Source organism: Bacillus sp. KICET-1 (assembly GCF_027721405.1).
GTDB lineage: Bacteria > Bacillota > Bacilli > Bacillales > Bacillaceae > Bacillus > Bacillus velezensis.
The window spans coordinates 2,993,781-3,109,123 of record NZ_CP113515.1 but is presented as its reverse complement, the minus strand read 5'-3'; the positions used below and the strand labels follow the sequence as shown (position 1 = coordinate 3,109,123).

Sequence of the window (115,343 nt, the reverse complement as noted above, 5' to 3'; positions counted from 1 at the left end):
TTGTCAGTTTCATCTTTATTCGTTGTAATTGCTTCAATACTTGTAGACTTTGATTGCTCAAAATCCTCTTTAGCTTGTTTTAGTTTTGAATAAGATGATATAAGTTTTTCAATTACTACCCCAAGACCAACCATTGCAGCCATTGGAAGAAAACTGCCCGCTAAGAATGCTCCAGTAGTCATTGCTACTTTTTTAAGCCCGGCTAGAGACGTACTAAACGCAGTTACAATTCTATTCCAAATAACTGTTTTGGCAGACGCAGTAGTCACACCTACAGTTACAGCATTAAAGTTGAGCGCTAAATTCTTAAGAGTGGCTCCCATTGCCATTCCTGAAGTAAGTGCACTTGTACGAAGGGAAGTGTTGAAAAGCATAACTGCAGCTGTAGCGGCTCCTACAACTTGAGGAAGAAGTCCAACTGATTTAGTTATTTGGGCACTTATTTGCATTAAACCTTTAAGCGCATCTGCAAAAACAACAATGCTATCTGATATGAAAGCTTCACTTGAGGCAACCGACATTTCTGTAAATGCATTTGACAACCTGTTTAATCTTGCCTGTAAGCTGTCTGCATATTTCTGTTGCTCGCTCCATGCACTCCCAGCGGAATTAGCGGCAGTCGTTGCGGCATTCTGGGCAATAGAGAAATTATTCATCATTGCATTAAATCTTGAAAGCTGATAAATACCGGCTACGCCTATTGAGGTATTTTGCTTTTGAGCATCACTCAGAGTGTCCCATTTTTCTGCAACTTCGCCGATAAGGTCACTTGCTGACTTAGCTTCTCCACCCGCAGTCTTTACAGAAATTCCGATCTGTTCTAAGGCTTTAATTGAGCTATCATTGTTTCCAATTCGTGCGAAAATCGTCTTTAATGAGTTACCAACAATGTTTCCTGATTCACGAGTGGTACTTCCAATTGCTGTAGTGTATCCAATTAAATCATTTAATTCAACACCAAAAGTAGAAGCAGTACTTCCTGCTTTTCGAATTGAGTTGGCTAGATCAAGAGTGGTTACAGCGTAGTTGTTATCTACTTCATTTAGCTTATCTGCGACTGAAATAGAATCATTAGCTGCAATATTGAAGTTCAACATTGCGGCAGTTAAAGTGTTAACTGTGTCATCAGGAGTTAAATCAGAGACGTTTTGTAAAACCTGAGCGGTTTTTGTTAGAGTGGACAATTCACTTTCATCGAAGCCCATACGCCCGAAATCACCGGTCATTTGAAGAATGTCAGTGATTTTGTTTGAAAGGGTGTCACCTAAATCTATTGATTCCTGAAGTAGCTCATTGTACTTATAATCAGGCTCATTCATTACACGTCTGATGTTGGTCATCAAAGTGTCAATTTCAACAGCTTGAGATACCATTTCTTTGAGCCCAGATATAGCACCATAGAACAAAGAACCGGAGATTAAATATGTAGACATACTTTTGAAAGCTTGCGTTAGCTCCGCACCAAAAGACGAGGCTTGACTAGACGCTGTTTGAGCATTTGAAGCTAATTCCCTGAATTGCATGTTCAAGCTTTGCATTTGAGATCTGACATTGTTTCCGCCGGCACTTACGTTAAGACTATTAACCGCATTCAGATATTCTTGAATAGCTTGTCTATTTCCGGAGCCTATCGTATCTCCGTAGCGAGTATTAAGGTTTTGTACGTTTACTTGTGCTTGGCGTTGATACAACTCAATAGTTTTTCTGAGTTCATTATTTTTCGCCACCGCAGCAGACTTATCATCGAGCATCTTAATTCTGTTTTGTAATGCTTCAATTTGTTGTGCTGTTTGAACAGTATTTAATTTCCGTCCAAGGGAAGAGAGGGTGGTGTCAGTTACAATTCCTTGCTGTCTAAGTTTTTCTAAATCCAGTTTTAATTGTTCAATAGCTTTTCGTTGCTGATCATAGTTCGTTGTTACTTTAGATGTAGTAGCGTTTGTTTTTGGATCAGTTGTATAGGTAATATCGTCAAAGCCATTGCGGTTCTTTTGAGTAACCCTCGTCGTTTGTCCTTGAGCATTCTTTTGTTCTGTTTTCTTCTGTACCTGACCAAGTTTTTCAGTCGCTTGAGCAAGTCTGTTAACTTCTTGTGTTTGTTCACGTAGTGATTGATTACGATTGTCTATGGTCTTTGTTTCACGCTGAATGATTTCGCCATTTTTCTTATACTGCTGAGTAAGCTTTTCAACAGTACCATCAGCATTTCTTGTAATCGTTGTGGTTTCTTTAACTGTTTGATTGAAGGATTTGAGGTGTTTTTGATAAGTTTCAACTGCAGAGGAGAAGTCGTTGAGAGTCTTTAAAGCAGAGGCATCAATATTGGTCTTTAAATTAAGGGAATTAAGCTTTTTCTCTAAAGATTTAATTTGCTGATTTAACTGTTCGACAGTTTTTGAAGAAGTATCAGCTTTGGGTGTGAGTATGATCTTTAAATCTTGACTCAAATATAGTTCACATCCTTTCGAGTAGGGGAGAGTGATTTTTAGGGCATATAAAAAAGCCACTCATTATTGAGCGACTTTGTTTGCTTTCCGAATTGCTATCTCCATAATCCCTTGCCATACTTCAGCATTTGATAAAGCATCTTTAACTTTTGGATCATTCTGTGTAAACCCTTTAAGATTCTCTAGGCCAAAATCATCCTTACTCGGTAGGAAATCAAATCTGTAAATAGGGGAGGAGAAATCATCGAGCTTTAATTTCAAATCAATTTTCTTGAAGAATTTAGTTTCTGTCTTATTAGAGGATAGCCCGCCAACTAAAGCTCCAACACTTCCTGCAGCTAGTCCACCAACAACAGCACCTGTTATTTGGCTTCCTTTGGACACTTTAGTAACTGTACTATCATCAATTGAAACCTCGGCTTCAATAATTTTTTCAAAGGGTATAATTTTTTCTTCCAGTGTTCCACTTTGATTGAACATATGGATTACAAACTTATCTTCTGGCTCAACCAATGTAAGTTTTGTTGTTTTATCTGGATTTAAAATAGCCTTGTACTGAGCAGGGAAATTCCCGGCAGTTTCAATTTCAAATAACTTTTTTTTCTCAATTTCTTTCTGTTTATCTGTTCCAAAGTCTCCAATTATAAAAAAAGCAGCAATGATCAACAAAACAATTATTGCCCAGATCATCCAACCACCACCAGTATTATTTTCCTACATTATATCATGATTTCCAAAAGGTTAGAACCAACTAAGGGGAGGGTCACTTTCCTTTTTCAGACTTAATCTGCTCAAGTAATTCTTTAAAGTATGTAGCAGTAATAACAATGTCCCTATCCTTTCGTACAACGAAAAGTAGGAGAAGGCAAAGGGATGTTGCGATTAGAATATACCAAAGCAAATTAAACCTAAACAAAATTCTGAGAGATAGTAAGCATGTTCCTATGAGCACACTTCCAACTGTCCACATTTTTGTATGATCGAAGGACGCTTCAATTCGAGTCATACGGGAAATAGCTAAGATTAAATCTGATGAATTAAGCGATTTTAGGATTTGAAATTTGCGCTTTTGTTCTGTGTACGGCTCACCAGAGTGCGGGAATTCTTTTTGTATGTATTTGATCAGGTCGCGACTGTCCATCTGTACTAAATTATGCTTAAGTATTGTCTTATTCATATTTTTCACCTCTCCATATTATCGTCAAATATGGAAATATGTTTAAGGTTTTATCCATAAGCAAAATCCCTCAATTGAAGGATTTTGATTCTGCATAAAAGAGTGATTTCATAAAGAGTGCTACCTAAAGCAAATCAATTGATATGTCTCCCAACAGGCTTTTCTTAATCTTTCCGTATTCAACTTTACCATCACTGATCTTGGATTCATCAATCTGTTTAGATCCGAATTGGTTCTTATCAGCTTTAGCATCAAGCTGCCTAGTTAATTCAGCAACAGCTTCGTTCAATTTATTAATTTGCTGTTGCATATTCTCAATTGAACTTTGGTGAGGATTGAAGAGGCTCATAATGTTTACGAGAAGATTTGATTCTTTTCTTCTTTAAAATCACGAAGGTCGTAATGCTTAATTGTTGTAGACACATCATTATGCTGTGCAACATATTTACTCACGAGCTCAATCTTAATTTTCTTGACTTCAAGAAGGTAAGTAATACAGGAGGCTTTAAAGAGGTGAGGGTTAATGCGGCGGCCAAGGATATCAGAAAGAACATCAGAACAAAAATAGTCAGCCCAACCCTCTGACATTTGTCTTGGTTGACCACCGTACTGTGTGGTAAATAGATATTCATGGTCATATCCCCGCTGTTCATGCCAAAGCTTCAAATATTCCAGAGCTTCTGTGTTAATCATGTAGTCGAGAGGTTTTCCTTCGCCCTTTCCTTTTCCAAGAACTTTGTGAGCCATGACATAAGATTGACCTTCAGGTATCTCATAATTCAGGATTTCGGTTTTAAACTGAATTATTTCAGCTCTTCTGGCACCTACATTAAAGGCAGTAGCTAACCAAGCCATCCCCAAATAGTTTTTGTCTTCTTCAAGCACTTTCATCATTGTTCTGTATTCATCGTAAGTAACCTTTACTTTTTCATACGTGGTTGTTTTAGGGATGGCAGGGAGACCTCTTGTGAAGTTCCTGAATGATTTGTAATTATCGTCATCTTCAGCAACAACATTTTCAATGTAGTTATTTAAAGAAGATACTCCAGCCTTTTTTAAAGCTATTCCACTTGAAGACATCCCTCTATTTTTCAGGAAGCTTTGATATCTGATGAAATCCCTTTTGGATATTTTGTAAAGCTTCTTCCCATTCAAGGAATTATGTACCCACCAGAAGAACTGACGAAGAGAGGAGTTGTATTGCTTCCTTGTTTTATCTCGGAATGAGTGGGCGTCAAGAAACTCTTGAGTTAAGCTTCTATGCTCGTCATCAACCTGACCCCACATTTCATCCGTGACTTCGGGCAACTTTTCGGCTCTAGAGCGCATCATGTTTTGTTTTATTTCTCTGGCCATTAATACACCACCGTTATTCTGTTTTAATACCACTTGCATTTAAATCTTTTTTCATAGCAGCAGCTAATCGTCCATCTTTTAACGATTCAGCGGTATTCTTCATAAATGGGCGAGGTTTTCCATAACCATAACCGTATTTATCTGGATACGTGTACCCTTGACCAGTCTCAACAACCGTGGCAACATCCTTACTGTTGTCTTCACGGGTATTGTCTAATGAAATTCCGTTAGATTCGTTTTGAATGACAAAGGAGTCCTTCAAAAGAGTTGTACGTTCATATTCAAGGGGATCGTAGGCGTCATATACATCAGATTGTACATGCTCTTGACCCGTTTTAATCATCGTATTTTTTGTGCTGGATTGTTTTTGAACGGCTTGCTTTGCGGCAAATTCAATTAGTGCTGCTATTTCTTTTATGTTCTTGGCCATTATTCAGCCTCTTGTTCATTTTCAACCTCTTCGACCTTATTAAGGATGAGATCATTTATTTCTTCAGGAGATATGTTTGAAAGCTTGTCTAAATTCTCTTGCATCATCTTTGTTGCTTCTCCAAATTTCTTCATGCTTTCTTCAGGGAAGCTACTAATAATCAATGGGAAAAATTCAGAGTCCACAAGCTTAACAAACCACTTAACTTTGTTTTTGATATCACTTGGAATACCCAAGTCTGTAAATTCTTTAATTAGTGAAAAGAATCCCCATTGAACAGGATTTATGCTTTTAAAGTCAATGTTTTTTTCTTGAGCATTTTGTGGATCCGTAATTAATTCAGTAAGCATTTTGGTTAAGCGGGTAGGGGAGAAGTACGGGTAAATAAAAACATGAACGTCATCAGTTAGTTGAACTCGTTCTTTCTTGTCATATTTACTTACACTTTCTTCGATTAACCCAAGATTTAATTTTTTCGATGCCATTTCAATTCCTCCTCATATATCCTCTGCACACATTAAAAAAGACACCTCAAAAGGGGAGAGGTGTCTAAATAAAACTTGTATTTTATTTATAATCTTCTTTTAGAACTTTCTCTGTATAAGCTGGGTTATTTGTAAATAGTCCATCCACTTTCAACTTAAGCATTTTGGATGTGAGTGCTCTTTCTTTATCAGCGTTAAAAAACACATGTACTTTCATATTGTTTTTGTGGACTAAATCAACAAAACCTTTATCAACAAATTTTGCATTAGGGCCAACAACATTAGAATAATTTTTTATTTCGTTTAGCTTTGATTTGCTCATCGGCTTAATGTCTTCATCTTTCAAAAGTTGAACAAGAGGAACATCATTGTTTAGCTTATGTAACTTCTTTAGACTTTTGTCACTAAATGACTCTAAAACAACTTTGTTATTAGCGATTAGTTTATTTTTAGAGAGTATGTCAATTAACTTTTTCTCCATTACCAATTTGCCTTTGTTGTTTGTTCTAGTCTCGATATAATACTTTGTTGTTTGTCCAAACTTCTTAATGATTTCTTCAATCGTTAAGATCTTTTGTCCTTTTCTAGTATGTAGCTTTTTAATCTGGTCTAATGTAAGATCTTCAACTTCTCCTTTACCGTTTGTGGTTCGATCAACAGTCTTGTCATGGTTTGCGACTAGGTGACCGTCTTTGGTTTGTCGTAAATCAATTTCAATGTAGTCTGCTTTGTCTTTTATTGCTCGTTCATAGGAGAGTAGGGTATGTTCTGGCTCAATTTCCGAGGCGCCTCTGTGTGCAATCATTAGCGGCTCGTATTTTTTACTGCTTCCTTTCCCATAACCTAAAGCTGATGAATCAACTTCGTTAAATGAACATCCTCCTAGTATGGCTAAAGCAATAGTTAATGTTATCAATTTTATTTTTTTCATGACCTAAAATTATCATAATTAGGTAGTTGGTTCAATATATTTCTTTCCAACAATTTCTTCGTACTGTTCTGGTGTAATTTTTCCTTTTACTACAGCTTGCGCTACTCGATATTCATCCCACACACCATTGCCGTCGTTGTAATAATCTTTTATAAGTTCATACCAATTCATTTAAAGTACACCATCCATCATTAGTTGATATGTTAAGTCACTTAATTGTTTTTTAACCTTTTCAGCTTCCGATGGCTCGGGGACAAGTGGTTTTAAGCTGTCAATGTATTCTTTCGATGCTGACTCAATCCATTTTTTTGTTTTAGGATTGAATTTGGGAATATAAAGACCATCGGATGGAGCTATTATAGTGCAATTATCAGGAATTGGACTATCGTCTTCAAGCACAACAGGGGATTCATAAATATAATTTTCGTCATATTTGTATACTTGCATCATAATATTCTCCCTACACGGCCTTAAAACTAAAGCCGAAACTAATGTAATCATTGGGTTTGGAGGTATTTGTACAACTTTCTATAATAACTCTTCCTTCAGTATCAACAAGCGTTCTGTGAGTCTGGGGTATTCCTGACATTCCTGCTTGGGAAGCTACACCCACCCATTGAAACGCTCTTCCGGGTCTGTATCCTTCAGGCAAAGTGAATGCTGCCACTCCAAAACCAATCGTTCCTTTTGCTATAGCTCCCTCTACAAAAACAGTCCCCGTTGCATCCTTTGTATACCGAGTTTTAAACACTGTTTGGTCTGTTGAGTTAACATCTGTGTAATTAACCCATCCATTCTGTAAAGTAGGAGTGTACCATGTCATTGAAGAAACCTTGGTATCAGTATAAGTTTTAGCTGAGTTGAGTGCAGCAGTAGCTCTTGTTTGTGCTCCGTCGGTTGTTTCATGTGTTTGCCATGAAGTCCAAGTTGAATCACTCTTTCTAAATCGGAAATAAGTATGAGTTCCGTAATATGCTTCTAAAGCAAATTGGGCTATTGTATCACCATAATTCATGACAACCAAATATACATTGGGCAAGTTAGCAGGGGAGTGTAGCCCCTGGTTGGCGATTAAATAGAACCCGGTGGTAATCAAATCGTTGTATTCCGTTTTTTCAGAACTGTCTTTGTAGATTACTTTTCCATCATCGGCAGTGAGTTTGAAAAGTTGAGCAGCGTTCCATTTATCCCGATCAGATTTGTTGATATGGACATTAGTGTCATTTAGATGATTGTCAAAGTCATTTTTAGTAGCTTGTTTTACATTGTCTACATTCCCGAGCCCAACCTGTTCAGCAGTAACCTTGTGTGGGTTTGATTGATCGTTAGTATGTTCAGCTAAAAAAGACTTTGACCTTTCATCGGAGCTGTTCCAATAACTGCGCTCATCCTTTGTGATATGTCGATCCAGGTCTGCATCATGAGCGTCAAAATCCACCTTCGATGCCTGTTGGATATTATCAACCTTAGACAAACCAACTTGGCTTTTAGTAACTGCATGAGGGTTTTTCTTGTCGTCAAGATGTCCATCAAAATCCACCTTTGTGGCTTGCTCTTCATTAAGTACATTTGATAATCCGACTTGCTCTTTAGTTACATGGTGAGGGTTTTCAATGTTCAGAGTGTGCGACTTTAATTCTGAATTTTGCTTTTCCATGAACTCATCGACCTTATCGGATAAACGTTTTTCATGATCAGACATGTGAGATTCAGTTCTGAAAAATTGATCTTTAAGGTTATTGATTTGTACATTGTTTTGTTTGAGCTGACCTACAAATTTACTGCTACTCATTAACTCACCGCGATTCCTTTAACCGTAACATCTCCATTTACGGAAATGACCTCAACCATGAATTTGAAAAGCCCCGCAATATCGAAATCCCAGTTTTCATTTGTATTCAATGTGCCCGTACCTAATTGAAAATCAGTTTTGTTTGTTCCAGCAATTTCTGTCTTTTCACCATTTTCATCTACGGCAAAGAATTTTATTTCTCTTGAAGTTGAGGAACCAGAGATCTTAACAGTAATATCCCGATAATGTGATACTACAAATTCTTCACCTTCAGACGGGGCAGTTGTTGCTTCGTGGAATGTAAAGGTTGCTTTATCTGGAATGGTTTTTAAAATATTTTCATCGGTTTCTGTCAACAACTCCACCTCCTAAATCTGTTTAAAAACTGACTTTTATTTAAAAAGGAGAGGGGAAGAATCCCCTCAAATTATTTAGCTTCAAACACTCTTACATCTCTGTCAGTACCGTCATTAATCACATAGACATAAAGTGTTTTGCCAGCAGCAACAGGCACCGAAAAAGGTTTGTCGCCGGCGGTCAATGGGATACCTGTATCAGCAGTCACAGTAGAGTTTCCAATGTAAATCGTGCCTTCTGCAGGAGGATAAATAGTAAGGGCTAAAGAAAAATAATTAGCACATGAAAAAGGAGATTTCTATTTTAGAACTCCTTTTTCATATTAGAAGGTGCCTATGTCAGTATTGATTCAGAAATACTCATAGAATAAAAAAACCCATCTTTAAAGATGAGCGTAAACGTAGAAGTATGTACATTTCAGTTATGAACCATGTCGAGAAAATGATCAATCACAATAGAGGACATTCCTAAAGCGGGTGCATTTTTTCCTAGGATAGATGGTAATAATTCATAGCTATTGTCTAAATGGGAATAAACCCTGGATGACACTTCACTTTTAATTGAATGTAAAACCATAGGATGCGATTCAATGATGCTGTTTCTTAAAATGATGGCTTGCGGATTAAATGTATTTAGAATATTGGTCAGGCCTATTCCTAAATAGAAACCAAAATTTTGTAATGCCTGTAAAGTTCCAACATCATTCAGATGGGCGAGGTCTATGATATCTTGGCTGGACACTTTTTTCTCTTTCGTCTGAAGAGATGTTAATAAAGCCTTCTCTGAAGCATACAATTCCCAGCAGCCTCGGTTTCCGCAGCTGCATTTAGGACCCTTAAAGTCTATTGTCATATGTCCCATTTCTCCAGAGAATCCGCCAACCCCTCTATATAAATGATTGTTGATTATAACGCCGATCCCTATTCCTGTACCGATACTTGCATAAATCATGTTATCGTGATTTTTTGCAGCTCCAAATACTTTCTCTCCATATGCGCCGGCATTTGCCTCATTTTCAATAAAAACGGGCACATTGAACTTCTCTCGGATGAAAGATTTTAAGTCAATATCTCTCCAGTTGGAGTTCGGAGTGAAAACAATTTTTTGATTTTTGTCAATCAGCCCGGGCACGCAAATACCTATACCAATAAGCCCGTACGGAGATTGGGACATATGCGTAATAAAGTGATGAATCATCTCAATTAAAATATCTTTAGTGATTTCTGGAGAATTGCATTCCAAACGATGGTGTTGATCAAGGACGATCGTCCCTTCAAGATCTGTTAAAATGCCATTAACATAATCCACGCCAACATCTATTCCTACGGAGTATCCTGCTTTTTTATTAAAAACAAGCATGACAGGTCTTCTGCCGCCGCTGGATTGTCCCTGACCTATTTCAAATACGAGGTTTTCTTTCATTAATGTGTTTACCTGTGACGAAACAGTTGATTTATTTAATCCGGTCATTTCAGATAATTTTGCTCTTGAAATAGGAGAATTCTTAAGTATTTCGTTTAGTAATAACTTTTGGTTAACTTTTTTGACAAAGGCTTGATCAGCGATATCCACTTCATCCACTCCATTTGTATAATCTTTAAATTAAGTTGAACGTTCTGTGTTATCGTGCGAAACGCAGTACATAGCGAATCCAACCTTTATTATATCTAATGTGTTCGTAAAAAACTAAAAAAAATATTGAAAATACTGATGAGGTTATATAAGATGAAAATAAGTTAGTTTGTTTAGGCAACAAACTAAAGTATAACATGACATAAAAGCATTTGTATTTGAATGATCATGTTTAGAATTTATTTTTAAGGGGGAAATCACACATGGCTCACTCTCATTCCGGTTCAGTCAACTATTTTGAAAGCGTAAACAAAGTGATTTACGAAGGGAAAGAATCCACGAATCCTTTAGCATTTAAATACTATAATTCTCAAGAAGTAATTGGCGGAAAAACGATGAAAGAGCATTTGCGATTTTCTATTGCCTATTGGCATACATTTACCGCTGACGGAACAGACATTTTTGGCGCAGCTACGATGCAGAGACCGTGGGATCACTATAAAGGCATGGATCTGGCGAGAGCGAGGGTAGATGCAGCGTTTGAGCTGTTTGAAAAACTGGATGCGCCATTTTTTGCTTTTCATGACCGGGATATCGCACCTGAAGGAAGTACGTTAAAAGAGACAAATCAAAATCTGGATATAATCGTGGACATGATAAAAGACTACATGAGAACCAGCGGCGTTAAGTTATTATGGAATACTGCAAACATGTTTACGAATCCCCGTTTCGTCCATGGTGCGGCGACTTCTTGTAATGCAGATGTATTTGCGTATGCCGCAGCCCAAGTAAAAAAAGGATTAGAAACAGCAAAAGAGCTTGGCGCGGAGAACTATGTATTTTGGGGCGGACGTGAAGGGTACGAAACTTTGTTAAATACCGATTTAAAATTTGAGCTTGATAATATGGCCAGATTTATGCATATGGCAGTGGATTATGCGAAGGAAATCGGGTATACAGGGCAGTTTTTGATTGAACCAAAACCAAAAGAGCCGACCACCCATCAATATGATACGGACGCAGCAACAACCATTGCCTTTTTAAAGCAATATGGCTTAGACAATCATTTTAAATTAAATCTCGAAGCCAACCATGCCACATTAGCCGGGCATACATTCGAACATGAATTACGCATGGCGAGAGTGCATGGTCTGCTTGGCTCTGTTGACGCGAATCAGGGTGATCCCCTTTTAGGCTGGGACACAGATGAATTTCCGACAGATTTATATTCTGCGACATTAGCAATGTACGAAATCCTGCAAAATGGCGGTCTTGGAAGCGGCGGATTAAACTTTGACGCAAAGGTCAGAAGATCTTCTTTTGAGCCTGATGATTTACTATATGCCCATGTTGCAGGGATGGATACATTTGCAAGAGGGTTGAAAGCCGCCCACAAATTAATCGAAGATCGTGTGTTTGAAGATGTGATTCAACACCGTTACCGCAGTTTTACTGAAGGGATTGGTCTTGAAATTGCAGAAGGAAGAGCTGATTTTAAGACACTTGAGCAATATGCGCTGAACAATCAGCCAATTAAAAACGAATCAGGGAGACAGGAGCGGTTAAAAGCGATATTAAACCAATACATTTTACAGGTATAATGAAAAAAGAAGCTCCAGATCCCGCTGTAAAAAGATGCAGGCAGCCAAGTTCCCGGAATTGCCCGTCATGAAGTTACTGTTATGGCGGGTCATTTCAATGGGGATCTATTTAGAGAGGAAGGAGTGAAAAAATGAAGTATGTCATTGGAATAGATCTTGGAACGAGTGCCGTTAAAACCATTTTAGTCAATCAAAACGGCAAGGTTTGTGCAGAAACGTCCAAAAGTTACCCGCTCATCCAAGAGAAGGCGGGATATAGTGAGCAAAATCCTGAAGACTGGGTGCAGCAAACAATTGAAGCATTGGCTGAATTGATTTCGATATCCAACGTTCAAGCCGGGGATATTGACGGGATAAGCTATTCGGGACAAATGCATGGGTTAGTACTGCTTGACCAAGATCGGCGGGTGCTGCGTCATGCGATTCTTTGGAATGATACCAGAACGACGCCTCAATGTAGCAGGATAACCGAGACATTTGGCGATCATCTGCTTGATATCACAAAAAACCGTGTCCTTGAAGGGTTTACATTACCTAAAATGTTATGGGTGAAGGAACATGAGCCAGAACTTTTTCACAAAACCGCTGTTTTTTTGCTTCCGAAAGACTATGTGAGATTCCGCATGACTGGCGCCATTCACACCGAATACTCCGATGCGGCGGGAACGTTACTTTTACATATGACCCGCAAAGAGTGGAGCGATGAGATTTGCAATCAATTTGGTATTTCGGCGGAAATTTGTCCTCCGCTTGTTGAATCCCATGACTGTGTAGGATCGCTGCTTCCGAGCGTTGCGGCGAAGACAGGGCTGTTGGAAAAAACAAAAGTGTACGCCGGGGGAGCAGATAATGCTTGCGGTGCTGTCGGAGCCGGTATTCTTTCTTCCGGAAAAACGTTATGCAGCATTGGGACGTCAGGAGTCATACTTTCCTGTGAGGAAGACAAAGAAAGAGATTTTAAAGGGAAAGTGCACTTTTTTAATCATGGAAAAAAGGATTCTTTTTATACGATGGGGGTCACGCTCGCTGCAGGGTACAGCTTGGACTGGTTTAAAAAAACGTTTGCGCCAAACGAATCGTTTGAACAATTATTGCGGGGAGTGGAATCTGTTCCGATAGGAGCAAATGGACTGCTGTACACTCCTTACTTAGTCGGTGAAAGAACGCCGCATGCTGATTCTTCTATTCGGGGAAGCTTGATCGGAATGGACGGAGCCCACAAAAGAGAGCACTTTTTGAGGGCGATAATGGAAGGCATCACATTCTCTTTATATGAATCAATTGAGCTATTCCGCGAAGCGGGAAAATCAGTTGATACGGTTGTCTCTATTGGCGGGGGGGCTAAAAATGAAACGTGGCTTCAAATGCAAGCTGATATTTTCAATACGAGGGTGGTTAAGTTAGAGAATGAACAAGGTCCCGCCATGGGGGCTGCGATGTTAGCTGCCTTCGGAAGCGGGTGGTTTGACTCTCTTGAAGAATGTGCAGAGCAGTTCATTCATGAAGCAGCTGCATTTTATCCAAAAGAACAAAATGTTCAAAAATATAAAACACTATTCGAGTTGTATAAGAACATTTACGTTCACACAAAAGATCTCAATACAGCTTTAAAGAGCTTTAGACAAAAATGAAGAAAGAACCTCGCCAAATTGGCCAGGTTCTTTTTATATTGCACAAAAACAGACACGGTGATATAATCAGAACACGCGTGCTTTTTGTGTGAAAAGTCATAGTTATCCATCTTATATTATGATTATATCATGCTGAAAAGCTCTTGTCAAATTTTTTTGAAGGGGAGATATAGAATGAGTTCTTTGGTTCTCGGCATTCACGAAATTGAAAAAACACAGCCTTTGCTCGTTGGAGGAAAAGGGTTACATTTAGGGGAATTATCAAAAATTCAAGGAATACAAGTACCGGAAGGATTTTGTGTCACAACCGCAGGATATCAAAAAGCCATTGAACAAAATGAAACATTACAAGCGCTGTTGGATCAACTGACCATGCTGAAAGTGGAGAATCGGGATCAAATTGGTGAAGTCAGCAAAAAAATCCGGCAAACCATTATGGAAACAGAAATTCCTTCAGATGTAGTCAAAGCAGTTGCTTGCCATCTCTCCCGGTTCGGCGAAGAACATGCCTATGCCGTACGTTCCAGTGCGACAGCTGAGGATTTACCGCATGCCTCTTTTGCCGGTCAACAAGACACCTATTTAAATATTACCGGCGTCGATGCGATCTTGAAGCATATCAGTAAATGTTGGGCGTCTCTATTTACGGATCGCGCGGTCATTTACCGTATGCAAAATGGATTTGATCACAGCCAAGTTTATTTATCCGTTATCATCCAAAGGATGGTGTTCCCTCAGGCTTCGGGAATTTTATTTACCGCTGATCCGATAACCGGAAACCGAAAGCTGCTATCCATCGATGCCGGTTTTGGACTTGGTGAAGCACTTGTCTCCGGCTTAGTCTCTGCCGATTGTTATAAAGTACAGGACGGGCAAATCGTCGATAAGAGAATAGAAACTAAAAAATTGGCTATCTATGGACGAAAAGAAGGCGGAACAGAAACACAGGAGATCGCTCTTGATCAGCAAAAGATTCAAACACTGACTGATGAACAAATTTTACAGCTGGCACGTATCGGGAGACAGATCGAAGCTCATTTCGGCCAGCCGCAAGATATCGAATGGTGTTTGGACCGCGATACTTTTTATATTGTTCAAAGTCGTCCGATCACAACGTTATACCCCGTTCCTGAAGCGAACGATCAAGAAAATCACGTCTATATCTCTGTTGGTCATCAGCAAATGATGACGGATCCCATAAAACCCCTTGGATTGTCTTTTTTTCTGTTGACGACTGCTGCACCCATGCGTAAAGCCGGCGGAAGGCTATTCGTTGATGTCACACATCAACTGGCATCTCCTAATGTCAGAGAAGTTTTCTTAAAAGGCATGGGGCAGCACGATCCGCTCTTAAAAGACGCACTTATGACCATAATAGAGCGAGATGATTTCATTAAGCCGATACCTGATAAAACGGCACCGATTCCCGGCAAAGGCAATGCAGATATGCCGGAACAAGCTGAAAACGATCCGGCAATTGTTTCTGATTTGATTAAGAGCAGTCAGGCATCGATAGAAGAGTTAAAACAAAACATCCAGACGAAATCAGGATCTGATTTATTTCGTTTTATTTTGGAAGATATCCAGGAATTAAAGAAGATTCTATTTAACCCGAAAAGTTCGGTGTTGATTCGAACTGCAATGGATGCTTCATCATGGATTAACGAAAAAATGAACGAGTGGTTAGGTGAAAAAAACGCAGCAGATACGCTTTCTCAATCTGTACCCCATAATATTACCTCAGAAATGGGGCTTGCGCTATTGGACGTCGCCGATGTGATCCGCCCTTATCCAGAAGTAATTGCCTATTTAGAGAATGTAAAAGATGATCACTTTTTGGATGGGCTGGTGACGTTTGAAGGCGGGCGGGAAACCCGTGACGCTATCTATGCTTATCTCAGCAAGTACGGAATGCGATGTGCCGGAGAAATTGATATGACAAGAACTCGATGGAGCGAAAAACCAACTGCACTTGTCCCTATGATTCTTAATAATCTCAAAAACTTTGAGCCAAATGCCAGCCAGCGGAAATTTGAGCAAGGGCGGCAGGAGGCGTTGAAGAAAGAACAAGAGTTATTAGACCGATTGAAGCAATTACCGGGTGGTGAACAAAAAGCCAAAGAAACCAAACGAATGATCCGCATCATCCGGAACTTCAGCGGGTTCAGAGAATATCCAAAATACGGCATGATCAGCCGCTACTTCGTTTATAAGCAGGCTTTATTGAAAGAAGCCGAACAACTCGCAGAAGCGGGCGTTATTCATGAAAAAGAAGACATATACTATCTCACTTTTGAAGAACTTCAGGAAGTCGTACGCTCAAATAAATTGGATTACCAAATCATCAGCACACGAAAAGGCGAGTACCAAGTATATGAAAAACTAGCTCCGCCGCGTGTTATCACGTCTGACGGTGAAATCGTTACAGGCGAGTACAAACGAGAAAATCTCCCCTCCGGAGCGATTGCAGGGCTGCCCGTTTCCTCGGGAGTCATAGAGGGGCGGGCACGGGTTATTTTAAACATGGAAGATGCCGATTTGGAAGATGGAGATATATTAGTTACCTCCTATACTGATCCCAGCTGGACGCCATTGTTTGTATCCATAAAAGGCCTGGTCACTGAAGTTGGCGGACTGATGACCCATGGAGCGGTTATCGCGCGTGAATACGGCTTACCTGCAGTTGTTGGTGTTGAAAATGCAACCCAATTGATAAAAGATGGGCAGCGAATCCGCGTTCATGGAACAGAAGGCTCTATTGAAATATTATAATAGCGGGGGTGTGCAGCACGTCACCAGATATTTCCTGCATTTTACTAAGAAAAGCCGGAACCTCTTAGAGGAGGAATCCGGCTTTTTTTATGTGAAAGCCATTTTGCTTAACAATTATTTATATGAATGGTAGCGTTTTATTAAAGAGAGAAGGTGATTTATGAGATGGTCTGTTTGATATGTAGTATTGGTGCCGGATGACAATTATTTTTTTACAAAGGGGTTATTTTCATGAACAAGTCTTGTGTTAAAGATGAGACAAGTCTGGTGTCTTTGAGACAGAAAAGTCTGCAGAAGATAAAACGGGCTCATCATCAAACATGATGAGTGCTAAGGGTTGGACTGGATGTGTATCAGATTGTTTATGCGATAAGAATATTAGCCAATGGGCAATCACTGGTTTAACTATTTTATGTGGAACTGCTTGCTATGCTTGTATAAATACTGCAGGTATTATTGGTGTCAATGCAAGCTTTGATTGGGAGAAATGTAAATGATTAATATTTTAAGTAAGATACTATTTATTTTGTCTGGTTGCGCATTGTTGATCTTTGGGATCATTTTAAAGAATGGATCAATGGCTTTTGGATTGTTCGCCTTAATATTCATAGCGGCAATATTAGTCCGAGTATTTCATAAAAGATCTGAAAAGGATTAGCAGCCGTAGGCAGGGGAAGAAACTCTCCTGCTTATGAAAAAACTTCAGAGTAAAAATAAAATGTTTATTTTAAATGGATTTGTTTTCAAAAGTAAAAACGCCATAAAACTTCTTATGGCGTCTGTCCGAACTAAGGGATGCAATGTTTGGGAGACGAATATGAATCGTCAATGTGCTAAAAAAGGAATGCAGCACCTACAATGATTAACAAAATGAATAGTACAACGATCAATACGAAAGAGTTTCCGCCATAATTTCCACCGTAATTCCCACCGTAGTATCCCATATTGCCACCTCCTGTTGTTAGGATATACATAATATGCCGGACGGTAAATTTCGACATAGATTTAAGTCTAAATAAGAAAAAATGGATGTTATGTCTAAAATGAAGAGCTTCTAAGACAATAAAATAATGGGAGGTTAACTGAAAGAGAGAAATGGATGGGACGGTTTGCTGTTTAAAGAGGAGGGATATGGCTAAACATGCAATAAAACTGTGTATGAAAGTGGCTCTGCATGAAGTTACTTCATCATGCAGAGCCACATACGAAGAGATTCAGGGAAATTATAGTTAACGAAAATATTCATCATTTCCCGGGCAAGCGCAGTATACGACAAATCAAAACAAATCACAAAGGGACGGAAGGTACGATACAAGGAGCCTGCTTGCGGGTTTGTGGTGCCGATAAAGTTTCCATTTCAAAAAGGTCATATGTTTATTCGACACTTTACGTTTATTCCTGCAGAATGCTTGTAAAAGAAAGTCGGCAAAACTGCCAACTTTCCTAACGGAATTTAGATCTCAACAGATCTAAAGAAACCATCGACACTATCACCGGTGCCGCTATCATATTTCAGGATGTATTCTCCTTTTTGGTTAACGCTGAATTCTTGAATGAACGTTTTCCCCGCATTTAATGTCGTAGAGGATAAGAGTGTATTCCCATTAGGATAATTAATGGTGAATTTGAAAGATTTGCTGCCGTCATTCGCAACAAAAACTCTGATTTTTCCTGGAGAGCTGCCTTGATAGTTGAATGAAACCTTACCGGTACCGCCAGAAAAAGGCTGACACGCAATATACGGAGCGTCACATGACCAACCAGCAGGTTTCATGATTTTATCTTGATTTGGCGAAGGTTTTGCAGAAACATCTGCAGTCCCCATTAATGGAATTAACCCAAAAGCAAGAGCGCCGGCAATAATTTTCTGGGGCAAGGAGTATTTCTTTAACGTGAAACTTTTATAAAGCATTAACGTATTACTTTATAAAGGTAAATAAGGAGGCTTCTGAATGGGATTAAAAAATTTCTTTAATACTGAGTTAAAATGCTCTATCTGCGGAAAAACATTAAAATCAGGGGATGAGATAACAGCTTATCTTACACTTCCGAGTGAGAAGAAGATGCCTGTGGGGAGAATGGACAAAGTGTTAAGCAAACACTCTGATAAGGTCTGCTGTAAAAAGTGCAGTGAGTAGGTTTTTAGTGTTATGAGGAACCTCTGGCGGGTTTCCTCATAACAAATATCAACCAATTAAATTAGAAAAAAGCGAAATTGTGATGATTAAAGTAGATAAAGAACTGAGGGATACCAAAGGGATCATTTTTCGTTTACTTTGCTTTTTTGAAGGTTTGTTTAGCTCGTGGATCACTGCACCCCATAAAAGCATGGATGCTAAAATGATAAGACTCATATGTAACAACGCTCCTTTGTTTTTATAAATTTTACCATATATAACACAAGGATGTCGATTGACCGAACATCTCTATAAAAAGAAGATGTTTATCTAAAATTGTTGAGAGATTCAGTGAACTATTATGTAGATTAAATTGGGCGTCAAATTACTCAGTGAAGATGAAGCTGTATACATAAGCAAAGGTTCAACAGGCGTTTTATTGAATATCAGATGAAGCAATAGAAGGGTTTATCGGTGTCGCAAAGTATAAAGCATATGGTAATTCGCGTATTATGCGGTTAGGTGAAAAAATTAAGCTTTCTGCGTGGTATCTTGAAGTGACAGGAGGTGAGCGGCATAAATGTGTCAGAGCAAAAAGAGCACTTCCAATTCTAATAAGGAAAGGAATTGAGAATTGAAATTAGAACGTTTGTTATCAATCATATTCAAGCTCTTACATAATGAAATTTTATCTGCTTCCAGTTTAGCTGATGAATTTCAAGTATCAACGCGGACAGTTTATAGAGACATCGAAGCGATTTGTGCAGCTGGAATACCAGTCGTTTCATACCAAGGGGCTAACGGCGGTTTTGGGATAATGAGAGGATACAAATTTGATAAAAGTTTAATCGGTTCTCATGATGTATTGAATTTAATTACAGTATTAAGCAGTTTGTCGAGTGTTTTTGAAGATAAGGAAGTTGAACACACGATAGATAGATTAAAATCTCTGGATACAAGCGAAAGCAGCAGGACTTTGTATGTTAACTTGGAAAGCCTTAGAACAGAACCGAATTCATTAATCCGGCTGCGAAAAGCTATACAGGAAAAAAAGGCAGTACGCTTTGATTATGTCAGTAATAAAAATGAATTTACATCACGTGAAGTAGAACCTATCCACCTTCAGTATAAGTTTCGTAGTTGGTATGTATATGGCTTCTGCAGAGAACGTCAAGATGATAGAGAATTTAGAGTATCACGTATGATGAATATAACGCTTACTCAAGAAGAGTTTTTGCGCAGTCACAAAGTGAAAGATGAACCATCTTATTCAGAATCCGACCTGGGAGGGTTTGCGGATGTAGTCATTTGGGTTAATCCTAATTCCATAGCTAAAGTATTAGATCAATTTCAGAACGCTTCAAAAGTCATGAACAGAGATGGAAGTATGACGTTTACAATCTCTGTGTATCGGCCTCAGCATGCCGGATGGCTTAAATCAATTCTTTTGAGCTTTGGCAGTGGCGCTAAAATTATAAAACCGGTGGAACTTCAATCAATTTTAATGGATGAAGCTGAAAAAATAATGAAAATTTATAAAGATGTATGACAATCTGCTGTCATATATCTTTTTTTATAATCACAAGTATCAACTTTAAAGGAGAGATGTTAAATGAACCATGCGAAAAATATGTATCAGTACCATGTTTGGGCGAATAAAGCGTTATTAGAAAGAATAAAGGAATTACCAAATGACGTCATGCATAAAGAGGTTCACAGTTCATATCCTACAATTGTTCAAACGTTCAGTCACATTTGCGCGGTGGATGTTATGTGGCTGCAAGTACTTAAAGGAATAGACATGCAGGAAGCATTGGAAGGTTCTATGGCTTATGCAGAAAGGGCTCATTTATATTCTGCAGATGAATTTGCGGCGTCTTATGAAGAACTGGCTTCACAGTTTGAAGAATGGATGAATAGCCAAACAGATTTAGAACAAAAAATGAACTTAAATAATCCTTGGTTAGGTTACAGAGAAACTGCTTACTCAGAAATTTTATTCCATGTTGCCAATCACGGAACTTATCATCGGGGCAGCATAACAACTATGTTAAGACAGCAGGGCTACGCTTCGGCAATGAATGACCTTGCATTATATTGGTATCAGGGTTAGTTCAGGCAGTACTCGCAAAATGAATGTCCGCTGAATGGTCTGTAGAGCTTCTTATCTGAACTAAATGACAAAGTCTCATTCAGTCTGGGTGGGGCGCTGAGCAAGAATCGAGATCAAAGGCTGCCGTATCATTCCCGGCAGCCTTAATGATTAGGAAGTAAAATCGATAACCATGCGGCCGGTCACTTTACCTTGCTCCATTTCTTCAAAAATATCATTCACATCTTCGATCGGGCGCTTTGTCACTTTAGGTACAACTTTACCGTCTGCGGCAAATTGAAAAGCTTCCTTCAAATCTTCTCTGGTACCTACTAATGAACCTACTACCTGAATCCCATCTAACACGAGACGGGGAATATCTAAATCCATTTTGTCCACCGGTAAACCGACAGCGACTACACGGGCTCCTGCTTTTACAACATCAATCGCTTGATTGAAAGGGGTTTTAGAGACAGCCGTGATGACCACAGCATCAAGCCCTGAATCGTTAGTCACTTCTTTTGCTTTAGCGACGGGGTCTTCGTTTAAACTGTTTACAACCGCATCAGCGCCTAAGCTCTTAGCAAAATTCAATTTTTCATCGCTAATGTCGAAAGCGATCACTTTAGCGTTAAAGACGTTTTTTGCATATTGAACAGCCAAGTTGCCTAAACCGCCGACTCCAAATACACCAATCCATTGACCTGGCTTAATTTCACTGACTTTAACGGCTTTATAAGTTGTTACACCTGCACAAGTAATGCTGCTTGCTGCTGCAGGGTCTAAATTTTCCGGCACCTTTATTGCATAATCAACCGCTACGATTGCTTCTTCTGCCATTGCGCCGTCAACTGTATAGCCGGCATTTTTTACATCGCGGCACAAGGTTTCACGGCCAGTTAGGCAATATTCACAGCAGCTGCAGCTTTCAAACATCCAGGCAATAGAGACGCGGTCGCCCTTTTTCAGGCTTGTTACACCTTCACCAATCTCAGTTACAATGCCGATTCCCTCATGACCTAAAGTGACGCCTGTAACATCCCCGAAATCAGCATTTTTAACATGTAAGTCAGTATGACATACACCGCAGTATTCCATCTTAACTTTGGCTTCACCATGTCGCAAAGGACGTAATTCTTTTTGTACGATCGCTATACTTTTGTCTTTTGTTGCTACTACTGCTTTCAAATCATACACCCCTTTCAAATATTAGCAGAAAATTTTTACTTATCTTACAATTTAGCACACTGCCCTTCTTTTGAAAACCCTTACATTTTTTGCGGACAAGTGTCTCTATAAAAATTGAGGGAGCTGTGCAGGGAGGATTCTATGGATGATTTGTCATCTCCAAATGCATAGAATTTACATATATACATGAATGGATACGTTTTCAAAGGAGGCCTTTTTTTGAGCGATAAAAAGCTGACGGAAGATAAATTTGACAATCACCGGCTCACTAAGTTTTTGCCCTTATCAGCCCTAACCCTGTTACATCATTTAATCCGGTTCAAAGATACCCTAAAATAATGCTGTTATCACAAATGGTGTACGAATTGCACCGAATCGGTTCGTTCCTCCAGGTGCCGACATAGATACACAAAAAAAGCTGACAGACTCAGACGAGTGACAAAAGAGGAACGTGAATTTACATTGGAAGTGCAGCGCGTAAATCAAGAATTTCCCGCTTCTTATAAAGCGTTATTACAAGAAGGGTTGAAGGTGAGCAGGGCGGCGGATTAAAACTGATCTTCCCGCAAATTTATTCCAATAGGACTGACAGGCATAAAAATAAAATGATAAAGCTTCGCGAATGAGCCTAAAAGCGGCTCTTTTATAATTCGCCTTTAACGCTTTAATGGAGAAATGCAGCACTTATGGTTCTGCTGGATAAGACAACTTTTCTTATACAATTAGACATCTTGCAAGTTACTTATTTTTACATAACTGTTGGAAATCGTCTTTCTATCTGAGATAATAAAAATCATATTGATTGATACATGGGGGAGTGAGGATGGGCCGTTTTTATCAAGCAGCAGGCAAACCATTTTACAAACAAATTCCTCAAGCTGTTTTTATAACCGAAGAAATTAGTGCTTTGGATAAACGCTGTAAGAAAGACTTTCTGTTTAAATAAACGAGGTGAAAATCAATGAATGGTATAGAATTCTTAGAATCTGTGTCGCGACTTGGACAACTCATTTTGGTGTTTTCCTGCTACGCCGTTTATTGGAAATTGGGTAAAACGAAAAGGGAGCGAAGACTTACAAAATTCGAAGCTTTGCTTAGGTTCTTTGTAATGTTTGGTCTATCTGCATGGGGGCTGTCGTTTCTTGCTTTGAATTTGTGGTCATAATCTTTCTGCCGATATTTGAGCTTAAACTGCAGAGAATTACACTGGCAGGATATGATTTTACCCTTAGTGAAAAGAATTTCACGGGTAATCATTTGAACTTGAGCGCGGCTGATAAGGTGAATGGTGATGCAAACAGAAATCATTACTTATTGATCACAAAAGGAGCCGGCTGCGGAGATGTGTGGATTAAAGGCTTTTACGGATTCGAACACGATGAGCCGGATGCAGATTGGTGAGAGATACACAGTCAAGGTATTTCCTTGACCTTTTTTAATGGCAATAAAATTTCTGGATATTAAGATAGTGAATTGATGATCTGCCAAAAAACATAGATCTTTTAAAGTGATGGATATATATTGATTTTAAACAGTAGGAAAAAATGAGAAATGTATTTTGATAAAAAGCAGGTGAACTATATGGAAGCAGCGTCTTGGAGCAAAAGTCAAAGCTGTACCTACACATTGGTTTTTTCAAGTTTGTCGTATGGTTTGATATTCGGACTATATATGTTTGTATACTCGGGTTTTGTGCCATTTGCATTGGTTACTGTGGTTATCATTGCTTTTTACGCATTCATTACTTACCTTTTGTTTGCTGTTCCTGTGCAACTATGGCTAAGAAAGAAGCCTAAAAAGTTTAGTGTGGTTCATCTTTTCATTTATACAGCAGTCGCTTTTTTAGCTGTGTTCTTGTTCTGGTACATAGATAATCCGCCAATTGATTTCTCAGTTTTCAGCACTTTCATTTATTACATAATGAGCATTGTTGCTGCGTTCATATATTGGTTCTGGGACTCTATATTTCTGAGAAATTACAATACTCCCCAGAAGTAAAGCTGATGTTCTAAAAAAGACCGACTAGCGCCATGCCCAGTCTGCATTGTTCAAATTGAAATTCATGTGATGAACCCAGAAAGCGGGTGAGGAAAAATGGAATACATTGAGTTGACTAGGGACAATATTGATGACAATCATATTTGCTGTGCATTAGGTACGAAACAATATGAGGATGCGGTAAATGAAAAGAAGAGCTGGCTCAAAGATCGGATGAGTGATGGCTTGGTGTTCTACCGCCTAAACGAACGGGCCAAAGTTTTTATTGAATATTTACCTGCAGAAGAAGCGTGGGTCCCGGTAAGCGCACCTAATTTTATGTTTATTAATTGCCTTTGGGTCTCAGGTAAATATAAGAATAACGGACATGCGAAACACTTGTTAGAAAAATGTGTGTCAGATGCAAAATCCCGCGGTATGGATGGGATAGTTCATATAGTGGGGAAGAAAAAACTCCCTTATTTAAGTGATAAGCATTTCTTCGAGCATATGGGATTTGCTGTGCAAGATGAAGCAGAACCCTATTTTCAGTTGGTGTCACTGACGTGGAAGGAACATGCACATCCTCCTGTATTTAAAAAAACAGGTGAAAAGTAATTCCGTTAATGATGAGGGAATCATAATATTTTATACAGCTCAATGCCCATTTGCAGTCGGAGTGTTAAAGGATTTAAAGGAACTGACTGAAAAGAAAGGGCTTCATTTTCAGGCCCTGAGAATAACGTCAAAAGATATGGCGCAAAAATCCCCGGCAGTTTGGACGACTTTCAGCGTGTTTTATAATGGGACATTTCTCACTCATGAGATGATGAGCGTGAATAAGTTTGAAAAAATACTCAATAGCTTAATTTAAACTATCTTAAGAATAACTTCGAGGGAAATGAATTCTGTAATGCCTTTACTGCGCTGTTAGCTGTTTTTGGCATGAATAATATTGGGTTGTCACATATGAAGGCATCTAGGTGTATTCGTTATCTCACTTCCCTGCATTTAAGACTGGGATCCATATTCTTTATAACCATCAGCCGATGCATTTTCCCCGATTTGACTTGCGGGAGAAAACATCAGTTTGATGGTTATTTTTATGAACGGAGAAAGTTCAACGCAACAAAAAAGAAGTTCTTCAGGCATTATATCCTATGGTAAAATTTAGACAGAAAGAAGCGGAAAGGAGACGTAAATGAAGGTATTTGAAGCATCCTCGTTCATTTCAGCAGCGGAGAAACGAGCAAAAGAATACGATCAGATTAGAGAACAATTTATCAATCTCAGAAAAGCGTTTCAGGGAATGGCTGATCTAGACGACAGTGAGTTTTCAGGTAAAGGTGCTGATAACATCAAAGCCTTTTTTCAAGACCACGCCGGTGTCACAGACAGCTGGCTTAATCTGATCGATATGAAGATTGCGTTTCTTAACAGTATTTCAGGAAAAGTGGCTGATGCCGGATTAGCTGATTCGTTTGTGGAAGAGTCATTTTTAGAACATGAGCTGATTCATGCGAAGAATACATCACAAGCCATCATGCAGGAGCAGCGCAATGAAATGAAAGGTATCCTTGATGAAATCAGCGATATCATTCATCTAGAAGTTTTCTCGACAGAAGATGTCGATCAAAAGCTGGAATCAGCAGACAAAAAACGGGACGATACTGTACATAAGCTCGGCAAGCTTGATCACGATCTAACGAAAGAATACGCAGAAACCGAGGCAAACGAACATTTCATTCAGGCAGATTTTCAGCAGCTCCAAAACGCAACAGGCCAAGGAAAAAACGCCACTCCGCTTCACTATAACGCCAAGGCATACAGGGAAAGTGACATACATAAGAAAAAAGGCGAGATTGCAAGACATTCGGATGATTATTTGACGATTAAAAAGGAAGAAGCGAAGGAGCGGGAAATCAAGGATCTGAAGAAAAAGCTGGCCGCTGGTGTCACCGATCCGGATGAATATTTGGAAATGGCGAAGAAGATCGGCTATGAAAACCTTGAACCTTCCCAACAGCAATATGTCATTCAGCTTGAACAAGCAAAACAGATGGAAGAAGCCGGAGAAGTGACTTGGGATATTTTAAAAGGAGCTGGTGTCGGCCTTTATGATGTCGGGAAAGACACGGTAACAGGTTTATGGCAGCTGATCAGCAAGCCTGATGAAGTTGTTGAAGGTATCATAGGGGCAGTTGCTCATCCGATTAACACGTATAATTCCATTTCAACAGCTATTGAGGAATCATATCAAAAGGATATGGTAAATGGAGATGCGTATTCCAGATCAAGATGGGTGACATATGCGGTCGGTTCAGTGGCTGTGGCTGTCGTCGGAACAAAAGGCGCAGGAGCCGTTAACAAAGCTGATGCGGCGGGGAAGGTCATAAACAAGGCAGGACAGGCAGGTCAGAAAATTAAGGACATTAAGATTTCAGATTTGCTTCCTTATAACTCTAAGTATGATCTTGCTCTGGCTGATAACGTACCATACAATGTGGTTAACAGCCAAAACCTTAAAAATGGACTTTTGTCCAATGCAAAGAAATTGGATGAAAGCAGAAAGCCATTTACTGGTCAGAAAGTAAATGTCCCTTGGTTAAATAAAGAGAAGTATGAGGCCTATGAAATAGACGGCAAGGTAAAAGTTAAAGGAGAGCCTAGAGATGTAAGCCGTAGAGTATACACAATGAAAGATATTGACCTTAATCAAAAAAATCGTAAAGGCTTTACGAATCTTCAACTGATGAAAAATGGTAATGCTCCTTTTGCTAAAGATGGCACGCAAATAAATTTACATCACTTAATTCAAGAAGAGCCTGGTACTATGCTGGAGATACCTGAAAGCTGGCATAATAAGTACAGTGATGTTTTGCATGGATTAAAAGGGAATGGACAGAGTTTTAGAAATGCTCCTGTGCTTGATAAACAATATAAAAGTTTCAGAAGAAGGTATTGGAGATGGAGAGCTCAGCAATTTGAGAATCAAGAATAAGAGGTGAAAGTTTAATGGATTATTCGAAAATAAAAACTTTCTTTGATGAAAATAAAGAAAATTCAATTCTCACGGGGGGAGTCACTGAAGATCAGATTAGAGAAATAGAAGAGGATCTCAATGTAACTCTTCCAGACAGCTATAAATGGTTTTTAACTGAGTATGGTTCAGGGGGAGCATACGGAACAATGATTCTCGGATATGACTCTCACGGCGCTGAAGTTGTCGAGCAGACCAATGAATATAAAAAATATTATAACCTTTCCGATGGTCTTGTAGTGATCGAATATGTAGATGAATTTTCTTATTGTCTTGACACTAACAAGATGATAGATGGAGAATGCCCAGTCATTCTTTGGGATAACCAAGAGGGATATGGTAAACAAGTTGCTAGGACATTCCAAGAGTTTTTAATAGAAGAGCTTGAAGAATCGAAAGACGACTGGATCGATGATGAGGACTGGGACGATTAAAACTAAAAAGAAGGTCTATATCTGTTTTTCCATAGCATATGAAGGAGTATTAAAATGAGCTTCACTAAGATCAAACAAAAGTTGAAAGAGTTTACGATTAATGCTGGCACAGATCCTAGCATTAATACAAACGAGCAGCTCAAAGAAATTGAAAGAAATTTAGGTAATCAATTGCCTTCCGACTATAAGGATTTTTTGAAGGGATATGGAGGCTGTTATTTAGAAAGTAAAAAAACAACAGATGAGATTGAGTATGACGTTTGCTACAAACCTATAGAGAAAGATCCTTGGATGGGTAAGGGAGATGATACACAATTGTTAGAGGGTTTTTATGGTTTAGCGAACGATCATAGCAGTCTTCAGAAAGCAATCGATACATATTCTGATCGCTTTCCTAGAAATATTATTCCTATAGCAAGCTCGGCAGGTGGGAATGAAATATGCATGGATATCGATAATGAAAAGATATTGTTTTGGGATCATGAATTAAGTCACCCCGATAAAGACTTTTTCCTTATTGCCAACTCTTTTGAAGAGTTTATTCTAAGTTTAGTAGATGAACCAATTGAAACTAATGAACATGGGAGTGATGTGGAAATTGAGATTTTAGACAATGATTTTGGAAAATTGCTCTTTGGTAAGGACAATTAGCTTTTATTTTTAGGAAAAGTATTGCAAAGTTAAGCTCTCAGAAAAAGAGCTTTTTTATTTTCGATAGAAACTAATTATAAAAAGGGAGAGAGGTTATGGATTCGTACCAAATAAAGAAATTAAAACCCGAAGAATACCATAAGTGTAATAATATTTGGGACATGGAAAAGAAAAAGAAAATGGCTAAGGTGTTTTATGACGAATTAGTAAGCGGAAACAGAATTACTTTTATTTACTCAGTGAATGACGAGTTTATAGGAGAAGGATCGTTAGTTTTTCAAAATGATGACCCAGATTATACCATTCCGGATAAACGCATTTATCTATCTCGTATGATTGTTAAAGAAGGATATCGAAATTGCGGGATAGGCGGTATTATTGTTGATTATTTGATTGATTATGCTAAACAACTTGGATTTGAGGAAATAACACTTGGTGTAGATACAGATAACTTAAACGCAAGACATCTATATGAAAAGAAGGGCTTTACAACCGTATTATTTCTTGGTGAAGATGAATATGGTGAATATGTAAAACTCCTTAAAGTATTAAAATAAAATTCCCGAGAATTATGGTGAATGTGTGGGAGGTTAGTTTCACAAACGGTGATAGACGGTAACTTAAACTAATCTAATTGGATCGTTATTTAAGATGCGGATTAGCATTTATTCTCTCAAAACCAACCCGTAATGAAATAGGATACTGTTGGTTGAGGAATTGTTTTTTCCATGTATTGTATTTTGTGGTATTCTTGAAATGAAAGGAGGAGACAATGAAAAAGAAATTAATTGGGGTCTTGATCATTGTTTGTTTTTCTGTGTTCATGTATGGCGCAGTTACACATTCTTTTAAACATCAAAAATCCACTGAGGAAGTATTAGAAAGCGCATGGGATGAATTTGACTTATTTAGCTTTGGGATTGGAGAAACAGACCCAGTCATATCAATTGGTATGGATAAAACAAAAAGTGAAGAAGAATTACGGCGCTATTTAAACGATAACTTATCTGAGGAAGTTAAAGAAGAATATAAAGTTGAGATCATTAAAAAGGATATTAATGTTTTAGAAAGACAACATGAAAAGTATTTGGAAAGTGTTGAAGCACATTGATACATTAAAGCTTCTTCTCGGCTCTAAATAAAATAACGGTGATATCCAATAAACAAAAGTATTGCAAATCATTTCAATGGTTCCATGGTACAGTGTATTTCTTTAATAAGAAATGCATAATAAAAAGACCAGGGTGTTGGCAGCACCCCGGCTCTGTACAAAAAGTTGCCCAACCCTTTAAGTTTCCAGGCTCAAGGGAGGTCTATTTTTTATTTATATACGTCAACAGGGCGATTATAATCGACCCGAATGCAAGCATTCACATTAATGCCTGAAATGTTGACATAAGCATCACCTCCTTTCCATAGGGGATGAGCAAGACTCCCTTGAGCGTAAACGCCTAATATTCAGAAAACATTATACACTAGTTCCATTTATATGTCGTTAAAAACAATATACAGTTACCAAAACGAAAAGAACCTTGTTAGAGACAGGTTCTTTTTGTATTTGAGTTGAATTTATCAATAGAATTACCGATAAATAACGTGAGAAATAATACCAGGTAGTTACAGAATTGAAAAATGCTTAGGTGTGTAATACTTGCACTAGCTGTCACTTTGATACAGAAGCTGCTGAAGCTTCAGTCTTCAGATTCTTCCGTTACATTTTAAAGGCCCCTTTATGGGCTCAAATTCAACCGTCATTAAAGCCAAAGGCGGAAGGAATTTGTTATACAAAGGTGAAGCAAACATATACAAATATGATGCTATACTTGGGCAAAACAGGGTAGTGATAGACATTGAAATTACAATGAACGAACTTCCTTCAAATGAGATTCAAGTTGAAGGGCTTGGAAAAAATGAAAATCATTTATAGTAACGTTGTAAAATTTGAGAGAGGGTGAATGCTATGGAAGGTCTAAATAACTCTTACAATTGAGAAATCAAGCAATTCACGCGTATAAAACATCTATTTAATTTTAAATCGGCGTTTCAGGTGAACTTTATATCATTTCTGTTTTAGTAAACATATTTAAAAACGAAATAGGAATTAAAATATGCAGACAAAGCGGCGAAGCATATCGCATAAAAGGTGTTATCAGATGTATGACCGTTCCTAATAATAAAACTTATGAAGAAAGGAACTCTAACTTGAAATCAAATTTAGTTTCGTTTCTATTAGCATTGTCAGGATTTATATTCAGTATTTATATGCAGTCAATGGCTTACTGGAGCAATGACTCTATGTTGTGGTATTGGGTCGGTGCGGTTTTGTCGTATCTATTTGCTGCAGGATCAGTGGTTACTCTGATTCTTAACAAAAACAAAGACTCAATTCTAACAATAAGTTGTCTCATTTTAATGATTGTAACCGTTATGCTTATTTTAGTCACAACTTTTTGGACGACTTTTATCATTATTGCATGGCAATCTGGGATGTGAGGCTAAGGGGAATATGATCTTCTTAGTATTTTTTTATTCCTGGGATTAGAATCCCTTTTTATTATTCTTTCAAATTAAATGTAACAATTCTAATATTCATACGTTCTAAATGATAAAGGCGGGATGTCATGAAAAAACGTAAAGTCATTAAAACATTGCTGGTTATTATCACTGTTCTCATAATAGCAGCCGGATGTGCACTGTTTTCTTTAATTTCAGGAGAAAAAGTCAAATATATCGGCTATAGCCAAAGCAAGACGTGGGAAGCGTCAATCGAAAAATCAGGCAAGACCTCTATCGGCCCTAACTATTTCTTGAATTTGTATTACAGAGGTAATAAAGTGAATGAAAAGAACACGGTGATTAAGAGATTAACATTATTTGTTGACGGCCGGAAATATGGTGAAGATAAAGACTATCATCTTTCAGAATACACCGGAGAGAAATTAGAAGGCGGCGGAACGGGAGAAGACCATATTCAGACGTTTGAATATATGCCGGAAAATGAAGTGATCGGTCATGAAATCACTGTTGAAGCAGTATGGAAAACCGATCATGAGTCCTATTCAGAAAAATTCAACCTGAAAAGAACGCATTGGTATGACTGAAAGAATAAAAAGAGGGCGGTATAACCCTCTTTTTGACGCGGAGCCTTTATTTTTGTCTGTTTTTCCTCGATTTGCTGAAGTCGATAAAAGAGGCATTGGAGCCGATAAAATTACTTACTAAGACATACATAAAGAAACCATTAAAAGCTCCCTGCCGGCGTCCGTTAAAAAGAATGGATAATGAGATAAGCAATACAGCCGTAAGCAAGTCTGCAGCCAGACTTATTTTACGGTGAGACCGGAAATATTCTCTTAATCTTCTGATGTTGTTCAAAGCGGACACCTCTTGATGCTTATGTATAAGAAAATAATACCATTGAAATATATGTAATATCAATGAATAAGGTTGGAAACGGAGGGGTTCAAAGTTGGGGCGATCTTGTGTAAAAGAAAGGATCAGGATGAATGTGACCAGCATCCACCCTGATCAATGGGGTTCACAGTGTTCTATTTCATTGTATTCCAATCGGAATAATATTACAAGGGTGAAAAAGAAAAAAGCGGAATGTTCTCGGCTCCTTCTGCTTCTGGAGCGGGAAACGGAAAGTGAGATGTTTGTATGAAAATAAATGATTATCTGAAGGAAAGGTTTCCGACTTTAAAATTAGTGCCCGGCATTTATCATCAATGGGACGTTGGAATTCATTTTTCTCTCGGCGGCAATATGTATCAATTTAATGAAAGCGGTGCTTTGAATCTTGAGTATTTTCAGCTTGTTCATCATCAAACCGCCGCACTTTTCAATGAGCTGTTTGAACATAGCGATGACATGTTCCTTGTTGCCAACGTGTATAAGCACAAATCTCAAGGTAATCACGCGAGAAAATTAAAGGTTTATCAGCCGTTTCTGAAGTGTAAGGATGATTTATATCGGATTCAAGTGAAGACCTGTCAATGCCCGGTCGAAGAAGAATATGAAATGCAGCAGTTTTCTTTATTATGTAAACGGAAAGATCTGCGTATCCCCCAATTACTTAAGGCAGCCGTCCACGAAGATTTTCCGCTGAAGCCAAGGTTCGGGGGCTGTTCCGTTGGGTATCCTGATGTTTTCTTTGTGAATATGACAAAAGATATTATTTTCTTCCTGTATGATGACAGAGGGTGTGAAGTCATTGCTCTTGATGCCGGAAGAATACGAAAGCTTTATGATCAATATCACGATTGGATTGAATTGGACTGAAAATGAACACATGAATTCGAATCCGCTTGTGCCGGCTTTGTTCTTGCCTAGTCGGGCTGCATGAGTGTAATGGGCAGAATTGAAGGGCGCCGGAAACTTTTTTTCCTCTCATACCGACCTTCTGCATGTTAAGCTACTGTATTTATTTTGAACGAATTCCTATTTGTAAAACGGCTGAATAGAATAACATAAAAGCTATTTTACACAGTGCAGGAGGAGAGAAATGTGAGGGCTGAACACCGTGATTGTATGGAAATTGGAATTTATTCATTTGCAGAATTATATCCCGATCCTCTGACAGGGAAAACAGTCAGCGCAAAGCAGCGGATAGATGAATTGATGAAGCTGGCGAAATTGGCTGACGACGCAGGGCTTGATGTATTCGGTGTAGGCGAGCATCATCGTCTTGATTATGCGGTATCTTCGCCGCCGGCCATCTTATCAGCGATTTCACAGATCACTGAAAATATTAAGCTGACCAGTGCCACGACTGTATTATCCACCGCAGATCCCGTCCGTTTATTTGAGGATTTTGCAACGCTTGATCTGATTTCAGACGGCCGGGCGGAAATCATTGCGGGACGGGGCGCATTTTTAGACTCGTTTCCTCTTTTCGGTTATGACGTAGGCCATTATAAAGAACTGTTTGAAGAACACATTGACCTTTTTTTAAAATTAAATTCCGGGGAAGAATCGGTTACCTGGAAAGGACGTTACCGGCCGCCGCTGCGCGAGGCAGAAATTTCTCCTCGGCCTTTTCGCGGAAGCATTCCGCTATGGTTAGGTGTTTCGGGGACTCCGGAAAGCGCAGAACGGGCCGGGCGTGCAGGTGCGGGTTTAGCATTAGCTGTACTGAGCGGTGATCCGGTGTCATCTAAGCCGCTTGTTGACAAATACCGGGAAGCGGCTTCTAAAGCCGGTCATCCTCCGGAAAATGTGAAGGTTGCCGTAACCGGACATATGTTCATTTCAAAAACGAATGAACAGGCAATACAAGAATTTTACCCGTATCATTCAAATTACTGGTCTCATGTTCATTCATATCACGGGATCGATGAGCCTTTAACGAAGGAAGATTTTGAACGGGCGTCCGGAAAAGAAACAGCTTTATTTGTGGGAAGCTCACAGCAGATCATTGAAAAAATCATGCATCAATACGAGTTATTCGGACATCAGCGATTTCTCGCGCAAATCGATATAGGAGGTATGCCGTTTAAAAAAGCCGCGGAAAACATCGAACGATTAGCAGCGGAAGTAGCACCGGTTATCCGAAAAGAAACCGGCAAATCCAGCGAATGAAGTTCTGAGCAAAAGGGGCGGGCCGGTTTTTGGCAATCGCGGATTCGACAACAGAATCGGCCCGGCTTTTTCTTTATGATTATAAAAAACAAAGGGGAAAGCGCGAACCTCATTGCTTTTTCCTATCAAGAAAAGGAAGGTCATTTCATCCTCCATCGTGAAGTGTATATACCGAAAGGTTTTTATTAACAAAAGAGGGAGGATGATGAAGTGATGAAGGGTTTAGTCAAAGCTGCAGTTTTAACTGTTACTCTTGGTATTGGAGGCGCTTTCTATTCAAGTGATGCATCTGCGCACGGGTATATAAAAGAGCCCGTCAGCAGAGCGTACATGGGAGCATTAGAGAAACAAACATTGGGCTGGACGGCCGCTGCCCAGAAATATGGCTCCGTCATTGATAATCCTCAGTCTGTAGAAGGGCCGAAAGGATTTCCGGCTGCAGGTCCGCCGGATGGAAGAATTGCATCTGCAAATGGGGGATCGGGACAAATTGACTTCGGTTTAGACAAGCAGACTGCAGATTATTGGGTAAAACAAAACATCCGCGGCGGTTTTAACACCTTTACTTGGTACTACACGGCCCCTCATGCGACATCAAAGTGGCACTATTATATCACCAAGAAAAACTGGAATCCGAATAAACCTTTGTCAAGAGATGAATTCGAATTAATCGGAACGGTAAACCACGACGGTTCCAAGGCAGATACGAATTTGACTCATAAGATTTTTGTGCCGACTGATCGAAGCGGGTATCATGTCATTTTAGGGGTATGGGACGTTGCGGATACTTCCAATGCCTTCTATAACGTCATCGATGTAAACCTTACACAATAATTTGTGAATTACTGATCGGCTGCATGTTGATACATCGGCCGATCTTTTTAGTTTTAATGTGTGAATGAAAAGGGGAAAAACAGCAGAGCGCCATAAACATTTCATTTATGGCGCCGTACGATCATGGAGGTGCTGCTGACATGGATGCGGAGGTAAGAGGATTCTTAATAACCGCCGAGGAAAGAAGCCCCAACGATGATTAATAAAATGAATAGCACCACGATTAACGCAAAGGAGCTACCATAACCACCTGAGAATCCCATATAATCTCACCTCCTAAAGAGGATTAATACATATTATGCCGAAATGAAAAGTTTGATAGGGATGCTAGTTTACTTTTTGAAAAAAGGGTTTTAGTCTATATTTCCTTTACATGACCATCCGTTAAAATGAGTAAAAGGAGGAATCGTACTGCTTCCTGTAATAGAAACGGATATGCTCATACATTGAGAAGTTGCGAAGAGGATGCGCAGTTTGCTCGTTTTTTTTAAAATGAAAAAGTAACAAGCTATTAGGATTGGAACCTTTTGGTTGGTTTCAAGAGCAGCAGCAAGAAAAAAGGGAATGTGATGAGGAATCGAGAAAAAAGATGCGAAGGGCATAATCGGAACCATGTATCAAAACGGATTGCCTGATGATACACGCGTATACTCCATTCCGAATGGGAACGTTAACGATCTAATAGAAGAGCTTCAAGTGTTCTGCGGTAAATAAAAAAAGCCGATGAAGGCTTAACATTGATTAGACGCTGTAAAGCATTCTTTCCGCTGCGCTTTCTGCAGACGGTGTTTGATTGTAAGAAACGATTCCGATCATCACTAACAAGATGATGAACACCAATATGCTCCACAACATTATTTTTAAAGACTTTGACATGGCATACCCTCACTTTGAAAGACTTTACCGGGGCTGCGATCGGAGCCCGCACTTCAAGTATAGTCGTTATAACGGTGAAAAATGTGCAGTATCCCGTTATCAAAATAAAAACTTGCGGGCGCTGCCGCAAGTTTTCTCCGTATTAAGGTCTGTGGAATTCAATATGCTGATTATCACGATCGAACCACCCTCTGAATGCCCAATTGATCCAGCCCCCGTCCCCTTTGTTATCGAAGGACCCGTCTTCGAAGACCCAGATTCCGTAAGTAATGCCGTCATAAACGGCTGATCCGTAAAACTGAACGCCGTTAAAGCGGTCTTCATATTCTTGATTTAAATTGAACACCATGACGTTGTACTTCTGTCCTGATGCGTAAAATGTTGTTTCCATGACATTTTTTACCCAGCCGGTTCGGTTTTGATCTGACTTAACTGCTTCAGCAATGCGATCTGAGATTCCGAGAACATCTACGTTTACGTTCAGCCCGGCATCAACACCCGCTGCTTTTACGTTTTGGTCTGCTGTTTGGGATAATTTACTTTCTAACGGATTTGCAACGGGTGAAACGTGAGGCGCGTTTGCGTGTTCAGACTGACTGGCTGCTGAGGCACTGGCTGTGAAAGGAATTGTTAGAGATAAAGCTAAGCATGATCCGACTACCGTTCTGGCGATTTTCATGGCTATGACCTCCTGAGGAAATTTTTTAAAATTGTTGCAAATTCATGGTATCGCAGAAAAATTGACCAAGCAAAGAGTAGATTTTCTCAAAAGTCATGTCATTCTATTTGTGTTGTTTTCTGTAAATGAAAACCTTTTAATTAGGCGAAAAGGGAAGAAAATAATAGAGTCTTTTTATGTATTGTGACAGGATGACCGGATTTTGGGTGAAAATAGCCCGGAGAAACGCCATAATAAGAAAAACACCCGGAGTTTACCGGGTGTAAAAAGTGTTGATATGTCAAGTTAGTAGCATTTTTTGCATTTTTTGCATTTTCTTTTATAAACAACGATGTAATCATAATCAAGATGCTTTTTATCTTGTTTCTTCTTTTTTTGTTTAGGCTGCTTTGGGTGGTGATCATAATGTCCGTTCATGTCCATATCCATACCCATATCCATACTCATATTCCTCCTTTTTTCATCTGACGGTAGTATTCTATGACAGAAAGCATGGATGGCTTGGACAAATGAAACGGTATGCTGAAAAAGAGGCATCTCATTCGGTATAAAAAACAGGATCATACCCGCCCGATAGAAAAGAGAGGAGATGATCCTGATATTGAGTCCCTATTTGATAACCGCAATTGCAATGCCGTACCCTTTTTCAGAACTGTATAAGGCTGTCAGTTTCAATACCTTCCAGCCTTCTGCGGCTTTAGTCCCGATTCCGTTATGAGCCGTGATATAATCTCCCGGGCTGACCGTACCGTCGACCCGTACGTAATGCCGGCCGTTGAGTCCGACAATGTGCCATTCGTCTCTGGCCGCGCGTGCTTCATAGTCAGCTTCAAGAGCCGGACTGCAGTCTGGGTTTTGTTTCGGCACGCGTACCGTTTCTCCTGTTTCTTCGTCAGTCACATTTTCGTATATGAAACCGCCGAACTCGTTTGTCAAAAAGCGGCTTTGCCATCCGAAGCTTGCGGCTCCTGAGATAAAAGCGGCTGTTTCTGAAATGACGCCGAGCATGTAATCTCCGACGTGAGCCAATTCAATTTTTTCGCCTTTCACTGTGACGATCGTCCCGGCGGGAATTGTCTGGCCGGTTACACTTTCAAAATATTCTCCATACCCTGACAGGGAAGAGGTGACAGCTCCGGCGAACGTACCGTGGCCGCCCGCTGAATCCAGTTTCCATTTGATGGACTGATGCCCTCCGGCAACCGTGTATGGTTCTTCCAATGTAATGCTTTCTGATGACAGAATCGTTCTGGAGACTTTGCTGCCCGTTATATGGACATTGTTTGAAGCGGCGATAAATGCCCTTGAACCTTCAGAACTTGAACCTCCGGAAGAGCTGATGATCGCATTTCTGTCACCTCTGGCCGTAATATCGCCTGTTCCCGCAATAACGGCGCTTGTCGGGTTGAATGCAAAACCGGAGCTGGTCGCGAGCTGTGCGCCTCCCTTTAAATTGACGGGGATCTGCTCATAAGTCTGTCCTTTTATAGATGCGGCCGCGCTGTAACCTTCCGCTTGCACCCCGAGAATGACGGCCTGACTGTTAGGGGACGTAATTCCGACCGAACCGCCGTCTCCGATCATCGTACCGTTCATAATATTTACGTTATATTGGCCTCCGCCGATTGAGATGCCTTTAGGAGAAGACTTGTATATATCAAAATTTGAAATTTTAACATAATCGGTTTTATTTGATCCGCCGGATATATTGATGTCAACACCGGCTTGTGTAAAGCCGCGTATTTTAATGCCGTTAATCGTAATATTTTGACTGCGGTATTGAAGAGCCACGACTGGATTCCCGCCATAGTCGTATGAGGGATCACCAATAGATGTGAATCCGTTTACATTAACGTTTTTATAGGCAGAGATGACCAGCGCCCTCGGGGTCACACCGTCATAGAGAGCATTGAATACCGGTTCAATCGCGGTGCAATCGGTTAAAGTAACATCATAAGCCGTCGTGCTTTCGGGGTCTGAGGCCTGATGATGGCCGATATGACGAATATCAAATGAACGTACATCACGATACGAAACATGACCGATAATATGAACATTTTGAGAAGCCGGCCACAGGCTGTGCGCCTTTACCTCAATCCCGCGGATATTTCCGCTCGTATAGTTATTTAAAAGCCATACATGTTTAGAGCCGTCGTCAATTTCAATGCCGTTCGAGTTTGCGCTGCCCTCAGCATGCTCTGTGCCGCGGGGGTTTCCGGAATGGCAGTTGGAAATGAAAATATACTCGCTGTAATGGGTGGTAATGCCGTCGTCTCCGGCGCCGTATGCCACACAGTTATCAATCCATATATATCGGCAGCCGTCTTTCGTCCATTCTGTTTCAGGCAAATGATCGTAAGTCGGAGATGTAATATCAATACCATGGAGACCCGCGTTAACCGTTTCAACATTCTTAATCCAGCCGTATTGCACATTAGCAAACGTTAAACAGCTGGAAAACTGTCCTCCGGGGTTCCTGACCCCGCATTGACGATCAGGATTCCAGTCTAAAGTCATGTTCTGGACAAAAATATTACGGTTTCCATTATCGTAATCATCGTTAGTAATGACCCATTCGTATGCGGGAGTGTCCTCATGAAGCTTAAGCACGGTAATCCCTTGTCCCTCACCGGAAATGGTAGTCCATGAGGGGAGTTTTATCCCTTGAACCAAAAATTCTCCTGCGGGGACATTTACTTTGACCCGGCCGTTCCCGATCGCTCTCCGAAAGGCTTCCGTATTGTCCCGGCCGTCAGGGACCGCTCCGTAGTCCTCCACATTCACTTCCCGGGTGATTTTATTCATAAGCATTTCGTATTCTGTATCAAGCCGTTCTTTTAAAAGTGAGGTGACCATTCCTTCCGCCGTCACCCGGGCATCTGCGATCTCAAGATTATCATCCGTTGCGGAATGCTTAATAAAATTCTGCATCCTTGCTTTGAGATGCTCCAATTCAGAGGGATGTGCAGGGCGAGACTGCAATGGGGCGTTTAAAGACGGATCAGGAAAGTTTTTAAATTGAACCATTCTAAAGACACCTCTTTCTTTTGATATAAGCGCCTGAGGCAGGGGACAGAAAAGAGTCGCGCGCCCTTTAAAGCGCTTATTCTTCAAATTCTTTATTCAGAACGAAATTCCTTTTGAAACCAAGGTGAAATTTAAAAAAAGCTCTGTTGAAAGAACGGATATAAAGCTTTGCATTATTGTAATTGAAGCTGTCATGTGAAAATGGAGGAAAAAACTGATAGGAAGGGCCCTCATTTTAGGTTTATTCTCATTGACTTCGCCGTGCTTCCTCTTCGGCTGCATATACACCAAAATCAACATTCTTATCAGTTAAATGGTATAATGGGGCACGGATTGGTCATCAATACGACTGAAATAGGGAAGCAAAAGGAGCAGCGAACATGACTTTAAAAATCAAAATTAAATATTCAGATGATACGCAAACGAGAATCAGTAAAATTGAACAGGGCGATTGGATTGATCTGCGGGCAGCTGAAGATATCACAATCAAAAAAGGTGAATTCAAACTTATCCCGCTTGGAGTTGCGATGGAACTGCCGGAAGGATATGAGGCCCATGTCGTTCCGCGTTCAAGTACATATAAGCATTTCGGTATCATTCAGACAAATTCAATGGGAGTCATTGATGAATCATATAAAGGCGACAATGACTTCTGGTTTTTTCCTGCATTCGCGCTTCGGGATACCGACATTTCCAAGGGGGAGCGGATCTGCCAATTCAGAATCATGAAGAAAATGCCTGAAGTGGAGCTGATCGAAGTAGACAAGCTCGGGAACAATGACCGCGGTGGACTGGGATCAACAGGCACGAAATAAAACGAAAAAAGACTGCTTAACAGCAGTCTTTTTTTATGGAAACAGCAGTTACATTCAATTTGTTTCGGGGATTCTTGAATTGGGAAATCATACGTCACGTTCGAATTTGACTTCGAAATAAGCGGCCGCTCCGTAACCGTCTATGCCAAGAGCAAATATTTAAGCCTTCCGTCTCTTTGAACAGAAAGACTTTTTTAGGTTAAAGGATAGAAGTTGTTTTGATGTTTTTATTCTTCAAGATGAACGGAGGTTTTGTCCAACGTATATAATATTGTGACAAAAGTGTAAACAAAAGAAAGGATGATGTTATGGCAAAAAGGGTTAGAAGAGTAGACCATAAAGCAGCTGGCAAAGAGGCAGAGCAGAAGAAACCGTCCAAAGTCACCCTGTTCTGCCGTTCGCTTCAAAGGCTGAAGCATTTGTATTGTAACATAAACATACAAATGCCATCAATAACCAAAAAAGGAATTTTAGTTTTGATTTTACCGTTTTTGCTTCTGCCGTTCTTTCGGGCTAATGCCGCTTCAGATATTTACGGCAGTTTCGAGGAATTAAAGTTGAATGAAAATCCTTCCGATTTTTCCATTTCAACGCGAGAGCATAACCCTTCTGTCCTCATATTAGCTATACACGGCGGAGGCATAGAGCCGGGGTCCAGTGAGTTAGCCAGAGAAATTGCCGAAAACCGGAGTTTGTATTTATTTGAAGGGTTAAAATCAGCCGGTAATGCGGCTCTGCATTTGACAAGTTCGCATTTCGATGAACCTAAGGCCGTGCAAATGGTGAAAGAGCACTCTAATGTCATTTCATTGCACGGTTACGGCAGTGATGATAAAAAGATAAAAATCGGCGGTACAGACAGAGAACGGGCCGAACTTTTGACCGATGTGCTGAAACGGCACGGGTATCCTGCCGTTCTTCTTGGCATAAATGATAAATATGCAGGCGTCAGTCCGAACAACCTTGCCAATCAATCTTCATCCGGATTGAGTATTCAAATCGAAATGAGCACCGGCTTCAGAAAATCACTATTTGACACTTTTACGCTGAAAAGCAGAGCATCCACACAAAACGGGACCTTTTATCAATTCACAAAAACGATTTCTGATTTTATCAGTGACAATTATGAATAAGCACGCCTATTTTGTCGGCGGGGCTTTTTCTTTTGAAATTTATGAAACTTTAAGTTCTTAAGATCGTATACATAATTGACAGGATGAAAGAAAAGAGGTGGGCAAATGAAAGTGATGATCGGGTCTATCATTCTTCTTGTCATCATCGGATTCGGTTTATGGCTGATGCTTAGTCCAATCTTTAAACAAGTGGGAAGCAGAGCCAAAAAATTCAAAAAGTCATGGGAGGAAGAAGATCAGCATGAGCGAAAATAAGCGCGGAAACACAAAAAAAATTCTCGGCGGTGTGATTATAGGTGCAGCCCTTTTAATTGCGGGCGTTACAGCGTCACTATTCATTGAAAAAATACCGAACGGTTATGTCGGGGTTGTATACTCACCGAATGGCGGGGTAAAATCCGACACATTGGACCAAGGCTGGCACTTAGTCGGTTTATTTAATAAAGTAACGGAATATCCGGTGCGTATGCAGACAGTGAATAATGAAAATATAAAAGTGGCAACCTCAGACGGTAAAAATATAGAAATGGATATCGCTTACAACTATGTCGTGCAGCCTGATAAAGTAGTCGATCTGTTTAACAAATTCGGCGCGGTAAACGTTGAAACGATTGAAAATACATATTTAAAAACAAGGCTGTGGGATGCGGCGCGAAAATCAATCAGCAAATACTCGGTTATTGACACATACGGGCAAAAATCTGCAGAAGCCGCTGCCGATGTTCAAAAGAGATTTGCTGATGATATGAAGAGTCTTGGATTTTTAATTGATGATCTCACGCTTGGCGTACCGAAGCCGGATAAAGCCACACAGGAAGCTATCGATGCAAGGGTGAAGTCTTCACAGGAACTTGAACGGACACAAACTGAAATTAAAATAGCCGAAGCCGAAGCGAAAAAGAAAAAAATTGAAGCGGAAGGGATCGCTGATTACAACCAAATCATAAAGAAATCAATGTCCGATGAAATGATCAAATATAAATGGATTGAAAAATGGGACGGAAAAACGCCGAAAGCGACAGGCACAGACTCGCTGCTGCAGCTGCCGCTGGACGATCAGAAGCAAAAATAAAAAGAGAAGGAGGCGATTGCCTCCTTTTTATGTTTTTTCCTGAGGGTCTTTTTCCGGCACTAATTCTTCAGACGCCTCGGTTTGATAGCTCCATAGCGTGCTATCCGTCTCTGTTGTGTCCTGATAATCTTCGGGAAGTACATATTGCTGCAAATACCGGTGAAAAAATGCCTCGAAAACAGAAATGCAAAGTGCAGAGATAACCGATGCCGCGGCAGGCGAGACATTAAATCCGCCAATGTTCATAAGGAATATCCATAATACAATGAATGAAATTCCGAAATCAGCTGCAACGGCTGTGAAATTGCTTGTTCTCGGCAGAATCATGCAATCACCCGCAAAATAAGTAATTAAACTTAAGATCACTGTAATAAACAGAACGTTTAAAAAGGTTACTTGGTACATAAGATCCAGAACAATGTACAGTAAAGCAAGTGTGAGCGCCGTTTTAGAAGCGAAAGCAATTACGTGTTTCATTTGAACCACCTTCGTTATTTCGTTTAGTCTTCATTGTAAGCAATCCGCAAATTTTTAAACTGGTATATAGTGGTTATAAAGTATACGTTTTAATAAAATGTGAATAGACATCACAGGATTCACAAGTTAAAATATGTAAAAAGGGGGATGCAAATGAAAAAATACTGGATTTGTATTGCTGTTTTTTTATTATGTTTTAGCGGAATACACTCAGCTAAAGCGGCTACCACTGAATTCGGATCAAAAACAAGCTTCACTTTGGAGGGAAATGCAAAAGAGTTTCATATTGAAAATCCTGGGGCTGTAGCTGCCGACGATTACTTTTTAGGATATAAGTTCACCATAATGAACAACTCTTCGTGCGGTTTGAGCATGAAACTCCAGCGGATGGCGCTGAACGGAAATTTTTATACATTAAGCTCTAAAAACTACAGCGGCAGCTGGTTAAACCTTAGTGCCCAGGATAAAAAATCAATTGATCCGTATCACAAATACAGAATTCTGGTTGAAAGTTCTTCAAACGTCTGTGGCCCCGCCTATATTAAAGGGTTATACGGTGTAGAATATTATCATTTTGATTGAAAATAGGTACTCGCTAAAGGCAGCGGGTTTTTTTATATTTAAATATAACCTATTGTACTATGTACTAAATATTCATATATAAATTTTTGATCGCCCTCCCAAAAGAAAAGATAAACAAAAACAAATTCATCACGCACAAATATACAAAGTTGAAAAATGGATGAAAAGTTTCTCTAGGGAAACATTATTAGTTGACTTCAAAAGTGTGATGTCGGATAATAAGAATGTAAGTTTTTCCTCCTTAGCAGATTCGTTTCTTAAGCCAGGGCGAATCTGCTTTTTTTATGCAAAAAAACCCCTCTGTAAGGGGTTTTTTACGATAAATGAAGTTTAATAGAATTAATGTACGGCTCTGAATACGCCGATAACTTTCCCCAAAATGCTTACGTTTTGCAGGATAATCGGCTCCATCGTCGGATTTTCCGGCTGCAGCCGCACATAATTGTCTTCTTTATAGAAGCGCTTAACCGTCGCTTCATCATCTTCGGTCATAGCTACGACGATTTCTCCGTTATTGGCCGTGTTCTGCTGTTTGACGATGACGTAATCTTTGTCAAAAATGCCGGCGTCAATCATACTTTCTCCCATGATTTCTAACATAAAGACATGTTCGCCCGGAGGAACCATCCGGTCAGGAAGCGGAAAATACTCGTCGATATTTTCAACAGCCGTAATCGGAATACCCGCCGTCACTTTCCCGATGACCGGAACGTTTACGACCTGGCTTTTCGGAATTTGGACTTCTTCTTCATCCAATACCTCAATCGCTCTCGGTTTAGTAGGGTCCCGTCTGATCAGGCCTTTTGTCTCCAGCCGCGCCAAATGGCCGTGCACGGTTGAACTGGAAGCCAGTCCTACTGCTTCTCCTATCTCTCTTACAGAAGGCGGATATCCTTTCGTTTTTACCTCTTCTTTAATAAAACGCAGGATATCAAGCTGCCTTTTTGATAGCTTCGTCATATTTCGCACCTCAAAACGTCGATTTTAAGTAGATTATAGCATGATTTTCCTGACAGTACAAACATAGGTTCGAAAAAACGATTGACAGAAACGTTTGTTCGTATATACTGAAAGGTATAAAAAGCGAACAAACATTCTTATTGGAGGTTGTTTACATGGCGAAAGAATCTATTATATTTGTCGGACTGTTTACTGCGATTTTAAGTGCCGCTATTTTACTTGTCTCATGTGCGGGAAATGATCAGTCCCTCAGCCAATATGTTAAAATAAAGGTTCAGGACGGTGATACACTCTGGTCACTTGCGGATCATGTAGCAGAAAAGAAACACATTAATAAAGAAGATTTCATTGAGTGGGTGACGGAGAATAACCATCTCCAAACTGCTGATATAAAGCCCGGAGACGAACTTATTCTTCCGGTTAAGAAGAAGCATCCGGCCGTATATCAGCTGGCCATTGTCAATTAGAGAGGAAAGAGAGAAATGAAGGCGCTCATTTATGCCCGCGTAAGCACAAACAAAGAACAGCAGCAAACGTCATTAAAAAGACAGGAAGAGGAGCTCAGTGAGATCGCTGCTGCAAACGGCATGGAAGTCGTGAAAGTCATTTCTGAGAAAGCCAGCGGTTACGAAATGGACCGCGACGGAGTATTTGAAATGCTTGATGAAATTAAAAAATCACATATTGACGCGATATTGGTGCAGGACGAAACGAGATTGGGAAGAGGAAACGCCAAGATTGCGCTTTTGCATTGCATTTACAGGGAGAACGTAAAGATATATACGACGGCTCATAAAGGTGAACTGGAGCTTTCCGAAGCTGATACGATGGTACTTGAAATCGTCAGTATTGTTGAGGAATATCAAAGGAAAATTCACAATATGAAAATCCGGCGGGGAATGAAAAGAGCCATGAAAAACGGCTACAAACCTGAACGGAATCTGAAAAACAGGCATGAAAACAGCGGAAAAGAAAAAAAAGAGGTTCCGGTTTCGGAAATTATCAGGCTGAGAGCCAACAAGCTTACCTTTGCAGAAATCGCAGCGACCTTAAGAGGATTCGGCTATGATGTGTCCAAAGCCACGGTTCACCGGCGGTTTCAGGAATATACCGCAGATACAGAAGGCAGCTGACGCGCATCAGTTGTAAAAAAGACTGCGTTTTAGTAGTATATAATCAACACGCACCAAAGGAGCTTATTATGATTTCTAAAGAAAAAATCGCAAGAATTAACGAATTGGCTCAAAAAGCTAAATCAAACACAATAACGGATGAGGAAAAAGCTGAACAGCAAAAGCTTCGCCAGGAATATTTGAAAGGATTCCGCTCCTCAATGAAAAATACGTTAAAGAGCGTAAAAGTGATTGATCCGGAAGGCAACGATGTCACCCCTGAAAAATTAAAAAGAGAACAACAGAAAAATAATCTTCATTAAACAGAAAGAATACGGCAATACGTATTCTTTTTTCGTATATACTAATATCAGGATGTGCTTTACGACAATTTTCAACAAGTTTATCTCAAATTTAAGCTGAAAGAGTTGAGAAAAAGTCAGCATCGCTTTATGATGAAAAGGTACAACAATAAGGAAGGGGATTATAATGGATACAATTGAAAAGAAATCAGTTGCCACCATTCGTACACTATCTATAGACGCAATTGAAAAAGCGAATTCCGGACATCCGGGCATGCCGATGGGAGCCGCTCCGATGGCATATACATTGTGGACGAAATTTATGAATGTAAATCCGCAGAATCCGGGCTGGTTTAACCGCGACCGCTTTGTTTTATCAGCAGGCCACGGTTCAATGCTTTTATACAGCATGCTGCATTTAAGCGGATATGACCTCAGCATTGAAGACTTGAAACAGTTCCGTCAATGGGGAAGCAAAACACCGGGACATCCGGAGTTCGGGCACACAGCCGGAGTAGACGCTACGACCGGACCGCTTGGACAGGGTATTGCAATGGCAGTGGGAATGGCAATTGCAGAACGCCATCTGGCTGAGACATATAACCGTGATTCATTCAACGTAGTTGATCATTATACATACAGTATTTGCGGAGACGGCGATTTAATGGAAGGCATTTCTTCCGAAGCAGCTTCTCTTGCAGGCCATCTTGAATTAGGCCGTCTGATCGTATTATACGATTCTAATGACATTTCCTTAGACGGCGATTTAGACCGTTCTTTCTCTGAAAATGTAAAGCAGCGTTTTGAAGCAATGAACTGGGAAGTTCTTTATGTTGAGGACGGAAACAACATCGCTGAATTGACGGCTGCAATTGAAAAAGCGCGCCAGAATGATAAAAAACCGACATTGATCGAAGTGAAAACGACAATCGGTTTCGGTTCTCCAAACCGCGCGGGCACATCCGGCGTTCACGGCGCTCCGTTAGGACAAGAAGAGAGCAAGCTGACAAAAGAAGCGTATGCTTGGACGTTTGAAGAAGATTTTTATGTTCCGGAAGAAGTATACGGGCATTTCAATCAAGCTGTAAAAGAAGCCGGCTCGAAAAAAGAACAGGAATGGAATGAACTGTTCGCGGCTTATAAAGAAAAATATCCTGAGCTTGCTGAACAGCTGTCACTCGGCATGAAAGGCGAGCTTCCTAAAGACTGGGATCAGGAAGTTCCCGTTTATGAAAAAGGCAGCAGCCTTGCTTCCCGTGCATCTTCAGGTGAGGTGCTGAACGGGATCGCCAAGAAAATTCCTTTCTTTGTCGGGGGATCTGCTGACCTTGCGGGTTCAAATAAAACGACAATCAAAAATGGAGGAGACTTCACGGCAAAAGACTACGCCGGGAAAAACTTCTGGTTCGGTGTCCGTGAATTTGCGATGGGCGCTGCATTAAACGGAATGGCGCTTCACGGCGGCCTCCGCGTATTCGGCGGCACATTCTTTGTGTTCTCTGATTATTTAAGACCTGCCATTCGTCTGGCGTCATTGATGGGTCTTCCCGTCACTTATGTATTCACACATGACAGTATTGCCGTAGGAGAGGACGGGCCGACTCACGAACCGATTGAGCAGCTTGCTTCTTTACGCGCACTTCCTAACCTTTCTGTGATCAGACCTGCTGACGGAAATGAAACCGCAGCTGCATGGAAGGTTGCCGTTCAAAGCCAAGATCATCCGACAGCTCTTGTATTGACACGCCAAAACCTGCCGACGATTGATCAGCAGGCTGAAGAAGCGTATGCGGGCGTGGATAAAGGGGCTTATATCGTTTCCAAAGCCCAAACAGAATCACCGGCCGCTCTTCTTTTAGCGACAGGTTCTGAAGTCGGACTTGCGATCGAAGCTCAAGCGAAACTGGCTGAAGAAAACATTCACGTATCTGTAGTCAGCATGCCGAGCTGGGACCGCTTTGAAAAACAATCGGCCGAGTACAAAAACAGCGTGCTTCCTCCGAATGTGACGAAACGTCTTGCGATCGAAATGGGTTCAAGCTTCGGATGGGGCAAATTTACCGGTCTTGAAGGAGACGTTCTCGCAATTGACCGTTTCGGTGCTTCAGCTCCGGGAGAAACAATTATGAAAGAATACGGGTTTACTGCAGAAAACGTGGTTGACCGCGTGAAAAAACTTTTAAACAAATAACGAGACAAAAGAGGATGAGTCAAATCATCCTCTTTTTCCTGTTTATGCGACAAAAATAGAAGGGGCGGCGCAACAGTAATAGACAATTCTTTCTTTTCTCCTTTTGTATAATAGAAAGCAATAACGAAGCGCTGTAAAAGGGGATGAGGAAATGGAACGTCATTACTATACGCACCTGATAAAGGATGAGTTTGCGAACCACTACTTCGGGCGGGAAACGGCTATGTTTGAGTTGTTTCGAGACTATCATTGGACAGATCTGACACCCCAGGAATATCAAATGACAGAAAAGCAAGTTCAATATATAACGGAACCGATTCCGGTGATACATATGCATCAGCGTCTCCAGCTGCATTTAAACCGAATGAGTTACAGCCGTTTGGATTCCATTTACCGGCTTACACTGCCCGGAGAAAAGGGTTGCGCCACCTTCATGATGAAAGACAGTTTAATTGAGATTGCAGCTTCGGGAGATTATGAGGCGGAAACGATTTTCTTTGAGATTCTGCGTAAAATCAGCCCCTGTTTTCTTGCAATGGATTTCAAGACACGGCGCTACGGGTGGTTAAATCCGGTCAGAGAAAGAAATTTTGTCTAAAAACGAGGAAAAAGAGATGTAAATGTTGTATAATAGCCTTTGGTTTAGTACACTTTAAACTAGACAACATGAAGGAGGAAATAAAATGACTTTATGGGTTGGCATCCTAGTGGGCGTTGTCGCATTGCTCATAGGTGTTGCACTCGGGTTTTTTATTGCTCGTAAATATATGATGAGCTATTTGAAAAAGAATCCGCCTATTAATGAACAAATGTTACGCATGATGATGATGCAAATGGGAATGAAACCTTCTCAAAAGAAAATTAATCAAATGATGAAAGCCATGAATAATCAAGCGAAATAATACGTACAGATTATGATATAGAGATACATGGTTATAAAAATAAAAAACCCGGAGAGGGTTTTTTATTTTGGCGTCATGTTTCACCCCAACTGCCGGTGTGCAGTTCTTTTTGATATTGTATGAGAAGGTGGTCAAGCTCCTGGCTGAGTTCTATCGTAATGTTTGATGTCATTCCGTTTGTCATGACGATTTTAAGCAGCTCTGCCCGTTTTTTTTCAATTTCATTTAATAGATGCTCTCTAATCACAGGGATATATCCTTTCATACATAAATCTTTCACCTGAGTCGCTATTATTATATCCACATTTATACTGTTTTTCAAATAAGAAGGAGTATAATATCTCGATGTCAAATTAAATTATATAAGCTTTTTCTATAAAAAGTAATCCTTCTCGGGAAAGTGTTAAAAAAATGAAATGATTTTGTCATAACTCGAAGGGAGTGTGTCATCGTGAGTTTTAATTACTTTCTGACGTTTGGGGCCGGATTTCTGTCTTTCATTTCTCCATGCTGTCTGCCGTTGTACCCCGCCTTTTTATCTTACATAACTGGTGTCAGTATGGACGAGGTGAAAACAGAAAAGGTGATGCTGCAAAAGCGCGGCCTCGTGCATACACTTTGTTTTTTGCTTGGTTTCTCCGTGATTTTTATCGCATTGGGATATGGAACTTCATTTATCGGCAGTTTTTTCACCCAATATCATGAAGCGATCCGCCAGTTTGGCGCTATCATGCTGATCCTTTTCGGGCTGATTACTGCCGGTGTGTTTCAGCCGAAATTCATGATGAAAGAGCGGCGCATTCACTTTAAGCGCCGTCCGGAGGGGTTTATCGGTTCGGTTCTGATCGGTCTTGCGTTTGCAGCCGGCTGGTCGCCGTGCAGCGGGCCTATTTTAGGAGCCGTGTTTTCGCTGGCAAATACAAATCCTTCTTCAGCAGTGCCGTATATGTTTTTATATGTTCTCGGTTTTGCGATTCCTTTTCTTGTTCTTTCATTTTTTATTACCAGAATGAATTGGATTCGCAAGCATCAGCTGCTTATCATGAAAATCGGCGGCATTCTTATGATTCTGATCGGAGTTATGCTGTTTTTTAACTGGATGAGCTACATTCTGATCGTTCTGTCAAATCTTTTCGGAGGATTTACGGGTCTGTAACGGATTAATAACTTTTGAACTATTATATACCCTTTCGTTTTTGGTACAATAAGACTAGTTAATGTTAAATATGTGGAGGGGAATATGACACGAGTTTTAGTTGTAGATGACGCCAAGTTCATGAGGGTGAAAATCAGAGAGATTCTGGAATCGGCGAATTACACAGTGGCCGGGGAAGCGGCTGACGGGGAGGAAGCCCTGGCAGTATATCAAAAAATCCGTCCCGACCTGGTGACAATGGATATTACCATGCCGGTCAAAAACGGTATACAGGCGCTGCAGGATATTTTAGCTTTTGACCCGAAAGCCCGGATCATCATGTGCACCGCCATGCGGCAGCAGCGGATCGTTCTGGAAGCGATTGAATTAGGCGCTAAAGACTTTATCGTTAAACCGTTTGAAGCATCTAAAGTGCTGGAGGCCGTAGGCCGGGTAACGGGAACGTAAACATGTTCTCTTTTCAAATTGGTTTTTTTTATGTTTTTGGAGTATAGTATATAGTATCAAACTCCGTGCAAGCAAAGGAATGATAAAGATGATGATTATAATTTCATCCGTTATTGCAGCGGCCATGGCAATTTCCGTGATGATCGTCAGGATTAAATCCTCCGACAAGCCCGCTTCACCTAAAAAAATAATTCTCCCGCCGATTTTCATGAGTACGGGAGCGCTTATGTTCCTTTTTCCGATTTTCAAAGTGTCGGGCGAAGAATTTTTGGAGGCCATTACGCTGGGCGTAATCTTCTCTATTTTTCTGATTAAAACATCTAAATTTGAGATTAAAAATAATGAAATCTATTTAAAACGGTCAAAAGCGTTTGTGTTTATCCTGATTGGTTTGCTGGTTATCAGAATCGCTATGAAATCCATTTTGAGCACGACGATTGATTACGGAGCTTTAAGCGGGATGTTTTGGATTCTTGCTTTCGGAATGATTGTCCCGTGGCGCATCGCGATGTTTTTGTCTTACCGCAAACTTTCGAATGAACTGAAGACCGCTGATATTCAGATGAATTAAAACCTTTCCGTCCGCCGGAAAGGTTTTTTATTTGAGCAGGTCTTGATAAGGAGTAAGATCAATCTGTTTTTCACGGAGATGCTTTTTTAAAAATTGATGATCACGCTTAGGAGTGGCCAGTATGTAACCCCTGATGATTAAATCACGGTTTATTTGTTCAGCTTCCTCCGCTAAGGAAAGTTCACCGATTTTTCCGGCGATTTTCGCTTTGGCTACATCCCGAAAGAGCTCCGGCACGGGGGCGACCAGTTCATCCAAAAACGCCTTGTCACCCTCATTCCATAAGTGCCTGCTTTTTTCAATATAATAGTCCTGCCAATCCAGTTCTGACCGGCCGTCTTCTTTCGGCAAGCGTTTTAAAAATTTTCGAAACATAAAAAACCCGCCGATAGACAGCAATCCGATCATCACGATGACCCAAAATAAAATAAACCACATAAACCAGCCTTCCAGCATTGTTCTATCTCCTCCTTACTTTAACCATATTGTAAACGAAGACAGAATAGAAGAACACATGAAAAAAAGAATAGAAAAAATGATAGATGTCCAGTCATTCCGGTTGCTAGAACATATTCTATCGTATAGTGATTCTGCTATTTGGCCATGGGAGATTCACTTTGAGGGTATATGACTGATATGACCGGACAAAAAAGCCGCTTCCATTGAGGGGATGAAAGCGGCTTTTTTATGTTATAGAGGAAATTGAAAGGAAAAAGAGGCAGGAGTCTCATTTGGCTCCTTGTTCATGGAGACGGTCAGAATATGGTTGGTGAAATCAGTGAAAATATGTTTGTCATTCAGATAAAAAGGAAGCACCATTTGTTTGTTTAACGTCCGTTCAAGCGTTTTAACAGAGAGCATAAACTCATTTCCCGAAAGAGTGACGGTGATCGCCTGCACCTGCTTCAGCGCCGTCAGGTCGGCTTCAATGATATATTGACGGCTTGTTTCATATAGATCGATCGGCAGCGTCTCGTCATACCAAGCATACGGGTCCTCGTAAAACTGCCGCAGCCATTCTTCCGTATCATCAAATTCTTCAGCGTTTTTTGAGTGATTCATGGAAGCATTCCTCCATATTAAAAAGCCTTGCTATAACGTATGCAGAAGCTTTGAATGGGTGAATGGCACAAAAAAACAGACACCGGGGTCTGTTTTACATATCGTGGCTTGTATTATGTTTTTGTCTTGTATGGTTGCGGTTTTTCACTTTTTTGCTTCCGCTCAGCGGTTCCGGCTGGCCGGGGTTATGGCCCTTCGGAGCATTTTTATGCATATCTTTACTCGTATTTTTATTTGTCATGTTAAAGCCTCCTTTTTAAGGTGTTCCGGCTATTGGTTTGTTTTTCTTTTTTTATTGTTCTGCCGTTCTTCTTCCGTCAGGACGAGCTGGTCATTTTCTATATAACCCGCGCCTTTTCCTTGGCTTTTCGCATCATTCATGCCGTTAATCACATGATTGGCTTTCCGTTTTACCATGATCATCACCTCAACATTAATATGGCTCTTTACAGCCCGTTGTATGAGGCGGAAAATCGGACAAAATTTACCGAAAATCATGCTGATAAGACGATCTTATTGTATTTAATAAAAACATTGATATTTACTTATGTATGATTTTATACTAAGATGAAATTGTGAGAAAATTGTGATGGAATGTGAACATTCATCTAAAGAACGATCTTGATCATTGAAGGGGGATTTTGGAGAATGACAAATCAGCAAAAAGTCGCAACACAAGACGTTTTCCAAGCAAGAAAAACATTTTCTTCAAATGGGAAAACATACAACTATTATTCATTAAAAGCATTGGAAGACGCAGGGGTCGGCAATGTTTCAAAACTTCCTTATTCTATTAAGGTTCTTTTGGAATCCGTTTTGCGTCAGGTAGACGGACGCGTCATTACAAAAGAACATGTTGAAAATTTAGCAAGATGGGGTACTGCTGAATTAAAAGATATCGATGTGCCGTTTAAACCGTCACGGGTTATTCTACAGGACTTTACCGGCGTTCCGGCCGTAGTTGACCTGGCATCTTTAAGAAAAGCCATGGCTTCTGTCGGCGGAGACCCTGATAAAATCAATCCTGAAATTCCGGTTGACCTGGTCATTGACCACTCCGTACAAGTCGACAAAGCCGGTACGGAAGACGCGTTAGCCATTAATATGGACTTAGAATTCGAAAGAAATGCAGAACGTTATAAATTTTTAAGCTGGGCAAAGAAAGCGTTTAACAATTATCAGGCTGTTCCGCCTGCAACAGGTATCGTTCATCAGGTAAACCTTGAGTTTTTGGCAAGTGTCGTTCATACGAAAGAGGAAGACGGAGAACTTGTGACATATCCTGATACATTGGTGGGAACAGATTCCCATACAACAATGATTAACGGAATCGGCGTCCTCGGCTGGGGTGTCGGCGGTATCGAGGCGGAAGCGGGAATGCTCGGCCAGCCTTCATATTTCCCTGTTCCTGAGGTCATCGGCGCGAAACTTGTCGGAAAATTGCCTAACGGAACGACGGCGACTGACTTGGCGCTGAAAGTCACTCAAGTGCTGCGCGAAAAAGGCGTAGTCAATAAATTTGTTGAATTCTTCGGTCCTGGTGTTGCTGAGCTTCCGCTTGCGGATCGTGCGACTATTGCCAATATGGCGCCGGAATACGGAGCGACTTGCGGATTCTTCCCTGTTGACGAGGAAGCACTTTCTTACCTGCGTCTGACCGGCCGTGAAGAAGAGCAGATCGATATTGTGGAAGCATACTGCCGCAACAACGGTTTATTCTATACGCCTGACGCGGAAGAGCCGATTTTTACAGACGTTGTGGAAATTGATCTGTCAAAAATCGAAGCGAACCTTTCAGGCCCGAAACGTCCGCAGGATTTAATCCCGCTTTCCGTTATGCAGGAAACGTTTAAAAAACATCTTGTCAGCCCGGCCGGCAACCAAGGATTCGGAGCGGATGCTGCTGAAGAGAACAAAGAAATTTCATTTAAACTTAACAGCGGTGAAGATGCGGTTATGAAAACAGGGGCGATTGCAATCGCCGCTATTACAAGCTGTACGAATACATCAAACCCTTATGTATTAATCGGTGCCGGATTGGTAGCCAAAAAAGCGGTAGAATTAGGCTTGAAAGTGCCGAATTATGTTAAAACGTCACTTGCACCGGGGTCTAAGGTTGTTACTGGATACTTAGTCAACTCAGGCCTGCTTCCTTACATGAAGGAGCTCGGCTTTAACCTCGTAGGGTATGGCTGTACGACATGTATCGGGAACTCCGGCCCGCTTTCTCCAGAGATTGAAGAAGCGGTTGCTAAAAATGATCTCTTGATCACTTCTGTCTTGTCGGGTAACAGAAACTTTGAAGGCCGGATCCATCCGCTTGTCAAAGGAAACTACCTTGCGTCACCTCCGCTTGTTGTCGCATACGCATTAGCAGGCACTGTGAATATCAACCTGAAAACGGATCCGATCGGTGTCGGAAATGACGGACAAAATGTTTATTTCGATGACATCTGGCCGTCCATGGATGAAATCAATTCTCTCGTCAAACAGACTGTTACGCCGGAATTATTCCGCAAAGAGTATGAAACGGTATTTGACGACAACCAGCGCTGGAACGAAATCGAAACGACGGATGAAGCGCTGTACAAGTGGGATCAGGATTCCACTTACATTCAAAACCCGCCGTTCTTTGAGGAAATGTCTGTAGAGCCTGGAAAAGTTGAGCCTTTAAGAGGACTTCGCGTTGTCGGCAAATTCGGCGATTCCGTGACGACTGACCACATTTCTCCGGCCGGAGCGATCGGAAAAGACACACCGGCGGGCAAATACCTGCAGGAAAAAGGCGTTTCTCCTCGTGACTTTAACTCTTACGGCTCACGCCGCGGAAACCATGAAGTCATGATGAGAGGAACATTCGCCAATATCCGCATTAAAAACCAAATCGCACCGGGTACAGAAGGCGGATACACAACACATTGGCCTACCGGGAAAGTGACATCTATTTATGATGCCTGCATGCGGTATAAAGAAGATAAAACGGGTCTTGTCGTCCTGGCCGGAAAAGATTACGGAATGGGCTCTTCACGTGACTGGGCTGCAAAAGGAACAAACCTGCTCGGCATCAGAACAGTCATTGCCGAAAGCTTTGAAAGAATTCACAGAAGCAACCTCGTCTTCATGGGTGTGCTGCCGCTCCAGTTCAAACAGGGTGAAAACGCGGATACACTCGGCTTAACAGGTAAGGAAGTCATTGAGGTGGATGTTGATGAATCTGTACGTCCGCGCGACTTGCTGACTGTCAGAGCAATCAGTGAAGACGGTACGGTAAAAACGTTTGAAGTCGTTGTCCGTTTCGACAGTGAAGTGGAAATTGATTACTATCGCCACGGCGGCATTTTACAAATGGTGCTTCGCGATAAAATGAAACAGTAGCAGAATGAACAAAGGAGAGAAAGCAGTCTGCTTTCTCTCTTTTTATGCGGGAGGCCTTAAGATGCTTGCGAAATGGCTGGGCGGAATGTTACTTATCGGGTTGTTAGTGTATGCGGGCTGGAATATTTATTCTGTGCAAAAAAGTCCGAAAGAAGGGACAGAAGAAGGGATGAAAGCCCCTGACTTTACACTTGATACATTGTCAGGAAAAAGCATCTCCCTTTCTGATTATAAAGGAAAAAAAGTGCTCCTCAATTTCTGGGCGACGTGGTGCAAGCCGTGCAGAATGGAAATGCCCGATATGCAGGAGCTGCAGAAAGAATATCCTGATATTGCGGTAGCAGCCGTTAATTTTACATCCTCTGAAAAAAATATACAGGCTGTGAAATCATTTGCTGATCATTATCAGCTGACCTTTCCTATTCTGATTGACAAAAGCGGAATTAACGGGGATTTCAACGTGCTTTCTTATCCGACAACATACATATTAGACGAAAAAGGAACCATTCAGCACATTCGCGTAGGCACGATGACAAAAAAAGAAATGAAAGAAAAACTGGATCTCAAATAGAGGTTCAGTTTTTTTATTGTAAAGGGCTTAGGTTTTGAAAAATTGGAAAAAATGAATGAAAACACGGAGGTGAGAAGATTGAAAAAAATGCGAAAACGTTCTTTTCATGAATTGGTTATGGAAAATAAACGTGAGCTGATGACCAATACGGAATATTTGAATCAGCTTGAAGAAAAGCTGGAGCAGCGGTTCAAACAAAAATAACCTTTAATTTGCAGTCATGTTTACACCTCCTTTTGCAAAATATACTCTTAAGGAGGGATGAACATGGGCATAAACAAGAAAGACGGCCAGCCGCAATACGCTCCGAGCCACTTAGGGACAAAACCCGTTAAATATAAACGCAATAAAGGGGAAAAGTTTCATGACAAGTCAAACGGACATCCGATTGTCATGCAGACGAAAGGCGAATAACATCATCAAAGGAGAGCAGATATTATGACAAACAATGATCAAAAACCGAATCCGGATGACCGTTCCGATAACGTTGAAAAGCTGCAGGATATGGTGCAGAATACAATTGAAAATATAGAAGAAGCGAAAGAATCAATGGAATTTGCGACAGATGAGGAAAAACAGCGCATTCAAGAGAAGAATGCCAGACGCAATGAAAGCATTGAATCGTTCCGCAGTGAAATTCAGGATGAATCGGCTGCAAGAGAAAACGGCTATCAATCATAATAAAAACCAGGGAAACCTGGTTTTTTTCTCTTTCCGGCTCGTTGTGATAAAATGGGGCTAATCTGATAAAAAGGGAGCAGAGAACGTTGCATGTGTCAAAAAAAGAAATAGAAGTGCGTTATGCGGAAACAGATCAAATGGGCATCGTCTATCATGCCAATTACTTAGTCTGGATGGAGGTCGGCAGAACGGCGCTGATTAAGGAACTCGGATTCCTTTACAAAGATATGGAAGATAGAGGAGTGCTGTCCCCTGTATTGGATATCAGCATTTCTTATAAAAAGCCGCTCCGCTACGGAGAAACGGCTGTCGTACATACTTGGATTGAAGAATATAACGGATTTAAAACCGTTTACGGCTACCACATCTATAATCCGGATCAAGAACTTGCCATCAAAGCGACATCCTCTCATATATGCGTTGATAAAGAGAGCTTCAAACCGATTCAGTTTCGCAAGGCTTTTCCTGATTGGCATGCCGCTTACGAAAAGGCAAAAAAATAAGGAGCGGCTGCAGTTATGGCATTTGGAATTACGCGTAAGGAACTGGAAAGATGGAAGCGGGATGTATCGGAAGGGAAAATCGCTTTTTTAACGCATTACTGGCTGGACGACCGCTTTCCGGAGGCTAAGACCGTGACGAAGGCCGGTTCAAGCGATCTCAATAAACTGATCAGATGGGGAGCGGAGTACGGGCTGAAGCCGGAGTGGATTCACCATAAAAATGAATTTCCCCACTTTGACCTGCTCGGAGAAACGCAAAGAAGCATATTAGAAAAAGAACGTCTGACTGATCATCTCAAAAGGTTCAGGCTGTAAAAAAAAGAACGCATCCGCTGCGTTCTTTTTTTTACACGTAATCAAATACCGGCTCTTCTGCCTGATCTGAATATGTGACTGACAAATCGTGATTATCAAAGTACCATAAGTCGCTTTCTTCAATAAAAAAGGTAATGCCTTCAACTTCCGTGCTGGTGCCGATGTTCATCGGCCGGTCTTTTAAAATGCCGAGAGAAAAGCCTTTCTGAACGTTGCTGCATCCCCCGTAACGGACAAAGAAACGGACATGGTCGCCTGTTTCCAGATCGAGCTCTTCTTTGTACCAATCCAGCGCGCCTTTCGTTACTTTCATGTTCATCCGGAACACTCCCTTTTTGTTTCTCATATAAAGAAATTATCTCTATTATAAACGCATATGGCATTTTGATGTCAAAATTGAAGTTTCATCAAAACCATTTGATCTTCGGTTCTGTTTTGTTTATAATCCGTTTGATGTTTGCCCTGTGTCTGTAGATAACAAACGCGGTCAAGAGCGTCACTACGATTAATAAATAAGGGTCTTTTACAAACAGACAGTAAATAATCGTATAAATCCCTGTTAACATTGAAGACAGAGAAACAAATTTCGTAAGGAATAAAAATACGAAAAATACTGCAACCATCGTAACGAATAACAGCGGAGCATAAAACAGCAGGACGCCCCCTGATGTGGCTACGGCTTTGCCTCCTTTAAACTTTGCGAACACCGGGAATACATGGCCGATCACTGCTGCCACCCCTGCGAGAAGAGGATGAATGGGGACGTGCAGTAAATATGGGAGCGCCGCGGCCAGGGTGCCTTTTAAAATATCGGCTGCGACGACGACAGATCCCGCTTTAACGCCAAGCGTGCGAAAAGCATTTGTAGCGCCCAAATTGCCGCTTCCGTGTTCTCTAATATCGATCCCTTTCGCAAGTTTGCCTACGACTAAACCTGACGGGATGCTGCCTATTACATAGGCCAAAATAATCAATAAAGCAATCAACATCTACATTTCTCCTTTTCAATGTCCCTTCACTCTATTTTAACACGAGTTGTTACCGTCTGATGACAAGTTTTTTGAGAATTAAGCTGACAAAGCGCTTTTTTTGATTCCGGCGAAGCGGTCATGTACAATATATCAAAAGGAGATGGTAAAGATGCAAAATCCTTCAAAATCAGAGATTAAAGAAATTCTGGACCGGAGCAAACGGATCGCAGTCGTCGGGCTGTCAGACCGTCCCGACCGGACTTCTTACATGGTTTCCAAAGCGATGCAGGATGAAGGGTATGAAATTATTCCCGTCAACCCAACGATTGATGAGGCGCTTGGCGTTAAAGCCGTTGCTTCGTTAAAAGACGTGGAGGGGCCGATTGATATCGTGAATGTGTTCAGACGCTCTGAGCAGCTTCCCGGCGTTGCTGAAGAATTTTTACAGACGGACGCTCCCGTTTTTTGGGCGCAGCAGGGCCTTGCAAATGAAGAAGCGTATCGCATGATTACAGACAAAGGACGGACGGCTGTTATGGATTTATGTATAAAAGTCGCCCGCGCTGTTATAAAATAGGAACAAAAAAGGCAAAAATCCTTGGCAAATCAGGGGTTTTTGCTTTTTTATTGAAAGAATACTCTTTGCGTATGATGATGAAACAGATACAATAAAGCATGAACAGCTTTTTTAGAAACCCCTTTATACAGGGGTTTGCAGTCTGTTTGCGATGGCCGGCATAAAGCTATATAATAGAAAGCGAACTCATGTTCTTATCTGCCGAAAAGGGCACCAAAAAGATGAAAAGCCGTTCGAATGTATGTCTTGCGGCCTAAAAAACGAGCCATTCGCTTAAATATGTTGCGAAATCAAGCATATTGGTTATAATTGTGAGTCCGAGGAGAATTGGACCGAAGCTTGCGCATACTGAAAAACAAAGACATGAAAACATTTAAAAAAGAGAATGATTAAGAGCAGGTTTTTTGAAAGGGGTTTGTACGTTTGGCTAGAAAACAGCAATTTGATTACAACGAAGATGCCATACAGGTGCTTGAAGGCCTGGAAGCCGTCAGAAAACGACCGGGAATGTACATCGGTTCGACGGACGCACGCGGCCTGCACCATCTGGTATATGAGATCGTCGACAATTCCGTCGATGAAGTTCTTGCCGGCTACGGAGATCATATTATCGTAACGATACATAAGGACAACAGCATCTCCGTACAGGACAGAGGACGCGGAATGCCGACCGGGATGCATAAGCTCGGAAAGCCGACGCCGGAAGTTATTTTCACCGTGCTGCATGCCGGGGGGAAATTCGGACAGGGCGGCTATAAAACAAGCGGCGGTCTGCATGGTGTCGGCGCATCTGTCGTAAACGCGTTATCGGAGTGGCTGACAGTTACTATTGAGCGTGACGGATATGTTTATAAACAGCGATTTGAAAACGGCGGCAAGCCCGTGACTTCACTTGAAAAAATCGGAACGACCAAAAAAACGGGAACGCTTACCCATTTTAAACCTGATCCGTCAATGTTCAGCGCAACGGTTTATAATTTTGACACGCTGTCAGAACGTCTGCGCGAATCAGCTTTCTTGTTAAAAGGTTTGAAAATAGAATTAATTGATGAACGGAACGGCGTAAAAGAAGTATTTTATTATGAGAACGGAATTGAAGCATTTGTCGCTTATTTAAACGAGGAAAAAGACGCTTTATGCGAAGTGGTTTCCTTTGAAGGCGAGCATCATGACATTGAAGTCGATTTCGCGTTTCAGTTTAATGACGGGTATTCAGAAAATATGCTGTCATTCGTTAATAACGTCAGAACAAAGGACGGCGGCACCCACGAATCAGGAGCCAAAACGGCAATGACAAGAGCGTTTAACGAGTATGCGCGAAAGGTTGCCCTTTTAAAAGAGAAAGACAAGAACCTTGAAGGCGCCGATATCAGGGAAGGTTTGTCCGCAATCATTTCCGTGCGTATCCCGGAGGAACTGCTGCAATTTGAAGGCCAGACGAAAGGGAAGCTTGGCACAAGTGAGGCGAGATCAGCCGCGGATGCCGTCATTTCCGAGAATCTTGCTTATTTCCTGGAAGAAAACCGCGATACGGCGACCCTGCTTGTCAAAAAAGTGATTAAAGCAAGCCAGGCCCGTGAAGCGGCCCGTAAAGCGAGAGAAGAAGCGAGAAGCGGCAAAAAGCGAAAAAAATCAGAAGCGACGCTGAGCGGAAAACTCACACCGGCCGGTTCCAGAAATCCGGCGAAGAATGAATTGTATCTGGTGGAGGGAGACTCTGCGGGAGGTTCTGCAAAACAGGGAAGAGACCGGAAATTTCAAGCCGTGCTGCCCCTTCGCGGAAAGGTCATCAACACAGAGAAAGCAAAGCTTGCAGACATCTTCAAAAATGAAGAAATCAATACGATTATTCATGCGATCGGCGGCGGTGTCGGCGCAGATTTTGATATAGACGACATCAACTATGACAAGATCATCATCATGACGGACGCGGATACCGACGGCGCGCACATTCAAGTCTTGCTGTTAACGTTTTTCTACCGCTATATGAAACCTTTAATCGAGCACGGAAAAGTCTTCATCGCCCTTCCGCCTCTTTACAAAGTGAGCAAAGGGAGCGGTAAGAAAGAGATTATTGAATATGCCTGGTCCGACGAAGAAATGGACGGCGTTTTAAAGAAAGTCGGCAAAGGGTATACCATCCAGCGCTATAAAGGTCTGGGAGAAATGAACGCAGACCAGCTCTGGGAAACGACGATGAATCCCGAATCGCGAACGCTCGTCAGAGTCAAGATCGACGATGCGGCACGGGTAGAGCGCCGCGTAACGACATTAATGGGAGACAAAGTAGAACCGAGAAGAAAATGGATTGAAAAGAATGTTGCCTTCGGATTAGATGAGGAAAGCAATATTTTGGAAAATGAAAACTTGTCGGTCGCTGAGGAGGTTTAATAGTGGCACAGCCAGAATTATTTCATGATTTACCGTTAGAAGAAGTAATCGGCGACCGTTTCGGACGCTACAGTAAATACATTATTCAAGACAGGGCGCTGCCCGACGCTCGTGACGGTTTAAAGCCGGTGCAGCGGAGAATTTTATACGCCATGCACGCAGACGGAAATACATTCGATAAAAATTTCCGTAAAGCGGCGAAAACGGTCGGAAACGTTATCGGTAATTATCATCCGCACGGTGACAGCTCCGTTTATGAAGCGATGGTGCGGATGAGCCAGGATTGGAAAGTGCGGAATGTGCTGATTGAGATGCACGGCAACAACGGAAGCATTGACGGTGATCCGCCGGCTGCCATGCGTTATACGGAAGCGAGATTATCTTCTATCGCGTCAGAGCTTTTGCGTGATATTGATAAAAATACGGTTGAATTCGTTCCGAACTTTGATGACACCAGTAAAGAGCCGGTTGTTTTGCCCGCCATGTTCCCTAACTTGCTTGTTAACGGATCAACCGGGATTTCAGCGGGCTATGCGACTGATATTCCCCCTCATCATCTGGGTGAGGTCATTGATGCCGTCATTAAACGGATTGAATCTCCGGATTGCACCGTCGATGACTTGATGCAGGTGATTAAAGGGCCTGACTTTCCGACAGGAGGCATTATTCAAGGAGTCGACGGCATTCGGAAGGCTTATGAAACCGGTAAAGGCAAAATTATTATCCGCGGCAAGGCTGAAGTGGAATCCGTAAGAGGCGGACGGGAGCAGATCGTCATTACAGAAATTCCGTTTGAAGTAAACAAAGCCAATCTCGTTAAGAAAATGGACGAATACCGCATAGACAAAAAAGTCGAAGGCATTTCTGAAGTCAGGGATGAAACTGACCGCACGGGGCTTCGGGTGGTCGTTGAGTTAAAGAAAGAAGCCGATGCAAAAGGCATCCTGAATTTCTTATATAAAAACACTGATCTGCAGACAACATATAACTTTAATATGGTCGCCATACATAACCGCCGGCCGATGCTGATGAGTCTTACGGCCATCCTGGATGCGTATATTTCCCATCAGAAGGAAGTGGTGACAAACCGCTCCGTCTTTGAATTGCAAAAAGCAAAAGAGCGGCATCACATCGTTGAAGGACTGATGAAGGCGCTGTCTGTGTTAGATGAGGTCATAGCGGTCATCCGGGCAAGCAGCGACAAGAAAGATGCGAAACAAAACTTAATTTCTAAATTCGCATTTACGGAGCCTCAGGCCGAAGCAATCGTATCCTTGCAGCTGTATCGTCTGACAAACACGGATATTACGGCGCTAAAAGAGGAAGCGGAAGAGCTCAGCAAGAAAATTCAGGAGCTCGAAGCCATTTTAAGTCATGATAAAAAGCTGTTAAAAGTCATTACAAGCAGCCTGAAAAAATTGAAAAAGACCTATGCTGACAGCAGACGGTCTGTCATTGAAGAAAAGATTGAGGAAATTAAAATCAATCTTGAAGTCATGGTTGCCTCTGAGGACGTATATGTGACAGTCACAAAAGACGGCTATGTAAAACGAACAAGCCAGCGGTCATTTGCCGCTTCTAACGGCCAGGATTTCGGTATGAAGGATACTGACAGGCTGATTCACCAATTTGAAATGAATACAACGGATGTTCTCCTGCTCTTTACCAATAAGGGAAGCTATGTTTATTGTCCGGTTCACCAGCTTCCCGATATCAGGTGGAAAGACATGGGGCAGCACGTAACGAACATCATCACGATTGACCGTGATGAAACCATCGTGAAAGCTATACCGGTAAAAGAATTTGATCCATCTTCATATTTATTGTTTATGACGAAAAACGGCATGGTGAAGAGAACTGAAATGACGCATTACAAAGCGCAGCGTTACTCGAAAGCGCTTGTTGCCCTTAACCTTAAAGGGGACGACGAGCTGATTGATGTTCATGTCACAGACGGCGGCAGCCAGCTGTTTATCGCCACCCGCCTCGGGTACGGTTTATGGTTCGGTGAAGATGAAGTAAATGTAGTCGGTGCCCGTGCGGCCGGCGTAAAGGGTATAAATTTAAAAGACGGTGATACCGTCGTATCAGGACAAATCCTGCATGAGACAGATTCGCTTATCCTTGTCACACAGCGGGGAGCAATCAAGCGGATGAACCTATCTGAATTCGAAAAAACATCCAGAGCGAAGCGCGGCGTCATCATGCTGCGTGAGCTTAAAAAGAACCCGCATCGCACAGTCGGCGTATTCGCATGCGCTTTGGCCGACATGATCGCTGCGGAAACAGAAAAAGGCGAGAGAATCGAAATCGCCGTGAAGTCCTTGCGGGCGAATGACCGATACAGCAACGGTTCCTTCTTTACCGATGAAGCTGAGACAGGGCCGGTAACAGATGTATGGCGTATCCCCGCGTCTGATGTTTAAGTTTAAGAGTAAAAATAAAATAAAAAAAACCTCCGCTCATTGAGCGGAGGTTTTACTATTTAGCTTTCGTGGCTGCCGAATAAGTCAGTGATAGCGTGAATGACTTCGATTCCCTGCCATACAAATAAATTCAATGCAGTGAATGAAAACAACCCTAAAATCACCATTCGTAAGATAAACAACATGTTTAACAACCTCCTCATTTTATGTTACATAGATAGGCGATGTTGAACATGAAGCTCATCGAAATACGAGGACTGATAAAATTTAGCGATTAAAAAGCTTTTCTTTCGCTGTCTTCTCCGGGAAGCGGGGCGTCTCCTGTCTGATATCACGATCAGTGAGACAGAAGCGGCAAAAAGCGCCGTCAAGATATATGAGCCCGTCAGCGATTTTTTCTCATCATCAGCATTTTGGCCGGCCTTCATTTCGTGCATTTCCTGCTGGTCGGCTACCGCTTTAAAATGATGAGAAGTATCAAACGCATGGGGAATGGAGAGCAAATGAAAGCTTGCAATCGCTAAAAATAAAATAGAAGCTTTTAAAAACAAGATTTTTTTCAAATGTTCTCCCCCCCTTCATAAGTCTGAATATTTTTATTATAATACCCTAATTTAAATGTAAAGTAAACATATTTATTAAATTTAAAAAATTATTATCCTGGTTAAGTATATACCATTCCATCCATCTTTTCATCTCTTTTATCTTAAAGACCTATTTGTTATGATATGCACGCATTCCTTATGACGTGACAACATTTTTCGGGCTGTAAGATAAAAAACGGGGCATGACAGCAAAAGACGTGATGAAGAAACCGAAACATTTTCTTAAAAAAACTTCTCAACCACGGTCGTTGTGATATAATAATACTCGTTGTGTTAAAAGATCTAACATATGCAGCAAAAATGACAGTAAAAGATACGTAAAAGGGAGGTTAAACATGGAGGCTTTCATCAGTGAAATCATAAATGTTCCAAATGATTTTATTTGGAAGTATCTTGTTTATATTTTAGTCGGGATCGGATTGTACTTTACGTTCCGTTTTCGCTTTATTCAATTCCAATACTTTATTGAAATGTTCAGAATCGTCGGGGAGAAGCCGCAAGGAAATAAAGGAGTGTCTTCAATGCAGGCATTCTTTATCTCAGCCGCTTCTCGTGTCGGAACCGGAAACTTGACCGGCGTCGCGCTGGCGATTGCAACAGGCGGTCCCGGCGCAGTATTTTGGATGTGGATCGTAGCGATTGTCGGTATGGCTTCCAGCTTTGTGGAAAGCACCTTGGCGCAGCTGTATAAAGTGCGTTCCGGTGACGAATTCCGCGGCGGTCCGGCATATTACATGGCAAAGGGACTGGGCGCCCGCTGGCTCGGTATTTTATTCGCCGTATTGATTACCGTTTCTTTCGGACTTATCTTTAACGCCGTGCAGTCAAATACGATTTCTGTCGCGTTTGACGAAGCATTCCATGTGAATAAAACAGTTATCGCAATCATTTTAGCTGTATTAACGGCTTTCATTATATTCGGCGGTCTGAAACGTGTTGTTTCCGTCTCGCAATTAATCGTTCCGGTCATGGCGGGTATGTATATTCTGATCGCGCTGTATGTCGTGATTGTAAATATTACAGCGGTACCTGAGCTGTTTGTTACGATTGTGAAAAATGCGTTCGGTCTTGAACAGATCGTCGGCGGAAGCTTAGGAAGCATCATTATTATCGGTGCGCAGCGCGGCCTGTTTTCAAACGAAGCGGGTATGGGAAGCGCGCCGAATGCCGCAGCGGCTGCACATGTGTCGCATCCGGCTAAGCAGGGATTAATTCAGACCCTCGGTGTGTTTTTTGATACATTTATCGTTTGTACATCGACTGCCTTTATCATTTTATTGTACAGCTTTACGCCTAAAGGCGACGGCATCCAAGTGACACAAGCCGCACTGCAGCACCACCTCGGCGGATGGGCGCCGACATTTATTGCGATTGCGATGTTTTTATTCGCATTCAGCTCAGTCGTCGGCAACTATTACTATGGTGAAACGAATATTGAATTTATTAAAACAAGCAAAACATGGCTTAATATTTACCGCGTATTCGTCGTAGTGATGGTGGTATACGGATGTTTGGCTGACTTCCAGATCGTCTGGGACATGGCAAACTTGTTTATGGGACTCTTGGCTCTCATTAACTTAGTGGCAATCTTATTGCTGAGTAATGTAGCCTACAAGATCTATAAGGATTATGCCGCTCAGCGCAAAAAAGGTCTTGATCCTGTATTCAAGGCCGAGAATACGCCGGAGCTCAAGCATATTGAAACATGGGCGAAAGAAGAAGGTACAAGCCCCGAACGTAAGACTGCTAACTAAGGAAACATGCATACAATTTTCAAAAAACCCCTTACATTTTGTTGGGGACTGACCCCTGTTTTTGAGACAGGGATCAAAACACCTTCATACAGCCAATTGCCGATATTGTATCGGCGATTGGCTGTTTAGTTTCGTTTGAATACGAATATTGTTATAATAATGAATGTATTCTATGGCAGTGCGTTCTACGATGGTCGTCGTAGTTCGATCAATGCTGTTAAGATAGAACGTTTCAGACTTTAGTGAGGAATGAAACGATTCGATGGAGGCATTATCAGCGGGCGTCCCTTTGCGGGACATGCTCATGGTAATGCCTTTTGTTTTAACAGCTTTCTGATACTCATAAGATGTATAAACAGAACCTTGGTCACTATGTAACACGCAGTTCTCTGGCAGTGCGGGCAGCTGATCAAGTGTGTGTAAGACAAAGTCTGTGTCCTGTCTATCGCCAATTGTAAAAGCAATCACTTCTCCATTGTATAAATCCAATATACTGGAAAGATACAATTGTTTCTGCCCATAAGGCAAATATGTGATATCCGTTACTAGCTTTTCCAGAGGGCGTTCAGACTGAAAGTTTCGATCCAATATATTCTCGGCCACGGCATATGGCTGCCCATCTTTCTTGCGCTTTTTCACCTTAACCCGGCATTGCCACTGATTCTTCTGCATAATGCGCTGAACCGTTTTATGATTCACACGCATTCCCTTTTTTAATATGGCTGTGATTTTCCGATAGCCATATCGAAACTTGTGTTCTCGGCACAACGTGCCGATTTGTTTTTCTAAATGGTATTTAGGGTTATCTTTCATCAGATTCTTCTTCCAACGATAATAAGATGCTCGTGAGATACCTAAATGAATACAGATATCCTGTATGGTCATTGTGCCGCGCAATGCTTCTACAAGCTCGACTGGCGTTTCGCTATCAGCTTCCTTTCCAATTCGTTGCACTTTTTTAAAACTTCATTCTGTTGTCTCAGATAACGATTTTCTGCCTGCAGTTTCTCTAATTCGGAAGAATACTCCGGGCCTTTTCCGTAAGTGTATTGCTTTCCGACAGGCTGTTCGAATCGATGTGTATCCCCAGTCTTATGCCATCTAACCCATGTCTGAACCTGTGTCTTATTCTTAATATTCAATTCCTGCATGATCTCTTTCATAGGCACGCCTGCCAATCTCATTTCTACAGCCTTCTGTTTCACTTCAACCGGATAACTCACTCTTGTCCCCATAGAAAAAACACCTCCAAGTCTAATTTCGGCTAACAATCATCCGTTTTCAAACTTGAAGGTGTTTTTTGTTTGTCTCATCTTATGGGGTCAGTCCCTTGTGAGGGGTTTTTTTATGTGAAAAACCGGGTTATTTTTGCCGAAAACAGATTTTTTTGAATTTGTTGTATTTTTCTCTTGTGTGTGTAAGGGCTTTCATATAAAGTTTAACTAAACCGGTTTACCAAACCGATTTAGTCTTAAAGGAAAGGAGTATTAATGTGGCTTCTGATTATGGCATTTTTACGATCGGTGATGCGATGATCACCTTAAATCCCGCAAGCACAGGGCCTTTGCGTTTTGTTACCCATTTTGAACGAAAAGCAGGAGGAGCTGAACTGAATTTTGCGATTGCATGCGCCAGATTGAATCTGCACTCAAAGTGGGTCAGCAGGCTGGGGAAGGATGAGTTCGGCAGAGTGATTTATCAGTTTGCCAAAGGAGAAGGAATTGATGTGACTGACGTCTCCTATGTTGAAGGCTTTCCTACATCTTTAAATGTCAAAGAGATCAGAAATGACGGTTCAGGCAAGACGTTTTATTACCGTTTCAATTCACCAATTCTGACTCTTGCACCGGAAGATATAACAGAGAATATGTTTGCCGGCATTCACATCGTTCATCTTACCGGCGTGTTCCTCGCGCTTGATAAGAAAAACCTTGAAATTGCTGAAAGGGTGCTTTCCATCGCCAAAGCAAGGGGGATTCCCGTATCTTTTGATCCGAATATCAGGCTGAAGCTGTGGACGATTGAGGAGGCGCGTGCGGCATTTCATCAAATCTTTCCGCATACTGATATTCTTCTGGCGGGCCGGGACGAAATGAAACAGCTGACAGGTCTAGGGGAAAATGAAGCATTAGCCCGGTTTGCAGAGACCTATTCAATCAGTCAGCTTGTCATAAAAGACGGTGAAGCAGGTTCTGCGCTGTATCATGATCATAAGTGGGTTCACAAAGAGGCTTTCCCGGTTGCGCCTGTTGACACGGTAGGAGCGGGTGACGGCTTTAATGCCGGTTACCTGTACGGTTATCTGCATGGTTTTGAACCGGAAAAACGTCTGGAGCTTGCCAATGCGGTCGGTGCGCTCGTCACCACAGTTTCCGGTGACAATGAAGGGCTTCCCTATCTAGAAGAGGTTCTGTCATTTGTAAACAAAGAGACTGTGATTGAACGTTAGCAAGCACAACTTAAAAAGCGGGTGAGAAAATGAAAGCGGTTCTAGTACGGAAAGCTTTTGATCTGGTGGTGACGGAATGTGAGAAACCGTCTGTTGTCCACGCGGATGATGTTCTTGTCAAGGTGAAGCGGGTCGGAATTTGCGGATCAGATTTGCATATTTATCATGGGACAAATCCGTTAGCGTCCCTGCCGAGAGTAATCGGTCATGAAGTCACAGGGGAAGTCGCAAAGACCGGTTCTCTTGTCCGGCGTTTCAAGCCGGGTGACCGGGTAGTGATTGAACCGATATCTTATTGCGGAACATGCTATGCCTGCCGGAAAGGACGTCCGAACGTCTGCAAAGCGCTTTCGGTGTTCGGCGTTCATGAAGATGGCGGGATGCGGGAATATATCGTGCTTCCGGAAAAGCAGCTGCATGCCGTTTCGCCCGATCTGCCCTGGGAGGAAGCGGTCATGGCAGAACCATATACGATTGGCGCCCAGGCCGTTTGGAGAGGCAGAGTCGAGAAGGAAGATACCGTTTTGATTCAGGGGGCGGGGCCGATCGGAATCTGCATATTAAAAATGGCAAAGCTCAAAGGCGCTTCCGTCATGATAACCGACTTGAATGATGAACGCTTGGCATTCGCTGAAAAAAACGGTGCGGACGTTACCGTCAACGCGCAAAAAGAAGATCCCGTTTTGCGGGTGAACGAATGGACCAAAAATGAAGGCGCCAATGCCGTCATTGATGCCGTCTGTCTCCCCTCAACGTTTGAAACGTCCATTGACGCGGTTTCTCCGGCCGGTCATGTGGTTGTGCTTGGTTTTGATGAGAGGACTGCCGGCATTTCTCAGCTTCCGATCACAAAAAAGGAAGTCACGATAACCGGTTCAAGATTGCAGACGAATCAGTTTCCGTACATTACAGACTTACTGAATAAAGGCCTGTTAACGCACGGCGGTCTTATTACACATACATTTTCAGCAGATGACGTCCATCAAGCATTTCAGTTGATCGAACAGCACCCGGGCAAGGTGGGAAAAGCAATCATTACGTTTGATTAAAGGAGGAGCGAGAATGCTGCCTAAGTACGCTATTTACGAAAAACTTCTGCATGCACAAGTGGTGGCTGTCATAAGGGGACAAAACAGCCAAGAGGCGCTTGAAGTTTCAAGAGCGGCCATTTCAGGAGGTATCAGCGCCATTGAGCTTACATACACAACTCCTGAAGTGGAAGATGTCTTTAAGGAACTCCGGCATCAAGATATTCTTCTTGGAGCCGGCTCTGTAATGGATACAGAAACGGCGAGACACGCCATTTTATCAGGCGCCTCATTTATCGTCAGCTCTCATTTTGTAAAAGAGATAGCATCTCTATGCAACCAGTACAGCGTACCGTATCTTCCGGGATGCATGAGCGTGTCTGATATGGCTTTGGCGCTCGAAGCCGGATGTGATGTGGTAAAGCTGTTCCCCGCTAATTCGTTTGACCCTTCATTTATCAAGTCGGTCAACGGTCCTCTGCCGAATGTCCGCATTATGCCGACCGGGGGTATCTCATTAAACAGCATGAATGACTGGCTCTCTGCCGGAGCGGTCGCGGTGGGTGTGGGAAGCGACTTGACAAAAGCATATCAAAAGGGCGGCTATGAAGCTGCCGTATCCCTCAGCAAAGAATACGTCTGCCGAAAAAACGAATATACGGGGGTGTAACATGAATATCACGTTTCGCTGGTATGGCCAAGGTAATGATACGGTGACTCTTGAACATGTCAGACAAATTCCCGGGGTCAAAGGCATCGTCTGGGCTCTTCACCAGAAGCCCGCGGGCGAAGTATGGGAAAAGGAGGACATTGAAGCGGAAGTCAGAGTCATTCAATCCTATGGGTTTCATGCAGAGGTCGTGGAAAGCGTGAATGTTCATGAAGCCATTAAACTCGGTCATGAAGAACGCGGACAATATATTGAACATTATAAACAGACCATTCGCAATCTGTCCGAATTCGGCGTGAAAGTCATCTGTTACAATTTCATGCCGATATTTGACTGGACGCGTACCGATATGTTCCGCGCGCTGGAGGATGGGTCAACCGCTTTGTTTTTTGAAAAAGCGAAAGTGGAAAGTCTCCCTCCGGAGGAACTGATCCGCACGGTTGAAGAATCTTCTGAATTGACGCTTCCCGGGTGGGAGCCGGAGAAAATGGCCCGGATCAAGGAACTGTTTGAGGCCTATCAAACGGTTGATGAAAAACAGCTTTGGGCCAATCTTGAGTTCTTTTTACATGAAATCCTTCCTGTAGCGGAGGAACGCGGCATTCAAATGGCCATTCATCCGGATGATCCGCCCTGGTCAATTTTTGGCCTGCCCCGTATTATCACCGGTGAGAAAAGTTATGAAAAGCTGCGAGAGATTTCAGATTCACCCGCCAACTGTATTACGTTATGCACGGGTTCGATGGGAGCGGATCCCGCCAATGATATGGTGAAGATCGCCAAACACTATGCGGGAGCTGCGCCGTTTGCCCATATACGAAATGTGAAAATCTGCGATAACGGTGATTTTACGGAAACTTCGCATCTTACCAGTGATGGGTCCATTGATATTACCGGTGTGGTAAAAGAATTGCACGGCCAAGACTATAAAGGATATGTACGGCCTGATCACGGCCGTCATATCTGGGGCGAACAATGCCGGCCGGGTTATGGTTTATATGATCGTGCCTTAGGAATTATGTACTTGAACGGACTGTGGGATGCGTTCTCGTCTCATGAGAAAGGGGTGAAGAGATGAGACCGATTCATGAACGTTTATCAGGAAGAACCGCTGTCATAACAGGCGGGAGCGGTGTTCTCTGTTCAGCAATGGCAAAGGTGCTTTCACGGCAGGGGATGAAAATTGCGATCGTCAGCCGGAATGCTGATAAAGCAGAGCGTGCGGCGGGCGAGATTGCTGACGCTGGAGGAACCGCGGTTTCTGTACCGGCTGATGTTTCAGCCCGTGATTCGCTCGAAAAGGCAAAAGACGAGATTATCAGCCGGTTCGGTTCTGTCAATCTTTTAATTAACGGAGCCGGGGGAAATCACCCTGATGCGATCACTGCCAGTGAGACGTATGAAGAGGATGAGCAGGGCACATCATTTTTTGATATGGACGAAACGGGGTTTTCCAGCGTATTTTCAACCAACTTTACCGGTGCATTTCTGGCATCGCAAGTGTTTGGAAAAGACCTTTTGAAGGCGGAATGTCCCGCGATTATTAATATTTCTTCTATGAGTGCGTATACACCGATGACAAAGGTGCCTGCCTACAGCGCGGCCAAGGCGGCGATTCAGAATTTTACGATGTGGATGGCTGTTCATTTCGCAAAAAAAGGGCTGCGGGTGAATGCCATCGCTCCGGGTTTCTTTTTGACAGCGCAAAACCGTGAGTTGTTATTACAGGAAGATGGAAGTCTGACAGACCGATCCAATAAGATTATGGCACATACACCGATGAAACGTTTCGGGAAACCGGAAGACCTTCTGGGAACGCTCCTGTGGCTTTCGGATGATTCATGCTCAGGCTTTGTCACCGGGGTCACCGTTCCCGTCGACGGAGGTTTTATGGCTTATTCCGGAGTGTGACAGAATCCATGTCCCTGTCAGATTGTAAACCATTTACTTCTGACTTATACTAGTGAAAAATGAAGACAGACGGGGATGAGTCTATGAAAACCATTACAATTTCTGATGTGGCGAAATATGCAAACGTATCTAAAAGCACCGTATCTCAATTTTTAAATCAGCGCTATGACTATATGAGCGAGAAAACGAAACAAAAAATAGAAGCGGCCATTCAAGAGCTGAACTATCAGCCGAATTTCGTCGCCCGCAGCTTAAAACAGAAATCAACATTTACAGTAGGTGTGGTGGTGGCTAATATTCTTCACACCTTTTCCACTCAGGTCATCAGGGCGGTGGAAGACTATTTTCATGAACAAGGATTTCATATTATTGTCTGCAATGCGGATGATGAACCGGAAAAAGAAAAGAAATATATTGAAATGCTGCGGGCCAAGCAGGTGGACGGAATTATTATTTTTCCGACGGGCGAAAATCTCTCTTTATATGAAAAGATGAAACGCGATACGTTTCCGGTCGTGTTTATGGACAGAACCATTGAAGAACTCGGGATTCCGACAGTGATGCTTGATAATCATCATGCAGCCGGTCTTGCCGTTGACCGGTTTATCGAAAGCGGCATAAAGAGAATCGCGATTATTACGACGTCCATTATTCGGGAAATCAGTCCGAGGGTAGAAAGGATTGAAGGGTATAAGAAGGCGCTTGACCGCCACGGAATGATAGTGCGGAACGAATATATCAAAACAGCCGATGCGGCTGATATTTCCAATGTTTTGTCAGAGCTGTTCTCACTTGAAGAGCCTCCGAAAGCGATATTGGCGGCAAACGATATCGTTCTTGTTGAGGTGCTGAAGTATATGAAGGAGCATGATATGACAATTCCGGATAAGGCAGCCGTCATCGGAATTGATGAAGTTCCTTTTGCGGGTTTTTTTACTCCTCCGATTACGACGATCGTTCAGCCTGCGGCAGAAATGGCGCGAAAAGCAGGAAGCCTTCTTCTTCGCCAGATACAAGAAAAAGATGGCGGTGAAAAACGGATTCACCGCTATAAACCGGCGCTGCTCGCAAGGCAATCCGGATAACCGGTTTCATTGCATAAACCGGTTTACTCCGGCAATTTTAATATCTGAATATTAAGAAATAAGAGGGAGGGATTTTATGTTCTCAAAGGATAGATTCCCTATTATTCTTCTTTTATTTTCAGCCGGGGTGATTAACTATTTAGACCGCTCAGCGCTGTCTATTGCAGCGCCGTTCATACAGCAGGATCTCACATTGTCGGCAACCCAAATGGGGCTGATTTTCAGCAGTTTCTCTGTCGGATACGCTGTGTTTAACTTTCTCGGCGGTGTTGCATCTGACCGGTACGGGGCTAAATTGACATTGTGTACGGCGATGATCGTTTGGTCTCTTTTCAGCGGAGCGGTTGCGCTTGCTTTCGGATTTGTAAGTCTTTTGGTTATCCGTGTTTTATTCGGTATGGGGGAGGGGCCGCTGTCGGCTGCCATAAGTAAAATGGTCAACAATTGGTTTCCTCCGTCTCAGCGCGCCACGGTCATCGGCCTGACAAACAGCGGAACGCCGCTCGGCGGAGCGATCTCCGGCCCGATTGTCGGGATGATTGCTGTGGCGTTCAGCTGGAAAGTTTCCTTTGTCCTGATCATGATCATCGGTTTAGTCTGGGCGCTCTTCTGGTTTAAATTTGTCAAAGAACGGCCGGCGCCGACGGAAGACGCCCCGGCAATGAAAGCAGCGATTCAATCGCATGAGCAGCATATCCCGATGACCTTTTATTTGAAACAAAAAACGGTTCTCTTCACGGCTTTTGCCTTTTTCGCCTACAACTACATTTTATTTTTCTTCTTAACATGGTTTCCGAGCTATCTGGTGAAAGAACGCGGTTTAAGTGTTGAATTTATGAGCGTGGTGACTGTTATTCCCTGGATTCTTGGATTTATCGGTTTGGCGGCAGGCGGAATGATTTCTGATTATGTATTCAAAAAAACCGCCGGAAAAGGCGTTTTGTTCTCACGGAAAGTCATTCTTGTCACTTGTCTGTTCGCTTCCGCTATACTGATCGGATTTGCCGGACTTGTTACCACTACCGTAAGTGCCGTTATTCTCGTTGCTTTATCAGTCTTCTTTTTATATATAACGGGCTCTATCTATTGGGCGGTCATTCATGATGTGGTTGATCAAAGGAATGTCGGGTCAGTCGGCGGCTTTATGCATTTTCTTGCAAACACGGCCGGTATTATCGGGCCTGCTTTAACCGGCTTTATCGCGGACAAAAGCGGATCATTCTCGGGGGCGTTTTTGCTTGCAGGCGGATTAGCCGTTTTGGCCTCGGCTGCGGTAATCCGTTTCGTGCGCCCGATTATCATTCAAACCGCTTCTGAAGATAAAAAAGACACGATACCTTATTCGTAAGTCATCAAAGCCACTGAGGCTGTCCTGCCGATAACGGGATGGCCTTTTCGTTCTGCCGCTTGATCTGTTCCTATGATAATATAGGAATTGTTTACAAAAGAAGGGAAGAGGAGGGGCATGAAACAGAAGCCGATATATGTCGAAATCAATATTGCATCTGATAAAGAAACACTTTGGGAATATACGCAAACCCCGCATCTTCATAAGGAATGGGATCTGCGTTTTTCTGACATTACATATCTTCATAGGCTGCCAGATGAACCGCAGAGATTTCTATATGAAACACGAATCGGTTTTGGGCTGAAGGTATGCGGCACGGGCGAATCAATAGGTGACATAAGGCCTCGCTCGTCAGAAAGAGTGTCTTCGCTCGCTTTTGCCTCTGATCATCCGCTGTCACTTATAAAAGAAGGCAGGGGCTACTGGAAGTATATAGAGCGGGATAACGGACAAACCGCATTTTTGACTCAATATCAATATGAAACGGCCCGCGGTCTGCCGGGAAGTTGGATAGACCGGTTTTTATTTCGTCCGCTGCTAAGCTGGGCTACCGCATGGAGCTTTGATGCGTTGCGGCTTTGGATAGAACAAAACAGACATCCGAAGATATCAGTCCGTTTCGGATTTGTCTATGTCTGTATGTGTCTCGTTTTCAGTCTGTATTGGTTTTTTCAAGGCTTTCATGATGGCTGTGCCGATGCAGAGATCGTGAGGGGAGCGCTGGAGACAGGGTTAGGGGTATTATGGCTGCTTCCCATGCGGAGAAAGTGGCTGATTCACACCGGGCAGTCAGTCTTCTTTTGTGTAACGGCACTGCTATATTCCGGCGGCGGATTCTTGATCTCATTAGGAGTGCTTACGATAGCCGGCATGATTCTTAAGCTCAAGCTGCCGAGCGCCTGGCATACAAAACGAAAGAGAGAAGTGAAATGACGGATTCAATGTATGAAAAAGCGATTACTCATTATCAATCACTGCACCCGATGCTGCAGAAACGGTACAGATTTGACGGATCACGCACGTTTTGCGGAGAAGGCGTTATGTCAGAAATAAAGGGAGGTTCTTTTCTTGTCAGAATGCTTTTAAAGACAGGTGTTTTTTTCAGATGTTTTTTCTCAGAGAGGGGAAACGATATCCCTTTCACTATCGAAAACAAAAACAGGCAAAATGGCGTGGAATGGAATCGTACCTTTTTCTTTAAAGGCAAAACGCGTTTTTTTGATGCGGTCATGGAATATGATGAGCGGGAAAACAGAATTCTTGATTACTTCGGCAAACCTCACATCCTACTGTCTGAACTGCATTTAGAAGCGTCTTCAGAAGGAGGGCTTGTTATTACATCCGGAAGGCAGTGGCTCCTGATAGGCGGAAAGAAAATCCCGCTTCCGGCATGGCTGTGCGGCAGTTCAACCGTTTATGAGGCTTATGATGAGGAAATGAATTGCTTCAGCATAAAGGTTCATGTAAAAAATCGGATACTCGGCACGCTTTTCTCTTACCGGGGGACTTTCCGGGAAACAGAGGGAGAAACATGCTGAAGCGTCATCTCATGGTAAGCGTGATTTGCTTTTTGGGATTTGCGGCGGCTGAAGCTCCGCATATATCAGCTGCTGAGACGTTTGTTTTATTTTCTGTACTTTTTTTCGTTCCTGCTGTATTCGATTTTGCTTTTCGGCCGTCAAAGACCTTAGAGAATGTGTTGTTACGGAGTTATCCTGTTGCCGCTTTATGTGCGGTGCTTGCGCTTGTCACAGACTTCAGTTTTTTTGCCGTTGTGTGGCTCATTTATACGTTTGGGCTGGCACTGTATGCTGTCCGGCGGCTGATGAAAACAAATATTCACAGAACAGAAGAGATGTCTGTTATGGCGGGTTTCATTTATTTGGCCGGGGGCGGATTCTGGTTCTTCGCATATGTCCTTGAGATTCCCGTCATGAATTTCGGCCCGCTTATCGTTCTGCTGACGGCGGTGCACTTTCACTATTCCGCTTTTCTCATTCCGATCTTTAACGGATTGCTCGGCAGGATCATACGGGAGAAACGCGAACTTTACCAGTGGAGCACGGTCATTATTTTGATTTCGCCGATCCTTATTGCCTTGGGGATTACATTTTCAAAGACACTTGATGTGATTGCTGTCGCTCTGTATCTGGCGGGTCTGTATGTAAATGCATATCTCGTCTTTAAGGCGCCGTTTGTTACGAAAACAGGCAGGATCTTGATCAGGAGTTCTTCGGCTGTGTTAATGATCACAATTGCTTTTTCTTTGATATATTCGTACGGTGTTTACCGCGAGGAGGCAACGCTCACGATCAGCCAGATGATTTGGATTCACGGGGCCGTCAATGCATTCGGCGTTATCCTGCCGGCTTTGGCGGGGTGGAGGTTGGAAAATCCGAGACCGTTTGATGAGGGCAGTGATAGAACGTTCAGCCGTATTTACGGGAAGAGAACGATAGGCAAAGAATTTTTGACTGATATTCATGCAGCAAATGACATCCATTATACCGGCCTTCTGAATCAGATGAGAGAACTGCATTCTGAAGACTTTTCAATTGAAAAACTGGCGCCGGCCGTTATTTCCTTTTATGAAGAGACAATTGATTATGACATCATGGCAAAAGTGACGTGGAGCAGATGGTTTCGTCCGTTCGCGCGCGTGTACGAGCCGTTCAGCAGAAGAGCGGGGCAGATTCACCTGTCCATGAATCCAGATTGGTATATTATGCACAGTGATATTATAGGCGTTGACTCTGACAAAGACGGCAGAAAAAATGTCCGTGCGTGGATCAGAACAAATGAAAAGCAGGAAACCGTTTTTACTGCGCTGTATTCAGCGTACAGGGCAAAAGGGGAAGGATACATGAATATCTCTCTCCCGCTGCCGTACGGCCAAATGACGGGCATTTTAAAACCTTATGCGCGTAAGCAGAATCTTGTTTTGACAAGCAGACGGCGAAAAAGCGGAGCGGGTGATGAAGGGATTTACCTGCAGACGAAATGGGGGGCGTGTCATCTTCCGCTGGCAGAGACATTTCTTATTTCAGCCCAGAGCGAAACAAGCCTGAAGGCCGTTCATCATATGTGGCTGTTCGGACTGAAATTTTTAACTGTGCATTATCGGATCACTCATGCTTCCGCAGGTAACCGAAGCAAATAACAAGCTGCAGAGCCGTCTGTTCATCAGGCGGCTTTTTCTCATCTACATGGGTTATATTCACCATTTTATTTGCGAGCTATTTTGCGGCGGATGACACGAAAGGAGTCATCCGCTGGATCTCATTTATTCTCGTGTTAGCTCAGCTTGTTGTCTTTTCGTTTATGACTCCCCACGCACTGGCTCCGCTAGTGATAGGAACATTAGTTCGCAGGTGCGGAAACGGGTAACATTAAAGCTGTTTTATTTACTCGCAGCCGTTTTTATTTTTATCATTCCTTTTACCATCAGCCCGATGGCGCTTTATGTGGTTCAGATTTTAATAGGTTTTTCACTCGGCATTATCTTTCCTTTGCTGCTTGGAATGTCGATTGAGTCTGTTCCGGCAGACATGAGAGCAACATCGATGGGGGCATACCAGGCGCTTTATGCACTCGGTATTTTCGGAGGACCTTTGGCCGAGGGATTTTTTAATGATTGGCTGGGGCTCAGAGCCGGATTTTATTTCGCGGCAGGTGCTCGGGCTGGCGGCTGTCATACTTGCTCAGCTCATATGTGGGGAGCCGATGCGAAAGAATCGTCGGAAAAGTGCAGGGAAGATGCGGCAAAGTATTACCAGACATGGTTTTAATTTTGTGTACGCTTTCAAAAAAGAAGAGATCTTATTCGGATAAAATTCATGACAATATATGTATTTTTAGTGAAAATAAGTATCTTATCTACAAAATATGACAAATCCCCTTTGTACAAGATGGTAAAATCAGATTACCTGCTAAGTGAGAAAGCAGCAGGCAATAAATCACAAGGGGGCAATATTAATGTTAAAAAGTAAAATTAAAAAAATAGCCGGTGCGGCTGTAATTGCTGGAGCATTATTGGTTTCTGTGTCGCCAGCAAAAGCAGAAACTCTTCCGGGATTGATCTGGGTCATGGACAAATATACTGACGCTTTTAAATTCGACATGTTTATTAAAAACGGAAATGAAAAATGGGTTTATGTGTACACAAGATTATCCAATGGCAAAACTGATGTAGACGAAGTAAAGTGCGAGGCGATTATTAAAGATCGGTGTTATGTTCAAGATTAATTGTAAATCGTAATACATCCTATTTTTTTAATTCTGTCTCATCAACTAAGTATACTTAAGATAACGAGACAGAATTTTCATTAAAGATTTAACTTCCTAGAATATATATTATGTAAACTAGGAATTGTGAAGAGAATATAAAAGTAGATCTATTCTAACAGCATCCCCTTTTTGTAGTGTAATATTAAAAAACCTCTACGTCCTTAATAAATTAAAATTGGTCATAAAGGTTTTTCAGTTTGAGTATTTTAATCGGTTATGTCACTTGTTGCTGGTCTTCTTGATCAAGGCCACGCCATCGTATGCCGGACTTTCCACACTTGCAGCCTTCTGCAGAATGTAATGATCAAAAAAGTTCTTCGTATAGTCTGTAACAAGATTTCGCATCTCCATGGCATCCCGTTCGCCTCTAAGTTCCTCATTCACACTGGTAAACACGATGTCGCAGTAATCTAAATGCGCAGCACGATCAACAGAGAAATAATAGGTATCCATGCTATTGTTAGCGCCAATGATCGCATTCATGTTGTAGTTAGGTTCAGAAAACAGCAGCAAAAAGGGTTTCTTAAGGTCGCTGCCCTGAAGGCCGAACGCACCGCTATCCAAGCCAATCCCGCAGGTGAACCGTTCGTCGTCCCGGCAAACAATCGCCGTCGTAGGCCCTCCATAAGAATGTCCGACTATGCCCATGCCGATGTCAAGCAACAATCTGCCCTTAAAGATGGAATTCAGCTCTCCAGAGTCCAGTTTGACAAGATAATCGGCTACATACCTTACATCTTCTGCCTGTAATTCACTATGCTTTGTTAACTTGGTAAGTATCGGCAGTGTAAGCACGTTTCGGCACATCTCAATGGCAGTTTCATCGTCGGGCCGCATCTCCATCTTACCAGACAAAGCCATCATCTCCGGATCTTCAGAAAACGCCATAATGACATCCGAAAAATCCTTTGATACATTAAACATTCGCCCATCTTTACGCTTATACATCGTGCTATTCTGATGGCCGATGCTTACCACAACATATCCCATGCTTGCCAAGTCTGTACAGATCACTGTACCCCATTCTGGAGAACCGCCCCCGCCGCAAACATAGAATAACACCGGATAGCGTTTTTCCTTCCCGGAGAGAGCAAGGTCGTCGTAACATTGGGTCTTGATATCTATAGAGTAAGCATCCTTCAACGCAGTGAGAAGCGGCTGCTCATCAAGCATTTCGCAGACTTCAGGAAACATGTACGCTGATGTAGTCTTCCCTTCGCTGCTGTCGGACGGATAGTACACAAACGCCGTCAGTTCTCTTTTTATATGATCTGATGCCGTGTACTCAAAATCCATCTGGGTTCGGCCGACAGTATAGCCGCCAATTGGCTCTGGAAATGCGTCATACTTTTTCATTCTCTTGTTCCCCCTTACGTAATAAAAGTGGCGGATGTGAAATACATACATTGCGCTACAAACGCTTTTCATTACATCATATGTTCAGTGAATCACATCTACTCCTTGGCTTTCTTGAGATTGCTAACAACATTTGTACAGGCCCATATGCTGTTTCAGAGTTTCATCCGCCACGTAAACCTCCTTGTATTGCTGTTTAAGATGATAAAAGCGGACATCGTTGCTGATGTCCGCCTAAAGCTTACTAATTGGGTTCTGTTCCCCAAATCAGTTTTCCTTGATGATATAATGTGATTTTTTTCGTTGTTTTAAACGTATTTGATTGGAAAAAGGAATAATCGCCGCTTTGTGCATAATTGCTCCAGTCATCGTTGTGAAGACGAAGCTGAATATTCCCTGTGCTTGCTCCCGGTGACAGTGTTCCTGTTTTAAACCCCAGTTCCAGATAGGTATCTGCATCTTGCTTAGGTTTATGCAGCGTCACAAATTTGTGGGTCAGATTGCCGCATCCAATCTGCGCGTAGTCACAGTCAAAGTTTTGGCCTTTGTTTTTCGTGTTATACCAGTAACGGGCAGTGACACCTTTTAAATCAACCTTGGTATTCCCGTTATTTTTTATGTGAAGCTGCGGGCGGATTTGATTGCTGTTCACACGCCCATCCCCTGCTTTGTATTGTACAGAAACGCCTTTTTCCTGTGTGGGGTTATCTTGTGCTGGCGTTTCAGGGCCGTCCTTCGTCGAATCTTTGGTACCGCGAATGTTTTCTCTTACGAATGTTCCTGAAGCAGTTAAATCTGACAGCGGCCAGCCGCCTGTTTTAGATGCTCCCGGCTTTAACGCTGAGGATGATTCCTGCTTATCAGAAAGATTCCAGTTCACCCAGCTGATGTTCTTGCTGTCGAGATAATTCAGCCATTCCCGCGATTGGTCAAGGAATACACCGCCATTTCCAGACGCATCGCTTGTTCCCCATTCCGTCACGAAAATAGGCGCTCCTTTACTGAGTGCATAGTTTGCTTTATCCCGTAAAGATTGGCCGTGTGTGCCGGCATAAAAATGAAGCGCGTACATGACGTTTGCATCTTTTAGCTGATCATCTGCAGCATCATTCACATCCTGGCTCCATGTACCGGTTCCGACAATGATGATGTTGTCTGGATCATTTTTGCGGATAACGGAAATCACTTCTTCTGCATACCGTTTAATATCACGCTTCCAGTTCACGTCACCGTTTGGTTCGTTTGCAATTTCATAAATGACGTTTGGCGTGTTTCCGTAAAGACTTGACATCTCCTTGAAAAATTCTTTTGCCTTCTCTTTATTTTGGTTTGGGTTGCCGTCATTTAAGATATGCCAGTCAATGATGACATATATCCCAAGTTCTTTTGCCGCTTCAACCGCTTCTTTTACTTTATTTTTCACGGACGGGTTGTCAATATAACCGCCATCTGCCGTATACATTGCCGTGCGGAAAACGGTGATGCCCCAATCGTCTCTCAGCCATTTTAAGCTGTCTTTATTGACGAAATCGCCATACCATTGCAATCCATGTGAACTGATCCCTTTCAGTTGTACCGCTTTGCCGTCTCGGTTTACGAGCTGTGTACCTTTTATGCTAAGCTGACCATTCTTGGCTACTGGCGTTTTTGTCCCTGCTGCAGATGCCGGCGAAGGCAGCAAGCCGCCCATTGTCAATACCGCAATTAATAAACACATAATAAAAATAGAAATTGACCGTTTCATATCTGATCTTTTCCTCCTTCGCATCATTTATGCTCTTCACTTCTTATGAGCTCGAACTCATTGTAAAAATCTTTCTCATGATTGTCTATCAACCTAATTTCTTGTTTTTGAGAGGTGTAAAAGCCTGTCAATTTGCTCTATCTCTCTTGAATAAGACATACCTGACACGTATAGAACAAAGAAAACCGGACTGAATCGGGACTTTACACGTCATTTTTCAATCGAATCGAAAAATTAAATGTATTTCCAACGCAGACATGCTGAATGTGATGAGTCTCAATATGGCATTGAATCTTATGATTGCTGTAAGAAGACGAGCCCTTGCCCGTCCTTGTTAATGTAAGGTTGATGTAAGGTTTGGATTAATACGGGTTAAGGTTGGAGTTGTACAATAAGATTGTACTTCAGTGAGGGATTCAGCCAGAAGAATTCCCCCTTTAATAAATCATAGAGGTGAAAAGGTTTGAGAGAAAATAAAATTTTGTCTTCATTATGTTACTTCAGTATATTTTTTGCGCCGTTTCTGTTTCCGATTATCGTCTATTTCTTAGGACAGGACGATGTGAAATATCATGCGAAAAAATCTTTGTGGACGCATCTGATTCCTTATTTGATTTTTGGAATTGGCATCATCGCTTCAGGTTTACTTGGTATGAATGACATCAGGCACGCCGGGCCTTTCCTGCTTGCGACGTATGCTGTTACATTCCTTGTGGCGATCTATTTTTTCATTTGGAACATTGTCAAAGGAATCAAAGTATTTTCGGAACAATAGGAAAAAACGGTTCTGTCATTAATCAGCAGAACCGTTTTTTTTGTATAGCCATTATGATAATTGTATATCTATCGTTGTCCCTTCTCCCGCGGTGCTGTGAATGGTGATGTCCCCTCCGTGCTTTTGGATAATATCCTTTGCTATGGCCATTCCAAGACCAGAGCCTGCATGCGTCGTTCCTGTATTTGTCCCCCTGTAATAGCGATCAAACACTTTTTCCAGCTCCTCTTCTTCTATCCCTTTGCCATTGTCCTTAATTATCACATGAGTCCGTTCTTTTTGTTGAAGCCGTACAACGATCTTCACATCAGGATCATTGTGAACGAGGGCATTTAAAATGAGATTCGTGACCGCTCTCCGAATCAATATCGCATCAAGGTTCAGCATCAGCTTTTCCAGGTTCGTTTGAAGCTCAATGGACTTATCCGCATATCTAGAATCGTTTAACATATCAATTAACGTTTCCCGCAGCAGCGATACAAGGTTTACCCGCTCTGTATGTAACATCACATCGTTGTTTTTCAGCCTTGTCGTTAAATTTAAATCTTCCATTACATCTTTCATATAGAGGGATTTACTCTCAATGATCTGGGCGTACTCTCTGATCTGTTCGACTGTTAGATGATAATTTGGATCTTGGATGATTTCTGCATAGCCTTGAATAGATGCTAATGGTGTTTTAATGTCATGAGAAATATGACTGATCCACTCTTCACGCATTTGCTCTAATTTATCTTTTTCTTTTTTGCTTGAAGATAGTTGTTCCGATAAATGATTGACATTATAGAAGACATCTTTATAAATGCCTTTGGATTTCATTTTGATCGTATAATCTCCATTAGCTAACCGCTGGATTCCTTGAATGACACGGCCGAGCGGTTTTGTGAGCTGCCGGCTGAATAGATAGCCGATGAGTAACGCGATCAATGCGTCTATTGATAATAATATGATGGTCCCTGCATTGAACTTCGTCACAAATTCCTTGGTATCATATGAGAGGACATACTTTCCGAGAGAGGGATTTTTAAACCCTATGAAGTAACTGTACTCCTTGCCGTTTACTTTTTTTCCGCCGGCGTAAATGGTTGATAATAATTGTTCATCCTTATATTTATGTAAATTTACAATTTCAATAGGCGTATATTTTTTCTTCAGTCCTTTAGGTTCTCTATCATGATAAACATCCTGTCCGTTTTCATCTAATATTTGAATCCATGCATTCTGCTCTTTTAAAGCTTTTTGGCCCTCTTTGTTTACTGTGATACCATTGTTCGATAACGTGACATATTGCCGGAATGATCTTGTGAAAGTTTCCGGTGTACTTTCTTCGTCATGTTGGCTGTTCGCCTGGAAAACGAGCCAAAACATAAAAATAAATAAATTAATGAAAACTGTAATGATGGTCACGATAATGACAGAGACCATATATCTGCCTGTTAATCGCCAATTCATCCTTACGCATCCTTTACAACAAATTTGTAGCCTAACCCTTTCACAGTGACGAGAAAGTCTGGTTTTGATGGGGTGTTTTCTATTTTCTCACGGAGCCTGCGTATATGAACCATCACCGTGTTGTCAGAACCGAAGAAATCTTCTCCCCATACAGCTTGATAGAGTGTTTCTTTACTGATCACCCGATTGGGATGCTGCAGAAAATAGGTCATAAGCATAAGTTCTTTAGGTGTTAACTCAATAGCCGCTCCATTTTTGGTGAGCTCGGCTTGTTGTTGGTTTAATTCAAATGGCCCTTTTTTTATCACGGTTCCGGTTTGAGAAGGCTGTAAGTAAGAGACCCGTCTCAGCTGCGCTTTGACCCGGTATGCAACTTCCTTAGGGCTGAAGGGTTTTGTAATGTAGTCGTCCCCGCCGATGGCAAGTCCTACAATTTTATCCGTTTCCTCCCCCTTTGCAGACAAAAAGATAATAGGAACGTGTGAAATGTCTCTTATTTGCTTGCAGATATCATAGCCTTCACCGTCTGGCAGCATGATATCCAATATCACCAGATCGGGATTTTCTTGATGAAATTGAGCCAATCCGTCACGGGCAGTCGAAGCGGTCACTACGCGATCAATGCCTTCTCTTATTAATACGGTTTTGATCAGTTCCAAAATTTCTTTTTCATCGTCTATGATTAATACTTTGCTGTGAAGCCGTGACATATATTGATCACTCCTTGAAGTCATTGTCATTATTATACCCAATGTCCGTGTATCGTTAAAAAAATCAACACTTCTCTCCCACAGAAAATAAGCCAATTTTCTTTTTCGAGTAAGAAAATTGGCTTATTGCGATGCTGATGCCTTTAACGCTTTACAACAAATGTTGTCACGCTTTGAGCCGGAAGATGGGCCCAAAAATGATTGTCCGTTACTTTGAGATCCGTTCCAGGTTGAAGATTGCTGCTGCTGCTCGTGATCCATCTGGATACTTGCGAAGCAGTTCCATTCTGCAGTACAAAGTTTTGGTTGACCCCTGTGTTATTTTTATTAATGGCAACAATCACGACTTTATTGTCTCCTTTATAGGCTGACACGTAAACATTCGGTTCAGGATTTTTCGTTGCATCAATCCTTACATAGCCAGGGCGCACAAATTTTGAGAAATGAGCCATATTGTATCCGCGTTTGCTGATCATCCCATCTTCTTTCATAGGGCCGTATGATCTGCGGATGTACCACCACACATAAGCTTGAAAATCTCCCTCTACCATTGAATGATGAATATGCTCTGAAACACCTAAAGCTTCAGGCCAGCGATCCGCTGAATTGTTGTCACTATTCGGATAGTATACCTCCGTCATCCATAGCTCTTTCCCTCCTCCTTTTTGTTTGAAAAGAGGATAAGGGAATTGGCTGACCTGAGTGCCGTACAGGTGGGTTCCGAGGATATCCATATTCCTAAGCGCCTGCGGATCGTTCAAAATGGGGTCCGATATATTTTTCAGGTATTGAAATGATTCTGGCGCAATCACACGGGCATTAATCGAACCGGCATTCTCTCTCATGAAACGCAGGATTTCTTGGGGCGTCCACCATGTCCATTCGTGAGCGTAATCAGGTTCGTTTTGCATAGAAATCGCATACAGATTCACACCATTACTCTTCATGAAATTAACGAAATCGTTAAGATGCTGCGCGTATGCGGCGTACTTATCGTATCTCAGCCGCTTAGCTGATGTGTCACCATTATGATTGAAAGTCTCAACCATATCGTTTGGCGGATTCCAAGGGGAAGCAAAAACGATTGCTCCATGTTTGATCGCACTCTTTGCAGTCTCCACTTCCTTGTACCAATTGTTTCTATTTTCATCTACATGAATTCTTAAGATCGAAAAACCTAACTGATTCTGTCCATTGCCAAAAGCGGTCTCCCGTTGGGCTGCAGTCAAGTCTCCAATCCAAGCCGGGTGGTTCATTCCTCCAAAACCGCGAATCACTTGTCTTTCTGCAGATATATTAACTGTTGCATCACTTGCTGCTGAAACTTCAGTAACTCCCGGTCCTAAGAGCATGACGGACAGCATTGTGAAACATACCAATAATGCACAAATTGTTTTTTTTACGCTCGACATCATTTTTCCCTCTCTTTCATATGTCGTTTATGGACATAGAAAACGTACCTTTGTCTCCCTTTGCTTATCTTTGTGTAAACTGCCAGTAATCAACGTTAAACAAGTTTCCTGTACCAGTTCCCGTAAATACAAAGAATACGTTGTGAACACCGGATGCGCCGCTTACCGCAGTTTCTATTTCTCTCCAGGATTGCGTTCCGCCTGTCGAAGGGACATTCAAGGTTCCGACAAGCTTACCGTTTGCACTGTCTAGCCGTACTTCTATTTTTCCGCCTCTAGCGGACGCTACATTTGCTTTAAACGTCCTAGCGCCGCCTGACTCGAAGTCTGCATTTCCAACAGCAATCCAGTCTCCGTTATGAATGTTTGTGACATGTTGATTATTGACCGGCCCGCCGGGTGCTGAGGATGCCTCTGTCAAAATCCGTCCGTTCCAGGCAAACGTTTCCGCTTCTACCCGGTGATACGGATTCAAGTTGGACAGCTGTTTGACACCTGCAAAATTTGCCGCTACCTCTTGCAGGGAGCCATCTGGATTATGCACAAGCTTATTAATATGGGGAGAACGGTATCCTTTGCCGGCCCCGTAAAGAGCGGAGCTGACAGTTTGAGTATGATACACCACATACCACTCGTTTTTAAAATTGAAAACAGCATGGTGATTGTTCCCGCCGCCTCCGAAAAATGCTCCCGGATTTTTCAGAAAGTGCCCTCTATACGAAAAAGAATCCATAGGACTTGAGCTGGTCATATAGCCGATCTCACCTGGAGGTTTATCGGCCGGGTGAGCGCCCCCGAAATTGATACAATAGGAATAGTAATATTTTCCGTTATACTTATGCATTCCCGAATCTTCAAACATAAAAGGCGCATCAATGGTCGATGCACTTCCGGCGACACTCGTCATATCAGGCCCTAATTTCATGACTCTTGCTGTTTTAGGATTGGCCCATTGCCCCTGCGTTGGATTTGAACCGCCCGGAACGCCTCCGCCGGCATATAGGTAACCGGTACCGTCATCATCTACGAATACTGCCGGATCAAAAAGCCATACAACACCGGACATTCCTGGCGTATTTGGCGTTACCAGCGCTTTTCCGATCGGATCTGTCCATGGGCCGGTCGGGCTGTCTGCGGTGAGAACCCCGATACCTCCGCCGCCGTTTGCGAAATAAAGGAAAAATTTATCCTTACCATTGATCTTTTTCACCGCGGCTGACGGGGCCCATGATGCTCCTGCCCATTTGGCAATCCCCCGGCCGCCATTCGCCCCATTGGCACCCGCTGCGGGAATCGCTCCGTGATCTGTCCAGTTCACCATATCCGCTGAAGATATGACGGATATTTTATTCAAATTGGCAAATGAATTATCCTTAATCGTGCCGTCGCTATTATATTCATAGTCATCGCTTGACATATAGATGTAGACTCTTCCGTTATAGGTCAGCGCAAACGGATCTGCGCCCAGATGATGGTCGATAAGCGGATTTGAATTCCCGGCATGTTTTGCAATTGGAGTGCTTACCGCATTCGCATATTCCCCAGGTAAACAGCTCAATAATAAAGCAAGAATCAATAAACATACGCTGCACTTTTTCATCTGCTTAACATCCTCCTGTTTCCGCATATTAGGTTTTTAAAAAATATGATAACAACAGGTCATGAAGAATGCGTAAAATGAATGATTTTTAGAGTGAAAACGCTGCAAATATCTGACCCTCTTTTATGAAAAATGCCGCCGATTGCAGTCAGCGGCATTTTTCCCTGGATCATTTACATTTTGTCAAACTTCGTGTCGCCGGCAAACGATCCTATTGACAGTTGTTCTTCAAGAACAAGTCCGTGATGATGCCGTTCTTCAATCCTTTTGATAATAGATCGAATTGCATCCGTATTTTCTTCGATATTGTGAGGGTCAAAGATCGTCACATGGTCTCCTTTTAATTTGTACTCAAGGTAATGCTGTGCGGTTGATTGCGTCCATCCTCTATCGGTCAACTCGCCGCATTGAAAATGATGAATGTTGGCGTTCACCGCGCCGGAATTGATCAGTTTATTGTGATATGTGAGATAGCTTCTGATTTTATCCTTAATGGAAGGAATGGTTAATAATTCTCTATAATAATCCGGAATGATATCCAGATTCCGATGAATGATCTCTTCGGTTTCCTCTTCCGAAAAATAATTCACCGAAACGGCTCTTTTAGAATCAAGCATCATAATGTCCGATACGATGCGTCCGCGCTTCTCCAAGGCTTTGGCGACCTCAAAAGCCAAATTCGACCCCGAGGAGTAACCAAGTAAAAGAAAGGGCCCTTGTTCCTGAATGCCTATCATGCTTTCTGCATACCGGTCAACGATCTCTTGCTCGTAAGACGGCTCTTCTAGGAAATCAGCGGCATAGACGGTGCAGCGGCCGTCAAGTCTTTTCGCCATTTCATTATAGACCAGCCCGTACCCGATTAAAGGCGGGAAACAGAACACAGGGATTGAACCGTTCTGATTCATCTTGACGAATACGTTATCCGTCTTGGACTCGAAAACTGCCGCTTGAATGGCGCGTGCCATTGTTTCGATGGTAGGAAAATCGTATACGGCTTGATAATGCATTTTGATTCCCATACGGTCGTTGATTTGATGAATAACTTGCAATACTTTGAGCGAATGGCCGCCAACGTCAAAGAAGTTATCTTTAATTCCCGGGTCACTGAGTGCTAAAATGTTCTTCCATATCTCGGCCAGCTGCTTTTCAATTAACGTTCCGGGCGCTTCGTATTCGGTTCCGGTGAGTCTATTTCCCTCAGGAGCCGGCAAAGCTTTTCGATCGATTTTTCCATTTGCGGTTATCGGCATCTTCTCCATTTGGACAAAGTAAGCCGGTATCATATAAGCGGGCAGTTTGTTCAGTAAATGACGCTTCAGCTGCGCCGTATTTAATGAATCGTCTCCTGACAAGTAGGCGCACAGCTGCTTTGAGCCCTCTTCTTCAATTGCGATGACGACCGTTTCTTTGACAGATTCCAGTTGCAATAGAGCCGCTTCGACCTCGCCAATTTCAATCCGGTAGCCCCGGATTTTCACCTGATGATCAATTCTTCCCAAATACTCGATATTGCCGTCAGGCAGCCACCGGGCGACATCTCCCGTTTTGTACATTTTTTCGCCTGCGGCAAACGGGTGTTCAACAAATTTCTCAGCCGTTAATTCCGGGCGGTTCAAATATCCTCTGGCCAGTCCCTCTCCTGCCACATAGAGCTCGCACGGGTGTTCAACAAATTTCTCAGCCGTTAATTCCGGGCGGTTCAAATATCCTCTGGCCAGTCCCTCTCCTGCCACATAGAGCTCGCCCGGTATGCCCATTACCTGAATGCGCTGATATTCGTCCAAAATATACGCTTGCAGAGTAGGAATAGGTTGTCCGATGTTGCTTCTGCCCTCGTCGATTTCTCGTTCCGTGATTTCTTTATATGTGACATGAACGGTGGTTTCGGTAATGCCGTACATATTGATTAATTGGGTTAAAGGATATTTAAGCTTCCAGTCTTTCAAGAAGGATGGATTTAACGCCTCTCCGCCAAATATGATTTTTCGGATGTTTAAATTGGATTCGGGATCTTCTCTCTCCTCCTGCATCAGTTGATAGAAATAACTCGGCGTTTGATTTAAAATGGTCACAGCTTCCGATTTTAACAATTGCAAATACCTTTCCGGGTTTTTAGCTGTTTGTTTCGGAACAATCACTAATTTGCCCCCATACAGCAGCGCTCCGTACATTTCCCATACTGAAAAATCAAAGCAGAAGGAATGAAACAAAGTCCAAGTGTCCGATGCGTTAAAATCAAAAACATTTTTGTTGTTAAATAACAGACGAACCACGTTTTTATGTTCAATGAGCGTGCCTTTCGGATTCCCCGTTGTTCCTGATGTATAAATAACGTAGGCTAATTGATTTGGCATCACGTTCAGATTGAGATTAGATGCTTCGGCGCCGTATGATGACGGATCGTCAAGGAAGACAGTATGACTTTGATAATCGGTATCTTCCAGAAGATGATGCTGCAATAATAAGATAGAGACGTTAGAATCCTCGAGCATATAATGGATGCGTTCTTTCGGATAATCCGGATCGATCGGTACGTAAACGCCCCCGGCTTTCAAAATAGCAAGGATGCCTATCACCATCTCCGGTGAACGTTCCGCCATAATGCCGACAAGCTCCTCGGCCTGAAGTCCTTTGGCAACCAAGGTTCGGGCCAGCTGATTGGCGCGTTCATTTACTACCCGATACGTCAGCTTCTTATCTTCAAAAACAATCGCCACATGCTCCGGCGTTCGCTCCGCTTGTTCTTCAAACAATTGATGAATCGTCTTTTCCTTTGGATACTCCGCCGCCGTATCGTTGAACTTGTCTATCAGGAGCGAACGTTCATCCGCTGTTACGATATCAAGGTCTTGTACGCGAATTTCCTGATCGTCCGCCATTTGCTTCATAATTTGCATGAAATGCGTCTGCATCCGTTCGACACTTGCTTGATCATAAACATCGCGATTGTATACAAAACGAATGTCAATTTCTCCATCCGGCATCACGATAAAAGTAAAATCGTAATGTGTATGTTCTTCCATATGAAAATCGAGAATGTCTAATGCGTTGTCATCCTGCTTCATATGTTCTATTTGTTTCTCAACCGGGTAATTCTCAAATACCATAATATGATTGATCAACTGCTGCTTTTGCTCAGTTTGAGCCTGAATGTCATACAGCGGAAATGTATCATATTTTTGAGAAGCCAGTGCCCGCTCCTGATTCATTTTCAATACTTGTGCAGCTGTCATTTCAGGCTGCGTATGAATACGTACGGGAATAGTATTGATAAATAAACCGACCATGGTTTCAATTCCCGGAATTTCTGCCGGTCTGCCGGATACGACCGTGCCGAAGACGACATCCTGACTCCCGTTGTATCTTTGCAGCAATAAGCCCCATGCGGTTTGTATCCATGTATTGACGGTGACTTGCTGGCGGCTTGCGGCCTGTTTGATTTCGTCTGTGAGCCGCTTTCCTAAACGAAACTCATGCTCACCTTTTTCGTATCCTTTCGCTTGGCCGGAAGATTGTTCTTGTAACAAAACAGTTTGCCCTTCATAACCTTCTAAATAGTTACGCCAATAGGCTGACGCCTGCTTGTGGTCTTGTTGATCCAGCCATTCGATATATCGGCTGTATGGAGTGACGGTTCCCCGCTTCGGCTGCCTTTGCTCGAGTATCGCATAATAGGTTTCAAACACTTCTTTCGTAACAAGAGGCAAACACCAGCCGTCCATTAAAATATGATGAAAGCTCCATATCAATCGCGCTTGGTCTTCCTCTGTCCGCAGGATCGATACGCGCATTAAAGCATCCCGGGTGAGATTGAATCCCCGCGCCTTATCTCTTCTTGCAAAATCGGCAATAAACTCGCTGCGCTGGTGACTGTTCATGCTGCGAATATCTTCAACGGCCGTTTCAATCGGCTTTTGCCGGAATACAATCTGTAAAGGCTGATCTTTCCATTCTGTATAAAAAAGAGTCCGAAGAATGTCATATTTTTCGGCAAGATGCGCCAAACTCATCCTGAATGCATCGATATCCAAGAATCCTTTCAGATCAAAAGCGGCTTGTTCAAAGTAAGCTTCGGAAGCCGAATCGATCAAGCTGTGGAACAACATTCCTTTCTGCATCGGGGTTAATGGGTATATATTTTCAATGTCACCGAGATGACTCGTTTGCTGCACAAATTGATCCAATTCACCGATCGTTATACCTTTTAACGAAATATCGCTTGGCGTCAGGTGAATTTGATCTTGAGCATCACAATGTGCGATGACTTGCTGCAGGCTGTTTTTTAAGAGATCGGCACAGGCTTCCATTGTTTCTCTCTGATATTGTTTACCGCAATAGCTGATGGCCAGCGACAATCGGCCGTCTGAAATCATGCCGTTGATATCAAGTGTATAGGTCAAGGGACGGTTGTCACTGGCTGTTTTCCCGCTTGAGTAAGGGGATACCTCCATCTTGCCGTTCCGGACATCTTGATCAAATTGACCCAAATAATTGAAACGTATTTCCGGATGTCCGGTCCATTCATGTGCCTTCGGGTGATCGGATAAATATTTGATCAGGCCGTAACCTATTCCTTTTTGGGGGATCTGACGCAAATTTTCTTTCACTGTTTTAATCCGCCCGGGGATATCCTGATCAGCTTTGATTTGAAGCGAAACCGGATATAGGCTTGTGAACCATCCCACCGTACGCGAAATATCGAGATCCGGGATGATAGACTCTCTGCCGTGTCCTTCAAGATCAATGAGAATGTCTTCATGTCCGGTCCAACGATGAATAGCAATTCCCAGACCGGTCAGTAATAAATCATTCATATCGGTCGAATAAGCCCGGTGAGCGTTTTTTAATAAACGTTCGGTTTCCTCAACGGTCCATTGAACGATGACCGTTTCCCGGTCTTTGGCCAGACCGGTCTCCTGTTCATTGTCCTTTGGCAATGTATGCTGCGGATTATGTTTCTGTCTGAACCAGTATTGATTTTCCGCTTCGAATTCCTGACTTTCTGCATAACGATTCAACTGTTCAGCCCATAACAGGTAAGAGTCCGTTTTCTTCGGAAGCCGGATCGCTTCGCCGTTTTGGAGCTGCTCATAAGCTGCCGCTATATCCTCAAGTAAAATCCTCCACGATACGCCGTCGATGACCAGATGATGAACCGCAATCAGCAAATGATCTCCCTCTTGACACCGGAACAATCCTAGTTTCATGAGCGGTCCTTCGGCTAATTGAATGGATTGCTGAATCTCATTGGAAATGGTTTCTATCGTCTGGGACACATTTTTTTCTTCGCGTAATGAGATCACTTCAAGGCTGAACAGATCACCTTCTTCGATCCCCCGATTTCGGGCTTCATATCCATCTTCTGTCGGAACATAGACCATGCGCAAAGCATCGTGATGCTCTGTGATCTTCTTCATGACGTCCCGAAGCTTTGATTCATTCAGTCCCTCTTTCCAATAAAGCATAACCGCTTGATTATAATGGTGTAATTCCGGGTATTTCTGGTCAAAAAACCAATGCTGAATCGGTGTCAGCAGCGCCCGGCCTTTAATTTCTCCTTGTTCTGCGATTCGGGTTACCGGCTCTACGTATGGAACAAGCTCGGAGATCGTTGGGTATTTAAACAAGTGTTTGATTTCAAACTTATACCCGGCTTGGTATAATCTTGAGGACACTTGAATCGACTTAATGGAATCGCCCCCCAATTCGAAGAAATGATCTGAGATTCCGACCCGTTCTAAGCCTAAGACCGACTCCCACACCGCGGCCAGTATGTTTTCCAGTTCTGTTCGAGGAGCTTCATAGTTCATGCCTGTAAGATTCTCTCTTGGAGAAGGAAGGGATTTACGGTCTATTTTTCCGTTGAAAGTAAGCGGCATCTCTTCCAGCTGAACGAAATAAGCAGGTATCATATAGGATGGAAGCTGCCGGGACAGCTCTTCACGGAGCTCGCCTGCAGTTAAAGCATGTTGTGCGGTATAATAGGCGCACAAGGATGTTTCCCCATCGATTTCCCGGGCGATAACGATGGCTTCTTTGATCGCCGGCAGCTGAAAAAAAGCGCCTTCGACTTCGCCGATTTCAATGCGGTAACCGCGGATTTTCACCTGGTGATCAATCCGGCCCAAATACTCGATATTGCCGTCCGGCAGCCATCTTGCCAAGTCTCCCGTCCGGTATATCCGTTCTCCTGCTGCAATCGGATGGTTTACAAACTTCTCGGCCGTCAGTTCGGGACGATTCAAGTAGCCCCTTGCAAGCCCATCGCCCGCTATGCACAGTTCTCCCGCTACACCGGTCGGCTGCATATGTTCCAAATCAGCATGTAATATATACAATTGAATGTTGGAAATCGGTTTGCCTATCGGAATCGATGCATACGTTTCTTCCGTCTGGCAATCAAAGTATGATACATCAATTGTTGCCTCAGTCGGTCCGTACAAGTTGATGATTTGAGCCTGGCTCACCGACGTGATGATGCGTTTGAAGCCTGCGACATGTACAGGCTTCAAAGCCTCCCCGCTTGCAAACACATGTCTTAATGACGCTAATTTTTGTTTCAACATCCCGCTTGGCTTCTGATCCATGGATTCCAGGAAGGCATGCAGCATCGCCGGTACAAAATGCATTGTGCTGACACCTTTTTGTGCAATTGTATCTAAAATCAGCTCGGGATTCTTTTCTCCTCCGCTTGGCAGCAGCACCAGTTTAGAACCTGACATCGTCCACCAGAACAGTTCCCACACTGATACATCAAAGGTGATCGCAGTTTTTTGCAGAATCGCATCCCGCTCATCGAGAGGGTATTTTTCCTGCATCCACACCAGCCGATTGATGACCGACCGGTGCTCAACCATAACCCCTTTCGGCTTGCCCGTTGAACCCGATGTATAAATAACATAGGCCAGATGATCCGGACCAGCAGCCGGCTCTACATTCGACCCGTCTTCACAAAAGTTTTGCGGATCTTTCATATCCAGCACTTTTCCCGTAAAAGGTACTCTCTCTTGCGATTGATTCTGCACGAGTAACAACTTCGTATCCGAATCCTCCAATATGTATCGAACCCGTTCCTCGGGATAGCCCGGGTCAATCGGTACATACGCCCCGCCGGCTTTCAAGATCCCGAAGATCCCTACAATCATATCCAGGGAGCGTTCGGCCATAATCCCGACCGGCTGATCCGGCTGCACGCCTTCAGATTGCAGTGTCCGAGCGAGTTGATTCGCCCTTTCATTCAATTCACGGTACGTCAGACGGCTATCCTCGTAGACAACAGCCGTTTGATCAGGGGTACGTCCCGCTTGTTCCTCCAAAAATTGATGAATCGTTTTTTCTCTTGGATACTCTGCAGCCGTTTGATTATAGGCGATGAGTTGATTTGTCTCTGAGTCTGACAGAATATTAAGCTGGCGGATCATAAGGTCGGGTTGGAATAACAAAATCGAAAAAATCCGGTTTACATGTTCGATCACTTGCATCATATACTGGCGATCATAAGCTTGTTCATTATAAGTTAACTTTAAATGAATCGAATCATTTTCTATGGAAAACTGAAATAACGTATCAGCAGCGGCCGTTTCTATAAAACGAATGGGGTGAAGCTGATCTAGTGATACGATCGTGTGGATCATTGGCAAATGATTTGAATCGTAGTTCAGATTTAATGGACCGGCCATTTTATCGAAAGGAACGTGCTGATGTAAGATGGCTCCGTTCAGCGTATGCTTGAATTCATTAAATATGGATTTAAATGTGCCGTCCGCATTTATGTTTTGTTTGATTAACATGACTTGATCTAAACGAAGGTCTTCATCGGTTTCGTCTTCAAAGGTCGGAACACCTACAATAACGCCCTCTTCCCCCGTATATTTGTATAAAAGACACTCGATTCCGACCAGGAGAACCATATAAACGGCCATTGGCGATTTATTCGTCATCTTCATGATGCGCAGGGATACATCGGAGCTCAATGAACTGTGAATACGGTTGGGTGCACTCGGCGCATCGTGCTCTATTGTTGAGTCCGACATTTGAAACGAAGGGATTGCACTGGGACGATCTTCCGCATTGAACATGCTGCTCCAGAACAACTCCTGTTGCTTAAATTCTGACATTAATATCCCTCCAGTAAGTTTTAGCCGGCTGATGGCTGTCCCCGTAAAAACACCATGCCGGGGACAGCCGGTACCGGCCGTTTTTAGAAATTCAATTCGATTTCGCTTGCAAAGTGTTCACTTTTGTTTACTTTCTCACTTAATTGAATTTCTTTTAAAGGAATCGATGGGTCTTTTATGATTGCCGACAGAATCATGGCGTAATCCTTGCTCAGCGTAGCGATGGTTTTCTGTTTGAACAGCTTCGTGCAGTACTCAAAGCTTCCTTGTATCTCGTGCGGATTCATCACGAAGGTCAGCTGCAAATCAAATTTGGCCGCCGTATTTGTTTGTTCATATGGTCTGACCGCGAGAGAGTCCAATTCGATATCCGTTTGTTCCGTATTTTGCAGAACAAACATCGTATCGAATAACGGATTACGGCTTAAGTCCCGTTTCACTCCCAATTTCTCAACTAATTCTTCAAAAGGATATTCTTGATTTTCATAAGCTTTCAGCATCGTTTCTTTTGTTTCCGTTACATAGTCCATAAAGGTCTTTTCTCCAGCCGGGGCCGTACGGATGGCCAGCGTATTCACAAACATCCCGATAATATGCTGTAAATCTTCATGCATTCTTCCCGCAATAGGCGTACCGACGACGATATCTTCCTGACCGCTGTATTTGGCCAGCAGTATGTTATAGGCTGACAGCAAGATCATGTAAGCGGTCGATCCGGTCAATTCTTCCATCTGTTTTATCCCCTGGACCACGGTCTCATCGAGAGCGAAATTGTATCGCTTGCCTTCAAAGCTTCGAATTCGCGGTCTGGCAAAATCTTTCGGCAGCTCAAATGGCGGGAGTTCCTCATGAAATACGTTCAGCCAATAGTTCTCCTGCCTCTTGATGCGTTCCCTCTGCTCCGCCTGCTGCTGCCATACAGTGTAATCTTTGTATTGAATCCGGAGCGGGGTTAATTCTTTGCCGTCATACAATTGAATCAGTTCTTCAACAAAAATATTCATAGAAGCGCCGTCTGAAATGATATGATGCATGTCAAACATGAAAACATGTCTGTCCTGTTCTAATTCGATGAGTCCGGCCCGAAGCAACGGAGCCTGACTGAGATCGAAAGGCCGCACGAAATTGCGGAACAGCTCCTCGACCTGCTCATCAGCTGCTTTGTACCTTTCTATAGAGAAATCCGCCTGCGGCTTGATCACCTGCACCAGCTCTCCGCGGACCATTTCAAATCCGGTTCGTAGCGATTCATGGCGCTGGATCAGACTTTGGAACGCAGATTGTAAACGATTCATGTCCATCCTGCCTTCCAATGTCAAAATCCCCGGCATGTTGTAACTTAGTTCTCCGCCTTCAATTTGTGTAGACAGGTAAACCATCTTTTGCACAGAAGATACAGGATAAACATCTTTGGCTTCTGCAACAGGGATTTCATCCGGTCCGCTGGTTTCCGCGCCTGCAATGACCCTCGCTATTTCTTCAATCGTCGGGTATTGAAACACTTCTCTCAATGAAATGCTTTTGTCGAATTGCTTATGGATCTTGGTAACGAGCGTCATCCCCCGTAACGAATGCCCGCCGAGATCGAAAAAGTTATCTTTGACGCCGACTTGTTCTACCTTCAATACTTCTTTCCAGATGTGAACCAGCTGCTCTTCCGGCTTTGTCCTTGGAGCAACATAGTCAATCCCGGTCTGCAAGCCTGCTTCAGGCAGCGGTAACGCGCTGCGATTCACTTTTCCATTGGAGGTTAACGGCATTTGCTCCAGCTGCATCAAGTATGAAGGAACCATGTAGCCTGGTATTTGATCGGAGAGTTTTTCTTTAAGCTGATTGATCGGCAGTGACTTCTCCCCTGTAAAATAGGCATACAAATCGCTTTGCCCCTCTGCATTTTCTCTGGCCAGGATCACCGCTTCTTGTACATGCTCGATGTTGAGAAGAGCGGCTTCCACCTCGCCAAGTTCGATCCGGTAACCGCGAATTTTAACCTGATGATCCTTTCTTCCGGCATATTCAATGTTTCCATCCGGCAGGTAACGGGCAAGATCGCCTGTTTTATACATCCGCTCTCCGATTACAAACGGATCGGCCACAAACTTTTCACCCGTTAATTCAGGCAAGTTCAGATACCCTCGTCCTACTCCGTCTCCGGCGATGCACAGCTCACCCTTTACACCTATAGGCAGCATCCGATCATGGGAATCAACAATATACACACGGTTGTTGCCCAGCGGTTTGCCGATCGGCACGTAACCGCCGTCGTCAGCGGATGCCAATGTCCCCGGTACGATATGAAAGACCGATGCATCCACACAGGTTTCCGTCGGACCGTATACATTGGTTATGAGCGGCATTGATGACCCGTTCGAAGCAAACAATTCAAGCAATTGCGCCGCCGTCGCCTGCGGGAGCGCCTCTCCTCCAATAAGCATGTGGCGGATCGTTACCCCATGAAGGCTGTCTGCAGCGATAAGCAATTGCAAATGTGACGGTGTTCCGTCTGTTACGTCAATGCGGTGGGTGCGATAATAGTTTGACAAGGCATAACCGTCTGATACTGATGCTTTAGGGACGATATACAGTGCATGTCCCCCTAACAGTGCCGCGAAAATTTGCTTGACCGATGCGTCGAAATAGTACGGTGCCAACAGAGACACACGCAATCCCGAATCATAAGCACCGTACACTTGTCCGCGGAGCCCCTCCATCAAATGAAGGACCTGGCGATGCTCAATCAGCGTGCCTTTTGGCTTGCCGGTTGTGCCTGATGTGTAGATCACATACGCCAAGTGATCCGGTCCGGCTGCCGTCACCAGATTCGAGCCGTCCCCGCTGTTCATTCGTTCGTCATTCAGCAGTAAAATCTCTCCGGCAAAGGATACACGATCTTGTAAATGGGGCTGTGCCAGCAGAACCTTTGCTCCTGAATCCTCCAGAATATAGCGGATGCGTTCCTGCGGGCTGTCCGGATCCATCGGCACATACGCGCCCCCGGCTTTCAGGATCGCCATAATCCCCACGATCATTTCCAGAGAACGTTCTGCCAGAATACCCACAGGCTGGTCAGGCTGCACGCCTTCGCTTCTTAAAATCCGCGCCAGGCGGTTGGCCCGCTCATTCAGCTCACGGTATGTGAATCGGCTTTTCTCGTAAACTGCGGCCGTATGTTCCGGCGTGCGCTCCGCCTGCTCCTCGAACAATTGGTGAATTGTTTTGTCCCTTGGGCAGTCTATCGCCGGTTGACCCCATCTCTCCACAATCTGCTCTTTCTCCTTCGCGGTGATCATCTCCAGCGATGAAAGCGGCGCCTGCGGATCATTCGCAATCGCCTCGATCAATTGGATAAAGTGCTTTGCCATGCGTTCCGCAGTTTCCTGCTTGTACAGCGCTGCCGCGTAACTGATCATACCTGTAATTCCGTCTTCATTTTCTGCCGCTTGGAACGTCAGGTCGAACTTCGCCATCGCATGGTTGTCCGGATAAGGGGTAAAACGCACATCATCGAGGCTCAATTCTCCCCGTTCTGTGTTTTGCCATATGAACATCGTGTCAAACAGCGGATGGCGGCTGAAATCCCGGGACACATTCAGCTTGTCCACCAGTTCGTCGAATGGATACTCCTGGTTTTCGTACGCTTTTAATGTATGCTCTTTGACTTCCTGCACGTACTCCCGGAATGTTTTTTCCCCGACCGGATTCGTTCGTATCGCCAGTGTGCCCACGAACATGCCGATTAAGCTTTCCAAATCCGAATGGGTTCTTCCGGCAATCGGGCTGCCTACTACGATGTCTTCTTGCCCGCTGTATTTGGCAAGCATGGTCGTATAAGCAGCCAGCAGCACCATGTACAGCGTGCTTTCGCTCTTCACCGCCAAGCCTTTCAGCTGTTCCGTCAACTCCGGTCCGATGACAAACTCGATTTGTCCTCCTTCAAAGCTCCGCGCAGCCGGTCTTCCGTAGTCGGTTGGCATATCCAGCACCGGAACCTCTCCGCTGAACACATCCAGCCAGTACGCTTCCTGTTTCTTCATCCGTTCGCTTTGCATATCCGACAGCTGCCACGCCGCATAATCTTTATACTGAACCCTTAATGGCGGCAATTCTTTTCCTTCATATAATGAAACGAACTCTTCAATCAAATTCTTGATAGATACGCCATCGGAAATGATATGATGCATGTCAAACAGCAGCAAATGGCGGTCTTTTGCAAGCTCGATCAGTCCTACCCGCAGCAGCGGCGCTTTCTCCAAGTCAAATGCCCGCACAAACCCATGAACGAGGGCTTCCGCCTGTTCTTCTTTCGCCTGAGTGAATTCCACTGCAAATGGGACGTCGTCATAAATCCGCTGCACCGGTTCTCCATCTATCAGTTCAAAGCCGGTACGCAGCGTTTCATGGCGCTGAATCAGCTTGCGGATCGCCTTCTCGACAAGTTCCCGATCCAGAGCTCCATCGGCTCTCATGACACTCGGCATGTTGTAGCTCAGCTCTCCGCCTTTCAGCTGATTCAAAATGTACAGCCGTTTCTGCGCCGAGGAGACGGCATAGTATTCTTTTGCTTCAACGGTCGGGATAGATGTATATGCTGTGTGTTTCATTCCGGTAATCGTTTCTGCCATTTCATCAATTGTTGGCGATCGGAACACTTCCCGCAGCGGCAGGCTGACCCCCATCTCTTTGTGCAGCTTCGCTGTCAGCGTCGTTGCCCGCAGCGAGTGACCGCCGATGTCGAAGAAATTGTCTTTCACGCCGATACGCGGAAGTCCAAGCACCTCTTTCCAGATATGCGCCAGCTGCGCTTCCGCCGCTGTACGGGGAGCAACGTATTCGCCCCCCGTTTGCACGCCTCCTTCTGGTGCCGGCAATGCTTTGCGGTCGACTTTTCCGTTTGCCGTGAGCGGAATCGATTCAACAAAAGCCCATTTCACGGGAATCATATAGTCAGGAAGGTTTTTGGCCAGATCTTTCCGTAATGCTGAAGGATCAGTCGCTTTTGAGACGCTGCAGTACGCGCACAATTCATTTTCACCCAAAGCGTTTTTTTGAATAAGGACGGCTGCTTCTCTCACCGCCGGGTGATTGGCCAATATGACCTCAACTTCTTTCGGTTCGATCCGGTAGCCCCTTATTTTCGCCTGATCATCAATGCGGCCGAGGTATTCGATTTGCCCGTCCTCACGCAGCCTTGCCAAATCTCCGGTGCGGTACATAACGGCTCCCTCTCTGAACGGATCAGGCAAAAATTTCTCTCCCGTTAAAGCCGGGTTATTCACATAGCCTCTCCCGGTATTTGCTCCGGAAATATACAGTTCTCCCGCAATGCCCAAGGGCTGAAGCTGTTTGTTCTTGCTGATGACATACATATTGTTATGGCATATCGGTTTGCCGATCGGCGGATATTCAGGAATATCATCTCCCGGTTGAATGGTATACGTCGACACTACATGAGTTTCTGACGGACCGTAATGATTGTGCAAATGCAAGCCGTGTGTGCGGAGCACTTTCTGAAATAAACGGGATACTGTTAATTGTTCTCCTGCTGTAATCAAATGCTTCACACAGCGTGGAAATGAATATGCATAGCTCTCTTCGTTAAAAAGCATTTTGGCAAAAGCAGTCGGGAAAAAGACGATGTCCGTCTGATGTTTATTAATAAACGAAAACAGCTGAGCCGCGTCCCGCTTTATTGATTCAGGCACGATGTGGAGTGTGCCGCCGCTGAGCAGGGCTGAAAACAGCTCTTGATAGCAGACGTCAAATGCCGGAGATGCGTATTGAAGCACATTGGTTTTGAAATCGATGCCTGAGTTTGTAAATTGGTCATACAGCAAATTGGCCATATTTCTATGTTCAAGCAGCACACCCTTCGGTTTCCCCGTCGTTCCTGATGTATAAATAACGTAAAGCAGATCCTCCGCCGTGTTTATCGTCTGCACATTGCTCCCGTCCGGTTCTGTCTCCGCTTCTTCTATGAATGTGACAATCTGCGTTGCTGCCTCGGGGACTGACCGGTCTTTCTCTGTCACAACATGAGTGCAGCTGCTGTTTTCAATGATATAGCGGATTCGTTCGGCAGGATGGCTCGGATCAATCGGAACAATGGCACCGCCCGCTTTTAAAATGCCTAAAACAGCAATCGCTAATGATGGTGAACGCCCGGCGATCACAGCCACCGGCTCCTGATGCTTCACACCTCGCTTACGGAGAATCCGCGCCAGTTTATTGGCCGTTTCGTTCAGCTCTTTGTAAGAAATCTCCGCCCCTTCGTATTGAATTGCGATTTCTTGCGGCGTTTGTGCCGCCTGGCGTTCAAACATAGTATGAATCGTTTCGTATTCAGGCTTCTCTATTCCCCCGGAAAGCGGAGTGAGCAGCTGTTCTTTTTCTTGCTGCGTCAGAAGTTCCATTTCTTCTATTTTGACAGACGGCTGCTGCAAAATTTGGTGAATGAGCTGTTCAAAATGTCCGCGAATCCGCTCTGCCTCTGATAGTCCATATTCATTTTGGTTGAAATCAAAATGAATGGTGAGTTGTTCGCCAGGAATGACAACTACATTAAAATCGTAATGAGTATGTTCTTCTATATGGAAATTCACGATATTTAAATCCGCAGCATCATGACCCTCTTCGACTTGCTGCCCTATCGGATAATTTTCAAAGATCATGATATGATCAATTAAGTTTTGCTTTTGTTCCGTTTGGGCCTGAATTTCGTATAAAGGATAGGTATCGTACGATTGGGAACCCAGCGCGTTTTGTTGAACCATTTGCATCGTATCAGCAAAAGTGCTGTCTTCATCGCAGCGGATGCGAACCGGAATGGTATTGATGAACAGGCCGATCATCTGTTCCACATCAGGAATTTCCGCCGGCCTTCCCGACACAACACTGCCGAAGACAACGTCTGCGGACCCGCTGTATTTCTGTAATAAAACTCCCCATAACGTTTGGATCAACGTATTTAATGTAACCTGATGCTGATTTGCGATCTGCTGTAATTGTTTTGTCTGTTCGTGATTAAATCGGCAGATCACATTGGCATAGGCGTATTCTTTTTGTTCATGCTGCTCTATTTTATGAAGAAGCGTGGTTTCACCTTTATATCCTTCAAGATACCCGCTCCAGTACCGCTTTGCCGCTCCCTGATCTTGGCGGTCAAGCCACTCGATATAGTCGCTGTAAGGAGCTGCCGATGACGGTTCTGGTTCCCTGCCTTCCTGTAAGGCGCTATAATGATCAAACACTTCCTTCGTGATAAGAGACAGGCACCAGCCATCCATCACAATATGATGGAAGCTCCAAATCAAATGATATTTGCGGTCTTCCATACGGAAAATCGCTATGCGCATCAGCCGATCCCGAGCCAAGTCAAATCCTTTTGCCTTATCTTCTCTTTGATAGGCTGCGATTGCATCCTCGCGCAGGTGCTCCTCTCTATCACGCAAATCTGCAAAATGAATTTGCGGTGTTTGCGTTTTATAGACAATTTGTAAAGGAGTATCGTTCCAGCCGCTGTAAAAACGGGTTCTGAGCACGGCGTATGTTTCAAATAATCGTTCAAGGCTTGCTTTAAACCAATCAATCTTTAACTCTCCCTGCAAATCGAACGATGCTTGTTCAAAATAAGAACTTGAGGCCTCGTCCAGCAGGCTGTGGAAGAGCATTCCTTTCTGCATCGGAGTGAGCGGATACACGTTTTCAACCTCACCTGCATGCGGCAGTTGAATGAGGAGCTGATCCAATTCGTCAATGGACATGCCTTTTAACAAAATATCGCTTGGCGTCAGTTCCGATTGTTCTTTATGAACGCAATGCGTAATGATGGTCCGCAGGCGGCTTTGAATCGTTTCCGATAACCGCATGATCGTTTCTTTTGCGTACTGTTTGCTGCTGTAGCTGATCGTAAGCTTCAGCCGGCCCTCGGTGATCATTCCGTTTATATTCAATACATACGGTCTTTCTTGATTTCCGCTTGAGTCTGAACCGCAAGAATAAGAAGATAATTGAACCCCATGCTGCTGTAAATCTTGGTCAAACTGTCCCAGGTAGTTAAAGCTGATCTCAGGATTGAGTTTCGATGGCATTCCGCCGCTTAAGTACCTTGCTATTCCATATCCGATCCCTTTATGCGGAATTTGACGCAATCCTTCTTTGGTCGTCTTGATATAATCAGAGATTTCTTTGCCCGGCTGCGCGTGCAGCACAACCGGATACAGACTTGTAAACCACCCGACCGTGCGGGAGATATCTATATCCTGTATAATCTGTTCTCGGCCGTGTCCCTCTAAATGAATCGGAATTTGTTCCAGTCCTGACCAATGCGATATGGAAAGACCCAGAGAAGTTAAGAGCAAATCGTTTATTTCCGTGTTATAAGCGCGATTCGCTTGTTTTAATAAGAGCTCCGTTTCCTCTTTCGTCCATTCCACAGCTGCTGTTTCACTGTCTTTTGCAGTTGTATGGGTTTCATGAAAATCTTTAGGCAGCGGTTTGACTTCGGTTTGTTCGATCTTTGTCCAATATTCCTGTTCTTGTTTTATGGTTTCACTTTGCGCGTATTCTGACAGTCTCTTAGCCCATAATTGGAAAGAGTCTGTTTTTTGCGGCAGTTGAATCACTCGCCCGTTCTCGGCTTGCTTGTAGCCGCTAACGATATCTTCCAGTAAAATGCGCCATGAAATCCCGTCTATAATCAAATGATGGATGGCAATGAGCAGATGATCTCCATTTGCGCATTGAAACAACCCGGCTTTCATTAACGGCCCATCACTTAAACGCATACTGCTTTGTATCTCATCAGCCTTGACTTCAATTGTACGCCCCGGATCGGAATCTTCTTTCAGATTCAGGACGTCTAAGCGGTACAGTCCGCTTTGGGCGATTTCTTCATTCTGTGCCTCACAGCCATTTTCCGTAGTCCGGAACGTCATGCGGAGCGCATCGTGATGTTCAGCAAGCTTTTGAAGGGTTTGACGAAGCTGCGTTTCCTGAAAACCTTCCGGCGCATGCAGCATGACGGCTTGATTGTAATAATGCTGATCTGTCGTTATGTGATCAAAGAACCAATGCTGAATAGGAGTCAGGCTGACTTTTCCTTTGACCTCACCTTGATCGGCTATACGCAGATTCTGCTTGATATGCGGACTCAATTCTGCAATTGTTGCATATTGAAACAAGTCTTTGATTTCCATTTTGTATCCTTGCTGATTTAATCTGGAGGATACTTGAATGGATTTAATGGAATCTCCGCCAAGATCAAAGAAATTATCAAGAATACTGACGTTTTCAGCGCCTAATACCGATTCCCAGGCAGAAACTAATATTTCTTCCGCTTTTGTTCGGGGAGCTTTATACTCTGCTCTGTCCTGCAGCTCGAAATCCGGAGCAGGCAGCCCTTTTTTGTTTATTTTTCCGTTAGAAGTTAAAGGCATTTCATCAAGCTCGATAAAATAAGCCGGAACCATATAACTTGCAAGGGTTTGAGACAATTGTTTCCGGAGCCGGGCTGCCGTTGTTTGCCCGCCGCTCACGTAATATGCACACAATTGTTTAAATCCGTGGACGTCCTCTCTGGCTGTAACGACAGCTTCCTTGATCGCTTCTTCTTGAAGCAGTGCCGCCTCGATCTCGCCTAATTCGATACGATAGCCTCTGATTTTCACTTGTTCATCTATTCTGCCCGCATATTCAATGTTTCCGTCCGCCAGCCACTTCGCCAAATCTCCGGTCTTATACATCTTCGCTCCGGGCTCAAACGGGTCATCGACAAATTTCTCTGCCGTTAATTCGGGACGGTTCAAATATCCTCTTGCCACACCGGCGCCGCTGATATAGATTTCTCCCGGGACACCGATCGGTGCGGGTTTCATATTTTCATCAAGAACGTAAATGCTCGTGTTTGCCGCAGCGGTTCCGATCGGTACCGATTCCCGTCTGTCCTTTGCGGCATCATAACGGTAAATCATGCAGCCGACAACGGTTTCCGTCGGTCCGTACTCATTGCATATTTCAATCCGGCCTTCGAACTGTTCATGAATGCTGCGGGCTAACCGGGTGCTTAAGTTTTCCCCGCCCACAATCATTCTTCGGACAGCCGTTTGATCGGCAATGTTCATTTCTTTCAAAACCTGCAAATGGGCCGGGGTCAATTTAATGATATCCACCCTCGGGTCCCGCACAATCGATTCAAGCAGAGCTGTTTTATCCTCTCCGTCATAGACGATGATTGCATTGCCTGTGACAAGCGGCGTGAAAATAGAAGTCACCGTCAGATCAAAAGAAATTGACGAATACAATGGGAAGTTGGCTTTCTCGCCTTTTACATAAACCTCTTTCGCCCACCAAATATAATTGGTCAAGCCTCGGTGCTCGATTAGTACGCCTTTTGGCCGGCCTGTGGAACCTGACGTATAAATGACATATGCCAAATGGCTCGCATTATTTATCGGAGCAAGGTCAGAGTCATCTTGGTGATAAGAACTTTCATCATCAAGTAAAACCGTGGCGCCTTCATAGGCAAGCTGTTTCCTGACATCCCGCTGCATTAAAACGATTCCGGCTTGGGAGTCATCCAGCATATACCGGATGCGGTCTTGCGGATATTCCGGATCTATAGGGACATAGGCTCCGCCTGATTTTAAAACGGCAAGGATTCCGACCACCGATTCGATGCTGTTTCTTGTGATGATGGCTACAGGCTGATCCGTCTGCACTCCTTTCGCTCTTAACGTTCGCGCCAGGCGGTTGGCCCGCTTATTGAGCTCTCCGTACGTGAGCTGCCTATCCTTATCAATGACGGCTGCTTGATCGGGCGTACGCTGCGATTGCTCTTCAAATAATTGATGAACCGGCGTCTGCGGAAACGGCGCGGCCGTGTCGTTAAGCGTCTGCAGAAGGGTTTTTCTTTCGCCTTCCGTTAACAATTCCGCTTGATCCACCCGGATATCCGCATCTGTCACGACTTGATGCAGGATTTGCATGAAATGTTCCCGAACCCGCTCTATGCTTGCCCACTCATACACATTTGCATTGTATTCAAAAGAGATGTTCATCTCGTCGCCCGGTATAACGGTCAAATTAAAATCGTAGTTGGTCTGTTCTTCCATTTGTACGTTGGAAATTTTGATGGATGTTCCGTTCTGGCGGCCTATACTTTCCATATACTGATCAACCGGATAATTTTCGAATATCATTAAATGTGTAATTAAATCTTGCTTTTGCGTTGTACGCGCTTGAATATCGTACAGCGGGTGCGTCTCAAATTGTTGAGACGCTACAGCCCTTTCCTGCGCCTCTTTCATAAGCCCGGCAAACGTTGTCCCGGCTTCACACCGGAACCGGACGGGAATGGTGTTAATGAATAAACCGATCATGGTTTCCACGTTTGGAATTCCAGCAGGTCTTCCGGATACAACACTTCCAAACACAACGTCCCGGCTTCGGTTATATTTTTGCAGCAAAACCGCCCATGCTGTCTGCAGCAGCGTGTTCAGCGTGACATGATGCTTGCCTGCCGTCCGCTTCATTTTCGAAGTGAGATCGGAGCTTATGTCACACGCCACTTTTTCAGGAACGTATCGTCCGTCTTCCGCTGCATGGTGATCCTTAGGAAGGCCGGTTTGCTCCTCATATCCCTCCAAGTACTGATCCCAATAAGCCGCGGCCTCTTTCGCATCTTGCCGGCCGAGCCATTCAATATATTGACTGTACGGAGTAATTGATGATTGTTCAGGCTGCTTTTGCTGAAGCAAGGCAAAGTAATTCTCGAATATTTCTTTTGTAATCAGCGGCAGGCACCAGCCGTCCATCAAAATATGGTGGAAACTCCAGATAAAACGGTATGTTTTTTCATCCGTACGAAGGATGAATAACCGCATTAACGCGCCTTTTTCTAAGTCGAACCCCCGCATCTTATCTTCTCTGGCATACTGCTGAATCATCGCTTCTTTTTGTGATTCCTTCATCTCTCGTAAGTCATTGAATTGAAAACCGATTTTTTTCGTTTTGAATATGATTTGGAGCGGCTGATCCTTCCAGCCTCTGTAAAAATTCGTGCGGAAAATGTCATATTTTTGCGATAAGCCGTCCAAGCTTTTTGAAAATGAATCAATCTCCAGATCTCCATGCAGATCAAACATCGTTTGCTGAAAATAAGCACCTGAATTCGGATCAAATAAGCTGTGAAACAGCATGCCCTTCTGCATCGGCGTTAATGGATAAATATTTTCCGCTTCGCCTAATTCACGCGTCTGCTCCAAAAGCTGTTCCAGTTCGTCGATTGAGATATCTTTTAACAGGATGTCACTTGGTGTGAGAGAAGTCTGCTGCCGGCTTACGCAATGCGCAATGACTTCTTGCAGACTTTCTTTCAACCCCCGGGCAAATTGCGCCATAGTAGATCTTTCGTATTGTTTGCTGCTGTAGCTCAGTGTCAGTGATAATGTCCCTTCGGCAATCATGCCGTTCAAATCAAGCACGGCCGTTCTCTCTTGGTTTTCGTTCATTGATAACCCTGTGGAAAAAGGCGAGATGCGCAAAGCCTGATGCTTCAGGTCTTGGTCAAATTGTCCCAAATAGTTAAACGATATCTCCGGATTCAGCCGCAGGCTGTCGGCTTCCGGATGCCCGGATATATATTTGATGATGCTGTAATTCATTCCTTTGTCAGGGATACGGCGCAGCCCTTCTTTTACGATCTTGATCCGCTGCGACAGGTTTTTTCCGGCTTCCATCCTCAGGACGACAGGGTACTGGCTTGTGAACCATCCTATCGTGCGGGAAATGTCAGCATCCGGAATAATCGGTTCTCTCCCGTGGCCTTCCAAATTCACGACAATGTCTTCCGTGCCTGTCCACTTGTGAACAGCCAGCCCTAACGAAGTCAGCAGCAGATCGTTGATATCCGTGTTGTAGGCGCGGTTCGCATGTTTTAATAATTGCTCCGTTTCCTCTTTTGTCCATTGAATCGTCACTTCTTCGCTGTCTCTTAATAACGATCTTTCGCTGATAGTGTCCTTAGGCAATGGCTGAGGCTTTATACTTGAAAGCTCAGTCCAATACGCAATCTCCTCTTCCATATCGGTTTCCGCCGCATATTTGGACAATTGATCGGCCCAGAATGGAAACGAATCTGTTTTTTGCGGGAGCTGGATCGTTTGTCCGCGTTCTGCCTGTTCATAACCGCTTGCAAAATCTTCGAGTAAAATACGCCAGGATACTCCGTCAATCAGCAAATGATGAATTGCAATCAGCAAATGATCTCCGTCCGGACATTGGAACAAACCGAGCTTCATCAATGGCCCTTTGTCTAATACCATGCTGCTTTGAATCTCATTCGCTTTATCGGCAATCGCTTGAGCCGGTTCGGTTTCCCCTTTATAATTCATCACTTCCAGATGGTATAGTTCACTTTCATCTGTTCCTGTAATTCGCGGAGCGTATCCATCCGGCGTTTTTTCAAAAATCATCCTCAAGGCATCGTGATGCGACGCGATCCGTTCCATCGTCCGGCGAAGCGGAGCCTCTTGAAAGCCTTCCGCCGAATATAACATGACGGCCTGATTGTAATGGTGTGCATGCGGCATTTTTTGCTCAAAAAACCAATGCTGTATCGGGGTCAGCTTGGTTCCGCCATTCACTTCTCCTTGATCAGCCACCCTGCTGACCGGCGCTACAAACTGACTAAGTTCAGCAATCGAGGGGTGTTTAAACAAATGCTTCATATCAACCTTGTATCCGGCTTGATACAATCTGGATGACACCTGAATTGATTTAATCGAATCTCCGCCAAAATCAAAGAAATTATCCAGAATTCCTATACGTTCTGCCCCTAATACTTCTTGCCAGATGGACGCCAGCAGTTCTTCTATTGTGTTCCGCGGGGGTATGTATTCGTTTTCCGTCCGCGTATTTTCGTCAGCAGCAGGCAAAGCTTTCAGATCAATCTTTCCATTGGAAGTGAGCGGAATGCGTTCCAAAGGGATAAAACGGGAGGGAATCATATAATTCGGCAGTTCCCGGGATAAGTCTTCTCTGAACTGCGCAGCGGTCAAAGAAGCCTCGCCGACATAATAGGCATACAATTGTTTGGCCCCGTCTGCGCCTTCCCGCGCGACGACTGCGGCTTCACGAACGTTTTCCAGGTTGAACATAGCTGCCTCTACCTCGCCGGTCTCAATCCGGTAGCCGCGAATTTTCACTTGATGATCAATCCGCCCTAAATATTCAATCCGTCCATCTGGCATCCATCTGGCGAGATCCCCCGTTTTATACATCTTTTGACCAGGGACATGCAGATGCTCCACAAATTTTTCCTCCGTCAATTCAGGCCGATTGAGGTAGCCGCGGGCCACTCCCGCTCCTCCGACATACAGCTCTCCCGGTACGCCGATCGGCTGGATTTGATGGTGCGCTCCTAAAATATAAGCTTGATGGTTGGCCACCGGGCTGCCGATTGTGATCTGTTCATCAGCGGACTGAACAGGGTGAAATGTAGATACCACGCTGTTTTCTGTCGGTCCGTATTCATTATTGATCCGAATGCGAGGCTGCAGAGAATGCAGCTTCTCAACTGTATCTGTTTCCAGCTGCTCACCGCCTACAACAACATGCTGAACATGGATGAAATCCTCTCTGTTCATCTGTTCGATCATCGTTTTCAGAAGACGGGGAGAAGTTGAGAAATGAGTAATTCTCTCTTGTTTTATGGCATTTTGAATGGCGAAAGTTTCTTTATTCTCTTCATTAGGCAAAAGGTGCAAAGTTGCTCCCGAGATGAGCGGGCCGAAGAAATTTAAAATGAACGCATCAAAAACATACGGGTACAAGACAAGCACGCGATCCGCCGGAGAATGCTTAAAAAACGCCTTCTTCCATTGGAGCGAGTTTACAATGCCGCCGTGTTCAACCATGACCCCTTTCGGCTTTCCTGTAGTACCCGACGTATAAATGACATAGGCTAAATGGCTGTGTTCCGCTACTGGTGATAACAATGAGCAATCGGCATGGTATGATGTTTCATCATTCAAATCGATCACCGGGCCGTCAAAGGCGAGACTGTTTTTTAAATGATGCTGAACAAGGAGAACGTCTGCATCCGCATCATGAAGCAAATATTGAAGCCGCTCTTTTGGATATTCAGGATCCAGGGGCACATAAGCGCCCCCTGCCTTCCAAACGGCTATAATGGATACGATCATCTCTAAAGAACGATCAGCGAGAATGGCGACTAACGTATCGGGTTGAACCCCGCAATTACGCAATGTTCTTGCCAAACGGCTCGCCTTCTCATTCAGTTCCCTGTACGTCAAATGGTCGTTTTTAAACTTGACGGCCGCATGCTCAGGCGTTCTTTCTGCCTGCTCTTCAAATAATTGATAGACTGTTCTGCTCCCGGAGAAATCTGCGCCGGTGTCGTTAAAATCAAACAATAGCTTCTGTTTTTCCGCTTCCGGTAAGATCTCTGCCGTATGGATCGCGGCTTGAGGCTGAAACAGGATCACAGACAGCAGCTGATCCAAATGGGATACAATTTGATTGATATAGCGCTCATCGTACAGATTGCCGTTATAAAAAAGTTTCAAATGAATCCCGTTGTTCTCCAAATCAAAGTGAAACAGCGTATCGGCTGCAGTATCTTCTTTAAATTGCAAGGAATGAATTTCGTTAAGCGAAACGACGGTATGAATCAGAGGCATATGCTCGTCATTGTATTGCACGCTCAGATGCCGGACCATTTTTCTAAACGGCAGGTTTTGATTTTTCAGAGAATCATTAACGGCTTCTTTCAGCTGCCCGAATACGGTTTTAAATGTGCTCTCATTTGAAAGCGTATTTTTTAAGAGAACAATGTTGTTAACGGCTGACTGGCCGGCTTTTTGCTTCGATACCGTCGGAATGCCAAGAATCAGGCTCGTTTGATCCGTATATTTATATAACAAGCATTCAATACCCGCCAATAAAATCAGATAGGCCGCCATATCGGAATGATTCGCCATTGTGATGATTCTTTGAGATACTTCCGGAGATAAGGAACGGCAGATGCATTTTTCCTGGTAGCCGGTACGGGCCAACGATGCTTTATCCGCTGCTTTAAAGTAAGGGAATGCGCTTAGGCCGTCTTCTTCATCAAACAGGTTTTCCCAGTACGTTTCTTGAGTTTTAAATACCGACATTGGAGCACCTCATTTTATATAATTTAAAGAAATAATGCTTTTCCCTAAAAGTTCAATTGAATAGAATCAAGCGCGTTCTCTTCTTCCTCATTGCTGCCGCTCAATCCGATATGTTCGATTAGAATGCTAGGCTGTTCCAAAATCGCCGATAGGATGTGTAAGTAGTCGTTTGATAAAACCTCGATTCTGCTTTTCTTAAACAGTTTTTTCGAATATTCAAACAGTCCGTGATAGTTGTCGCGGTCCGCCTGAATCGACAAGGTCAAATCGAATTTGGCAACCGGATGATGAAATGGATACGGCTTGAGTTGAAGGGAATCGAAAGTCAATTCAGCATGATCAAGATTTTGCAGCACAAACATCGTATCGAATAAAGGATTACGGCTTGAATCTTTTGGAAGATGCAGATGCTGAATTAATTCTTCCAATGGATAGTCTTGATTTTTATAGGCGTTCAGCATGTTTTCTTTTACTTCGTTTAAGTAGGCATCAAATGTTTTACGGCCCGCCGGGTGATTGCGAATGACTAACGTATTGACGAACATTCCCACGACCGGCTCTACATCCAAATGAGTCCGCCCGGCAGATGGCGTTCCTACGATAATATCTTCTTGTCCGCTGTATTTGGATAAAAGAATCGTATAGGCTGCCAATAAAATCATATACAGTGTTGCTCCTGTGTCTTCTTCCATTTGGCTTAAACGCTGTTTCAAGTGTTCGGGTATAAGAAATTCAAATGATTCGCCTTCGTAATCGCGTATGGCAGGCCGCTCATAATCCGCAGGCATATCCAGTACAGGAATATCACCGTGAAACTGATCCAGCCAATACGCTTCCTGGCTCTTGATGTTCCGTTTCTGAATGTCCGATTGCTGCCAAACTGCAAAGTCTTTATATTGAATAGAGAGCGGGTCCGGTTCGTTCCCCTCGTAGATTCGGCTTAAATCTTTCATCAGAATATTGACGGACACGCCGTCAGAAATGATATGATGCATATCAACCACAAGCACGTGCCGCGCAGGTTCAATTTCAATCAGTCCGGCCCGCATCAGCGGCGGTTTGGCTAAGTCAAACGCTTTGATGAAATCAAACACACGGTCTTCCGCTTCTTCTTCGCTTGCTTGAATTCGTTCTATCGTAAAGTTGACGTTCTGATGAATACGCTGTGCCGGCTCGCCTTCATATAAATCAAAGCTGGTCCGCAACGCTTCATGACGCGCGATTAATTTTCGGAAAGCGGCGTTTAACCGTTCGGGATCGATCGTCCCTTCTACATTCATGGCACCCGTCATATTGTAAGTCAGCTCGCCGCCTTCTGTGTGACTTAACAAATACATCCGCCTCTGAGCTGAAGAAACCGGATAATATGGCATTTCCTTTGCTGCCGGAATCGGTACATATCGATTTTTGTCCATGTGTAACGCCTTGTCAGCCAATTGTTCAATGGTAGGAAACTTGAATATGTCTTTGAGAGACAGATTCACATCCAGCTCTTTGTGAATTCTGGCGGCTAAGGCAGCCGCTCGGATGGAGTTGCCTCCGAGATCAAAGAAATTATGTTTGATCCCCGCATGGCTTATTCCGAGCACTTCCTTCCATAAATCTGTCAGTTTGGACTCCGTCTCATTACCCGGCGGAACATATTCAGCTGTCTGCTGCAGACTCGCTTCTGGTGCAGGCAGTGCCTTACGGTTTATTTTCCCGTTGGATGTTAACGGCATATGCTCCAGATGGACAAAATAGGACGGAACCATGTAGTCCGGAAGCTGCGATGACAATTGTTCCCTAAGCTGCGCAGCCGCTATAGGCTTGTCGCTTACGTAATACGCGCATAATTGTTTTAAGCCGTCTTCTTCTTCTTTCACTGTAACCGCGGCTTTTTGCACCGCTTCCGCGTTATGCATTGCTGCTTCAATTTCACCAAGCTCGATTCGGTGTCCCCTGATTTTGACTTGTTCATCAACGCGCCCAATATATACAAGATTTCCGTCCTTCAATCGCTTAGCCAAATCCCCTGATTTGTACATCTTCGCTCCCGGGACATACGGGTTTTCAACAAATTTCTCTGCCGTTAAATCCGGGCGGTTCCAATACCCTCTGGCAACACCCGGTCCGCTGATATATATTTCGCCGATTACCCCGATGGGAACCAGGTTTCTGCTTGCATCGGCCACATAAATATCCGTGTTGGCAGCCGGAGTGCCGATCGGTACAAATTCCCGCTTGTCCCGTTCTGCGTCGAACTGATAAATCATACATCCGACGACAGCTTCCGTCGGTCCGTATTCATTGAAAATGTCCAGCCGGCCTTTAAACTGCTCGCTGACACTTTTGGCCAGACGGGTGCTTAAATTTTCTCCGCCGACAATCATTTTCCGTATTGCGGTGCCGCCAGCGATATTCATCTCCTTGATGACGTGCAGATGTGCCGGGGTCAATTTGATCATGTCTATTCTTGAGTCCCGCATAATCTCAGAAAGCACAGCGCTTTTATCTTCGCCGTCAAAGACAATGATGGTATTTCCCGTAACCAGCGGTGTAAATATCGAGGTCACAGTCAGATCGAAAGAGATGGAAGAGTATAATGGGAAGTTGGTTTTCTCACCTCTTACATAAACCTCTTTCGCCCACCAAATATAATCAGCCAGTCCCTGATGCTCAATGAGTACACCTTTTGGGTTTCCCGTCGAACCTGACGTATAGATCATATAGGCCAAATCATGCACATCGCTGTCCGATTCAAGATTCGAGTGATCCTCATGGTATGAGTTTTCCTCATCCAAAAGCACAACGTCACCATCATACGGTAATTGATCCAGCAGGCTGCGCTGTGTCAACACAACCTCCGCCCTTGAATCTCTCAGCATATATTGGATCCGATCTTCCGGATATTCAGGATCAATGGGCACGTATGCGCCGCCGGCTTTCAGAACAGCCAAAATTCCGACAATCAGCTCGATCCGATGCGGGCAGATGATGGCAACGAATTGATCCGCTTGTACGCCTTTTGTCCGTAACGTCCGCGCCAATCGGTTCGCCCGTTCATTGAGCTGTCTGTACGTATACCGCTCATTGCCAAAAATAACGGCTTCATGATCGGGACTCTGTTCCGCCTGCATTTCAAACCACCGATATACCGTTTCCTTATGCGGATACGGCGTCTTTGTGCCATTACACTCCGTCAGCAGTTGATGCCGTTCGGTTTCAGACAGCATAGGAACGGA

102 protein-coding genes and 3 pseudogenes (2 of these 105 cut by a window edge) are annotated in these 115,343 nt (G+C 43.1%); 61 read left to right on the top strand and 44 right to left on the bottom strand.

Annotated features, from left to right (window positions below; all coding sequences use genetic code 11):
• The 13 genes from OVA33_RS15885 to xylR form a co-directional block, all read right to left on the bottom strand.
• A protein-coding gene (locus OVA33_RS15885; protein WP_128974083.1) for a phage tail tape measure protein crosses the window boundary here: on the bottom strand, window positions 1-2,447 show its 5' portion. 4,453 nt of this gene lie to the left of the window's left edge; 2,447 of the gene's 6,900 nt are visible here — the first part of the coding sequence; its start codon is at window positions 2,445-2,447; its stop codon lies off the left edge, out of view.
• A gap of 63 nt (window positions 2,448-2,510) precedes the next feature.
• A complete protein-coding gene (locus OVA33_RS15880; protein ID WP_128974084.1) occupies window positions 2,511-3,137 on the bottom strand; it encodes a hypothetical protein in 627 nt (208 codons plus the stop codon).
• Between the two features lie 611 nt (window positions 3,138-3,748).
• Complete coding sequence (locus tag OVA33_RS15875) at window positions 3,749-3,934, bottom strand: hypothetical protein (protein ID WP_128974085.1); 186 nt, start codon at window positions 3,932-3,934, stop codon at window positions 3,749-3,751.
• A gap of 44 nt (window positions 3,935-3,978) precedes the next feature.
• Window positions 3,979-4,980, bottom strand: a complete 1,002-nt coding sequence (locus OVA33_RS15870; protein WP_014472041.1) for a tyrosine-type recombinase/integrase — start codon at window positions 4,978-4,980, stop codon at window positions 3,979-3,981.
• Between the two features lie 13 nt (window positions 4,981-4,993).
• Complete coding sequence (locus tag OVA33_RS15865; protein ID WP_014472040.1) at window positions 4,994-5,410, bottom strand: hypothetical protein; 417 nt, start codon at window positions 5,408-5,410, stop codon at window positions 4,994-4,996.
• Complete coding sequence (locus OVA33_RS15860; RefSeq protein WP_014472039.1) at window positions 5,410-5,895, bottom strand: hypothetical protein; 486 nt, start codon at window positions 5,893-5,895, stop codon at window positions 5,410-5,412. Before OVA33_RS15860 ends, OVA33_RS15865 begins: the two co-directional genes overlap by 1 nt.
• 82 nt (window positions 5,896-5,977) lie before the next feature.
• Window positions 5,978-6,826 (bottom strand): glycerophosphodiester phosphodiesterase family protein, encoded by an 849-nt coding sequence (locus OVA33_RS15855; protein ID WP_071181785.1) that lies wholly within the window; start codon window positions 6,824-6,826, stop codon window positions 5,978-5,980.
• A gap of 18 nt (window positions 6,827-6,844) precedes the next feature.
• Window positions 6,845-6,997, bottom strand: coding sequence for an XkdX family protein (locus OVA33_RS15850; protein WP_014470095.1), 153 nt, complete (start codon window positions 6,995-6,997; stop codon window positions 6,845-6,847).
• Window positions 6,998-7,276 carry a hypothetical protein gene (locus OVA33_RS15845; protein ID WP_071181786.1) on the bottom strand — a complete coding sequence of 93 codons (279 nt, stop codon included), beginning with the start codon at window positions 7,274-7,276 and terminating at the stop codon, window positions 6,998-7,000. It lies immediately after the preceding gene.
• Between the two features lie 10 nt (window positions 7,277-7,286).
• Window positions 7,287-8,618 carry a pyocin knob domain-containing protein gene (locus OVA33_RS15840; protein ID WP_071181787.1) on the bottom strand — a complete coding sequence of 444 codons (1,332 nt, stop codon included), beginning with the start codon at window positions 8,616-8,618 and terminating at the stop codon, window positions 7,287-7,289.
• The gene (locus tag OVA33_RS15835) at window positions 8,618-8,974 is read right to left on the bottom strand and encodes a hypothetical protein (RefSeq protein WP_022553073.1); all 357 of its coding nucleotides are present in this window, start codon (window positions 8,972-8,974) and stop codon (window positions 8,618-8,620) included. Before OVA33_RS15835 ends, OVA33_RS15840 begins: the two co-directional genes overlap by 1 nt.
• Window positions 8,975-9,045: 71 nt before the next feature.
• The gene (locus OVA33_RS15830; RefSeq protein ID WP_241688002.1) at window positions 9,046-9,183 is read right to left on the bottom strand and encodes a hypothetical protein; all 138 of its coding nucleotides are present in this window, start codon (window positions 9,181-9,183) and stop codon (window positions 9,046-9,048) included.
• A gap of 209 nt (window positions 9,184-9,392) precedes the next feature.
• Window positions 9,393-10,547 carry a transcriptional repressor XylR gene (gene xylR, locus OVA33_RS15825; RefSeq protein ID WP_128974086.1) on the bottom strand — a complete coding sequence of 385 codons (1,155 nt, stop codon included), beginning with the start codon at window positions 10,545-10,547 and terminating at the stop codon, window positions 9,393-9,395.
• Window positions 10,548-10,810: 263 nt separating this feature from the next.
• Between xylR and xylA the strand changes: the two genes are divergently transcribed.
• From xylA to ppsA, 3 genes are all read left to right on the top strand, one after another.
• Complete coding sequence (gene xylA, locus OVA33_RS15820) at window positions 10,811-12,148, top strand: xylose isomerase (RefSeq protein ID WP_017417840.1); 1,338 nt, start codon at window positions 10,811-10,813, stop codon at window positions 12,146-12,148.
• A 131-nt stretch (window positions 12,149-12,279) separates the two neighbouring features.
• Window positions 12,280-13,779, top strand: coding sequence for a xylulokinase (xylB, locus tag OVA33_RS15815; RefSeq protein WP_025649424.1), 1,500 nt, complete (start codon window positions 12,280-12,282; stop codon window positions 13,777-13,779).
• A 174-nt stretch (window positions 13,780-13,953) separates the two neighbouring features.
• Window positions 13,954-16,551 carry a phosphoenolpyruvate synthase gene (ppsA, locus tag OVA33_RS15810; protein ID WP_025649423.1) on the top strand — a complete coding sequence of 866 codons (2,598 nt, stop codon included), beginning with the start codon at window positions 13,954-13,956 and terminating at the stop codon, window positions 16,549-16,551.
• Window positions 16,552-17,384: 833 nt separating this feature from the next.
• Here the strand turns inward: ppsA and OVA33_RS15805 are convergent.
• Complete coding sequence (locus tag OVA33_RS15805; RefSeq protein WP_076983618.1) at window positions 17,385-17,495, bottom strand: YjcZ family sporulation protein; 111 nt, start codon at window positions 17,493-17,495, stop codon at window positions 17,385-17,387.
• Between the two features lie 509 nt (window positions 17,496-18,004).
• Window positions 18,005-18,427 (bottom strand): hypothetical protein, encoded by a 423-nt coding sequence (locus tag OVA33_RS15800; RefSeq protein ID WP_025649422.1) that lies wholly within the window; start codon window positions 18,425-18,427, stop codon window positions 18,005-18,007.
• A 76-nt stretch (window positions 18,428-18,503) separates the two neighbouring features.
• Here OVA33_RS15800 and OVA33_RS15795 point away from each other — a divergent pair, with 76 nt between their 5' ends.
• The 3 genes from OVA33_RS15795 (at window position 18,504) to OVA33_RS15785 (ending at window position 20,781) form a co-directional block, all read left to right on the top strand.
• Window positions 18,504-18,689, top strand: a complete 186-nt coding sequence (locus tag OVA33_RS15795; protein ID WP_003154035.1) for a hypothetical protein — start codon at window positions 18,504-18,506, stop codon at window positions 18,687-18,689.
• Between the two features lie 613 nt (window positions 18,690-19,302).
• On the top strand, window positions 19,303-20,217 hold the full coding sequence (locus OVA33_RS15790) for a helix-turn-helix transcriptional regulator (RefSeq protein ID WP_025649421.1): 915 nt from the start codon (window positions 19,303-19,305) through the stop codon (window positions 20,215-20,217).
• Window positions 20,218-20,280: 63 nt separating this feature from the next.
• On the top strand, window positions 20,281-20,781 hold the full coding sequence (locus OVA33_RS15785; protein WP_025649420.1) for a DinB family protein: 501 nt from the start codon (window positions 20,281-20,283) through the stop codon (window positions 20,779-20,781).
• A gap of 150 nt (window positions 20,782-20,931) precedes the next feature.
• On the opposite strand, the gene adhP is transcribed toward OVA33_RS15785, so the two are convergent.
• Entirely contained in the window at window positions 20,932-21,948 is a 1,017-nt protein-coding gene (gene adhP, locus OVA33_RS15780) for an alcohol dehydrogenase AdhP (protein ID WP_017417848.1), read from the bottom strand.
• Window positions 21,949-22,285: 337 nt separating this feature from the next.
• Here adhP and OVA33_RS20705 point away from each other — a divergent pair.
• The 11 genes and pseudogenes from OVA33_RS20705 to OVA33_RS15730 form a co-directional block, all read left to right on the top strand.
• Window positions 22,286-22,500, top strand: a pseudogene (locus tag OVA33_RS20705) (hypothetical protein); the annotation flags it as partial.
• A gap of 271 nt (window positions 22,501-22,771) precedes the next feature.
• The gene (locus OVA33_RS15775; RefSeq protein WP_017417851.1) at window positions 22,772-22,894 is read left to right on the top strand and encodes a hypothetical protein; all 123 of its coding nucleotides are present in this window, start codon (window positions 22,772-22,774) and stop codon (window positions 22,892-22,894) included.
• 15 nt (window positions 22,895-22,909) lie between these two features.
• Window positions 22,910-23,113 carry a hypothetical protein gene (locus OVA33_RS15770; RefSeq protein WP_017417852.1) on the top strand — a complete coding sequence of 68 codons (204 nt, stop codon included), beginning with the start codon at window positions 22,910-22,912 and terminating at the stop codon, window positions 23,111-23,113.
• Window positions 23,114-23,205: 92 nt separating this feature from the next.
• Window positions 23,206-23,349 carry a hypothetical protein gene (locus OVA33_RS15765; RefSeq protein ID WP_007611678.1) on the top strand — a complete coding sequence of 48 codons (144 nt, stop codon included), beginning with the start codon at window positions 23,206-23,208 and terminating at the stop codon, window positions 23,347-23,349.
• 180 nt (window positions 23,350-23,529) lie between these two features.
• The gene (locus OVA33_RS15760) at window positions 23,530-23,946 is read left to right on the top strand and encodes a UPF0715 family protein (RefSeq protein ID WP_025649419.1); all 417 of its coding nucleotides are present in this window, start codon (window positions 23,530-23,532) and stop codon (window positions 23,944-23,946) included.
• 96 nt (window positions 23,947-24,042) lie between these two features.
• A pseudogene (locus OVA33_RS15755) lies at window positions 24,043-24,799 on the top strand (GNAT family N-acetyltransferase).
• Between the two features lie 327 nt (window positions 24,800-25,126).
• A complete protein-coding gene (locus tag OVA33_RS15750) occupies window positions 25,127-26,926 on the top strand; it encodes a T7SS effector LXG polymorphic toxin (RefSeq protein ID WP_017417855.1) in 1,800 nt (599 codons plus the stop codon).
• Between the two features lie 14 nt (window positions 26,927-26,940).
• Window positions 26,941-27,399 carry an SMI1/KNR4 family protein gene (locus tag OVA33_RS15745; protein ID WP_017417856.1) on the top strand — a complete coding sequence of 153 codons (459 nt, stop codon included), beginning with the start codon at window positions 26,941-26,943 and terminating at the stop codon, window positions 27,397-27,399.
• Between the two features lie 54 nt (window positions 27,400-27,453).
• Entirely contained in the window at window positions 27,454-28,050 is a 597-nt protein-coding gene (locus OVA33_RS15740) for an SMI1/KNR4 family protein (RefSeq protein WP_017417857.1), read from the top strand.
• Window positions 28,051-28,145: 95 nt separating this feature from the next.
• Window positions 28,146-28,607 carry a GNAT family N-acetyltransferase gene (locus OVA33_RS15735; protein ID WP_017417858.1) on the top strand — a complete coding sequence of 154 codons (462 nt, stop codon included), beginning with the start codon at window positions 28,146-28,148 and terminating at the stop codon, window positions 28,605-28,607.
• Between the two features lie 215 nt (window positions 28,608-28,822).
• On the top strand, window positions 28,823-29,161 hold the full coding sequence (locus OVA33_RS15730) for a YolC/YozM family protein (protein WP_017417859.1): 339 nt from the start codon (window positions 28,823-28,825) through the stop codon (window positions 29,159-29,161).
• Window positions 29,162-29,363: 202 nt separating this feature from the next.
• Here the strand turns inward: OVA33_RS15730 and OVA33_RS15725 are convergent.
• Window positions 29,364-29,453 (bottom strand): annotated as a pseudogene (locus OVA33_RS15725) (putative holin-like toxin).
• 374 nt (window positions 29,454-29,827) lie between these two features.
• Between OVA33_RS15725 and OVA33_RS15720 the strand changes: the two are divergent.
• The 3 genes from OVA33_RS15720 to OVA33_RS15710 all read left to right on the top strand — a co-directional run bounded on the left by OVA33_RS15720 (window position 29,828) and on the right by OVA33_RS15710 (window position 31,151).
• Window positions 29,828-29,977, top strand: coding sequence for a hypothetical protein (locus OVA33_RS15720; protein ID WP_223257613.1), 150 nt, complete (start codon window positions 29,828-29,830; stop codon window positions 29,975-29,977).
• Window positions 29,978-30,207: 230 nt separating this feature from the next.
• Window positions 30,208-30,543, top strand: a complete 336-nt coding sequence (locus OVA33_RS15715; RefSeq protein ID WP_017417861.1) for a DUF3902 family protein — start codon at window positions 30,208-30,210, stop codon at window positions 30,541-30,543.
• A 128-nt stretch (window positions 30,544-30,671) separates the two neighbouring features.
• Window positions 30,672-31,151 (top strand): DUF4944 domain-containing protein, encoded by a 480-nt coding sequence (locus OVA33_RS15710; protein ID WP_014418006.1) that lies wholly within the window; start codon window positions 30,672-30,674, stop codon window positions 31,149-31,151.
• A 46-nt stretch (window positions 31,152-31,197) separates the two neighbouring features.
• Here the strand turns inward: OVA33_RS15710 and OVA33_RS15705 are convergent, their stop codons facing one another.
• Complete coding sequence (locus OVA33_RS15705; RefSeq protein ID WP_237586702.1) at window positions 31,198-31,434, bottom strand: hypothetical protein; 237 nt, start codon at window positions 31,432-31,434, stop codon at window positions 31,198-31,200.
• Window positions 31,435-31,710: 276 nt separating this feature from the next.
• Between OVA33_RS15705 and OVA33_RS15700 the strand changes: the two genes are divergently transcribed.
• The 3 genes from OVA33_RS15700 to OVA33_RS15690 all read left to right on the top strand — a co-directional run bounded on the left by OVA33_RS15700 (window position 31,711) and on the right by OVA33_RS15690 (window position 34,464).
• Window positions 31,711-32,331, top strand: a complete 621-nt coding sequence (locus OVA33_RS15700; RefSeq protein ID WP_017417864.1) for a DUF3885 domain-containing protein — start codon at window positions 31,711-31,713, stop codon at window positions 32,329-32,331.
• Between the two features lie 225 nt (window positions 32,332-32,556).
• On the top strand, window positions 32,557-33,630 hold the full coding sequence (locus tag OVA33_RS15695) for an LLM class flavin-dependent oxidoreductase (RefSeq protein WP_014418008.1): 1,074 nt from the start codon (window positions 32,557-32,559) through the stop codon (window positions 33,628-33,630).
• Window positions 33,631-33,843: 213 nt separating this feature from the next.
• Window positions 33,844-34,464, top strand: a complete 621-nt coding sequence (locus tag OVA33_RS15690; protein ID WP_003154023.1) for a lytic polysaccharide monooxygenase auxiliary activity family 9 protein — start codon at window positions 33,844-33,846, stop codon at window positions 34,462-34,464.
• Window positions 34,465-34,628: 164 nt separating this feature from the next.
• On the opposite strand, the gene OVA33_RS15685 is transcribed toward OVA33_RS15690, so the two are convergent.
• The 5 genes from OVA33_RS15685 to OVA33_RS15665 form a co-directional block, all read right to left on the bottom strand.
• Window positions 34,629-34,727, bottom strand: coding sequence for a YjcZ family sporulation protein (locus OVA33_RS15685; RefSeq protein WP_003154022.1), 99 nt, complete (start codon window positions 34,725-34,727; stop codon window positions 34,629-34,631).
• Between the two features lie 478 nt (window positions 34,728-35,205).
• Window positions 35,206-35,340: a hypothetical protein gene (locus OVA33_RS15680; protein ID WP_257986731.1), complete on the bottom strand. Its 135-nt coding sequence runs from the start codon at window positions 35,338-35,340 to the stop codon at window positions 35,206-35,208.
• Window positions 35,341-35,482: 142 nt separating this feature from the next.
• A complete protein-coding gene (locus OVA33_RS15675; RefSeq protein ID WP_007611706.1) occupies window positions 35,483-36,019 on the bottom strand; it encodes a hypothetical protein in 537 nt (178 codons plus the stop codon).
• Window positions 36,020-36,304: 285 nt separating this feature from the next.
• On the bottom strand, window positions 36,305-36,460 hold the full coding sequence (locus OVA33_RS15670; RefSeq protein WP_162495989.1) for a hypothetical protein: 156 nt from the start codon (window positions 36,458-36,460) through the stop codon (window positions 36,305-36,307).
• A 168-nt stretch (window positions 36,461-36,628) separates the two neighbouring features.
• Window positions 36,629-39,046, bottom strand: a complete 2,418-nt coding sequence (locus OVA33_RS15665; RefSeq protein WP_063636649.1) for a peptidase G2 autoproteolytic cleavage domain-containing protein — start codon at window positions 39,044-39,046, stop codon at window positions 36,629-36,631.
• Window positions 39,047-39,426: 380 nt separating this feature from the next.
• Here OVA33_RS15665 and OVA33_RS15660 point away from each other — a divergent pair, with 380 nt between their 5' ends.
• The 4 genes from OVA33_RS15660 to OVA33_RS15645 all read left to right on the top strand — a co-directional run bounded on the left by OVA33_RS15660 (window position 39,427) and on the right by OVA33_RS15645 (window position 42,066).
• Entirely contained in the window at window positions 39,427-39,861 is a 435-nt protein-coding gene (locus tag OVA33_RS15660; RefSeq protein ID WP_017417871.1) for a dUTP diphosphatase, read from the top strand.
• 308 nt (window positions 39,862-40,169) lie between these two features.
• On the top strand, window positions 40,170-40,994 hold the full coding sequence (locus OVA33_RS15655) for a poly-gamma-glutamate hydrolase family protein (protein ID WP_017417872.1): 825 nt from the start codon (window positions 40,170-40,172) through the stop codon (window positions 40,992-40,994).
• Between the two features lie 105 nt (window positions 40,995-41,099).
• Window positions 41,100-41,249 carry a hypothetical protein gene (locus tag OVA33_RS15650; RefSeq protein WP_014418013.1) on the top strand — a complete coding sequence of 50 codons (150 nt, stop codon included), beginning with the start codon at window positions 41,100-41,102 and terminating at the stop codon, window positions 41,247-41,249.
• The gene (locus tag OVA33_RS15645; RefSeq protein WP_014418014.1) at window positions 41,236-42,066 is read left to right on the top strand and encodes a prohibitin family protein; all 831 of its coding nucleotides are present in this window, start codon (window positions 41,236-41,238) and stop codon (window positions 42,064-42,066) included. The genes OVA33_RS15650 and OVA33_RS15645 overlap by 14 nt, the downstream gene beginning before the upstream one ends.
• Before the next feature lie 27 nt (window positions 42,067-42,093).
• Here the strand turns inward: OVA33_RS15645 and OVA33_RS15640 are convergent, their stop codons facing one another.
• Complete coding sequence (locus tag OVA33_RS15640; RefSeq protein WP_017417873.1) at window positions 42,094-42,543, bottom strand: YndM family protein; 450 nt, start codon at window positions 42,541-42,543, stop codon at window positions 42,094-42,096.
• A gap of 153 nt (window positions 42,544-42,696) precedes the next feature.
• On the opposite strand from OVA33_RS15640, the gene OVA33_RS15635 reads away from it, so the two are divergent.
• Window positions 42,697-43,125, top strand: coding sequence for a hypothetical protein (locus OVA33_RS15635; RefSeq protein ID WP_014418016.1), 429 nt, complete (start codon window positions 42,697-42,699; stop codon window positions 43,123-43,125).
• A gap of 339 nt (window positions 43,126-43,464) precedes the next feature.
• Here the strand turns inward: OVA33_RS15635 and lexA are convergent, their stop codons facing one another.
• Entirely contained in the window at window positions 43,465-44,085 is a 621-nt protein-coding gene (lexA, locus tag OVA33_RS15630) for a transcriptional repressor LexA (protein ID WP_007611720.1), read from the bottom strand.
• Window positions 44,086-44,240: 155 nt separating this feature from the next.
• On the opposite strand from lexA, the gene yneA reads away from it, so the two are divergent.
• From yneA to OVA33_RS15600, 6 genes are all read left to right on the top strand, one after another.
• A complete protein-coding gene (gene yneA / locus OVA33_RS15625) occupies window positions 44,241-44,552 on the top strand; it encodes a cell division suppressor protein YneA (protein WP_003154001.1) in 312 nt (103 codons plus the stop codon).
• Window positions 44,553-44,567: 15 nt separating this feature from the next.
• Window positions 44,568-45,218, top strand: a complete 651-nt coding sequence (locus OVA33_RS15620; protein WP_017417874.1) for a YneB family resolvase-like protein — start codon at window positions 44,568-44,570, stop codon at window positions 45,216-45,218.
• 68 nt (window positions 45,219-45,286) lie between these two features.
• On the top strand, window positions 45,287-45,520 hold the full coding sequence (locus tag OVA33_RS15615; protein WP_003153997.1) for a DUF896 domain-containing protein: 234 nt from the start codon (window positions 45,287-45,289) through the stop codon (window positions 45,518-45,520).
• Between the two features lie 166 nt (window positions 45,521-45,686).
• Window positions 45,687-47,690: a transketolase gene (tkt, locus tag OVA33_RS15610; protein ID WP_014418018.1), complete on the top strand. Its 2,004-nt coding sequence runs from the start codon at window positions 45,687-45,689 to the stop codon at window positions 47,688-47,690.
• Between the two features lie 151 nt (window positions 47,691-47,841).
• Window positions 47,842-48,288, top strand: a complete 447-nt coding sequence (gene sirA, locus OVA33_RS15605) for a sporulation inhibitor of replication protein SirA (protein ID WP_014418019.1) — start codon at window positions 47,842-47,844, stop codon at window positions 48,286-48,288.
• Window positions 48,289-48,373: 85 nt separating this feature from the next.
• A complete protein-coding gene (locus tag OVA33_RS15600; protein WP_003153994.1) occupies window positions 48,374-48,592 on the top strand; it encodes a YneF family protein in 219 nt (72 codons plus the stop codon).
• 73 nt (window positions 48,593-48,665) lie between these two features.
• On the opposite strand, the gene OVA33_RS15595 is transcribed toward OVA33_RS15600, so the two are convergent.
• A complete protein-coding gene (locus OVA33_RS15595; protein ID WP_012117647.1) occupies window positions 48,666-48,839 on the bottom strand; it encodes an aspartyl-phosphate phosphatase Spo0E family protein in 174 nt (57 codons plus the stop codon).
• A gap of 201 nt (window positions 48,840-49,040) precedes the next feature.
• Between OVA33_RS15595 and OVA33_RS15590 the strand changes: the two genes are divergently transcribed.
• The 3 genes from OVA33_RS15590 (at window position 49,041) to OVA33_RS15580 (ending at window position 50,766) form a co-directional block, all read left to right on the top strand.
• Window positions 49,041-49,748 (top strand): cytochrome c biogenesis protein CcdA, encoded by a 708-nt coding sequence (locus tag OVA33_RS15590; protein ID WP_088056486.1) that lies wholly within the window; start codon window positions 49,041-49,043, stop codon window positions 49,746-49,748.
• Window positions 49,749-49,832: 84 nt separating this feature from the next.
• Complete coding sequence (locus tag OVA33_RS15585) at window positions 49,833-50,195, top strand: response regulator (protein ID WP_007410327.1); 363 nt, start codon at window positions 49,833-49,835, stop codon at window positions 50,193-50,195.
• 79 nt (window positions 50,196-50,274) lie between these two features.
• On the top strand, window positions 50,275-50,766 hold the full coding sequence (locus OVA33_RS15580) for a CcdC family protein (RefSeq protein WP_104843542.1): 492 nt from the start codon (window positions 50,275-50,277) through the stop codon (window positions 50,764-50,766).
• 27 nt (window positions 50,767-50,793) lie between these two features.
• Here the strand turns inward: OVA33_RS15580 and OVA33_RS15575 are convergent, their stop codons facing one another.
• The 4 genes from OVA33_RS15575 to sspO all read right to left on the bottom strand — a co-directional run bounded on the left by OVA33_RS15575 (window position 50,794) and on the right by sspO (window position 52,245).
• Complete coding sequence (locus OVA33_RS15575) at window positions 50,794-51,222, bottom strand: DUF2621 domain-containing protein (protein ID WP_017417876.1); 429 nt, start codon at window positions 51,220-51,222, stop codon at window positions 50,794-50,796.
• Between the two features lie 234 nt (window positions 51,223-51,456).
• Window positions 51,457-51,828 (bottom strand): Hsp20/alpha crystallin family protein, encoded by a 372-nt coding sequence (locus tag OVA33_RS15570; protein ID WP_003153985.1) that lies wholly within the window; start codon window positions 51,826-51,828, stop codon window positions 51,457-51,459.
• Window positions 51,829-51,922: 94 nt separating this feature from the next.
• Entirely contained in the window at window positions 51,923-52,069 is a 147-nt protein-coding gene (locus OVA33_RS15565; RefSeq protein ID WP_003153984.1) for a small acid-soluble spore protein P, read from the bottom strand.
• 29 nt (window positions 52,070-52,098) lie between these two features.
• A complete protein-coding gene (gene sspO / locus OVA33_RS15560; RefSeq protein WP_003153982.1) occupies window positions 52,099-52,245 on the bottom strand; it encodes an acid-soluble spore protein SspO in 147 nt (48 codons plus the stop codon).
• A gap of 231 nt (window positions 52,246-52,476) precedes the next feature.
• Here sspO and acnA point away from each other — a divergent pair, with 231 nt between their 5' ends.
• The 7 genes from acnA (at window position 52,477) to OVA33_RS15525 (ending at window position 57,273) form a co-directional block, all read left to right on the top strand.
• Window positions 52,477-55,203: an aconitate hydratase AcnA gene (gene acnA, locus OVA33_RS15555; RefSeq protein WP_017417878.1), complete on the top strand. Its 2,727-nt coding sequence runs from the start codon at window positions 52,477-52,479 to the stop codon at window positions 55,201-55,203.
• A gap of 61 nt (window positions 55,204-55,264) precedes the next feature.
• On the top strand, window positions 55,265-55,774 hold the full coding sequence (locus tag OVA33_RS15550) for a TlpA family protein disulfide reductase (RefSeq protein WP_003153980.1): 510 nt from the start codon (window positions 55,265-55,267) through the stop codon (window positions 55,772-55,774).
• Window positions 55,775-55,852: 78 nt separating this feature from the next.
• Window positions 55,853-55,978, top strand: a complete 126-nt coding sequence (locus OVA33_RS15545) for an FbpB family small basic protein (protein ID WP_012117651.1) — start codon at window positions 55,853-55,855, stop codon at window positions 55,976-55,978.
• 63 nt (window positions 55,979-56,041) lie between these two features.
• Window positions 56,042-56,188: an acid-soluble spore protein N gene (locus OVA33_RS15540; RefSeq protein ID WP_003153977.1), complete on the top strand. Its 147-nt coding sequence runs from the start codon at window positions 56,042-56,044 to the stop codon at window positions 56,186-56,188.
• 24 nt (window positions 56,189-56,212) lie between these two features.
• Window positions 56,213-56,455: a small acid-soluble spore protein Tlp gene (gene tlp, locus OVA33_RS15535; RefSeq protein WP_003153975.1), complete on the top strand. Its 243-nt coding sequence runs from the start codon at window positions 56,213-56,215 to the stop codon at window positions 56,453-56,455.
• An 86-nt stretch (window positions 56,456-56,541) separates the two neighbouring features.
• The gene (locus OVA33_RS15530; RefSeq protein WP_003153973.1) at window positions 56,542-56,958 is read left to right on the top strand and encodes a YbgC/FadM family acyl-CoA thioesterase; all 417 of its coding nucleotides are present in this window, start codon (window positions 56,542-56,544) and stop codon (window positions 56,956-56,958) included.
• A 15-nt stretch (window positions 56,959-56,973) separates the two neighbouring features.
• Entirely contained in the window at window positions 56,974-57,273 is a 300-nt protein-coding gene (locus OVA33_RS15525; protein ID WP_003153968.1) for a hypothetical protein, read from the top strand.
• Between the two features lie 31 nt (window positions 57,274-57,304).
• Here OVA33_RS15525 and OVA33_RS15520 read toward each other — a convergent pair whose 3' ends face one another.
• A complete protein-coding gene (locus tag OVA33_RS15520; protein WP_007410318.1) occupies window positions 57,305-57,592 on the bottom strand; it encodes a HesB/YadR/YfhF family protein in 288 nt (95 codons plus the stop codon).
• Between the two features lie 88 nt (window positions 57,593-57,680).
• Complete coding sequence (plsY, locus tag OVA33_RS15515; protein WP_065180807.1) at window positions 57,681-58,262, bottom strand: glycerol-3-phosphate 1-O-acyltransferase PlsY; 582 nt, start codon at window positions 58,260-58,262, stop codon at window positions 57,681-57,683.
• Window positions 58,263-58,413: 151 nt separating this feature from the next.
• On the opposite strand from plsY, the gene OVA33_RS15510 reads away from it, so the two are divergent.
• The 3 genes from OVA33_RS15510 (at window position 58,414) to parC (ending at window position 63,638) form a co-directional block, all read left to right on the top strand.
• Window positions 58,414-58,821 (top strand): CoA-binding protein, encoded by a 408-nt coding sequence (locus tag OVA33_RS15510; protein WP_007410316.1) that lies wholly within the window; start codon window positions 58,414-58,416, stop codon window positions 58,819-58,821.
• Window positions 58,822-59,244: 423 nt separating this feature from the next.
• Complete coding sequence (parE, locus tag OVA33_RS15505) at window positions 59,245-61,212, top strand: DNA topoisomerase IV subunit B (protein ID WP_128974087.1); 1,968 nt, start codon at window positions 59,245-59,247, stop codon at window positions 61,210-61,212.
• A 2-nt stretch (window positions 61,213-61,214) separates the two neighbouring features.
• The gene (gene parC / locus OVA33_RS15500) at window positions 61,215-63,638 is read left to right on the top strand and encodes a DNA topoisomerase IV subunit A (RefSeq protein ID WP_128974088.1); all 2,424 of its coding nucleotides are present in this window, start codon (window positions 61,215-61,217) and stop codon (window positions 63,636-63,638) included.
• Between the two features lie 59 nt (window positions 63,639-63,697).
• Here the strand turns inward: parC and OVA33_RS15495 are convergent, their stop codons facing one another.
• Together OVA33_RS15495 and OVA33_RS15490 are read right to left on the bottom strand one after the other, a co-directional pair.
• Window positions 63,698-63,823, bottom strand: coding sequence for a hypothetical protein (locus OVA33_RS15495; RefSeq protein WP_003153957.1), 126 nt, complete (start codon window positions 63,821-63,823; stop codon window positions 63,698-63,700).
• A 24-nt stretch (window positions 63,824-63,847) separates the two neighbouring features.
• The gene (locus OVA33_RS15490; RefSeq protein ID WP_017417883.1) at window positions 63,848-64,201 is read right to left on the bottom strand and encodes a hypothetical protein; all 354 of its coding nucleotides are present in this window, start codon (window positions 64,199-64,201) and stop codon (window positions 63,848-63,850) included.
• A 377-nt stretch (window positions 64,202-64,578) separates the two neighbouring features.
• Here OVA33_RS15490 and OVA33_RS15485 point away from each other — a divergent pair, with 377 nt between their 5' ends.
• Window positions 64,579-65,997, top strand: coding sequence for an alanine/glycine:cation symporter family protein (locus tag OVA33_RS15485; RefSeq protein WP_025650138.1), 1,419 nt, complete (start codon window positions 64,579-64,581; stop codon window positions 65,995-65,997).
• Window positions 65,998-66,081: 84 nt separating this feature from the next.
• Here OVA33_RS15485 and OVA33_RS15480 read toward each other — a convergent pair.
• A protein-coding gene (locus OVA33_RS15480) for an IS3 family transposase (RefSeq protein ID WP_099721935.1) occupies window positions 66,082-67,232 on the bottom strand; the annotation gives its coding sequence in 2 pieces (ribosomal slippage) (window positions 66,082-66,959 and window positions 66,959-67,232; 1,152 coding nt in all).
• A 257-nt stretch (window positions 67,233-67,489) separates the two neighbouring features.
• Between OVA33_RS15480 and OVA33_RS15475 the strand changes: the two genes are divergently transcribed.
• The 12 genes from OVA33_RS15475 (at window position 67,490) to OVA33_RS15420 (ending at window position 78,733) form a co-directional block, all read left to right on the top strand.
• The gene (locus OVA33_RS15475) at window positions 67,490-68,446 is read left to right on the top strand and encodes a sugar kinase (RefSeq protein ID WP_014418026.1); all 957 of its coding nucleotides are present in this window, start codon (window positions 67,490-67,492) and stop codon (window positions 68,444-68,446) included.
• 29 nt (window positions 68,447-68,475) lie between these two features.
• Window positions 68,476-69,495, top strand: a complete 1,020-nt coding sequence (locus OVA33_RS15470; RefSeq protein WP_014418027.1) for a zinc-binding alcohol dehydrogenase family protein — start codon at window positions 68,476-68,478, stop codon at window positions 69,493-69,495.
• Between the two features lie 13 nt (window positions 69,496-69,508).
• Window positions 69,509-70,144, top strand: coding sequence for a bifunctional 2-keto-4-hydroxyglutarate aldolase/2-keto-3-deoxy-6-phosphogluconate aldolase (locus OVA33_RS15465; protein ID WP_014418028.1), 636 nt, complete (start codon window positions 69,509-69,511; stop codon window positions 70,142-70,144).
• A gap of 1 nt (window position 70,145) precedes the next feature.
• Window positions 70,146-71,222, top strand: coding sequence for a mannonate dehydratase (gene uxuA / locus OVA33_RS15460; RefSeq protein WP_025650137.1), 1,077 nt, complete (start codon window positions 70,146-70,148; stop codon window positions 71,220-71,222).
• Window positions 71,219-72,055 carry an SDR family oxidoreductase gene (locus tag OVA33_RS15455; RefSeq protein ID WP_063636650.1) on the top strand — a complete coding sequence of 279 codons (837 nt, stop codon included), beginning with the start codon at window positions 71,219-71,221 and terminating at the stop codon, window positions 72,053-72,055. Before uxuA ends, OVA33_RS15455 begins: the two co-directional genes overlap by 4 nt.
• 83 nt (window positions 72,056-72,138) lie before the next feature.
• The gene (locus tag OVA33_RS15450) at window positions 72,139-73,140 is read left to right on the top strand and encodes a substrate-binding domain-containing protein (RefSeq protein WP_025650135.1); all 1,002 of its coding nucleotides are present in this window, start codon (window positions 72,139-72,141) and stop codon (window positions 73,138-73,140) included.
• 76 nt (window positions 73,141-73,216) lie between these two features.
• Window positions 73,217-74,488, top strand: a complete 1,272-nt coding sequence (locus OVA33_RS15445; protein ID WP_025650134.1) for an MFS transporter — start codon at window positions 73,217-73,219, stop codon at window positions 74,486-74,488.
• 117 nt (window positions 74,489-74,605) lie between these two features.
• On the top strand, window positions 74,606-75,421 hold the full coding sequence (locus OVA33_RS15440; RefSeq protein WP_025650133.1) for a hypothetical protein: 816 nt from the start codon (window positions 74,606-74,608) through the stop codon (window positions 75,419-75,421).
• Window positions 75,418-76,026, top strand: a complete 609-nt coding sequence (locus OVA33_RS15435) for a DUF4166 domain-containing protein (protein WP_017417889.1) — start codon at window positions 75,418-75,420, stop codon at window positions 76,024-76,026. The genes OVA33_RS15440 and OVA33_RS15435 overlap by 4 nt, the downstream gene beginning before the upstream one ends.
• Window positions 76,020-77,648, top strand: coding sequence for a YndJ family protein (locus tag OVA33_RS15430; RefSeq protein ID WP_017417890.1), 1,629 nt, complete (start codon window positions 76,020-76,022; stop codon window positions 77,646-77,648). The genes OVA33_RS15435 and OVA33_RS15430 overlap by 7 nt, the downstream gene beginning before the upstream one ends.
• Before the next feature lie 211 nt (window positions 77,649-77,859).
• On the top strand, window positions 77,860-78,276 hold the full coding sequence (locus OVA33_RS15425) for an MFS transporter (RefSeq protein ID WP_017417891.1): 417 nt from the start codon (window positions 77,860-77,862) through the stop codon (window positions 78,274-78,276).
• A 187-nt stretch (window positions 78,277-78,463) separates the two neighbouring features.
• Window positions 78,464-78,733 (top strand): hypothetical protein, encoded by a 270-nt coding sequence (locus OVA33_RS15420; protein WP_017417892.1) that lies wholly within the window; start codon window positions 78,464-78,466, stop codon window positions 78,731-78,733.
• Between the two features lie 261 nt (window positions 78,734-78,994).
• On the opposite strand, the gene OVA33_RS15415 is transcribed toward OVA33_RS15420, so the two are convergent.
• Window positions 78,995-80,131: an alpha/beta hydrolase gene (locus OVA33_RS15415; RefSeq protein WP_025650132.1), complete on the bottom strand. Its 1,137-nt coding sequence runs from the start codon at window positions 80,129-80,131 to the stop codon at window positions 78,995-78,997.
• A 244-nt stretch (window positions 80,132-80,375) separates the two neighbouring features.
• Complete coding sequence (locus OVA33_RS15410) at window positions 80,376-81,875, bottom strand: cellulase family glycosylhydrolase (RefSeq protein WP_128974089.1); 1,500 nt, start codon at window positions 81,873-81,875, stop codon at window positions 80,376-80,378.
• Between the two features lie 463 nt (window positions 81,876-82,338).
• Between OVA33_RS15410 and OVA33_RS15405 the strand changes: the two genes are divergently transcribed.
• Window positions 82,339-82,650, top strand: a complete 312-nt coding sequence (locus OVA33_RS15405) for a magnetosome magnetite crystal formation protein family (protein ID WP_017417895.1) — start codon at window positions 82,339-82,341, stop codon at window positions 82,648-82,650.
• Between the two features lie 51 nt (window positions 82,651-82,701).
• On the opposite strand, the gene OVA33_RS15400 is transcribed toward OVA33_RS15405, so the two are convergent.
• From OVA33_RS15400 to bamA, 7 genes are all read right to left on the bottom strand, one after another.
• Entirely contained in the window at window positions 82,702-84,102 is a 1,401-nt protein-coding gene (locus tag OVA33_RS15400; protein WP_063636651.1) for a sensor histidine kinase, read from the bottom strand.
• Between the two features lie 2 nt (window positions 84,103-84,104).
• A complete protein-coding gene (locus OVA33_RS15395; protein ID WP_017417897.1) occupies window positions 84,105-84,812 on the bottom strand; it encodes a response regulator transcription factor in 708 nt (235 codons plus the stop codon).
• Between the two features lie 143 nt (window positions 84,813-84,955).
• Window positions 84,956-86,227: a glucuronoarabinoxylan endo-1,4-beta-xylanase XynC gene (locus OVA33_RS15390; RefSeq protein ID WP_021493396.1), complete on the bottom strand. Its 1,272-nt coding sequence runs from the start codon at window positions 86,225-86,227 to the stop codon at window positions 84,956-84,958.
• 61 nt (window positions 86,228-86,288) lie between these two features.
• On the bottom strand, window positions 86,289-87,824 hold the full coding sequence (locus OVA33_RS15385) for a glycoside hydrolase family 43 protein (RefSeq protein WP_017417899.1): 1,536 nt from the start codon (window positions 87,822-87,824) through the stop codon (window positions 86,289-86,291).
• A gap of 173 nt (window positions 87,825-87,997) precedes the next feature.
• On the bottom strand, window positions 87,998-95,944 hold the full coding sequence (gene bamC, locus OVA33_RS15380; RefSeq protein WP_128974090.1) for a bacillomycin D non-ribosomal peptide synthetase BamC: 7,947 nt from the start codon (window positions 95,942-95,944) through the stop codon (window positions 87,998-88,000).
• An 83-nt stretch (window positions 95,945-96,027) separates the two neighbouring features.
• Window positions 96,028-112,119, bottom strand: a complete 16,092-nt coding sequence (gene bamB / locus OVA33_RS15375) for a bacillomycin D non-ribosomal peptide synthetase BamB (RefSeq protein WP_128974091.1) — start codon at window positions 112,117-112,119, stop codon at window positions 96,028-96,030.
• Between the two features lie 44 nt (window positions 112,120-112,163).
• Window positions 112,164-115,343, bottom strand: partial view of a bacillomycin D hybrid PKS/NRPS BamA gene (gene bamA, locus OVA33_RS15370; protein ID WP_063636653.1) — the end only. It continues 8,769 nt past the right edge of the window; 3,180 of the gene's 11,949 nt are visible here — the last part of the coding sequence; its start codon lies beyond the right edge, outside the window; its stop codon occupies window positions 112,164-112,166.

Coding starts and splice junctions, on each gene's coding strand:
- OVA33_RS15880 (WP_128974084.1), bottom strand. CDS start 3,137: ATGATCTGGGCAATAATTGTTTTGTTGATCATTGCTGCTTTTTTTATA.
- OVA33_RS15875 (WP_128974085.1), bottom strand. CDS start 3,934: ATGCAACAGCAAATTAATAAATTGAACGAAGCTGTTGCTGAATTAACT.
- OVA33_RS15870 (WP_014472041.1), bottom strand. CDS start 4,980: ATGGCCAGAGAAATAAAACAAAACATGATGCGCTCTAGAGCCGAAAAG.
- OVA33_RS15865 (WP_014472040.1), bottom strand. CDS start 5,410: ATGGCCAAGAACATAAAAGAAATAGCAGCACTAATTGAATTTGCCGCA.
- OVA33_RS15860 (WP_014472039.1), bottom strand. CDS start 5,895: ATGGCATCGAAAAAATTAAATCTTGGGTTAATCGAAGAAAGTGTAAGT.
- OVA33_RS15855 (WP_071181785.1), bottom strand. CDS start 6,826: ATGAAAAAAATAAAATTGATAACATTAACTATTGCTTTAGCCATACTA.
- OVA33_RS15850 (WP_014470095.1), bottom strand. CDS start 6,997: ATGAATTGGTATGAACTTATAAAAGATTATTACAACGACGGCAATGGT.
- OVA33_RS15845 (WP_071181786.1), bottom strand. CDS start 7,276: ATGATGCAAGTATACAAATATGACGAAAATTATATTTATGAATCCCCT.
- OVA33_RS15840 (WP_071181787.1), bottom strand. CDS start 8,618: ATGAGTAGCAGTAAATTTGTAGGTCAGCTCAAACAAAACAATGTACAA.
- xylA (WP_017417840.1), top strand. CDS start 10,811: ATGGCTCACTCTCATTCCGGTTCAGTCAACTATTTTGAAAGCGTAAAC.
- xylB (WP_025649424.1), top strand. CDS start 12,280: ATGAAGTATGTCATTGGAATAGATCTTGGAACGAGTGCCGTTAAAACC.
- ppsA (WP_025649423.1), top strand. CDS start 13,954: ATGAGTTCTTTGGTTCTCGGCATTCACGAAATTGAAAAAACACAGCCT.
- OVA33_RS15805 (WP_076983618.1), bottom strand. CDS start 17,495: ATGGGATACTACGGTGGGAATTACGGTGGAAATTATGGCGGAAACTCT.
- OVA33_RS15795 (WP_003154035.1), top strand. CDS start 18,504: ATGGGATTAAAAAATTTCTTTAATACTGAGTTAAAATGCTCTATCTGC.
- OVA33_RS15785 (WP_025649420.1), top strand. CDS start 20,281: ATGAACCATGCGAAAAATATGTATCAGTACCATGTTTGGGCGAATAAA.
- OVA33_RS15775 (WP_017417851.1), top strand. CDS start 22,772: ATGGGCCGTTTTTATCAAGCAGCAGGCAAACCATTTTACAAACAAATT.
- OVA33_RS15770 (WP_017417852.1), top strand. CDS start 22,910: ATGAATGGTATAGAATTCTTAGAATCTGTGTCGCGACTTGGACAACTC.
- OVA33_RS15760 (WP_025649419.1), top strand. CDS start 23,530: ATGGAAGCAGCGTCTTGGAGCAAAAGTCAAAGCTGTACCTACACATTG.
- OVA33_RS15750 (WP_017417855.1), top strand. CDS start 25,127: ATGAAGGTATTTGAAGCATCCTCGTTCATTTCAGCAGCGGAGAAACGA.
- OVA33_RS15745 (WP_017417856.1), top strand. CDS start 26,941: ATGGATTATTCGAAAATAAAAACTTTCTTTGATGAAAATAAAGAAAAT.
- OVA33_RS15740 (WP_017417857.1), top strand. CDS start 27,454: ATGAGCTTCACTAAGATCAAACAAAAGTTGAAAGAGTTTACGATTAAT.
- OVA33_RS15735 (WP_017417858.1), top strand. CDS start 28,146: ATGGATTCGTACCAAATAAAGAAATTAAAACCCGAAGAATACCATAAG.
- OVA33_RS15730 (WP_017417859.1), top strand. CDS start 28,823: ATGAAAAAGAAATTAATTGGGGTCTTGATCATTGTTTGTTTTTCTGTG.
- OVA33_RS15715 (WP_017417861.1), top strand. CDS start 30,208: ATGACCGTTCCTAATAATAAAACTTATGAAGAAAGGAACTCTAACTTG.
- OVA33_RS15710 (WP_014418006.1), top strand. CDS start 30,672: ATGAAAAAACGTAAAGTCATTAAAACATTGCTGGTTATTATCACTGTT.
- OVA33_RS15700 (WP_017417864.1), top strand. CDS start 31,711: ATGAAAATAAATGATTATCTGAAGGAAAGGTTTCCGACTTTAAAATTA.
- OVA33_RS15690 (WP_003154023.1), top strand. CDS start 33,844: ATGAAGGGTTTAGTCAAAGCTGCAGTTTTAACTGTTACTCTTGGTATT.
- OVA33_RS15685 (WP_003154022.1), bottom strand. CDS start 34,727: ATGGGATTCTCAGGTGGTTATGGTAGCTCCTTTGCGTTAATCGTGGTG.
- OVA33_RS15680 (WP_257986731.1), bottom strand. CDS start 35,340: ATGTCAAAGTCTTTAAAAATAATGTTGTGGAGCATATTGGTGTTCATC.
- OVA33_RS15675 (WP_007611706.1), bottom strand. CDS start 36,019: ATGAAAATCGCCAGAACGGTAGTCGGATCATGCTTAGCTTTATCTCTA.
- OVA33_RS15670 (WP_162495989.1), bottom strand. CDS start 36,460: ATGGATATGGGTATGGATATGGACATGAACGGACATTATGATCACCAC.
- OVA33_RS15665 (WP_063636649.1), bottom strand. CDS start 39,046: ATGGTTCAATTTAAAAACTTTCCTGATCCGTCTTTAAACGCCCCATTG.
- OVA33_RS15660 (WP_017417871.1), top strand. CDS start 39,427: ATGACTTTAAAAATCAAAATTAAATATTCAGATGATACGCAAACGAGA.
- OVA33_RS15655 (WP_017417872.1), top strand. CDS start 40,170: ATGGCAAAAAGGGTTAGAAGAGTAGACCATAAAGCAGCTGGCAAAGAG.
- OVA33_RS15650 (WP_014418013.1), top strand. CDS start 41,100: ATGAAAGTGATGATCGGGTCTATCATTCTTCTTGTCATCATCGGATTC.
- OVA33_RS15645 (WP_014418014.1), top strand. CDS start 41,236: ATGAGCGAAAATAAGCGCGGAAACACAAAAAAAATTCTCGGCGGTGTG.
- OVA33_RS15640 (WP_017417873.1), bottom strand. CDS start 42,543: ATGAAACACGTAATTGCTTTCGCTTCTAAAACGGCGCTCACACTTGCT.
- OVA33_RS15635 (WP_014418016.1), top strand. CDS start 42,697: ATGAAAAAATACTGGATTTGTATTGCTGTTTTTTTATTATGTTTTAGC.
- lexA (WP_007611720.1), bottom strand. CDS start 44,085: ATGACGAAGCTATCAAAAAGGCAGCTTGATATCCTGCGTTTTATTAAA.
- yneA (WP_003154001.1), top strand. CDS start 44,241: ATGGCGAAAGAATCTATTATATTTGTCGGACTGTTTACTGCGATTTTA.
- OVA33_RS15620 (WP_017417874.1), top strand. CDS start 44,568: ATGAAGGCGCTCATTTATGCCCGCGTAAGCACAAACAAAGAACAGCAG.
- OVA33_RS15615 (WP_003153997.1), top strand. CDS start 45,287: ATGATTTCTAAAGAAAAAATCGCAAGAATTAACGAATTGGCTCAAAAA.
- tkt (WP_014418018.1), top strand. CDS start 45,687: ATGGATACAATTGAAAAGAAATCAGTTGCCACCATTCGTACACTATCT.
- sirA (WP_014418019.1), top strand. CDS start 47,842: ATGGAACGTCATTACTATACGCACCTGATAAAGGATGAGTTTGCGAAC.
- OVA33_RS15600 (WP_003153994.1), top strand. CDS start 48,374: ATGACTTTATGGGTTGGCATCCTAGTGGGCGTTGTCGCATTGCTCATA.
- OVA33_RS15585 (WP_007410327.1), top strand. CDS start 49,833: ATGACACGAGTTTTAGTTGTAGATGACGCCAAGTTCATGAGGGTGAAA.
- OVA33_RS15580 (WP_104843542.1), top strand. CDS start 50,275: ATGATAAAGATGATGATTATAATTTCATCCGTTATTGCAGCGGCCATG.
- OVA33_RS15575 (WP_017417876.1), bottom strand. CDS start 51,222: ATGCTGGAAGGCTGGTTTATGTGGTTTATTTTATTTTGGGTCATCGTG.
- OVA33_RS15570 (WP_003153985.1), bottom strand. CDS start 51,828: ATGAATCACTCAAAAAACGCTGAAGAATTTGATGATACGGAAGAATGG.
- OVA33_RS15565 (WP_003153984.1), bottom strand. CDS start 52,069: ATGACAAATAAAAATACGAGTAAAGATATGCATAAAAATGCTCCGAAG.
- sspO (WP_003153982.1), bottom strand. CDS start 52,245: ATGGTAAAACGGAAAGCCAATCATGTGATTAACGGCATGAATGATGCG.
- acnA (WP_017417878.1), top strand. CDS start 52,477: ATGACAAATCAGCAAAAAGTCGCAACACAAGACGTTTTCCAAGCAAGA.
- OVA33_RS15550 (WP_003153980.1), top strand. CDS start 55,265: ATGCTTGCGAAATGGCTGGGCGGAATGTTACTTATCGGGTTGTTAGTG.
- OVA33_RS15540 (WP_003153977.1), top strand. CDS start 56,042: ATGGGCATAAACAAGAAAGACGGCCAGCCGCAATACGCTCCGAGCCAC.
- tlp (WP_003153975.1), top strand. CDS start 56,213: ATGACAAACAATGATCAAAAACCGAATCCGGATGACCGTTCCGATAAC.
- OVA33_RS15525 (WP_003153968.1), top strand. CDS start 56,974: ATGGCATTTGGAATTACGCGTAAGGAACTGGAAAGATGGAAGCGGGAT.
- OVA33_RS15520 (WP_007410318.1), bottom strand. CDS start 57,592: ATGAACATGAAAGTAACGAAAGGCGCGCTGGATTGGTACAAAGAAGAG.
- plsY (WP_065180807.1), bottom strand. CDS start 58,262: ATGTTGATTGCTTTATTGATTATTTTGGCCTATGTAATAGGCAGCATC.
- OVA33_RS15510 (WP_007410316.1), top strand. CDS start 58,414: ATGCAAAATCCTTCAAAATCAGAGATTAAAGAAATTCTGGACCGGAGC.
- OVA33_RS15495 (WP_003153957.1), bottom strand. CDS start 63,823: ATGTTGTTTATCTTACGAATGGTGATTTTAGGGTTGTTTTCATTCACT.
- OVA33_RS15485 (WP_025650138.1), top strand. CDS start 64,579: ATGGAGGCTTTCATCAGTGAAATCATAAATGTTCCAAATGATTTTATT.
- OVA33_RS15470 (WP_014418027.1), top strand. CDS start 68,476: ATGAAAGCGGTTCTAGTACGGAAAGCTTTTGATCTGGTGGTGACGGAA.
- OVA33_RS15465 (WP_014418028.1), top strand. CDS start 69,509: ATGCTGCCTAAGTACGCTATTTACGAAAAACTTCTGCATGCACAAGTG.
- uxuA (WP_025650137.1), top strand. CDS start 70,146: ATGAATATCACGTTTCGCTGGTATGGCCAAGGTAATGATACGGTGACT.
- OVA33_RS15455 (WP_063636650.1), top strand. CDS start 71,219: ATGAGACCGATTCATGAACGTTTATCAGGAAGAACCGCTGTCATAACA.
- OVA33_RS15450 (WP_025650135.1), top strand. CDS start 72,139: ATGAAAACCATTACAATTTCTGATGTGGCGAAATATGCAAACGTATCT.
- OVA33_RS15445 (WP_025650134.1), top strand. CDS start 73,217: ATGTTCTCAAAGGATAGATTCCCTATTATTCTTCTTTTATTTTCAGCC.
- OVA33_RS15440 (WP_025650133.1), top strand. CDS start 74,606: ATGAAACAGAAGCCGATATATGTCGAAATCAATATTGCATCTGATAAA.
- OVA33_RS15435 (WP_017417889.1), top strand. CDS start 75,418: ATGACGGATTCAATGTATGAAAAAGCGATTACTCATTATCAATCACTG.
- OVA33_RS15430 (WP_017417890.1), top strand. CDS start 76,020: ATGCTGAAGCGTCATCTCATGGTAAGCGTGATTTGCTTTTTGGGATTT.
- OVA33_RS15420 (WP_017417892.1), top strand. CDS start 78,464: ATGTTAAAAAGTAAAATTAAAAAAATAGCCGGTGCGGCTGTAATTGCT.
- OVA33_RS15415 (WP_025650132.1), bottom strand. CDS start 80,131: ATGAAAAAGTATGACGCATTTCCAGAGCCAATTGGCGGCTATACTGTC.
- OVA33_RS15410 (WP_128974089.1), bottom strand. CDS start 81,875: ATGAAACGGTCAATTTCTATTTTTATTATGTGTTTATTAATTGCGGTA.
- OVA33_RS15400 (WP_063636651.1), bottom strand. CDS start 84,102: ATGAATTGGCGATTAACAGGCAGATATATGGTCTCTGTCATTATCGTG.
- OVA33_RS15395 (WP_017417897.1), bottom strand. CDS start 84,812: ATGTCACGGCTTCACAGCAAAGTATTAATCATAGACGATGAAAAAGAA.
- OVA33_RS15390 (WP_021493396.1), bottom strand. CDS start 86,227: ATGATGTCGAGCGTAAAAAAAACAATTTGTGCATTATTGGTATGTTTC.
- OVA33_RS15385 (WP_017417899.1), bottom strand. CDS start 87,824: ATGAAAAAGTGCAGCGTATGTTTATTGATTCTTGCTTTATTATTGAGC.
- bamC (WP_128974090.1), bottom strand. CDS start 95,944: ATGTCAGAATTTAAGCAACAGGAGTTGTTCTGGAGCAGCATGTTCAAT.
- bamB (WP_128974091.1), bottom strand. CDS start 112,119: ATGTCGGTATTTAAAACTCAAGAAACGTACTGGGAAAACCTGTTTGAT.